The sequence below is a fragment of the Actinomadura sp. 21ATH genome (assembly GCF_041951345.1).
Classification (GTDB): domain Bacteria; phylum Actinomycetota; class Actinomycetes; order Streptosporangiales; family Streptosporangiaceae; genus Spirillospora.
Genome location: NZ_JBGNUR010000004.1, coordinates 56,960 through 172,302, shown reverse-complemented (window position 1 = coordinate 172,302; position 115,343 = coordinate 56,960). Strand labels below are relative to the sequence as shown.

At 73.5% G+C, this 115,343-nt stretch carries 103 protein-coding genes and 3 pseudogenes (2 of these 106 running past the window's edge); 47 read left to right on the top strand and 59 right to left on the bottom strand.

Translation table 11 applies throughout. The features are described 5' to 3' along the window. Positions 1-284: the 5' end (the start) of a TerD family protein gene (locus ACA361_RS15440; RefSeq protein WP_375012966.1), read on the bottom strand. It extends 292 nt beyond the left edge of the window; only the first 284 of its 576 coding nucleotides appear in the window; it begins with the start codon at positions 282-284; the stop codon falls past the left edge of the window. A gap of 243 nt (positions 285-527) precedes the next feature. On the opposite strand from ACA361_RS15440, the gene ACA361_RS15435 reads away from it, so the two are divergent. Next, positions 528-1,781, top strand: a complete 1,254-nt coding sequence (locus ACA361_RS15435) for a molecular chaperone DnaJ (RefSeq protein WP_375012647.1) — start codon at positions 528-530, stop codon at positions 1,779-1,781. A gap of 32 nt (positions 1,782-1,813) precedes the next feature. On the opposite strand, the gene efeB is transcribed toward ACA361_RS15435, so the two are convergent. The 5 genes from efeB to dnaG all read right to left on the bottom strand — a co-directional run bounded on the left by efeB (position 1,814) and on the right by dnaG (position 8,108). Further along, positions 1,814-3,025, bottom strand: coding sequence for an iron uptake transporter deferrochelatase/peroxidase subunit (efeB, locus tag ACA361_RS15430; protein ID WP_375012646.1), 1,212 nt, complete (start codon positions 3,023-3,025; stop codon positions 1,814-1,816). Continuing rightward, the gene (efeO, locus tag ACA361_RS15425) at positions 3,022-4,185 is read right to left on the bottom strand and encodes an iron uptake system protein EfeO (protein ID WP_375012645.1); all 1,164 of its coding nucleotides are present in this window, start codon (positions 4,183-4,185) and stop codon (positions 3,022-3,024) included. Before efeO ends, efeB begins: the two co-directional genes overlap by 4 nt. Before the next feature lie 111 nt (positions 4,186-4,296). Continuing rightward, a complete protein-coding gene (locus ACA361_RS15420; RefSeq protein ID WP_375012644.1) occupies positions 4,297-4,788 on the bottom strand; it encodes a YbjQ family protein in 492 nt (163 codons plus the stop codon). A 165-nt stretch (positions 4,789-4,953) separates the two neighbouring features. Next, positions 4,954-6,099, bottom strand: a complete 1,146-nt coding sequence (rpoD, locus tag ACA361_RS15415; RefSeq protein WP_375012965.1) for an RNA polymerase sigma factor RpoD — start codon at positions 6,097-6,099, stop codon at positions 4,954-4,956. Between the two features lie 71 nt (positions 6,100-6,170). After that, entirely contained in the window at positions 6,171-8,108 is a 1,938-nt protein-coding gene (gene dnaG / locus ACA361_RS15410; RefSeq protein WP_375012643.1) for a DNA primase, read from the bottom strand. Positions 8,109-8,224: 116 nt separating this feature from the next. Between dnaG and ACA361_RS15405 the strand changes: the two genes are divergently transcribed. Both ACA361_RS15405 and ACA361_RS15400 read left to right on the top strand, forming a co-directional pair. Beyond that, positions 8,225-9,094: an alpha/beta fold hydrolase gene (locus ACA361_RS15405; protein ID WP_375012642.1), complete on the top strand. Its 870-nt coding sequence runs from the start codon at positions 8,225-8,227 to the stop codon at positions 9,092-9,094. A gap of 10 nt (positions 9,095-9,104) precedes the next feature. Next, a complete protein-coding gene (locus ACA361_RS15400; RefSeq protein ID WP_375012641.1) occupies positions 9,105-9,707 on the top strand; it encodes a putative glycolipid-binding domain-containing protein in 603 nt (200 codons plus the stop codon). Here ACA361_RS15400 and ACA361_RS15395 read toward each other — a convergent pair. From ACA361_RS15395 to ACA361_RS15385, 3 genes are read right to left on the bottom strand one after another with little or no spacing between them, the layout of a single operon-like run. Continuing rightward, entirely contained in the window at positions 9,694-11,304 is a 1,611-nt protein-coding gene (locus ACA361_RS15395) for a M20/M25/M40 family metallo-hydrolase (protein WP_375012640.1), read from the bottom strand. The genes ACA361_RS15400 and ACA361_RS15395 overlap by 14 nt on opposite strands. 47 nt (positions 11,305-11,351) lie before the next feature. Further along, positions 11,352-11,999, bottom strand: a complete 648-nt coding sequence (locus ACA361_RS15390) for a Rid family hydrolase (protein ID WP_375012639.1) — start codon at positions 11,997-11,999, stop codon at positions 11,352-11,354. Positions 12,000-12,036: 37 nt separating this feature from the next. Continuing rightward, on the bottom strand, positions 12,037-13,647 hold the full coding sequence (locus ACA361_RS15385; RefSeq protein ID WP_375012638.1) for an FAD-dependent oxidoreductase: 1,611 nt from the start codon (positions 13,645-13,647) through the stop codon (positions 12,037-12,039). A gap of 243 nt (positions 13,648-13,890) precedes the next feature. Between ACA361_RS15385 and ACA361_RS15380 the strand changes: the two genes are divergently transcribed. The 8 genes from ACA361_RS15380 (at position 13,891) to ACA361_RS15345 (ending at position 22,571) form a co-directional block, all read left to right on the top strand. Further along, positions 13,891-14,193 (top strand): urease subunit gamma, encoded by a 303-nt coding sequence (locus ACA361_RS15380; protein WP_366613864.1) that lies wholly within the window; start codon positions 13,891-13,893, stop codon positions 14,191-14,193. Positions 14,194-14,201: 8 nt separating this feature from the next. Then, a complete protein-coding gene (locus ACA361_RS15375; protein WP_375012964.1) occupies positions 14,202-14,516 on the top strand; it encodes an urease subunit beta in 315 nt (104 codons plus the stop codon). Next, positions 14,506-16,221, top strand: a complete 1,716-nt coding sequence (locus ACA361_RS15370) for an urease subunit alpha (RefSeq protein WP_375012637.1) — start codon at positions 14,506-14,508, stop codon at positions 16,219-16,221. The genes ACA361_RS15375 and ACA361_RS15370 overlap by 11 nt, the downstream gene beginning before the upstream one ends. A 13-nt stretch (positions 16,222-16,234) precedes the next feature. After that, positions 16,235-16,912: an urease accessory protein UreF gene (locus ACA361_RS15365; protein WP_375012636.1), complete on the top strand. Its 678-nt coding sequence runs from the start codon at positions 16,235-16,237 to the stop codon at positions 16,910-16,912. A 15-nt stretch (positions 16,913-16,927) separates the two neighbouring features. Continuing rightward, the gene (ureG, locus tag ACA361_RS15360) at positions 16,928-17,596 is read left to right on the top strand and encodes an urease accessory protein UreG (protein ID WP_375012635.1); all 669 of its coding nucleotides are present in this window, start codon (positions 16,928-16,930) and stop codon (positions 17,594-17,596) included. Further along, positions 17,593-18,357, top strand: coding sequence for an urease accessory protein UreD (locus ACA361_RS15355; protein WP_375012634.1), 765 nt, complete (start codon positions 17,593-17,595; stop codon positions 18,355-18,357). The genes ureG and ACA361_RS15355 overlap by 4 nt, the downstream gene beginning before the upstream one ends. A 10-nt stretch (positions 18,358-18,367) precedes the next feature. Next, positions 18,368-21,217, top strand: a complete 2,850-nt coding sequence (locus ACA361_RS15350; RefSeq protein ID WP_375012633.1) for a DEAD/DEAH box helicase family protein — start codon at positions 18,368-18,370, stop codon at positions 21,215-21,217. Between the two features lie 100 nt (positions 21,218-21,317). Then, positions 21,318-22,571 (top strand): ABC transporter ATP-binding protein, encoded by a 1,254-nt coding sequence (locus tag ACA361_RS15345; RefSeq protein WP_375012632.1) that lies wholly within the window; start codon positions 21,318-21,320, stop codon positions 22,569-22,571. Here the strand turns inward: ACA361_RS15345 and ACA361_RS15340 are convergent. Next, on the bottom strand, positions 22,552-22,944 hold the full coding sequence (locus ACA361_RS15340; RefSeq protein ID WP_375012631.1) for a MerR family transcriptional regulator: 393 nt from the start codon (positions 22,942-22,944) through the stop codon (positions 22,552-22,554). The two genes, ACA361_RS15345 and ACA361_RS15340, sit on opposite strands and share 20 nt — an antisense overlap. Before the next feature lie 162 nt (positions 22,945-23,106). Here ACA361_RS15340 and ACA361_RS15335 point away from each other — a divergent pair, with 162 nt between their 5' ends. Further along, positions 23,107-23,982, top strand: coding sequence for an LLM class F420-dependent oxidoreductase (locus ACA361_RS15335; protein ID WP_375012630.1), 876 nt, complete (start codon positions 23,107-23,109; stop codon positions 23,980-23,982). 39 nt (positions 23,983-24,021) lie between these two features. Here ACA361_RS15335 and ACA361_RS15330 read toward each other — a convergent pair whose 3' ends face one another. Continuing rightward, positions 24,022-24,693, bottom strand: coding sequence for a DUF305 domain-containing protein (locus ACA361_RS15330; RefSeq protein ID WP_375012629.1), 672 nt, complete (start codon positions 24,691-24,693; stop codon positions 24,022-24,024). A gap of 214 nt (positions 24,694-24,907) precedes the next feature. Here ACA361_RS15330 and ACA361_RS15325 point away from each other — a divergent pair, with 214 nt between their 5' ends. Beyond that, a complete protein-coding gene (locus ACA361_RS15325; protein WP_375012628.1) occupies positions 24,908-26,302 on the top strand; it encodes an LVIVD repeat-containing protein in 1,395 nt (464 codons plus the stop codon). Between the two features lie 71 nt (positions 26,303-26,373). Here the strand turns inward: ACA361_RS15325 and ACA361_RS15320 are convergent, their stop codons facing one another. The 6 genes from ACA361_RS15320 to ppdK all read right to left on the bottom strand — a co-directional run bounded on the left by ACA361_RS15320 (position 26,374) and on the right by ppdK (position 34,384). Continuing rightward, on the bottom strand, positions 26,374-26,838 hold the full coding sequence (locus ACA361_RS15320; protein ID WP_375012627.1) for a GtrA family protein: 465 nt from the start codon (positions 26,836-26,838) through the stop codon (positions 26,374-26,376). Positions 26,839-26,896: 58 nt separating this feature from the next. After that, positions 26,897-28,111 (bottom strand): MFS transporter, encoded by a 1,215-nt coding sequence (locus tag ACA361_RS15315; protein ID WP_375012626.1) that lies wholly within the window; start codon positions 28,109-28,111, stop codon positions 26,897-26,899. 48 nt (positions 28,112-28,159) lie between these two features. Then, complete coding sequence (locus ACA361_RS15310; protein ID WP_375012625.1) at positions 28,160-29,386, bottom strand: NAD(P)/FAD-dependent oxidoreductase; 1,227 nt, start codon at positions 29,384-29,386, stop codon at positions 28,160-28,162. 138 nt (positions 29,387-29,524) lie between these two features. Beyond that, a complete protein-coding gene (locus ACA361_RS15305) occupies positions 29,525-30,772 on the bottom strand; it encodes a deoxyguanosinetriphosphate triphosphohydrolase (RefSeq protein WP_375012624.1) in 1,248 nt (415 codons plus the stop codon). 49 nt (positions 30,773-30,821) lie between these two features. Continuing rightward, complete coding sequence (locus ACA361_RS15300; RefSeq protein ID WP_375012623.1) at positions 30,822-31,568, bottom strand: YdcF family protein; 747 nt, start codon at positions 31,566-31,568, stop codon at positions 30,822-30,824. Between the two features lie 143 nt (positions 31,569-31,711). Continuing rightward, positions 31,712-34,384: a pyruvate, phosphate dikinase gene (ppdK, locus tag ACA361_RS15295; protein ID WP_375012622.1), complete on the bottom strand. Its 2,673-nt coding sequence runs from the start codon at positions 34,382-34,384 to the stop codon at positions 31,712-31,714. A gap of 308 nt (positions 34,385-34,692) precedes the next feature. On the opposite strand from ppdK, the gene ACA361_RS15290 reads away from it, so the two are divergent. Further along, a complete protein-coding gene (locus ACA361_RS15290) occupies positions 34,693-36,570 on the top strand; it encodes a glycoside hydrolase family 15 protein (protein WP_375012963.1) in 1,878 nt (625 codons plus the stop codon). 134 nt (positions 36,571-36,704) lie between these two features. Here ACA361_RS15290 and secD read toward each other — a convergent pair whose 3' ends face one another. From secD to ACA361_RS15265, 5 genes are all read right to left on the bottom strand, one after another. Continuing rightward, entirely contained in the window at positions 36,705-38,975 is a 2,271-nt protein-coding gene (gene secD / locus ACA361_RS15285) for a protein translocase subunit SecD (RefSeq protein ID WP_375012621.1), read from the bottom strand. A gap of 73 nt (positions 38,976-39,048) precedes the next feature. Further along, positions 39,049-39,519, bottom strand: a complete 471-nt coding sequence (locus ACA361_RS15280; RefSeq protein ID WP_375012620.1) for a hypothetical protein — start codon at positions 39,517-39,519, stop codon at positions 39,049-39,051. A 280-nt stretch (positions 39,520-39,799) separates the two neighbouring features. Continuing rightward, positions 39,800-41,188: a glycine--tRNA ligase gene (locus ACA361_RS15275; protein WP_375012619.1), complete on the bottom strand. Its 1,389-nt coding sequence runs from the start codon at positions 41,186-41,188 to the stop codon at positions 39,800-39,802. 210 nt (positions 41,189-41,398) lie between these two features. Beyond that, a complete protein-coding gene (locus ACA361_RS15270) occupies positions 41,399-42,784 on the bottom strand; it encodes a DUF1906 domain-containing protein (RefSeq protein ID WP_375012618.1) in 1,386 nt (461 codons plus the stop codon). A 111-nt stretch (positions 42,785-42,895) separates the two neighbouring features. Then, the gene (locus tag ACA361_RS15265; protein WP_375012617.1) at positions 42,896-43,210 is read right to left on the bottom strand and encodes an antibiotic biosynthesis monooxygenase family protein; all 315 of its coding nucleotides are present in this window, start codon (positions 43,208-43,210) and stop codon (positions 42,896-42,898) included. Between ACA361_RS15265 and ACA361_RS15260 the strand changes: the two genes are divergently transcribed. The 6 genes from ACA361_RS15260 to ACA361_RS15235 all read left to right on the top strand — a co-directional run bounded on the left by ACA361_RS15260 (position 43,175) and on the right by ACA361_RS15235 (position 47,110). Beyond that, positions 43,175-43,558, top strand: a complete 384-nt coding sequence (locus tag ACA361_RS15260) for a DUF6703 family protein (protein WP_375012962.1) — start codon at positions 43,175-43,177, stop codon at positions 43,556-43,558. The two genes, ACA361_RS15265 and ACA361_RS15260, sit on opposite strands and share 36 nt — an antisense overlap. A gap of 62 nt (positions 43,559-43,620) precedes the next feature. Then, the gene (locus ACA361_RS15255) at positions 43,621-44,604 is read left to right on the top strand and encodes a metal ABC transporter substrate-binding protein (RefSeq protein ID WP_375012616.1); all 984 of its coding nucleotides are present in this window, start codon (positions 43,621-43,623) and stop codon (positions 44,602-44,604) included. Beyond that, positions 44,601-45,329 carry a metal ABC transporter ATP-binding protein gene (locus tag ACA361_RS15250; protein ID WP_375012615.1) on the top strand — a complete coding sequence of 243 codons (729 nt, stop codon included), beginning with the start codon at positions 44,601-44,603 and terminating at the stop codon, positions 45,327-45,329. The genes ACA361_RS15255 and ACA361_RS15250 overlap by 4 nt, the downstream gene beginning before the upstream one ends. 16 nt (positions 45,330-45,345) lie before the next feature. Then, positions 45,346-46,269: a metal ABC transporter permease gene (locus tag ACA361_RS15245; protein ID WP_375012614.1), complete on the top strand. Its 924-nt coding sequence runs from the start codon at positions 45,346-45,348 to the stop codon at positions 46,267-46,269. Next, positions 46,266-46,646, top strand: a complete 381-nt coding sequence (locus tag ACA361_RS15240; RefSeq protein WP_375012613.1) for a Fur family transcriptional regulator — start codon at positions 46,266-46,268, stop codon at positions 46,644-46,646. The genes ACA361_RS15245 and ACA361_RS15240 overlap by 4 nt, the downstream gene beginning before the upstream one ends. 38 nt (positions 46,647-46,684) lie before the next feature. After that, positions 46,685-47,110, top strand: a complete 426-nt coding sequence (locus ACA361_RS15235) for an OsmC family protein (protein ID WP_375012612.1) — start codon at positions 46,685-46,687, stop codon at positions 47,108-47,110. 27 nt (positions 47,111-47,137) lie between these two features. On the opposite strand, the gene ACA361_RS15230 is transcribed toward ACA361_RS15235, so the two are convergent. Next, on the bottom strand, positions 47,138-47,935 hold the full coding sequence (locus tag ACA361_RS15230) for an isoprenyl transferase (protein WP_375012611.1): 798 nt from the start codon (positions 47,933-47,935) through the stop codon (positions 47,138-47,140). Next, on the bottom strand, positions 47,932-48,693 hold the full coding sequence (gene recO, locus ACA361_RS15225) for a DNA repair protein RecO (RefSeq protein WP_375012610.1): 762 nt from the start codon (positions 48,691-48,693) through the stop codon (positions 47,932-47,934). Before recO ends, ACA361_RS15230 begins: the two co-directional genes overlap by 4 nt. 178 nt (positions 48,694-48,871) lie before the next feature. On the opposite strand from recO, the gene ACA361_RS15220 reads away from it, so the two are divergent. Both ACA361_RS15220 and ACA361_RS15215 read left to right on the top strand, forming a co-directional pair. Next, positions 48,872-49,891, top strand: coding sequence for a M4 family metallopeptidase (locus tag ACA361_RS15220; RefSeq protein ID WP_375012609.1), 1,020 nt, complete (start codon positions 48,872-48,874; stop codon positions 49,889-49,891). A gap of 76 nt (positions 49,892-49,967) precedes the next feature. Further along, entirely contained in the window at positions 49,968-50,216 is a 249-nt protein-coding gene (locus ACA361_RS15215) for a protealysin inhibitor emfourin (protein WP_375012961.1), read from the top strand. Between the two features lie 164 nt (positions 50,217-50,380). Here ACA361_RS15215 and leuA read toward each other — a convergent pair whose 3' ends face one another. The 7 genes from leuA to ACA361_RS15180 form a co-directional block, all read right to left on the bottom strand. Beyond that, positions 50,381-52,102: a 2-isopropylmalate synthase gene (gene leuA / locus ACA361_RS15210; protein ID WP_375012608.1), complete on the bottom strand. Its 1,722-nt coding sequence runs from the start codon at positions 52,100-52,102 to the stop codon at positions 50,381-50,383. Between the two features lie 254 nt (positions 52,103-52,356). Next, on the bottom strand, positions 52,357-53,064 hold the full coding sequence (gene urtE / locus ACA361_RS15205; RefSeq protein WP_375012607.1) for an urea ABC transporter ATP-binding subunit UrtE: 708 nt from the start codon (positions 53,062-53,064) through the stop codon (positions 52,357-52,359). After that, on the bottom strand, positions 53,064-53,816 hold the full coding sequence (gene urtD / locus ACA361_RS15200) for an urea ABC transporter ATP-binding protein UrtD (protein WP_375012606.1): 753 nt from the start codon (positions 53,814-53,816) through the stop codon (positions 53,064-53,066). The genes urtE and urtD overlap by 1 nt, the downstream gene beginning before the upstream one ends. Before the next feature lie 13 nt (positions 53,817-53,829). Then, positions 53,830-54,915: an urea ABC transporter permease subunit UrtC gene (gene urtC, locus ACA361_RS15195; protein ID WP_375012605.1), complete on the bottom strand. Its 1,086-nt coding sequence runs from the start codon at positions 54,913-54,915 to the stop codon at positions 53,830-53,832. Then, positions 54,912-55,790, bottom strand: a complete 879-nt coding sequence (gene urtB, locus ACA361_RS15190; protein ID WP_375012604.1) for an urea ABC transporter permease subunit UrtB — start codon at positions 55,788-55,790, stop codon at positions 54,912-54,914. The genes urtC and urtB overlap by 4 nt, the downstream gene beginning before the upstream one ends. 11 nt (positions 55,791-55,801) lie before the next feature. After that, positions 55,802-57,001 carry an urea ABC transporter substrate-binding protein gene (urtA, locus tag ACA361_RS15185; RefSeq protein ID WP_375012960.1) on the bottom strand — a complete coding sequence of 400 codons (1,200 nt, stop codon included), beginning with the start codon at positions 56,999-57,001 and terminating at the stop codon, positions 55,802-55,804. 183 nt (positions 57,002-57,184) lie between these two features. Then, positions 57,185-57,796 carry a TerB family tellurite resistance protein gene (locus ACA361_RS15180; RefSeq protein WP_375012603.1) on the bottom strand — a complete coding sequence of 204 codons (612 nt, stop codon included), beginning with the start codon at positions 57,794-57,796 and terminating at the stop codon, positions 57,185-57,187. Between the two features lie 114 nt (positions 57,797-57,910). Here ACA361_RS15180 and ACA361_RS15175 point away from each other — a divergent pair, with 114 nt between their 5' ends. Continuing rightward, positions 57,911-58,594, top strand: a complete 684-nt coding sequence (locus ACA361_RS15175; RefSeq protein ID WP_375012602.1) for a hypothetical protein — start codon at positions 57,911-57,913, stop codon at positions 58,592-58,594. Here ACA361_RS15175 and era read toward each other — a convergent pair. The 3 genes from era to ACA361_RS15160 are packed head-to-tail and all read right to left on the bottom strand — an operon-like array spanning position 58,591 to position 65,087. Next, complete coding sequence (gene era, locus ACA361_RS15170) at positions 58,591-59,502, bottom strand: GTPase Era (RefSeq protein ID WP_375012601.1); 912 nt, start codon at positions 59,500-59,502, stop codon at positions 58,591-58,593. The genes ACA361_RS15175 and era overlap by 4 nt on opposite strands. A gap of 35 nt (positions 59,503-59,537) precedes the next feature. Further along, the gene (locus ACA361_RS15165) at positions 59,538-62,903 is read right to left on the bottom strand and encodes a BTAD domain-containing putative transcriptional regulator (RefSeq protein WP_375012600.1); all 3,366 of its coding nucleotides are present in this window, start codon (positions 62,901-62,903) and stop codon (positions 59,538-59,540) included. Positions 62,904-62,957: 54 nt separating this feature from the next. Then, positions 62,958-65,087: an MMPL family transporter gene (locus ACA361_RS15160; RefSeq protein ID WP_375012599.1), complete on the bottom strand. Its 2,130-nt coding sequence runs from the start codon at positions 65,085-65,087 to the stop codon at positions 62,958-62,960. A gap of 100 nt (positions 65,088-65,187) precedes the next feature. Between ACA361_RS15160 and ACA361_RS15155 the strand changes: the two genes are divergently transcribed. Beyond that, positions 65,188-65,523 (top strand): cytidine deaminase, encoded by a 336-nt coding sequence (locus ACA361_RS15155; RefSeq protein WP_375012598.1) that lies wholly within the window; start codon positions 65,188-65,190, stop codon positions 65,521-65,523. Positions 65,524-65,535: 12 nt separating this feature from the next. On the opposite strand, the gene ACA361_RS15150 is transcribed toward ACA361_RS15155, so the two are convergent. The 7 genes and pseudogenes from ACA361_RS15150 to ACA361_RS15120 form a co-directional block, all read right to left on the bottom strand. Beyond that, positions 65,536-66,222, bottom strand: a complete 687-nt coding sequence (locus ACA361_RS15150; protein WP_375012597.1) for a hypothetical protein — start codon at positions 66,220-66,222, stop codon at positions 65,536-65,538. 53 nt (positions 66,223-66,275) lie between these two features. Beyond that, positions 66,276-67,592, bottom strand: a complete 1,317-nt coding sequence (locus ACA361_RS15145; protein WP_375012596.1) for a hemolysin family protein — start codon at positions 67,590-67,592, stop codon at positions 66,276-66,278. A gap of 31 nt (positions 67,593-67,623) precedes the next feature. Next, on the bottom strand, positions 67,624-68,103 hold the full coding sequence (gene ybeY / locus ACA361_RS15140) for an rRNA maturation RNase YbeY (protein WP_375012595.1): 480 nt from the start codon (positions 68,101-68,103) through the stop codon (positions 67,624-67,626). 3 nt (positions 68,104-68,106) lie between these two features. After that, positions 68,107-68,448: pseudogene (locus tag ACA361_RS15135) on the bottom strand (PhoH family protein); the annotation flags it as partial. Positions 68,449-68,775: 327 nt separating this feature from the next. Then, positions 68,776-68,958 (bottom strand): annotated as a pseudogene (locus ACA361_RS15130) (hypothetical protein); the annotation flags it as partial. Positions 68,959-69,525: 567 nt separating this feature from the next. Next, positions 69,526-70,236, bottom strand: a pseudogene (locus tag ACA361_RS15125) (PhoH family protein); the annotation flags it as partial. A gap of 156 nt (positions 70,237-70,392) precedes the next feature. Next, entirely contained in the window at positions 70,393-70,737 is a 345-nt protein-coding gene (locus ACA361_RS15120; RefSeq protein WP_375012594.1) for a histidine triad nucleotide-binding protein, read from the bottom strand. Between the two features lie 294 nt (positions 70,738-71,031). On the opposite strand from ACA361_RS15120, the gene ACA361_RS15115 reads away from it, so the two are divergent. Continuing rightward, positions 71,032-71,619 (top strand): SigE family RNA polymerase sigma factor, encoded by a 588-nt coding sequence (locus ACA361_RS15115; RefSeq protein WP_375012593.1) that lies wholly within the window; start codon positions 71,032-71,034, stop codon positions 71,617-71,619. Continuing rightward, positions 71,616-72,302: a hypothetical protein gene (locus tag ACA361_RS15110; protein WP_375012592.1), complete on the top strand. Its 687-nt coding sequence runs from the start codon at positions 71,616-71,618 to the stop codon at positions 72,300-72,302. The genes ACA361_RS15115 and ACA361_RS15110 overlap by 4 nt, the downstream gene beginning before the upstream one ends. A 137-nt stretch (positions 72,303-72,439) precedes the next feature. On the opposite strand, the gene ACA361_RS15105 is transcribed toward ACA361_RS15110, so the two are convergent. From ACA361_RS15105 to hrcA, 3 genes are read right to left on the bottom strand one after another with little or no spacing between them, the layout of a single operon-like run. After that, positions 72,440-73,171 carry a 16S rRNA (uracil(1498)-N(3))-methyltransferase gene (locus tag ACA361_RS15105; RefSeq protein WP_375012591.1) on the bottom strand — a complete coding sequence of 244 codons (732 nt, stop codon included), beginning with the start codon at positions 73,169-73,171 and terminating at the stop codon, positions 72,440-72,442. Continuing rightward, the gene (gene dnaJ, locus ACA361_RS15100) at positions 73,168-74,301 is read right to left on the bottom strand and encodes a molecular chaperone DnaJ (RefSeq protein ID WP_375012590.1); all 1,134 of its coding nucleotides are present in this window, start codon (positions 74,299-74,301) and stop codon (positions 73,168-73,170) included. Before dnaJ ends, ACA361_RS15105 begins: the two co-directional genes overlap by 4 nt. Continuing rightward, positions 74,302-75,315: a heat-inducible transcriptional repressor HrcA gene (gene hrcA / locus ACA361_RS15095; protein ID WP_375012589.1), complete on the bottom strand. Its 1,014-nt coding sequence runs from the start codon at positions 75,313-75,315 to the stop codon at positions 74,302-74,304. Positions 75,316-75,444: 129 nt separating this feature from the next. Between hrcA and ACA361_RS15090 the strand changes: the two genes are divergently transcribed. Together ACA361_RS15090 and ACA361_RS15085 are read left to right on the top strand one after the other, a co-directional pair. After that, positions 75,445-76,296: a DUF3097 domain-containing protein gene (locus ACA361_RS15090; protein WP_375012588.1), complete on the top strand. Its 852-nt coding sequence runs from the start codon at positions 75,445-75,447 to the stop codon at positions 76,294-76,296. 82 nt (positions 76,297-76,378) lie between these two features. Then, entirely contained in the window at positions 76,379-77,050 is a 672-nt protein-coding gene (locus ACA361_RS15085) for a DUF4870 domain-containing protein (protein ID WP_375012587.1), read from the top strand. Here the strand turns inward: ACA361_RS15085 and hemW are convergent. After that, a complete protein-coding gene (gene hemW / locus ACA361_RS15080; RefSeq protein ID WP_375012586.1) occupies positions 77,043-78,254 on the bottom strand; it encodes a radical SAM family heme chaperone HemW in 1,212 nt (403 codons plus the stop codon). The two genes, ACA361_RS15085 and hemW, sit on opposite strands and share 8 nt — an antisense overlap. Before the next feature lie 48 nt (positions 78,255-78,302). Next, entirely contained in the window at positions 78,303-78,743 is a 441-nt protein-coding gene (locus ACA361_RS15075) for a hypothetical protein (protein ID WP_375012585.1), read from the bottom strand. Between the two features lie 106 nt (positions 78,744-78,849). On the opposite strand from ACA361_RS15075, the gene ACA361_RS15070 reads away from it, so the two are divergent. The 3 genes from ACA361_RS15070 to ACA361_RS15060 all read left to right on the top strand — a co-directional run bounded on the left by ACA361_RS15070 (position 78,850) and on the right by ACA361_RS15060 (position 81,908). Beyond that, entirely contained in the window at positions 78,850-79,758 is a 909-nt protein-coding gene (locus ACA361_RS15070; protein ID WP_375012584.1) for a hypothetical protein, read from the top strand. A gap of 192 nt (positions 79,759-79,950) precedes the next feature. After that, the gene (locus ACA361_RS15065; RefSeq protein ID WP_375012583.1) at positions 79,951-81,390 is read left to right on the top strand and encodes a hypothetical protein; all 1,440 of its coding nucleotides are present in this window, start codon (positions 79,951-79,953) and stop codon (positions 81,388-81,390) included. A gap of 50 nt (positions 81,391-81,440) precedes the next feature. After that, the gene (locus ACA361_RS15060; protein ID WP_375012582.1) at positions 81,441-81,908 is read left to right on the top strand and encodes a DUF4870 domain-containing protein; all 468 of its coding nucleotides are present in this window, start codon (positions 81,441-81,443) and stop codon (positions 81,906-81,908) included. Positions 81,909-81,982: 74 nt separating this feature from the next. Here the strand turns inward: ACA361_RS15060 and ACA361_RS15055 are convergent, their stop codons facing one another. Both ACA361_RS15055 and lepA read right to left on the bottom strand, forming a co-directional pair. Next, positions 81,983-82,849: a Uma2 family endonuclease gene (locus ACA361_RS15055; RefSeq protein ID WP_375012581.1), complete on the bottom strand. Its 867-nt coding sequence runs from the start codon at positions 82,847-82,849 to the stop codon at positions 81,983-81,985. A gap of 73 nt (positions 82,850-82,922) precedes the next feature. Continuing rightward, positions 82,923-84,770, bottom strand: coding sequence for a translation elongation factor 4 (gene lepA / locus ACA361_RS15050; RefSeq protein WP_375012580.1), 1,848 nt, complete (start codon positions 84,768-84,770; stop codon positions 82,923-82,925). A 255-nt stretch (positions 84,771-85,025) separates the two neighbouring features. Here lepA and rpsT point away from each other — a divergent pair, with 255 nt between their 5' ends. From rpsT to ACA361_RS15035, 3 genes are all read left to right on the top strand, one after another. Next, positions 85,026-85,295, top strand: coding sequence for a 30S ribosomal protein S20 (rpsT, locus tag ACA361_RS15045; protein ID WP_366613803.1), 270 nt, complete (start codon positions 85,026-85,028; stop codon positions 85,293-85,295). Positions 85,296-85,390: 95 nt separating this feature from the next. Further along, positions 85,391-85,930, top strand: a complete 540-nt coding sequence (locus ACA361_RS15040; RefSeq protein ID WP_375012579.1) for an RNA 2'-phosphotransferase — start codon at positions 85,391-85,393, stop codon at positions 85,928-85,930. Positions 85,931-85,940: 10 nt separating this feature from the next. Further along, positions 85,941-86,357 carry an SRPBCC family protein gene (locus ACA361_RS15035; protein ID WP_375012578.1) on the top strand — a complete coding sequence of 139 codons (417 nt, stop codon included), beginning with the start codon at positions 85,941-85,943 and terminating at the stop codon, positions 86,355-86,357. Here the strand turns inward: ACA361_RS15035 and holA are convergent. The 6 genes from holA to hflX form a co-directional block, all read right to left on the bottom strand. Continuing rightward, complete coding sequence (holA, locus tag ACA361_RS15030; protein WP_375012577.1) at positions 86,335-87,309, bottom strand: DNA polymerase III subunit delta; 975 nt, start codon at positions 87,307-87,309, stop codon at positions 86,335-86,337. The genes ACA361_RS15035 and holA overlap by 23 nt on opposite strands. Before the next feature lie 80 nt (positions 87,310-87,389). Further along, on the bottom strand, positions 87,390-89,450 hold the full coding sequence (locus ACA361_RS15025; RefSeq protein WP_375012576.1) for a ComEC/Rec2 family competence protein: 2,061 nt from the start codon (positions 89,448-89,450) through the stop codon (positions 87,390-87,392). Positions 89,451-89,804: 354 nt separating this feature from the next. Further along, entirely contained in the window at positions 89,805-90,443 is a 639-nt protein-coding gene (locus ACA361_RS15020) for a helix-hairpin-helix domain-containing protein (protein WP_375012575.1), read from the bottom strand. Positions 90,444-91,196: 753 nt separating this feature from the next. Continuing rightward, complete coding sequence (locus ACA361_RS15015) at positions 91,197-92,021, bottom strand: DegV family protein (RefSeq protein WP_375012574.1); 825 nt, start codon at positions 92,019-92,021, stop codon at positions 91,197-91,199. Continuing rightward, complete coding sequence (hutI, locus tag ACA361_RS15010) at positions 92,021-93,235, bottom strand: imidazolonepropionase (protein WP_375012573.1); 1,215 nt, start codon at positions 93,233-93,235, stop codon at positions 92,021-92,023. The genes ACA361_RS15015 and hutI overlap by 1 nt, the downstream gene beginning before the upstream one ends. Before the next feature lie 609 nt (positions 93,236-93,844). Then, positions 93,845-95,314, bottom strand: a complete 1,470-nt coding sequence (gene hflX, locus ACA361_RS15005) for a GTPase HflX (protein ID WP_375012572.1) — start codon at positions 95,312-95,314, stop codon at positions 93,845-93,847. Between the two features lie 299 nt (positions 95,315-95,613). On the opposite strand from hflX, the gene aceB reads away from it, so the two are divergent. From aceB to ACA361_RS14980, 5 genes are all read left to right on the top strand, one after another. Further along, positions 95,614-97,221 carry a malate synthase A gene (aceB, locus tag ACA361_RS15000; protein WP_375012571.1) on the top strand — a complete coding sequence of 536 codons (1,608 nt, stop codon included), beginning with the start codon at positions 95,614-95,616 and terminating at the stop codon, positions 97,219-97,221. 85 nt (positions 97,222-97,306) lie between these two features. Continuing rightward, positions 97,307-98,779 (top strand): FAD-linked oxidase C-terminal domain-containing protein, encoded by a 1,473-nt coding sequence (locus tag ACA361_RS14995; RefSeq protein ID WP_375012570.1) that lies wholly within the window; start codon positions 97,307-97,309, stop codon positions 98,777-98,779. Next, entirely contained in the window at positions 98,779-100,008 is a 1,230-nt protein-coding gene (locus ACA361_RS14990; RefSeq protein ID WP_375012569.1) for an FAD-binding oxidoreductase, read from the top strand. The genes ACA361_RS14995 and ACA361_RS14990 overlap by 1 nt, the downstream gene beginning before the upstream one ends. Beyond that, positions 100,008-101,321, top strand: a complete 1,314-nt coding sequence (locus tag ACA361_RS14985) for a heterodisulfide reductase-related iron-sulfur binding cluster (protein WP_375012568.1) — start codon at positions 100,008-100,010, stop codon at positions 101,319-101,321. Before ACA361_RS14990 ends, ACA361_RS14985 begins: the two co-directional genes overlap by 1 nt. Before the next feature lie 138 nt (positions 101,322-101,459). Continuing rightward, positions 101,460-102,200, top strand: a complete 741-nt coding sequence (locus ACA361_RS14980; protein ID WP_375012567.1) for a hypothetical protein — start codon at positions 101,460-101,462, stop codon at positions 102,198-102,200. Between the two features lie 96 nt (positions 102,201-102,296). Here ACA361_RS14980 and ACA361_RS14975 read toward each other — a convergent pair whose 3' ends face one another. Continuing rightward, positions 102,297-103,292 carry a hypothetical protein gene (locus ACA361_RS14975; protein WP_375012566.1) on the bottom strand — a complete coding sequence of 332 codons (996 nt, stop codon included), beginning with the start codon at positions 103,290-103,292 and terminating at the stop codon, positions 102,297-102,299. Positions 103,293-103,381: 89 nt separating this feature from the next. On the opposite strand from ACA361_RS14975, the gene ACA361_RS14970 reads away from it, so the two are divergent. Together ACA361_RS14970 and ACA361_RS14965 are read left to right on the top strand one after the other, a co-directional pair. Beyond that, entirely contained in the window at positions 103,382-104,029 is a 648-nt protein-coding gene (locus ACA361_RS14970; protein WP_375012565.1) for a TetR/AcrR family transcriptional regulator, read from the top strand. Between the two features lie 408 nt (positions 104,030-104,437). Then, positions 104,438-106,444, top strand: coding sequence for a histidine kinase (locus ACA361_RS14965; protein ID WP_375012564.1), 2,007 nt, complete (start codon positions 104,438-104,440; stop codon positions 106,442-106,444). Between the two features lie 317 nt (positions 106,445-106,761). On the opposite strand, the gene dapF is transcribed toward ACA361_RS14965, so the two are convergent. Both dapF and miaA read right to left on the bottom strand, forming a co-directional pair. After that, positions 106,762-107,604 (bottom strand): diaminopimelate epimerase, encoded by an 843-nt coding sequence (dapF, locus tag ACA361_RS14960; protein ID WP_375012563.1) that lies wholly within the window; start codon positions 107,602-107,604, stop codon positions 106,762-106,764. 21 nt (positions 107,605-107,625) lie between these two features. Next, a complete protein-coding gene (miaA, locus tag ACA361_RS14955; protein WP_375012562.1) occupies positions 107,626-108,549 on the bottom strand; it encodes a tRNA (adenosine(37)-N6)-dimethylallyltransferase MiaA in 924 nt (307 codons plus the stop codon). A gap of 121 nt (positions 108,550-108,670) precedes the next feature. Between miaA and ACA361_RS14950 the strand changes: the two genes are divergently transcribed. Beyond that, positions 108,671-108,907, top strand: coding sequence for an antitoxin (locus ACA361_RS14950; RefSeq protein ID WP_375012561.1), 237 nt, complete (start codon positions 108,671-108,673; stop codon positions 108,905-108,907). Positions 108,908-108,937: 30 nt separating this feature from the next. On the opposite strand, the gene ACA361_RS14945 is transcribed toward ACA361_RS14950, so the two are convergent. Together ACA361_RS14945 and miaB are read right to left on the bottom strand one after the other, a co-directional pair. Continuing rightward, positions 108,938-109,672 (bottom strand): class III extradiol dioxygenase subunit B-like domain-containing protein, encoded by a 735-nt coding sequence (locus ACA361_RS14945; RefSeq protein ID WP_375012560.1) that lies wholly within the window; start codon positions 109,670-109,672, stop codon positions 108,938-108,940. Further along, positions 109,669-111,216, bottom strand: a complete 1,548-nt coding sequence (gene miaB, locus ACA361_RS14940) for a tRNA (N6-isopentenyl adenosine(37)-C2)-methylthiotransferase MiaB (protein WP_375012559.1) — start codon at positions 111,214-111,216, stop codon at positions 109,669-109,671. The genes ACA361_RS14945 and miaB overlap by 4 nt, the downstream gene beginning before the upstream one ends. Positions 111,217-111,424: 208 nt before the next feature. Here miaB and ACA361_RS14935 point away from each other — a divergent pair, with 208 nt between their 5' ends. The 5 genes from ACA361_RS14935 to ACA361_RS14915 form a co-directional block, all read left to right on the top strand. Beyond that, positions 111,425-112,270: an amino acid ABC transporter ATP-binding protein gene (locus ACA361_RS14935; protein ID WP_375012558.1), complete on the top strand. Its 846-nt coding sequence runs from the start codon at positions 111,425-111,427 to the stop codon at positions 112,268-112,270. Positions 112,271-112,371: 101 nt separating this feature from the next. Continuing rightward, complete coding sequence (locus ACA361_RS14930; protein WP_366613785.1) at positions 112,372-113,241, top strand: glutamate ABC transporter substrate-binding protein; 870 nt, start codon at positions 112,372-112,374, stop codon at positions 113,239-113,241. 89 nt (positions 113,242-113,330) lie between these two features. Then, positions 113,331-114,032, top strand: a complete 702-nt coding sequence (locus tag ACA361_RS14925) for an amino acid ABC transporter permease (protein ID WP_375012557.1) — start codon at positions 113,331-113,333, stop codon at positions 114,030-114,032. After that, positions 114,029-115,021, top strand: coding sequence for an amino acid ABC transporter permease (locus tag ACA361_RS14920; RefSeq protein ID WP_375012556.1), 993 nt, complete (start codon positions 114,029-114,031; stop codon positions 115,019-115,021). Before ACA361_RS14925 ends, ACA361_RS14920 begins: the two co-directional genes overlap by 4 nt. 91 nt (positions 115,022-115,112) lie before the next feature. Continuing rightward, a protein-coding gene (locus ACA361_RS14915) for an NAD(P)-binding domain-containing protein (protein WP_375012555.1) crosses the window boundary here: on the top strand, positions 115,113-115,343 show its beginning. 867 nt of this gene lie beyond the right edge of the window; 231 of the gene's 1,098 nt are visible here — the first part of the coding sequence; it begins with the start codon at positions 115,113-115,115; the stop codon falls past the right edge of the window.

The window sequence follows — 115,343 nt, the reverse complement described above, 5'->3', positions numbered from 1 at the left end:
AAGTTGACCCGGATCTGCTCGTCGTCGCCCTCGCCGACACCGGTCTTGTTGTCGCCGGTGTGCTCGACGCCGCCGTCGGGGGTCCGGAGGTTGTTGAAGAACACGAAGTGCTGGTCGGAAAGGATCTTGCCGGAGGCGTCCAGGACCAGCGCGGAGGCGTCCAGGTCGAAGTCGGCGCCGGTGGTGGTGCGCAGGTCCCAGCCGAGCCCCACCGTCACCGCGGTCAGTCCCGGGGCCTGCTTGGTCAGGGATACGTTGCCGCCCTTGCTGAGACTGACGCCCACCGGTGCCTCCAAGATCGCTTCCTCTGCCGTCCGGCCGTCGCCGCCGGACGGCGTCAGGGCCGGTGGACGCCGCACGCGTCCCCTATACCCGACGTTGGAGCGATGCTATCCGTTCCCTGCCGCTCCGTCGGCCCCCGAACGTGCCCAGGATTACGCCCCCGATCACGTACAGGATGTGCCTGGACGGTGAACTCAGGGGGCCTCCTGAGCGAGACTAGGGACGGGAGCGAAGGGAGGCGCCCGTTGCGGGGAGCAGGGGACCAGCGTCGCCGGGGCCGGGGGCCGCGGCCGGACGCCGCCGCGATCGAGGCCCGGGAGGCCGCCGCGGCCGCCTTCTACGACATGGACCGCGCGCAGAAGTACCTGCAGGGGCGGGTCACGGTCTTCGGTGACCTGGACGCCAAGGCCGCCGCGCCCGTCCGGCACGACTTCGGCGCGCTCAGCGACAGCGCGGACGCCGCCGCGGTGGCCTACATCTCCGTCCTGGACGCCAACGACCTCGACGGCGACCGGGAGCGCGGGCCGGCCGAGTACGACGCGGCCCGCCGGGCGTTCCTGGCGGTCACCGACCGGCTCCAGAAGATCACCCGCGATCTGGAGCGGTTCGGCGAGCGGCTGGCGCCCCAGATGGCGCGGCTGGAGGCGGCGCTGGACCAGCTGCCGCCGCGGCTGGCGGCGGCCCGCGACGCCGTCGCGGCGGCCGAGGCCGCCGTCGCCGCGGCCCGCGACGCGGGCATGGACGCCGCCGACCCCGAGGCGCGGCTGGCGCGGGCGCGCGAGTCGCTGGCCCGGCTGAGCTCGCAGGGGCTCGGCGGGCTCGGGCTGGCCGGCGCGATGGACCTGGCCGACGAGGTCCGGCACGCCGCCGACCAGGCCCGCGAGGAGGCCGAGGAGCTGCCCAGGATCGGGCAGAAGGTCCGGAACTCGCTGGCGTCGGTGCGCACCCGCTCCGACATGGTCGCCGGGCGGATCGAGCCGGTGCGGCAGGCGATGCGGCTGCTGCTGCGGCACTACTCGCAATCCTGCTGGCAGGACCTCAGGGGCGCCCCCGAGGCCGTCGGCGCGGGCGTCGAGCGGGCCCGCGAGCGGCTGAACGAGGCGTCCGCGCACATCGCCCGCAACGAGTGGAAGCCGGCGCAGCGGGCGCTGACGGCGGCCCGCACCGAGCTGAACGGCGCCGAGCGGCGGGCGGCGCAGGTCACCGGCCGGGTGGCCGAGCTGGACGCGGCGGCGGCCGATCCGGGCAAGCCGGCCGAGGCGGCGCGGTTCGCCGTCCGGGACGCGCAGAAGCTCGCGACGGCGCAGCCGGGCGGCGCCGCCCCGCACCACGCCCGCGCGCTGGACGCCCTGGTCGAGCGGCTGGAGGCGGCCCCGCGGCGGCTCACCGGCGCGCACCCGGACTACTGGTCGTACCTCCAGGAGCTGGAGTCGATCAAGACGGCGGCGGGCGACGTGGTCACCCGCATCCGCGACGAGCGCGCCGGCGCCTCGTCCTGACCCGTGCCCCGTCCGCCGCGCCCCGTCCCGCCTCAGGCGAAGAGGGCCTCGCCCCAGTGGCCGCCCTCGCGGACGCCGGGCGGGCACGCGTAGACGCCCGAGCCGACGTGCTGGACGTACTCGTTCAGCGCGTCGGCCGCCAGCGACCGCTGGACGGGGACGAAGCCGGTGCGCGGGTCGCGCTGGAAGGCGATGAAGAACAGGCCCGCGTCCAGCCGCCCCAGCCCGTCGGTCCCGTCGGTGAACGAGAAGCCGCGCCGCAGCATGCGGGCGCCGCCGCTGCCGCTCGGATGCGCGAGCCGGACGTGCGCGTCCGGCCTCATCCGGGTCACGTCGACCTCGTCGTGCTCCCGCCGGCCGCCCGCCGGGGCGCCCTCCCCCTTGCTGCGGCCGATGACGTCCTCCTGCTCGCGCAGGGACGTGCGGTCCCACGTCTCGATGCGCATCCGGATCCGGCGGACCACCAGGTACGACCCGCCCTCCATCCAGGGCGCGCCGTCGCCCGCCGCCGCCCACACGTGCCGGTCCAGGAGCGCCGCGTCGCCGCCGGGGATGTTCGCGGTGCCGTCCTTGAAGCCGAACAGGTTGCGCGGCGTCCGCGCCTCCGGCGTCGTCGAGGACGTCTTGCCGAAGCCGAGCTGCGACCAGCGCACCGCCACCGTCCCGAACCCGATCCGCGCGAGGTTGCGCACGGCGTGCACCGCCACCTGCGGGTCGTCCGCGCACGCCTGGACGGCGAGGTCGCCCCCGCAGCGGGCCGGGTCCAGGCGGTCGCCGGGGAAGCGCGGCAGGTCCGCCAGCGCGGGCGGGCGCCGCGGCGCCAGGCCGAGGTGCTCGTTCTCGAACAGCGACGGGCCGAACCCGACGGTGAGCGTCAGCCGGGACGCGGGCAGCCCGAGCGCCTCGCCGGTGTCGTCGGGCGGCGCCAGGCCGGGGCCGCCGACCGCGCCGCCGCCGACCGGCTCCCCCGCCGCCATCGCCGCCGCGGCCGCCGTCCACTCCCGCAGCATCCGGACGAGCCGCTCCCGGTCCCGGGTGACCACGTCGAACGCGGCGAAGTGGAGCCGGTCCTGGACGGGCGTCGCGATCCCCGCCTGATGCCGGCCGTAGAAGGGGATCGCGGCCGCCGCACCGTCCTCCCCACCGGCGGACGCGGCGCGCTCGATGCCCGCCCCGGCCGCGGCGCCCGCCAGCAGGCCCGCGCCCGAGACGCCGAGCAGCCGCCGCCGGGACACGCCCGTCATCGGACGACGGACGCCGCGAGCCTGGACAGCGGCTCGCCGAGCGCGTTCACGGCGTCCGACAGCTCCTTGCGCCGCGCCTTCCCCACCGTGTCGTACGAGACGTAGCCGCCGTAGCCGCCGCTCCTCTCGTACTTCCTCAGCAGGCCGTCCACCGCGGCGAACGCGCCGTCCAGCTCCCTGGCCAGCGCGGGGTCCTTCTCCAGGACGACCACCTTGACCAGGTCGTACACGGTGCGGGCGCCGTCGACGTTGGCCTTGAAGTCCACCAGGTCGGTGTGGCTGAACGCCTCCTCCTCGCCGGTGATCTTGCCGGTGGCGACCTCGTCCAGCAGCTCCTTGGCGCCGTTGGCCATCGACGCGGGCGTGATCGGCGGATCCAGCTGCGCCGCCGTCACCTTGGCGCGCAGCTCCCCCAGATCCTTCATCAGCCGGTCGGCGTAGCGCTCCTCGCCCTCGGTGGAGCCGGCCTTCCACAGCGCCTTCTCCAGCCGGTGCCAGCCCGTCCACTTCTGGCCGGGCTCCAGGTCGGCCTCGCGGGCGTCCACCCGGGGGTCGAGGTCGCCGAACGACTCGGCGACCGGCTCGATCCGCTCCCAGCCGACCCGGGACGGCGCGTACAGCCGCTTGGCCTCCGCGACGTCGCCCTTCTTGAACGCGGCCGCGAACGCGCGCGCCTTGGCGATCGAGTCGTCGGTCTGCCGGACGACGTAGGCCCGGTAGCCGGTCAGCGCCCTGGCCAGCCGCGGATCGGTGACATGGTCGGCCCGGCCGCTGACCGTGATGTCCTGCCGGAAGTCGGGCGGGGTCATGCCGGGCTCGCAGGCGATCTGGTAGTTGCCGGCGCCGAGCTGGACGGTCAGCGTCACGGTCGTCCCCGGCCCGATGTTCTCCCGCTCCGTCATGATCTTGTCGCCGGGGGCGTACACGTACACCTCGGTGACCTCGCGGCCTCTGTTGGTGATCCGGAAGTCGATCGTCCCGGCGGTGTACTCCTTCTTCGCGACCTCGCACCCGCCGTCGGACGCCTCGATCGCCACCGCGCCGCCGCCGCCCGCCGGGCTCGCGCCCGCCCGGGTGCGTTCCTCCCCGCCGCAGGCCGCGAGGACGGTCATCGGCAGGGCGGCCGCGCTCGCGCAGGCCAGGGCACGGACAAGACGCATCGGGGCTCCCCTTGGTCCACTAAGGCTCGCCTGAATTAGCCGGCGCGGGGAGCCTCTGCGTCAACCCGGTACGTCGTGATCGTCCGGAGTCGGCCGTCTCGCGGCCGCGGGTCAGCGCGGCCGGTCGTGCAGACCGATCGTGAGGTTGCGGGCGGCCATCGGCGGCCCGCCGGGCTGCGGCTCCCCGTACGGGGGAAGGCCGCCATGCGGCTGCGGCTGCTTGGCCTGCGGGACGGCGCCCGAGTGCCCCTGCGCCGGGTGGCCGTGCGCGGCGTTCGGCGCGGCCTCGGCCCAGACCGCCGTGCCGTACGCGCACACCTCGTGGCCGCCTCCGGCCAGCGCCACCGTCTCGAAGCACATGCCCAGCACGGCGTTGGCGCCCTTGCGGCGGGCCTCCTCGCCCAGCCGGTCGACGGCCTCGCGGCGGGCGGCGGCCAGCCCGGCGGCCGGCGTCTCCCCGGTCACCCGGAACGTGGCGCTGCTGCCCCCGTGGCCCGGTGCCGCGGCCCGCGCCTGATCGGTCTGGACGGCCACGCCCAGCGCCTCGCCGAGCACGCTGCGGATCTCGTACCCCGGCAGACCATCGGTCGTCACGATCAGCATGCTCCCCACGGTAATCCACGCCGGGGACGGAATGCTCACTTCGCTCCCGATTCGCTGGCGGATCCGCCGGCGAATCGGCCGGACGGTCCTCTGCCGTGACCGCGGCGGGTCCGCGGTCACGGCAGAGGGCGCAGGGACGGGGTGGTCAGGGGGTCGGGGACGGCGTCAGTCGAGGTACTCGCGCAGGGTCTGGGCACGTGAGGGGTGGCGCAGCTTCGCCAGCGTCTTCGACTCGATCTGGCGGATCCGCTCCCGCGTGACCCCGAACTCCCGGCCGACCTCCTCCAGCGTCCGGGGATGGCCGTCGGTCAGGCCGAAGCGCAGCTGGATGATGCGCTGCTCCCGTTCCGACAGGGTGCCGAGGATGTCCTCCAGCTGGTCCTGGAGCAGGATGAACGCCGCCGCCTCGATCGGCACGACGGCGTCGGCGTCCTCGATGAAGTCGCCGAGGTCGGAGTCTTCCTCCCCGATCGGCGACTGCAGCGAGACCGGCTCCTGCGCGATCCGCTGGATCTCCACGACCCGGACCGGGGACAGCCCCATCTCCAGGCCGATCTCGTCCGGGGTCGGCTCCCGGCCGAAGTCCTGGTGCATCTGGCGCTGCACCCGCACCAGCTTGTTGATGGTCTCCACCATGTGCACCGGGATCCGGATGGTCCGGGCCTGGTCGGCGATGGCCCGGGTGATCGCCTGGCGGATCCACCAGGTGGCGTACGTCGAGAACTTGAACCCCTTCGTGTAGTCGAATTTCTCGACCGCGCGGATGAGTCCGAGATTTCCCTCCTGGATGAGGTCGAGGAACAGCATTCCCCGGCCCACGTAGCGTTTGGCGATCGAGACCACCAGCCGCAGGTTGGCCTCGATCAGTCGTTGCTTCGCCCGTGCCCCCTCGCGGGCGAGCAGTTCGAGGTCGATGCGCTCGGCCCGGGAGAGGATGACGGCGTGCGCCATCTTCTCCTCGGCGAACAGCCCCGCCTCGATCGATTTCGCTAGTTCGACTTCATCTTCTGCCGTGAGAAGCGGTACGCGACCGATTTCCCGCAGATAGATCCGGACCAGATCGCTCGTCGGCGCCCGCTTGCCGAGGTCTCCCTCGTCAGCTCGCGTGACGTCCTCGGTCTCCTGCGGAGATTCGAGGACCTCTACCCCCTGCTCTGCGAGCATCCGGACGACCCGCTCCAGAGAGTCGTCCGGCAAGTCGGAGCGATCGAGTGCAGCGGCTACGTCGTCGACGGTCACACCGCCGCGCTCTCTGCCGCGCGCGACAAGGTCCGCCACCTGGTCAACCGATGGCGCCTCGCTTGGCAGCACCGAAGGGCCCACGGGGACAGTCTGCGTCAAGGGGGCCCAAGATCACAGGACCCATTTTGCGGTCCCTTGACTTACTGTGATCCGAGGCCGCGCTCGCGCAACACCCGTCTCTGCTGCTCAAGCGCGACAAGATCGCCGAACAGCCGGTTGTACTCCTCGGCCTGCTCGACCGGATTCAGCCGCCCGAGTTTAGATTTGGCATCGGCGATCAAGCGTGTGAGCTGGCGTTCCTGGATTCGGGCGAGCAGTTCGGCGGCATAGCGGTCATCCGATTCCTGAGCGGAGTGCACCTGCTCGACTCCGAGCTGCGTCAGCAGCCCCTTGACCTGCTCGTTCGGCGCCAGCTCCAGCAGCGCCGCCACCCACTCCTGCGAACCGCCCGCCGCGGCCACCCCGCCGGCCGACCCGATCACCGCGCGCACGGCGGCGTGCGGCGGCGCGATGAACGCCTCGGCCGGGACCTCGTCGAACTCCGGCCCCAGCACCGCCGGGCGCTGGACCGCCAGCTTGAGCAGCTCGCGCTCGCGGCGCACCTCCGGGTCGCCGGGGTCGAACGCCGGCCGCTCGGCCGCCGCCTCGGACCGTCCCGGGCCGTTCTGCCCCTGCCCGTGCCCCTGCCCCGGCCGGCCCTCGCGGCCGTTCTGGCCGTTGGCGCCCTGGCGGCCGCCGGACGCCCGCCGCGCCGCCAGCTCCCGCACCCGCCGCAGCACGAACTGCTCGTCCATGATCCCGAGCCAGCGGTCGAGGCTGACCGCGTACATCTGCCGCAGCGACCGGTCCTTGATCGCCGCGACCACCGGCGCCGCCGCGTCCAGCGCGCCCAGCCGGCCCTCGGCGGTGTCGAGGTCGTGCTGCTCGATCGCGCTGCGGATGGCGAACTCGAACAGCGGCAGCCGGGACGCCACCAGATCGCGCACCGCCGCCTCGCCCTGCCGGATCCGCAGGTCGCACGGGTCGAGCCCGTCCGGCTGCACCGCCACGAACGTCTGCGTCACGAACTTCTGCTCGTCCGCGAACGCCCGCAGCGCCGCCTTCTGCCCGGCCGAGTCGCCGTCGAAGGTGAAGATCACCTCGCCGCGGAACTCGTCCTGGTCCATCAGCAGCCGGCGCAGGATCTTGATGTGGTCGTCGCCGAACGAGGTGCCGCAGGTGGCGATGGCCGTCGGCACCCCGGACAGGTGGCAGGCCATCACGTCGGTGTAGCCCTCGACCACCACCGCCTGCCGCCGCCGCGCGATCTCCTTCTTGGCCAGGTCGGCGCCGTACAGCACCGAGCCCTTGTGGAAGAGCGGCGACTCGGGGGTGTTGAGGTACTTGGGGCCCTCGTCGTCCTCGTAGAGGCGCCGGGCGCCGAAGCCGATCACGTCGCCGCTCAGATCGCGGATCGGCCAGATCAGCCGGCCGCGGAAGCGGTCCATCGGGCCGCGCCGGCCCTCCTTGGCCAGCCCGCCGGCGATCATCTCCCGGTCGGCGAACCCGCGCCCGCGCAGGTGCCGGACCAGGCCCTCCCACTCGCGCGGCGCGAACCCGACCCCGAACCGCTCGGCGTCGGCCGCCTCGAACCCGCGCTCGGACAGGAACTTGCGCCCGATCACCCCGTCCGGCGACCGCAGCTGCTCGGCGTAGAACTCCGCCGCCGCCCGGTGCGCCTCCAGCAGGCGCGCGCGCTGCCCGGAGTCCTGCCGGGGGGTGTAGCCGCCGGTCTCCTCGTACCGCAGCTGCACGCCGGCCTTGACCGCCAGCCGCTCGACGGCCTCGGAGAACGACAGGTGGTCGATCTCCTGCACGAACTTGATCACGTCGCCGCCGGCGGCGCAGCCGAAGCAGTAGAAAAGGCCCCGGGAGGGCGTCACGTTGAACGAGGGCGACTTCTCATCGTGGAACGGGCACAGCCCCTTGAGGTTGCCGCCGCCCGCGTTGCGGAGCTGGAGGTACTCCCCGATGACGTCGTCGATGGGTGACCGCTCCCGCACGAGCGCGATGTCCTCATTACGAATCCGGCCTGCCACGGCGGCGAGTCTAATCCCGCCCTGGGACATCCCGGGCCGGACCCGGCCGGGCCGATGAATTCCGGCGCCCCCGCCGGTCTGCCCCTCGGGATGTTTCCGGAGTGAAGGGAGTGGCCGTGAGTGACGAGCGCCTCGTGCCGGTGAACGGGGTCGAGCTGTGCGCGCAGACGTTCGGCGAGCCGGGGAGCGTGCCGCTGCTGCTGATCGGCACCTCGATGCTGGCCTGGCCGGACGGCCTGTGCGAGCGGCTGGCCGAGGAGGGCCCGCGGCTCGTGGTGCGGTACGACCTGCGCGACACGGGCCGCTCCACGACCGCCGACCCGGACGCGCCCGCGTACACGCTGCGCGACCTCGTCGCCGACGCGGCCGGGCTGCTGGACGCGCTGGAGCTGCCCCGCGCGCACGTCGCGGGGTTCGGCGCGGGCGGCTGGATCGCCCAGCTGCTGGCCCTCGACCACCCGGGCCGGGTCGCCTCGCTCACCCTGGTCGCCACCCGCGCGGTCGCGCCCGGCCCCGCCGACCCGGACCTGCCCGAGCACTCCCCCGCGTTCATGGAGTTCATGATGTCGGCGCCCGAACCCGACTGGTCCGACCGCGCGGCGGCGGTCGAGGCGATGGTGGAGTCGGCGCGGCACCTGGGCGGCTCCGCCGGGATCGACGAGGCGGCCGTCCGCGAGCACGCCGGCCGGGTCTACGACCGGGCGCCGTCCGCGGATCCCGCCGTCCAGCGGTCCAACCACCTCGGGACCGCGTTCGCGGCGCTGGACTCCGGCCCGCGGTGGCGCGAGCGGCTCGGCGGGATCGCCGTCCCGGCACTGGTGATCCACGGCGCGGACGACCCGTTCTTCCCCGTCGGGAACGGCGAGGCGCTGGCCCGCGACATCCCCGGCGCCGAGCTGCTCGTCCTGCCCGGAACCGGCCAGGAACTGCCGCGCCGGGTGTGGGACGCCGTCGCGCCCGCGATGATCAGGGTGACCGCGGGGTAGAGGAGGCGGCATGGTGCGATCGGTCGTGTGGGTGAAGCCGGAGGGTGCGGAGATCGCGGAGGTGGAGATCGCCGCGGGGCGGCTGACCGCCTCGGGCGCGGCGATCGGCGCGGGGCCGCCGCCGTACCGGCTGGAGTACGAGCTGACCACCGGCGACCGGTACGTGACCGCGCGGTTGCTCGTCGAGTCGTACGGCACCGACCCGGAGACGGGCCCGTGGCGGCGGTGGCTGGAGCTGGTCAACCGGCCGGAGGGCGAGTGGAGCGTCACCGCCCGCGCCGAGGGGCGCGTCGCGATGCCGCCGCCGGGCGGGGACGCGGCGGCGCTGCGCGGCGCGCTGGACTGCGATCTCGGGCTGTCGCCGCTGACCAACTCGATGCCCGCGCTGCGGATGGACGAGGACGGGCCGGCCGAGCACCTGATGGCGTGGGTGTCGGTGCCCGACCTGGCGGTGGTGCCGTCCCGGCAGACGTACGAGCGCGTCCGCCGGGACGGCGGCCACATGGTGGTCCGCTTCTCCAGCGACCGGTTCCAGGAGGACATCGAGTTCAGGGACGGGCTGGTCGCCGACTACCCGTCCATCGGCCGGCTGGCGGGGATCACCGGGTCCTGAAGCGGTCGAAGAGGCGGTACATGAACTCGGTGCCCTGCTTCAGGGCCTCGACGGTGATCCGCTCGTCGTTGCCGTGCATGCCGATGAGCTGGTCGTTGTCGAGGACGTACGGGTAGACGCCGTAGCCGGGGACGCCGCGCGACGTCCACGGCGCGAGGCTGGTGCCCGCCTCGAACAGGGCGGGCGCGAACACGGCGTCCGGATAGGTCCCGGCGGCGGCGCCGCTGATGGCCTCGTAGAGCGGCGAGTCGATGCTGGACGGGGGCTTGGCGAACGTCTCGTCCAGCCGCTTGAGGGCGTCCTCCTCCGATTCGCCCGGGTTGCCGGCGAGGGTGACGGTGACGTCGCGGTCCTTGAGCCGGCCGCGGACGTCTGCCAGGAAGTCGCGCGGGCGCTGCCCTCCGGGGACGCCGCGGCAGTTGATCCGGACGGTGGCCGTGGACGGGATGACGTTCTCCTTGTAGCCCGCGTCCTCGATGACGAACGCGTGGGTCGTGCGGAGCAGGGCGCGGTGCAGCCACGGGTACGAGCTGCGCTTGACGACGAGGGCGGCGGCCCGTTCGAGGGCGGGCCGGGACCGGGCGGCCAGCATCAGCTTCACGGCCTTCCGGAACGCCCCGTCGGACGTCGCCTCGGCCAGCGCGGTGAAGTACTCGCGGGTGACCGGGGTGAGGGTGACCGGGGCGAGCCAGCCGTCCAGGTGGGCGACGGCCCGGGACAGCGTCGCGATGGCGGAGTCGGGGTTCGGCTTGGAGGAGTGGGTCGCGGTGCCGCCGGCGGTGATGTCGAGGTTGAAGTAGACCTTGTCCTGGCGGGTCACCGTGATGAGCATCGGCGTCCTGCGGTCCTTCTGGGCGAGGAACCAGCCGCCCTCGGTGAGGACCATCCCCGCGTCGATCTTGTCCCAGTGGTGCTCGGCCAGCCAGCGGGAGCCGTGCGGGCCGGCCTCCTCGTCGCAGTCGGTGAGCACGATGATGTCGCGCTCGAACCTGCCTCCCTCGTTCAGGTGGCGGAGCAGGGCGGACACGAACGCGGCGTTCGCGCCCTTCATGTCGAGCGCGCCGCGGCCGTAGATCTCGCCGCCCTTGACGATGCCGGCGAACGGGTCGACCGACCATTTGGCGCGTTCCACGGGAACGACGTCGGAGTGCCCGAGCAGCAGCAGCGGGGCGGCGGCCGTCGTGCCCTCGATCCGGGCGATGAGGTGGACGTTGTCCTTCTTCGGGGTCGGGATGATCTCGGACCGGACGCCCGCCGAGTCCCAGACGGCCTTGAGCATCTCGGCGTGCGGGCGGGTGACGCCGCCCTCGCCGTGGTTCTGGGTGTCGAACGCGAGCATCTTCCTGAGCAGGGCGAGCGGGTCGAGGTCGCCGGGCGCGATCCCGGCGGCCGCGGCGGCCCGGCGGGCGGGCGGCGCGGCGGCGGCCGTCCCGCCGGCCAGGACGCCCCCGGCCAGCAGGGCGGCCCCGGCCCCGGTGCGGTGGAGGAACGTGCGGCGGCTGACGGGCCGCGCGGAACCGGACGCGGAGTGAGACGCGGAATCGGACGCGGAGCGAGACGCGGGGTCGGACGCGGACTGGGATGCGGAGTCGGGCATGGGAGCTCTCCTTCTTGCCGGGTTCCCGGGGTCACCGGGGCCGGCGTTCAGCGCTGCCGGAAGGCGGCGACCACCTCCACCTCGACCAGCCAGCCGGCGACCGGCAGGTTCTCGATCTCCAGGGTCACCCGGGCCGGCCTGGCGGGATTGACGAGCATGGGCGCGGCGGGCGGGGCGGTTCCGAGCGGGACGTTCACGGGCTTTCCGGTGGACAGGTCGGTGTTGGCGTAGAACTGGCGGTAGGCGCGGTTCCATCCGGCGAAGTCCGCGGTGGCCGCGCCGGGTGGGTCGCTGAGGTAGGCCCGCATGGAGATCACGTCCCTGGCCGTGAGGCCCTGTGCCCCGAGGTTCTCGTTGATCGCCTTCAACGCGTTGATCGACTGCGCCTCGGTCAGCGTTACCCCGGGCGGCCGCGTGCCGCCGGGGAAGTCGACGTACCGTTCCGGCGAGCCGGCGGGCGCGGCCGGGTTGGCGTCGCGGGGGCCGAGGCCGCTGGCGGTGTAGGTCGCGACGAGCGCGCCGACCGCGACGCCGTTGGCGATGGACGGGTTGCTCTGCCCGTCCGGCAGCGCCGGGCGGACCTCGGTGGGGCGCGGCGGGCGCGGCTTCTTCGCGGGCGCGGCGGACGCGGCGCCGCCCGCTCCGATCAGGGCGGCCGCCGCCGCGGCGGCCACCACGGTCCTTCGCATGATCATTTTTGTCTCCCCTTCTTCGGCGCTCTCCGGCCTTCGGTCAGCTCCGCAGGACCCGCTGGTGGAGCTCGGTCACGACCTTGCGGGCCGACTCGAACGACCCGTGCTGCCAGGCGATCTCGTGGCTGAGCCAGTCGCCGGCGAAGTAGACGTTGCCCTGGGGCCGGTTGAGCAGCGCGTACGCGGCGCCGCGCGACGGCCAGGAGATCCAGCCGCCCTCGATGTGCTCCTGCCGCTTCCAGGCGATGGACGCCGAGGCGGCGATGTTCCGGCGGTAGCGGTCGCCGTGGATCTTGGCGCCCTGGTCGAGGGCGCGGCGGAGCCGGCCGGCGTGGTCCAGCGCGGCGTACGCGTCGGCGGCGGCGCCGAAGTTGTAGTAGCCGACCAGCAGGCCGCGGTCGCCGTGGTAGCCGTGCGACGGGTACCAGATGGTGGAGATGTCCAGGTCGGTGTTCGTGATGCCGCCGTAGATCCGCTCCTCGTCCTCCCACCAGCGGCCCCGGTACTCAAGCCCGATCTTGCCGGTGGCGACGGGCACGGGCGTGGCCAGGGCCGACTGGACGCCCGCGCCGAGGTTGTGCGGGATCCTGGCGAGGACGTGCGGCGGCAGCGTGGCGACGCAGAAGTCGGCGTCGAGGGCGCGGGCGCGGCCGTCCCGCTCGTACTCGATCCGCACGCCGCGCGCCAGGCTGGTGATCCTCGTGACCGCCGCGCCGGTCCGGATCCGCCCGTGCCCGACCGCTTCGGCGAGCGCGCGCGGGATGGCGTCCATGCCGCCGACCGGCTGGAACATCAGCATCGCCTGGCTGTAGCCGAACTCGAACGAGAAGTAGCGTCCGGTGCCGTGCGCGAAGACGTCGGACAGGGACGGCACCGGGCCGAGGACCGTTCCGGCGGTGTCGGCGGCGCCGGGGTTCACCGAGTAGCCGCGGCGGCCGTCGGTGCCCTTGTAGGCGAAGCCGTCCGCCTTCCCGCCGATCGCGCCGAACCCGGAGAGGAACGACAGGAGCCGCTCCTTGTCGGTGGCGGTGAGCCGCCCGTCCAGGGCGCCCTGGTCGGTGGCCTTGGCGAGCAGTTCGGAGACGTAGCCGTAGACGTCGGCCTTCGCGGTGCGCCACCGCACGGGCGCCGCCATCCCGGCCGACTCGTTGAAGAGGTAGGCGTCGGCGTTGGAGTTGGTGAAGACCTCCAGGGGGACGCCGAGTTCGCGGCAGTAGTCCATGGTGGTCATCCACTGCGCGATGCGCGCGGGCCCGGCGTTCAGGTACGTGCCCTTGCCGAACCCGACGCGCTGGGTGGCGCCGCCCGCCTCGGCCAGGCGGTCGCCGCCGCGCAGGGTGAGGTTGCGGCCGCCGACCCGCTTCCGAGCCTCCAGGACGGTCACCTCGTACCCGGCCTTGCCCAGCTCGTACGCGGCGGCCAGCCCGGCCACGCCCGCGCCGAGCACGGCCACCTTCGCGGCGGCGCGGCCGCGGAGCCGGAAGTCGGACGCGCGCGGCGGCTCGAACGGCGCCCGCGTCGCGGCCTCGGCGCTGGGCGCCAGGCCCAGCGCTCCCATCGTGGCGAACATCGCGCCCGCGCCTCCGGTGGCGCCGACGCGCGTGAGGAAGCCGCGCCTGCTGACGCCCGCCTCCGTCGTCCCCTGGGCCAAGGAGCACCTCCAAGATCGTCCAGCCATCGGCGGAAGTCTGGAAATGTTCCGTTTCGTCCGGAGGCGCGGCCGGTAAGCACCCGGTTTCCAACCCCTCACCGGCCCGTCCCGCGCACAGCGCTGTTGCGGCGGTGTGAGAACCGGATGACGAAGGCGTTTCCCGTCCCGGGCTTTGTGAAATGAGCGTTAAATGCGCAACGCAGCCGTTCCTTTGCAGGTCAGCGGGGGTTAGCGTCCTCAATCGTGCTGATCTCCCCACACGAGCAGGAGCGCCTGCTCATCCACGTGGCCGCCGGGGTGGCCCGCGACCGCCGGGCGCGCGGGCTGCGGCTCAACCATCCCGAGGCGACCGCGATCATCGCGGTGCACCTCCTGGAGGGCGCCCGCGACGGGCGCACCGTGGCCGAGCTGATGGAGTCCGGCCGCACCGTGCTCACCCGTGACGACGTCATGGAGGGCGTGCCCGAGATGCTGGAGTCGGTCCAGATCGAGGCGACGTTCCCCGACGGCACCAAGCTCGTCACCGTACACCGGCCCGTCCCGTGACCCGCCCGCTGATCCCCGGCGAGGTCGTGCCGGGCCCGGAGCCGGTCGAGCTGAACCCGGGCCGCCCGCGCGTGACGGTCACCGTCGTCAACACCGGCGACCGGCCCGTCCAGGTCGGCTCGCACTACCACTTCGCCGTGGCGAACCCGGCGCTGGAGTTCGACCGCGACGCGGCGTGGGGCCACCGGCTGGACGTCGCCGCCGGCACCGCGGTCCGGTTCGAGCCCGGCCTGACCCGCGACGTGGACCTGGTCCCGCTGGCCGGCGCCCGCGTCGTCCCGGGCCTGCGGACGGAAGGGAACGGTCCCCTCGATGAGCACTGAGTTGTCCCGGGCCCGGTACGCGGCCTTGTACGGGCCGACCGCGGGAGACCGGGTGCGGCTCGCGGACACCGACCTGTTCGTGGAGGTGACCGAGGACCGCAGCCGGGGCCCGGCCGGGGCCGGGGACGAGGCGGTGTTCGGCGGCGGGAAGGTGATCCGCGAGTCGATGGGGCAGGCCCGCGCGACCCGCGCGGAGGGCGCGCTCGACCTGGTGGTCACCGGTGCGGTGGTGCTCGACCACTGGGGTGTCGTCAAGGCGGACGTCGGCGTGCGGGACGGCCGGATCGTCGCGCTCGGCAAGGCCGGCAACCCGGACACGATGGACGGCGTCCACCCCGATCTGGTGATCGGCCCGTCCACCGAGGTGCTGGCCGGGAACGGGAGGATCCTCACGGCGGGCGCGGTGGACTCGCACGTCCACCTCATCTGCCCGCAGCTGCTGGACGAGGCGCTCGGCGCGGGCGTGACCACGCTGATCGGCGGCGGCAGCGGCCCGGCCGAGGGCACCAAGGCGACCACGGTCAGCGGCGCCTGGTACCTGCACCGCATGCTGGAGGCCCTGGACGGCCACCCGGTGAACGTGGCGCTGCTCGGCAAGGGCAACACCGTGTCCGAGGACGCGATGTGGGAGCAGCTGCGCGCGGGCGCGTCCGGGTTCAAGCTGCACGAGGACTGGGGCTCCACGCCCGCCGCGATCGACGCCTGCCTGCGGGTCGCGGACGCGTCCGGCGTCCAGGTGGCGCTGCACAGCGACACGCTGAACGAGGCCGGGTACGTGGAGTCGACGCTCGGCGCGATCGGCGGCCGGTCGATCCACGCGTACCACACCGAGGGCGCGGGCGGCGGGCACGCGCCGGACATCATCACGGTCGCCGCGCACCCGAACGTGCTGCCGTCGTCCACCAACCCGACCCGCCCGCACACGGTCAACACGCTGGACGAGCACCTCGACATGCTGATGGTGTGCCACCACCTGAACCCGTCGGTGCCCGAGGACCTGGCGTTCGCCGAGTCGCGGATCCGGCCGACGACGATGGCGGCCGAGGACGTGCTGCACGACCTGGGCGCGATCTCGATGATCGGGTCGGACTCGCAGGCGATGGGCCGGATCGGCGAGACGGTGCTGCGGACCTGGCAGACCGCGCACGTGATGAAGCGGCGGCGCGGCACGCTGGAGGGCCCGGCCGACAACCTGCGGGCCCGCCGGTACGTGGCCAAGTACACGATCAACCCGGCGATCGCGCACGGCCTGGACGGCGAGGTCGGCTCGGTCGAGCCCGGCAAGCTGGCCGACCTGGTGCTGTGGGATCCGGCGTTCTTCGGCGTCCGCCCGCACGCCGTGCTGAAGGGCGGGATGATCGCGTGGGCGGCGATGGGCGACGCGAACGCCTCGATCCCGACGCCGCAGCCGGTGCTGCCGCGCCCGATGTTCGGCGCCGCGCCGCCGGTCGCGGCCGGGACGTCGCTGCACTTCGTGTCGGAGGCGGCGGTCGAGGACGGCCTGGCGGAGCGGCTCGCCGTGCGGCGCGCGCTCGTCCCCGTCAAGGACACCCGGCGGCTGGGCAAGGCCGACATGCCGCTGAACGGCGCGCTCCCCCGCATCGAGGTCGATCCCGACACGTTCACCGTGAAGGTGGACGGCGACGAGATCGAGCCAGCGCCCGCGGTGGAGCTGCCGATGGCCCAGCGCTACTTCCTGTTCTGATGGCCCGGCGCTCATGACACTGCCCGCGCGCCTGCTCCTGCTGGCCGACTCGCGCCTCCCGGCGGGCGGCCACGCCCACTCCGGCGGTCTGGAACCGGCCGTCACGGCGGGCGCGGTCGCGGACGTCGCGGGGCTGGCCCGGTTCCTGCGCGGCCGGCTCGCGACGGCGGGCCTGGTGTCGGCCGCGCTGGCCGCCGCCGCGTGCGCGCACGCCGCCGGCGGCGCGTCCGGGTGGCGCTGGGACGTCCTGGACGCGGAGGCCGACGCCCGTACCCCCTCCCCCGCCCAGCGGGCCGCGTCCCGCGCGCAGGGCCGGTCGCTGCTGCGCGCCGCGCGCCGAACGTGGCCGCATCCCGCGCTCGACGCGCTGGCCGCCCTGCGCGCACCGCACCAGCCGCTCGTCCAGGGCGCCGCGGCCGCCGCGGCCGGAGGCGCCCCGCCGGACGCGGCGGCCGTCAGCGCGTACGGCGCGGTCACCGGCCCGGCCTCCGCCGCCGTGCGGCTCCTCGGCCTGGACCCGCTGGCCGTGCACCGCGCGCTGGCGGACCTGGCCCCCGAGGTGGACGCGGTCGCCGCGCGGGCCGCGCGCGTCCCCGCCGACTGGGCCGGCCTGCCCGCACCGTCCGCGCCGCTCCTCGACCTGTACGCCGAACGGCACCTCGGCGCCGGACTGCGCCTCTTCGAATCCTGAACCACGGAGGTCCCCATGGGCGCCCACCATCACGACGACCCGCACCACGCCGCCCCGGCGGCCGGGCGCGCGCTGCGCCTCGGCATCGGCGGCCCGGTCGGCAGCGGCAAGACGGCCCTGACCGCCGCGCTGTGCCGCGCGCTGCGCGCCGACCTGGAACTGGCCGTGGTGACCAACGACATCTACACCACCGAGGACGCCGACTTCCTGCGCCGCGAGGCGGTGCTGCCCGACGACCGGATCACCGCCGTGCGGACCGGCGCCTGCCCGCACACCGCCATCCGCGACGACATCTCCGCGAACCTGGACGCCGTGGAGGCGCTGGAGGAGCGGCACGGCGGCCTCGACCTGATCATCATCGAGAGCGGCGGCGACAACCTGACCGCGCTGTTCAGCCGCGGGCTGGCCGACCGGCAGATCTTCGTCCTGGACGTCGCGGGCGGCGACGACGTCCCGCGCAAGGGCGGCCTCGGCGTCGCGGCCGCCGACCTGCTCGTCGTCAACAAGACCGACCTCGCGCCGCTGGTCGGCAGCGACCTGGACCTGATGGCCCGCGACGCCGCCCGCGTCCGCGACGGCCGGCCGGTCGCGTTCACCTCGCTGCGCGAGCGGCCCGGCGCCCCCGAGGTCGCCGGCTGGGTCCGCGAGATCGCCGGCGGCCGGGCGCGCGCCGCCGCGTCGTGACCGGCGGGCGCTCCGCCGGCCGGGCGTACACCGCGCGCGCCGCCGTCACCGCCGAGCGCGGCGCGGACGGCCGGACGCGGCTGCCCCTGCTGCGGTCGGACGGCCCGCTGGCGCTGCGGGAGGCGGCCGGGGCCGTGTACCTGGTGGGGGCGGCGGCCGGCCCGCTCGGCGGCGACGACCTGGAGATCGACATCGAGGTGCGGGCGGGCGCGTCGCTCGCCGTGCGCTCGGCCGCGACGTCGGTGGCGCTGCCGGGGGCGGGCGAGTCGCGGCTGACGGTGCGGGCGGACGTCGCGGCCGGGGGCCGCCTGGACTTCGCCCCGGAACCGGCCGTGGCGGCGGCCGGCTGCCGGCACCGGTCGAGCGCGCGCATCACCCTCGCCGAGGGCGCCGCGCTGCGCTGGTACGAGGAGCTGGTCCTCGGCCGCCACGGCGAGCCGCCGGGCCGGCACGCGAGCCGCTTCGACGTGACGTTCGGCGGGGTCCCGCTGCTCCGGCACGAGCTGTGCCTGGACGACCCGGCCGTGTACGGGAGCCCGGCCGTCCTCGGGGGCGCGCGGGCAGCGGGCAGCGTGCTGCTGGCGGGCGCCGGCCTGCCGCGCGAGCCCCGTACCGGGGACGGCGTGGCCGTGCTGCCGCTGGCGGGTCCCGGCGTCCTGATCACGGCCGTGGCGGCGGACTCGGCCGCGCTCCGCCGCCGCCTGGCCGGGGCCGAGCGGGACCACTGCCCGGAAAGCCCGCTTTCACCTGCCGGCCGGTGACAATGATCCGATGGAACTCGACGGGGCCCGGTGGCCCGATGACCTCCGGCCGTACCAGGAGAAGGCGCTGGCCGAGCTGGACCGGGTCTGGGCCGAGGGGCACGGGCGGGCGTGGGTGGTGCTGCCGCCCGGCGCCGGGAAGACGCTCGTCGGGCTGGAGGCGGCGCGGCGGCTGGGGCGGCGGACCGTCGTCCTCGTCCCGAACACCGCGATCCAGAACCAGTGGGTCGCGCACTGGGCGCGCTGCGGCGGCGAGGCCGGCACGGACCGGGGGCTGAGCGGCCCGGTCACCGTCCTGACGTACCAGTCGCTCGCGGTCTTCGACCCGGACGCCGAGACCGACGAGGAGGGCCGCCAGAAGCGCCGCCGCGGCGGGCTCGTCCGGCTGCTGCACGACAACGGGCGGGCGCTCGTCGAGGCCCTGCACGAGGCCGGGCCGCTGACGCTGGTGCTGGACGAGTGCCACCACCTGCTGGACGTGTGGGGGCGGCTGCTCGCCGAGATCCTGGACGGCCTGCCGGACGCGCGCGTCGTCGGGCTGACCGCCACGCCGCCGGAGTCGCTCACCCCGGACGAGTCCAAGCTGGTCGACGCGCTGTTCGGCCGGCCGGTCCTGGGCGCGTCCATCCCCGCGATGGTCCGGGACGCGTACCTGGCGCCGTTCGCGGAGCTGGCCTGGCTCACCGCGCCGACCGCCGTGGAGGCCGACTACGTCGCCGGCGAGGCCGAGCGGTTCACCGAGCTGACCGTGGGCCTGATCGATCCGGGCTTCACCTCGACCGGGCTGCTGGAGTGGCTGGACGCCCGGATGGTCGAGCGCACGGCCGGCGACGGCGCGGGCGGCGCCGTGCCGTGGTCGCGGCTGGAGACGGCCGAGCCGCGCGTCGCCGCCGCCGCGCTGCGGTTCCACCACGCGGAGCTGCTCGCGCTGCCGCCCGGCGCCCGGATGCGCGAGGAGCACCGCCGCCCGCCCACGGCCGAGGACTGGGTGGCGCTGCTGAACGACTACGTCCTGCACTGCCTGATGCCGAGCGGGACGGGGAAGGACCGGGCGGCGCTGGAGGCGATCAGGCGCGCGCTGCCCGCCGTCGGGTACCAGCTGACCGCCCGCGGCATCCGCGCCGGCCGCTCCCCCGTGGACCGGGTGCTCGCCCGCAGCGCCGCCAAGACGCACGGCGCCGTGGAGATCGCGGCGGCGGAGGGCGCGGCGCTGGGCGACCGGCTGCGCTGCCTGGTGCTGTGCGACCACGAGCGGGCCGGCGCCACGCTCCCGGCCCGGCTGCGCGAGGTCCTGGACGCCGAGGCGGGCTCGGCCCGGCTGATGCTGCGCAACCTCGCCGCCGACCCGCGGACGCGGGCGCTGTCCCCGATGCTCGTCACCGGCCGCACGGTGGCCGCCGACGAGGACACCGCGCGGGCGTTCGTCCTGGAGTACGCCGAGCGCGGCCTGACCGCGGTGCCCGGCGACGACGGCACCGCGCTCATCACCGGCCCCTGGTCGCCCCGCGTCTGGGTGCGGCTGATCACCGAGTTCTTCGAGGCGGGCGGCTGCCGGGTGCTGGTGGGCACCCGCGGCCTGCTCGGCGAGGGCTGGGACGCGCGCGGCGTCAACACCCTCGTCGACCTCACCACCGCGACCACCCCCACCTCCGTCGTCCAGACCCGCGGCCGGGCGCTCCGCCTGGACCCGGCCTGGCCGGAGAAGACCGCCAACACGTGGACGGTCGTGTGCGTCTCCGACCGGCACCCCAAGGGCGCCGCCGACTGGGACCGGTTCGTCCGCAAGCACGGCGGCTACCTCGCCGCGGCCGAGAACGGCGAGATCGTGTCGGGGGTCGCGCACGTGGAGGCGTCGTTCTCGCCGTACGCGCCGCCGGAGACGGCCGCGTTCGACGGGCTCAACCGGGCGATGCTGGACCGCGCCCGGGACCGTGCCGCGACCCGCGCCGCGTGGCGGGTCGGCACGCCGTTCCGCGACGAGCTGGTGCACACCCTGCGCGTCCGCCCGCCCCGCGAACTCGCCCTCCCCGCCGCGGCCCCGGAGGCGGCGCCGCCCCGCCGGCCCCGGTACGTCCCGGCCGCGCGCCTGTACCAGCGGCCCCCGTACCGGCCGGCGCCGTACGCGCCGGACCGGGACCATGCCGCCCTGATCATCGGCGGCGCCTTCGCGGTCCCCCTCCTGGGCGGGATGCTGGCCTTCGGGGTCGTCCCGCTCGTGGTCTGCGCGCTCCTCCTCCTGCTCGCGGCCGGCGGCGCCGAGGCCGCGCACCGGTCCGGCGAGCGGCGCAAGGTCAGGGCCTCCCTGGAGGCGCGGGCGCGCGCGTCCGAGGAGGCGGCGGCGTGCCTGGACGAGGCCGCCGCCGAGCCGCCCGTCACCCGGTTCGCGTACGCGGTCGCCGACGCCCTCAGGCAGGCCGGGCTGTCGCCGCGCGGCGCGGAGGCCGTCACCGTCCGGCCCACCCCGGACGGGACGTACGGTTTCGCGCTATCCGGCGTCGACGTCCTCGCGTCGGAGCGGTTCGCCGTGGCGCTGGACGAGGTGATCGGCCCGATGGCGGCGCCCCGGTACGCGGTCCCGCGGTTCGTCCTGGCGCCGCTGGCCGGGGAGGAGCGGCGGGCCCGCACCGAAGCCTGGTACGAGGGGCGGGTGGAGGCCGACGGCGTCGTGTACCACTCGGTCCCCGCGGTGTTCGGCCGCAACCGCCGGCTCCTGAAGGCGTTCGTGTCCGCGTGGAACGCCTGGATCTCGGGCGGGGACGCCGTCCGGACCTCGTCCGCCGAGGGCGAGGGGATCCTGGCCACGCACCGCGGCGCGGACCCCCTGGAGGCCACCACCGTCCTGCGCGTCGCCTGGGACTGACGGCGACCGACGGCGACCGGCACCGCGGGGCCCTGGACAAACCGGCGGGTAGCCTGTGAGATCGGTCACCACAGTCCCATCCGCCCCTGAGGTGGCCCCGATGACGGATGTCGTGCTCGACGGTGTCGGCAAGGTGTACCCCGGCGGCCAGCACGCCGTCCGCGACGTGCGGCTGCGGATCGCCGACGGCGAGCTGTTCGTGCTGCTCGGCCCGTCCGGCTGCGGCAAGTCGACGATCCTGCGGATGATCGCCGGGCTGGAGGAGGCGACGTCCGGCGAGCTGCGGCTGAACGGCGGCGTCGCCAACGACCTCTCGCCCCGCGAGCGCAACGTCGCGATGGTCTTCCAGGACGGCGCCCTCTACCCGCACCGCACGGTCGCGGGGAACATGATGTTCCCGCTGGAGGTGGCCGGCGGCGACCGGGCCGACGCGCGCGAGCGGGTCGCCGAGCTGTCCCGGGCCCTCGGCCTGGCCCCGATGGCCGGCCGGCTGCCGCGGACGCTGTCGGGCGGGCAGCGGCAGCGCGCCGCGATCGGCCGGGCGCTGATCCGCGAGCCGTCGCTGTTCCTGATGGACGAGCCGCTGTCGAGCCTGGACGCGGGGATGCGCACCGAGCTGCGGCTGGAGATCGCGGCGCTGGTGCGCTCCACCGGCACCACGACCGTGTACGTCACGCACGACCAGGTCGAGGCGATGACGATGGCCGACCGGATCGCGGTGCTGCGCGACGGGACGCTGGAGGACGTGGGCACGCCCGAGCAGATCTACCGCGACCCGGCCACGGTGTTCGTGGCGGCGTTCCTCAGCTCACCGCCGATCAACCTGTTCCAGGCGACCGCGTGGGCCGTCCAGGACGAGGGCGTGGTGCTCGACCTCGGGCCGCGGCGGCTGACCGTGCCGTGGAACGATCCGCGCGCGCCGGGGCTCATCGGCCACCACGGCGGGCCGGTGATCGTGGGCGTCCGGCCGGACGCGCTGGCCTGGACGGCCGCGGAGGCGCCGGGCCGCACGCTCGCCGGGCGGGTCCGCGCGGTGGAGTTCCACGGGCACGAGTGGCTCGCGTACGCCGAGGCCGGGATCCCCGCGGTCGACGCGAACGAGGTCGGCCGCCCCGCGCCCGCCCCGGAGCCCGTACCGGCGTCCGGGGGGAGGCTGCGCGGGCTGCTGCGGCGCGCGGCGCCGCCCGCGCCGGAACCCGCCGAGCACGAGGGCCATCACCGCAGGTCGCACCTCGTCTTCCGGACCGGCGCGGAGCGTCCGGTGCGCGGCGAGGAGGTGCTGCTGGAGGTGGACCTGGAGCGGATGCTGCTGTTCGGCCCCGACGGCCGCCGCATCACGTCCGCGCGGCGCTGACGCGGGCTCCGGCCCCGGTCCGCCCCACGTAGAGGTCGATCTTCCGCTTGATCTGGCCCTGCTGCCCGCGCAGCAGCGCGATCCGCTCCTCGACCCGGCGGTCGTGGTCCTGGAGCAGCTCGATCCGCTCGCGCAGGGTCGCGTCGCCGCCGCGGACCAGCTCGGAGTAGCGGAGCATCTCGGCGATCGGCATGCCGGTCTCGCGCAGGCACCGCAGCATCCCGAGCCAGGCCAGGTCGTCGTCGCTGAACACGCGGCGGCCCGAGGCGTCGCGGGCGATCCGCGCCAGCAGCCCGATCTTCTCGTAGTAGCGCAGGGTGTCGATGCTGAAGCCGCTCTTCTCGGCCGTCTCTGCTGGGGAGTAGGAGCTCACGCCACCAGCCTCGCACCTGGAGTGCGCTCCAGGTCAATGCCCGGGGCCGCACGTCCCGGTTCGGCCGCCGTTCCGCGGGAAGGCCGAGCTTGACCTGGAGCGCGCTCCAGCTCGCAGAGTGGAACCGCACACCCGTCCCGCCTTCGCGGAGGAACAACGCACATGCGCATCGGACTGCAGATCCCCAGCTTCACCTTCTCCGGCGGATCGGAGCGGATCGGCCCGGAGTTCGGCCGGATGGCCCGCGACGCCGACCAGGCGGGGCTGCGCTCGCTCTGGGTGATGGACCACTTCTTCCAGATCTCCATGGTCGGCCCGCCGGAGGAGCCGATGCTGGAGGGCTACTCGGCGCTGGCGTACGCGGCGGCGCTGACCGAGCGGATCACGCTCGGCACGCTGGTCACCGGCGTGACGTACCGGCATCCCGGCATCCTGGTCAAGACCGTCACCACGCTGGACGTGCTGTCGGGCGGGCGGGCCTGGCTGGGCATCGGGGCCGCCTGGAACGACGAGGAGTCGCGCGGGCTGGGCGTCCCGTTCCCGCCGACGGCCGAGCGGTTCGAACGGCTGGAGGAGACGCTGCAGATCGCCCACCGGATGTGGCAGGGCGACGAGAGCCCGTACGAGGGAAGGCACTACCGGCTGGAGCGGCCGCTGGACTCGCCGGTCTCCGTGCGGCGCCCGCACCCCCCGGTGCTGATCGGCGGGACCGGGGAGAAGAAGACGCTGCGGTTCGTGGCGAAGTACGCCGACGCCTGCAACATCTTCGACTCCGACGAGCTGCCCCGCAAGCTGGAGGTGCTGCGGGAGCACTGCGAGCGCGAGGGCCGCGACTACGACGCGATCGAGAAGACCTCGCTGACCTTCTTCGCGGACGGCGGCGAGCCGTCGGTGGACCGGGCGGTGGACACCGTGGGCCGGCTCGCCGAGGCGGGCGTCGACCACGTGATCTTCTCGCAGGGCACCGGGCAGGACCTGGCCGGGCTGCTGGGCGAGGCGCTGGCGCAGACCGAGAAGATCGTCCCGGCCGGGCGCTGACCCGCCCGCGTCCCGCCCGCCGGCGCGGCCAGGCGGCGATCACTCGGAGAGCAGGGCCCGCATCCGGTTGATCTCGGCCTGCTGGCCGGACTGGACGTCCCGCGCCAGTTCCTGGACGACCACGTCCGTGCCCTTGTCCAGCGCGCCCTCGGCCATGGTCAGCGCCCCCTGGTGGTGCGTGATCATGAGGGTCAGGAAGAGCCGGTCGAACTCGGTGCCGCGGGTGGCCTTCAGCCGCGCCAGCTGATCGGGCGTGGCCATGCCGGGCATCCCGGCGTGGCCGCCCGCCCCGGCCGACGGCCTGCCGTGGGCGCCGTGGCCGCCGTGCCCGCCCTGGCCGGACGTGGCCGTGCGGCCGTTGCGCTGGAGCCAGGCCCGCATGGCCCCGATCTCGGCGCCCTGCCCGGCCTTGATCCGCTCCGCCAGCGACTTGACCTGCGCGCTCTCGGCCCGGCCGGGCGCCAGCGCGGACATCTCCAGCGCCTGCTGGTGGTGCGGGATCATCATCTCCACGAACCGGACCTCGGCCTCGGTCGGCGGCGCCGGGGTCGCCGGGCCCTTCACGGCGGTCCTGTTCGGCTCGCCGGGGCGGCCCGGCTGGATCACGGTCGCGCTCGGCGCCGCCTTCCCCTCCGGGTCGCCGCTGCACCCGGCCAGCACGCCCATGACCAGCACGGGCGCCGTCGTCGCCGCCCAGATCCGCTGCCGCATCCGTCCTCCACGCCCTCGGCTACGGCGACCGTATCCAGCGGACGCGTTACCCGAAAAGGGGCGCAGATCTCAAGATGCTCACAGATATGTTCAGACCTATCCAAGCGGGACGTTTTTCTTCATACTCCGGATGATCTATGCCATGGCACCGATGGCATCGGCGAAGGAGTGCAGAGTGGCACGATTCCCTGGACGAAGAACCACCCGCAGAACCTTGCTGGGCACACTCTCGGCAGCGGTTCTGGCGATCTCCACAGTCCTGGTCGCCCCGGCGGCCTCGGCCGACATCCCCGGCAAGGACGAGATCGTCAAGACTCCCAACATGCACCACCTGGCGAACATCCCCAAGCAGGGGCCGCTGCAGGGAGTCAACAACTACGGCTCCGACTGGGCGTTCAAGGGCCGGTACGCGTTCGGCGGCAACTACGCGGGCTTCACGATCTACGACATCAGCCGGCCGCAGTCGCCCAAGGTCGTCAGCGTCGTGAGTTGTCCCGGGCCGCAGAACGACGTGACGATCTCCGGGAACCTGCTGTTCCTGTCGACCGACTCGTCGATGAGCGATGACTCCTGCCAGGCCGTGCCGAAGCCGGCCACGGAGAAGTCCGCCTGGGAGGGCATCAAGATCTTCGACATCAGCGACGTGCGCAACCCGCGCTACGTCAAGGCCGTCGAGACCAAGTGCGGCTCGCACACCAACACGCTCGTTCCGGGCAAGCACGGCACCGCGTACATCTACGTGTCCTCGTACCGCCCGAGCAGCACCTTCCCGGACTGCCAGCCGCCGCACGACCTGATCTCGATCATCAAGGTCCCGCTGAAGAACCCGCAGGCCGCGGCCGTCGTCGGTGAGCCGAACCTGTTCCCGGACGGGGGCAACCCCGGTGACCCGCCCGGCACCCCGTGGCCGAACGGGACGTCCGAGACCTCCGGCTGCCACGACCTGACCTCGTACCCGGACAAGGACCTGATGGCCGGCGCCTGCATGGGCGACGGGGTGCTCTTCGACATCTCGAACCCGGAGAGACCGCGCACCATCACCAGCGTCCGGGACGACGAGAACTTCGCGTTCTGGCACTCGGCCACGTTCAACAACAGCGCCAACAAGGTCGTCTTCACCGACGAGCTCGGCGGCGGCGGCGCGGCCACCTGCAACGCCGAGGTCGGCCCGGAGAAGGGCGCCAACGCGATCTACGACATCGTCGGCAAGGGCTCCAAGCGCAAGCTGGAGTTCCGCAGCTACTACAAGATCCCGCGGCCCAACGCCGAGACCGAGAACTGCGTCGCCCACAACGGCTCGCTGATCCCGGTCAAGGGCAAGGACATCATGGTGCAGGCCTGGTACCAGGGCGGCATCTCGGTGTGGGACTTCAGCGACTCGCGCCGGCCGAAGGAGATCGGCTGGTTCGAGCGCGGCCCGTTCTCCGACACCCTGCAGATCGGCGGTTCGTGGTCGGCGTACTACTACAACGGCTACATCTACTCCAACGACATCCAGAAGGGCCTGGACGTCCTGCAGATCAGGGACAGGCGCACCGACAAGGGCGCCCGCGTGCGGCTCGACGAGCTGAACGCCCAGACCCAGCCCGACTACTTCGACCGCCGCTGACCGCGACGGCCTGAACGGTCACCGGCCCCGGCGGTGCGCGACCCCGCGTACCGCCGGGGCCTTCGCGTGCTTCAGGCGGCCGCGGCCGGCGTGAACACCCACTTGCGGTACGACCAGTACCGCCACGCCGACCCCAGCGCCAGCCCCGCCAGCAGGCCCGCGTTGTACGCCAGCTTGCCCTGCAGCCCGAGGGTGTAGAAGACGAAGCCGGTGCACAGCACCTGGATCGCCATCCCGACGCCGTTCAGCGCGACGAAGAGCAGCACCTCGCGGCCCGAGCCCTCGCTGTCGCGGTGGCTGAACGTCCAGTGCCGGTTCAGCAGGTACGAGGTGAGCGTGGAGACGATCGTCGGGACGACCACGCTGGTCAGCGGCCCGCCGCCGAGCCAGTGCCGCAGCAGGTTGGCGCCCCCGATGGTGATCACCGTGCCGAGGAACCCGACGCAGCCGAACGTGAGCAGCTCGCGCACGAAAGTGCGGCGCGCGGGGACGGGCGGCGGCGTTCGGACCGGCGCCGACCGCTGGAGGATGCTCACTCGCCGAGACCTTACCCGAGCCGTCCGGCCGCCGGAGTCACGACCTCCCCGAAGACCGTCAGCGGTGCGCCGCCGCGACCGCCCCGGCGATCACCGCGATGGTCCCGGCCAGCGCGACCGGCACCGCCAGCGCCCACGCCAGCCCCACCCCCTGCGCCACGAACCCGATCACCGGGGGCCCGCCCAGCAGGCCGAGGTAGCCGACCGCCGTCACCCGGGAGATGCCCGCCGCGGCCGGGACGCCCGGCAGGTTGCCCGCCGCGCTGAACGTGACCGGCGCCACCGGCGCCACGCCCAGCCCGAACAGCGTGAAACCGGCCACGGCGGCGGCCGGATGGCCCGCCGCCAGCCCCAGCCCGAGGCCGAGCGCGGCGATCAGCGACCCGGCCCGCAGCACCGGGACCGGACCGAACCGCGCCACCACCCGGTCCCCCGCCAGCCGCCCGGCCGCCATCGCCACCGAGAACCCCGCGAAGGCGAGCCCGGCCGTGCCGGCGCCGGTGTGCAGCCCCTCGCGCAGGTAGACCGCGCTCCAGTCGGCCGCCGCGCCCTCGCCGACGAACGAGCACAGCCCGATCGTCCCCAGCATCGCCAGCGTCCACCGCACCGAGCGCGCCCTGGGCAGCGCCCGCGCCCCGGCCGCCGCCCCGTCCGGCGGCCCGTCCGGCGGCGGCACGGCGGCCGGGACGGGATCGGCATCGGCCGAGCGGTCCAGCAGCGCGCGGCAGCCGAGCAGCAGCGCGGCCGCCAGCACGGCGGCCATCCCGCCGAGATGCACCGGCACCGGGACCCCCAGGTGCGCCGCGCCGGACCCGGCCAGCGCCGCGGCCAGGGTCCCGATGCTGTACGCGCCGTGCAGCCCCGACATCAGCGGGCGGTCGTACCCGCGCTCGATCGCCACGCCCTGGGCGTTCATCGCCACGTCCATGAGGCCGAGGGAGCCGCCGAGCAGCACCAGCGAGGCGGCCAGCGCCCCCAGGTTCCAGGACAGGCCGAGCGGCACCAGCGCCGCCGCGCCGGTCAGGCCCGCCGCCACCGTCGTGGCCCGGCTCCCCCAGCGCGCCACCGTCCAGCGCGCGAACCGCACCGCCACCACCACGCCGACCGGCGCGCCCAGCAGCGCCAGCCCGAGGGCGCCCTCGCTCAGCCCGAGGTCGTCCTTGATCTGCGGGATCCGCGCCACCCACGCGGTCGACAGCAGGCCGTGCACGACGAAGGCCACGATGACGGCGGTACGGGCCCGCCCCAGAACGTTGATCGTCTCCGTCGCCACCCGGCCGACCCTACGTGCCGGGCGGCCGGACGATCACTTGCCGGACGGCTAGATCACCTCACCCAGCGGGATCTTCGGGTCGGTCAGGCGGGCGGGATCCACCGGCTCGCCGGACCGGATCAGCGCCTGGACGTCGCCGGTCACGTCCCACACGTTGACGTTCATCCCGGCCGCCACCCGGCCGCCGGCCAGCCAGAACGCGATGAACTCCAGGCCGTCCACGTCGCCGCGGAAGACCACGTCGTCGTACTCGCCGGGGCTCGCCACCCCCGACAGCTCCATGCCCAGGTCGTACTGGTCGGTGAAGAAGTACGGCACCCGGTCGTAGCTCACGTCCTGCCCGAGCATGGCGCGGGCGGCCGCCGGGCCCGCGTTGAGGGCGTTCGCCCAGTGCTCCACCCTGATCCGGCGGCCGAGGAGCGGATGGTACGCGCTGGCCACGTCGCCGGCCGCGTAGATCGCCGGATCGGAGGTGCGCAGCGAGGCGTCCACCAGGATCCCGTCCGAGACCTCCAGCCCGGCCTCCTCGGCCAGCGCGGTGTTGGGCCGCACCCCGATCCCGACGACCACCACGTCCGCCGGGACCTCCGCGCCGCCCGACGTCACCACCGCCGACACCTGCCCGGCACCCCAGAACCCGGCCACGCCCTGGTCCAGCCGCAGGTCCACGCCGTGCCGCCGGTGCAGGTCGGCGAACAGCCCGCCGACCTCCGGGCCGAGCGAGGAGTGCAGCGGCGTCGGCTCCGGCTCGATCACCGTCACGTCGTTGCCGTACGTCCGCGCCGCCGCGGCGGTCTCCAGGCCGATCCAGCCCGCCCCCGCCACCACCACGCGCCGCCCGCCGTGCGACAGCGCCTCGCGCAGCTCCGCCGCGTCCGCCATCGTGCGCAGGTAGTGGATGCCCTGCAGCTTCGAGCCCGGCACGTCCAGCCGGCGCGGCGCGGCACCGGTCGCCAGCAGCAGCCGGTCGTAGGTGACCGGCTCGCCGGTGGACAGCCGGACCTCCCGCTGCTCGCGGCCGATGCCGGTGGCCTTCACGCCGAGCCGCAGCTCGACGCCGTTGGCCTCGTACCAGTCGGCGTCGTGCACGTGCGCCTTGTCCCTGGGCTCCTTGCCGAGCAGGAACCCCTTCGACAGCGGCGGCCGCTCGTACGGCCGCTCGATCTCCTCCCCGACGAGCAGGACACGCCCCTCGAAGCCCTCCGCGCGCAGCGTCTCCGCCGCCTTCGCGCCCGCCAGGCTCGCGCCGACGATGACGAACGTCTCCTGGGACATGGCGACCTCCTGAGGGTGCGCACCGCTTGGGCGTCGTTCTTGTATCCCTACAGCGGCGTCATTACCAAGACAAGGCCCGCCTATCGCCATCCCGGGGCATGAAGTGCGCCACCCCGCGGCCAAGGTTCTCCGGCCCGGCTACCCGCGCAGGGCCCGGTGGCGCTCGATCGCCGACGTGTCGGTGAGGGACGCGATCTGGTCGACGACCGCGCGCAGCCGGGCCGCGTCGTCGGCGGCGTCCACGAACGCGGGCCGGAACAGCGGGTCCAGCGTGCCGGGCGCGCCCGCCAGCATCAGCTCGGCCAGCTCCAGGATCAGCTCCCGCTGCCGGGCCCGCGTCTCCTCGTGGCTGATCCACACGTAGTGCGCGGTCACGCCCTTGAGCAGCGCGCACTCCAGCCGCTGCGCGCGCGGGACGATCAGGTCCGCGGCGTACCGGGTGAGCGGCCGGTCGCCGTACGCGTCGCGGGTGGCGTCCTCGGCGGCCAGGCAGAACCGGCCGATCAGCGTGCTGGTGAGGTTCTTCAGCGCGGCCAGCGTGCGCGGGGTGCCGTCGTAGCGGTCCGGCCAGCACGGCTCGGCCAGCAGCGCCGCGAACCGCTCCTCCAGCTCGGCCGGCGCCGCGTCGTCGCAGTAGAGCTTCATCGTGGTGTGCGCGACCAGCCGCCGCTCGGCCGGATCGGCCAGCCGGGCGAAGTCGACGTGCCCGGCGACCAGGGCGTCCTCCAGGTCGTGGACGGAGTAGGCGACGTCGTCGCTCCAGTCCATGACCTGCGCCTCGAAGCACGTCCGGGTGCCGGCGGCGCCCTCCCGCGCCCATTCCGCGACGTCCGCGTCGTCCTGGTAGACGCCGAACTTGCCGTTCACCGCGGCGGCCTGCGGCCACGGGTACTTCATCGCCGCGTCGAGCGCCGCGCGGGTGAGGTTGAGGCCGACGCCGCGCCCGTACAGCGGCGGGCCCGCCGGGGCGAACGACTTGGGCTCCAGCCGGGTCAGCACCCGCAGGCTCTGCGCGTTGCCCTCGAAGCCGCCGCAGGGCCGCGCGACCGCGTCCAGCGCGACCTCGCCGTTGTGGCCGAACGGCGGGTGCCCGATGTCGTGCGACAGGCACGCCGTCTCGACCAGGTCGGGGTCGCAGCCGAGCGCCTTGCCCAGCTCCCGGCCGACCTGGGCGCACTCCAGCGAGTGGGTGAGCCGGGTGCGCAGGCTCTGCACGCTGCCGGGGGTGTCCGCGCCCGGCGAGGCGACCTGGGTCTTGGCTGCCAGCCGGCGCAGCGCCGCGCTGTGCAGCACCCGGGCCCGGTCGCGCTCGAACGCGGTGCGGTCCCGCCGCTTGGGCGCCTCGGGAGCCCAGCGCTCCCGGTCGCGGTCCGAATAATCCGTCATCGTGCCCAGCGTATTCGCGCGGCCCGCGGTACAGGTGGATTCGCCATGGCTAGGGGGTGGCGGTCTGCGACGGGACCGTCTTGATCGTCTCGTTGGGCACCCGGACGCTCTTGCCGAGCAGCACGTACGACAGGTAGCCGCCGGTCTCCCGGACGATGTACTGGCGCTGCGTCTCGCGGGTCTGCACGCTCGGGCCGCTGCGCGTGGGCGAGGCGGCCGCCTCGATCCCCTGGTCCTCGGCCATCTTCTTGGATCGCAGCCCGTGCCAGGGGTCGGTGACGATGATCCCCGACTTCCAGCCGAGCTGATCGAACCGCCGCCCGACCGCCCGCATGCTCTCCAGCGTGTCCGAGCCCTCCGGTACGGCGACGACCCTGGCGGCCGGGACGCCGCCCCGCTCGACCAGCCATCTCTTGCCCGCGGCGGCCTCGGTGAAGTTGTCGCCCTCCTGCTTGCCGCCGACGGTGACGATCGCCTTGGCGGTGCCGTTGCGGTACAGGTCGAGGGCGTGCTGGAGCCGCCACTGGAGGGTGGGCGAGGGCCGCCCGTTGTACTGGGCGGCGCCGAGCACGATGATCGCGTCCGACTTCGGGCGCTCGTCCTGGCGCGCCTGGTACCAGACCCGCCACGCCACGGTCAGCGGCGTCAGCACGGCGAACGCCAGCAGGCCGAGCACCACGACGAGGCTGATCGAGAACCAGCCCGGCCGGCGCCGCCCGGACCCGCCGGACCCGCCGGACTCGTCGCGGCTCGGCCCGTCCCCCTGCGGCGGGTCGTCCCGCCCTGTTTCCGGCAACCCTGTCCCCGGCGGCTCGAATTCCAACGTCATCGCACTCGACACGTCAGGTTAGACGGCCCGGCGGCCGCCGGCGGTTCGCCGGCGGCCACCGGTTTCGCGTCACAGTCCGGCCGGAACGGGACAGGGCCGGCCGGCCGCGGTCAGCCGGCGATCGCGGCGCGGCCCGCCTCCAGCCGGGCCACCGGGATCCGGAACGGCGAGCACGACACGTAGTCCAGCCCGGCCTCGTGGCAGAAGTGGACCGAGTCGGGGTCGCCGCCGTGCTCCCCGCAGATGCCGAGCTTCAGGTCGGGCCGGGTCTTGCGGCCCTCCTCCACCGCGATCCGGACCAGCCGGCCGACGCCCTCGCGGTCCAGCGTCTCGAACGGCGAGACGCCGAAGATCCCCAGCTCCAGGTAGCGGGAGAAGAACGCCGCCTCCACGTCGTCCCGCGAGAAGCCCCACGTCGTCTGGGTGAGGTCGTTGGTGCCGAACGAGAAGAACTCGGCCGCCTCGGCGATCTGGCCCGCGGTCAGCGCCGCCCGCGGCAGCTCGATCATGGTGCCGACCAGGGCGGGAACGTCCACACCTGTGGCCTCCGCGACCTCCGCGAGGATCTCCCTGGCCTCGTCCCGTACCGCCTCCAGTTCCTGGACGGCGCCCACGAGCGGGATCATGATCTCCGGGCGCGGGTCGCCGCCGGCCCGCCGCCGCTCGGCCGCGGCCTCGGCGATCGCCCGTACCTGCATGGAGAAAAGTCCCGGGATGACCAAACCCAGCCGCACGCCGCGCAGTCCCAACATAGGGTTCTGCTCGTGCAGGCGCCGGACCGCCTCCAGCAGCCGGCGGTCCTGCGGATCGGCGCCGTCACCGGCGAGGGCGACCTTGACCGAGAGCTCGGTCAAGTCGGGGAGGAATTCGTGCAGCGGGGGGTCGATCAGCCGGATCGTGACCGGCAGTCCGTCCATCGCCTCGAAGATGCCCGCGAAGTCGCTCTTCTGGAGGGGCTCCAGCGCGTCGAGGGCGGCCTGCCGCTCCGCGTCGCCGTCGGCCAGGATCAGCTTCTCCACCAGCTGCCGCCGGTCGCCGAGGAACATGTGCTCGGTCCGGCACAGCCCGATGCCCTGCGCGCCGAACCGGCGCGCCCGGGCGGCGTCCTCGGCGTTGTCGGCGTTCGCCCGCACCTTCAGCGCGGCCCGCTCGTCGGCGTGCTTCATGATCCGGTGAACGGCCTGGACGAGCTCGCCGCCCTCGGACGCCCGCAGCCGGCCCTCGAAGTACTGCACGACCGGCGAGTCCTCGACCGGGACCTCGCCGAGGTAGACCAGGCCGCTGCTGCCGTCGATGGAGACGACGTCGCCCTCGTTCACCACCACGCCGCCGGGCGCGGTGAACCGGCCCGCCTTGACGTCCACGTCGAGCTCCTCGGCGCCGCAGACGCAGGTCTTGCCCATGCCGCGGGCGACCACGGCGGCGTGCGAGGTCTTGCCGCCGCGGGACGTGAGCACGCCGCGGGCGGCGTACATGCCGGCCAGGTCGTCGGGGTTGGTCTCGCGGCGGACCAGGATCACGTCCTCGCCGTTCTCGGCGGCCGCCACGGCCGCCTCGGAGGTGAAGACGGCCTTGCCGACGGCGGCGCCGGGCGAGGCGTTCATGCCCTTGGTCAGCTTGCGGGCGTCGGCGAGCCGGGCCTCGTCGAAGCGCGGGAACATCAGCTGGGCGAGCTGGTCGCCGGTGACCCGGGACGCGGCCTCGTCGGCGTCGATGAGCCCCTGGTCGAGCAGCTGGCAGGCGATCCGGAACGCGGCGGCGGCGGTGCGCTTGCCGACGCGCGTCTGGAGCATCCACAGCTTGCCGCGCTCGATCGTGAACTCGATGTCGCACATGTCGAGGTAGTGGTTCTCCAGCGTCTCCATGATCTCGAGCAGCCGGTCGTAGGACGCCTTGTCGATCCGCTCCAGCTCGGTCAGCGGGACGGTGTTGCGGATGCCGGCGACGACGTCCTCGCCCTGGGCGTTCTGCAGGTAGTCGCCGTAGATGCCCTGCTGGCCGGACGCGGGGTCGCGGGTGAACGCCACGCCCGTGCCGGAGTCCATGCCGAGGTTGCCGAACACCATGGAGCAGATGTTCACGGCGGTGCCCAGGTCGACCGGGATGCGTTCCTGGCGGCGGTAGAGGATCGCCCGGTCGGCGTTCCAGGAGTCGAACACCGCCTTGATCGCGAGGTCCATCTGCTCGCGCGGGTCGGTCGGGAAGTCCCGCCCGGCCCGGTCGCGGACGATGCCCTTGAACCGGTCCACCAGGGCGCGGAAGTCCGCCGCGTCCAGGTCGCCGTCGTCCTTGGTGCCCTTGGCCTCCTTGGCGGCCTCGATGGCGTCCTCGAACAGGTCGCCCTCGATGTCCAGCACGGTCTTGCCGAACATCTGGATGAGGCGCCGGTACGAGTCCCACGCGAACCGCTCGTCACCCGACTGCGCGGCCAGGCCGTGCACCGACTCGTCGTTGAGGCCGATGTTGAGGACGGTCTCCATCATGCCGGGCATGCTGAACTTGGCGCCCGACCGTACGCTGACGAGGAGGGGGTCGCCGGGGTCGCCCAGGCGCTTGCCCATCCGCTCCTCCAGCGCCGCCAGGTGCGCGTTCACCTCGGCGCCCAGGCCCTCGGGGAAGGACCCGTGCTCCAGGTAGTGCCGGCATGCCTCGGTGGTGATCGTGAATCCCGGCGGCACCGGGAGACCGAGGTTGGTCATCTCGGCCAGGTTGGCGCCCTTGCCCCCCAGCAGGTCCTTGAGGTCCTTGTTCCCCTCAGTGAAGTCGAACACGAACTTCGGCACGGGGTGCTCCTTAACGCTCCGATTCCACCCGGAAACAAGGCTGCGGCGGTTGGCCGCCGCCCTGTTGGCCGGGACTGTACCCGCGAAGCCGAGCTTCGTTCGGCGCCCCATCGGCCGTACGGTGTTCGCGCAGGTCAAGGGGCCTGTACTGGTCTATTCCAATATGGACATACAAGACAGATTGCATGAGAAACACCCTCGTCACCCGGGACACCGGCCGGTCACCTGCCGGAAACCCCGCCGTGACGTGGCGTACCCACTGCGATCGAGAGGGAATGATGGAACGAGGAGGTGAGGCTGTGAGGCCGATGGTCGCCGGTGGCCGGGCGGGAGACCCGTTCGCCCCGATCGCCGATTTCGGGTTCCTGTCGGACTGCGAGACCACCGCACTGGTGGCCCCGAGCGGCAACATCGAGTGGATGTGCCTGCCCAAGATGGACTCGCCGAGCGTGTTCGGGTCGATCCTGGACCGCGACGCCGGCTACTTCCGGGTGGGCCCGGCCGGCGTGGAGGTGCCCGCGGCGCAGCGCTACATCCCCGGGACCATGGTCATGGAGACCACCTGGTGGGTGCACGGCGGCTGGCTGGTGGTGACGGACGCCCTGCTGATGGGGCCCTGGCACCACGAGACCGAGCGGTCCCACACCCACCGGCGGGCCCCCACCGACTACGACGCCGACCACGTGCTGCTGCGCATGGTGCGGTGCGTGAACGGCCAGGTCCAGGTGCGGCTCGACTGCATGCCGGTGTTCGACTACGGCCAGACCCCGGCCCGCTGGGAGCACACCGGGGCGGGCTACCACGAGGCCGTGGCCCGCGGGAACGGCGTCAACCTGCGCCTGACCACCGACATGAACGTCGGCTTCGAGGGCTCGCTGGCCACGTCCCGCACCCTGCTCAAGCAGGGCGACGCGCGCTTCGTGGCGCTGTCCTGGAGCGAGCACGAGCCGCCCGGCACGTGGGCCGAGGCGCAGGAGCGGCTGGTCTGGACCGTCCACCACTGGCAGCACTGGCTCGACCGCGGCCGCTTCCCGGACCACCCGTGGCGCAGCCACCTGCAGCGCAGCGCGCTCACCCTCAAGGGCCTGACGTACGCCCCCACCGGCGCCGTGGCGGCCGCCGCCACCACCTCGCTGCCGGAGACGCCCGGCGGCGACCGCAACTGGGACTACCGCTACACGTGGATCCGCGACTCCACGATGGCGCTGTGGGCGTTCTACACCCTGGGGTACGACTGGGAGGCCAACGACTTCTTCTACTTCATCACCGACGTCGCCGAGGCCGCCGAGGGCAAGCTCCAGATCATGTACGGCCTGGACGGCCGCGAGGAGCTGCCCGAGTCGACCCTCGACCATCTCAGCGGCTACGACGACGCCCGCCCGGTCCGGATCGGCAACGAGGCGTACATGCAGGCCCAGCACGACGTCTGGGGCGCGATCATCGGCTCGATCTACATGTTCGTGCGCAAGCGCGACCGGCTGGACGACCGGCTCTGGAAGATCGTGGTGAAGCAGGTCGAGGACGCGCTGGCCAACTGGCGCACCCCCGACTGCGGCATGTGGGAGGTGCGCGGCGAGCCGCAGCACTTCACCTCGTCCAAGATGTTCTGCTGGGTGGCCGCCGACCGCGGCGCCCGGCTGGCCCGCATCCGCGGCGACCAGGACCGCGCCCGCCGCTGGCAGGCGGCCGCCGACGAGATCCACGCCGACGTGCTGGCCAACGCCCTGGACGAGCGCGGCGTCTTCACCGCCCACTACGGCGCCACCGCCCTGGACGCCTCTGCCCTGCTGATCCCGCTGCTGGGCTTCCTCCCGGCCGACGACAAGCGGGTCCGCGAGACGGTCCTGGCCATCGCCGACGAGCTGTCGGAGGACGACCTCGTCCTGCGCTACCGCGCGAGCGAGACCGACGACGGCTTCCAGTCGGAGGAGGGCACGTTCACCATCTGCTCGTTCTGGCTGGTGAGCACCCTGGTGATGATCGGCGAGCTGGAGCGCGCCCGCGCGCTCTGCGAGAAGCTCCTCTCGTACGCCAGCCCCCTCCAGCTGTACGCCGAGGAGATCGACCCGCACACCGGCCGCCACCTGGGCAACTTCCCCCAGGCGTTCACCCACCTGGCCCTGATCAACGCCGTCATGCAAGTGATCAACGCCGAGCAGGACGAGCACCAGCCCCCGCTCGCCTGACGCCCGGCCCCGTTTCCGTGCCGTGACCGCGACGTTCGCGCCGGTCACGGCACGGTTCGGTAGCGGCCGTGGCCGCGGACCTGGGGCATACCCCGTGGCCGGGGCGGGGCCGGCGGCCCCGCCCCGGCCGTCCGCTAGATGACCGCGCCGGAGTCCGTGCGCTCGCGCTGGGGCGCGCGCTTGATCTTCGGGCGGGGCGGCGGCGACTTGGCGTGCTTCTCCAGGACGACCGCCAGCGGCGTCGCGACGAAGACGCTGGAGTACGTGCCGACGACGATGCCGATCAGCAGGGCGATCGCGAAGTCGGTCAGCGAGTCGCCGCCCAGGAACGCGAGGGCGGCCAGGATGAACAGCGCGCCCATGCCGGTGTTGACCGTGCGGGGCACTGTCTGCAGCGCGCCCGCGTTGGCCACCTCCGAGAACGGCGCCTTGGGTCTGGCCCCCCACAGTTCCCGGACGCGGTCGAAGACGACGACCGAGTCGTTCACCGAATAGCCGATGACCGTGAGCAGCGCGGCGAGGAAGACGCCGTCCAGGGTCTTGCCCAGCCAGGCGAAGATGCCGATGACGATGACCACGTCGTGGAACATGCCGGCCACCGAGCCGAGCCCGAACGTCCAGCGGAACCGGAACGCCAGGTAGGCCAGCTGGACGAGCAGGGCGATGGCCAGGGCGATGATCGCCTTCTGGCGCAGCTCGTCGCCGAGGCTGGGGCCGATCAGCTCGTCGCGCTGCTTGGTGACCTGGCCGCCGCCCTTGCCGGCCAGGGCCTTCTGGATGGACGTCACCTCGGCGTTGGTGAGCTTCTCGGTCCGTACGGAGATGTCGTCGGTCCCGGACGACTGGACGACCGCGCGCGGGAAGCCGGCGTCGGCGACCGCGGTGCGGGCGGTGTCGATGCTCATCGGCTGCGAGGTGGAGTACTCGACCAGCCGGCCGCCGGTGAACTCGACGCCGAAGTTGAGCCCGCGGACGAAGATGCCGGTGATCGCGATGACGACGGCCAGCGCCGAGATGCCGAGGAACAGCCGCCGCCGCTTCATGATGTCCAGGTCGCGGCGCTCCAGCCACTGGCGGACCCGGCCGGTGGAGCCGAGCCCGGTCAGCTTCGGCCGGCGGGCGACCATCCGCCGCGACAGCACCGCGTCGGTGAGCACCCGGCTCAGCAGCATCGCGGAGACCATCGAGCCGAGGACGCCGATGGACAGCGTGACGCCGAAGCCCCGGACCGGCCCGGAGGCCAGGAAGAACAGCAGCCCGGCGGCCAGCAGCGTGGTGATGTTGGAGTCGGCGATCGCCGACCACGCCTTGTCGAAGCCGGTCGCGAGCGACCGCCGGACGCCCTTGCCGGGCCCGGCGGCGTACTCCTCCCTGGCCCGTTCGAACGCCAGCACGTTCGCGTCGATCGCCATGCCGATGGCCAGCACGAACCCGGCCAGGCCGGGCAGCGTGAGCGTCGCGCCGATCGCGACCAGCGCCGCGTACGAGATCAGCGCGTAGCAGGCCAGGGCGATCGTGGCGAGGAAGCCGACCAGCCGGTAGACGGCGATGATGAACAGGCCGGTGAGCAGGATGCCGATGATCGCGGCCTGGGCGCTGGCCTCGATGGCGGCGTCGCCGAGCGTGGGGCCGACCACCCGCTGCTCGATGATCTCGACCGGCACCGGCAGCGAGCCGCCCTGGATGAGCGCGGCGAGGTTCTTGGCCTCCTCCGGGGTGAAGTCCCCGGTGATCTGGGTGGAGCCGCCGGTGATGCCGATGTTGCACTGCACGTCCTGGGTGACGCCCGGCGAGGAGATGACCTCGCCGTCCAGGACGATCGCGATCCGGCGGTCGTCGCCCATGCCGCAGGCGGCCTTGGCGGTCATCCTCTCCCAGGCGGCACCGCCCCCGCCGCGGAACTTGACGGTGACGAACCAGCCGCTCATGTTCTGCTGGTCGAAGCCGGAGTCGGCCGAGCCGATCCCGTCCCCGGTGAGGCCGGCGGGACCGATCAGGATCGGCTGCCCCTGCTCGTCGTTGATGATCTTCTCGCCCTGCTTGGGCTTGCCGTCGTTGGTCCGGACCGGATGCGCGGTGAGCTGCGCGGTCCTGCCGACGACCTCGGCCGCGCGGGTCGGGTCCTGGACGTCGGGCAGCTCGACGATGATGCGCCGGTCGCCGGACCGGGTGATCGTGGACTCGGCGACGCCGAGCGCGTCGACGCGGCGCTGCAGGACCTCCTTGGCGCGGTCGGTGGACTCGCGGCCGGCCTTGACCGTCGGGGAGTCCTTGGTCTCCAGGACCATCTGGGTGCCGCCGCGCAGGTCGAGTCCCAGGCGGGCGGGTTTGGTGAACGCGAAATAGCACGAGGTGGCGAGGATGGCCAATGCCAGCAACGCCCGCACCAGGTTGGCGCGAGTCAAGGAACGACCTCCACAGGTGCCGGCGCCCGGAGGCGCCGCGGGAACGCCGGTGCCGCGCACCGGCCGGACGGTGTCAGATCCCGGTGGAGGGCGGCGGTGCGCGCCCGCGCGGCGCGCCGCCGCCGGGAACCGCCGGAGCCTCGTGCGAGGCCGGGAGGGGCCGTTCCGCCAGGTCGTGCGGGGCGAGCACGGTGATTCCCGGCGGCGGGACCGCCGGGACGGGCATGGGGGCCTGCGCCACGGCGGACTGCCGGGACGTGGCGGCCACGATCGCGCGCTCGGGAGGCGTGGTCGGCTGGGTGCGCTGCCGGGAGGTCCCGCTGGACGCGGCCTGGCGCGTCCCCTGGGCGTTCTGCCCGGCCTGGGGAACACCGGCCGCCCGTACGCCGGTCTGGGCGCCCGCGCCGGCCGCCGTGGCCCCGGCGGCGGGCGCCGCCACGAAGCCGACCAGGCCCAGCGCGATGATCAGCAGCCGGGCCAGCCGGCCCCGGTCGTCCCGGGCGGGCGGGGACTCGGGCAGGACGGGCCGCGGGACGTCGCGCACGCGCATCCTCCCCGTCGGCTTCGGCCGGCCCGAGCGGCCGGTGCCGGAGGTCGGACCCCGGCACCGGCCACGCTAGCCCATGGACGGACCCCGGCGGTGCCGGCGGCGCGCCGTCACGCCCGGGCGGCGGGCTCGTCCGCCCGCTCCCCCGGGGGCGGCCTCGTCCCGTGCGGCCGGGAACGGCCGCGCGGGCGGCAGCCGGGCCAGGTCCAGCGACCGGGTGGCGGCCGGCGGCCGGACGGCCCCGCTCCCGTGCTCTCCCGCGCCCGCGCGGCGCCGGCTAGCAGCCCACCAGCTGCGCGGCGAGGAACGACTCGACCTGGTCGATCGAGATGCGCTCCTGGCTCATGGTGTCGCGCTCCCGCACCGTCACCGCGTCGTCCTCCAGGGTGTCGAAGTCGACCGTCACGCAGAACGGGGTGCCGATCTCGTCCTGGCGGCGGTAGCGGCGGCCGATCGCGCCCGCGTCGTCGAAGTCCACGTTCCAGTTGCGGCGCAGCCGGGCCGCCAGGTCGCGGGCCTTGGGCGACAGGTCGGTGTTGCGCGACAGCGGCAGCACCGCGACCTTGACCGGCGCCAGCCGCCGGTCGAGCCGCATCACCGTGCGCTTCTCCAGCTTGCCCTTGGCGTTGGGCGCCTCGTCCTCGGCGTAGGCGTCCATCATGAACGTCAGCGTGCAGCGGTCCACGCCCGCCGCCGGCTCGATCACGTACGGGACGAACCGCTCCCCCGCCTCCTGGTCGAAGAACGACAGGTCCGCGCCCGACGCCTTGGAGTGCGTGGTCAGGTCGTAGTCGGTGCGGTTGGCGATGCCCTCCAGCTCGCCCCACTCGCCGCCGACGAAGTCGAACCGGTACTCGATGTCGACCGTGCGCTTGGAGTAGTGCGAGAGCTTCTCCTGCGGGTGCTCGTACAGCCGCAGGTTCTCCTTGGTGATGCCCAGGTCGGTGTACCAGCGCAGCCGCTCGTCGATCCAGTACTGGTGCCACTCCTCGTCCGAGCCGGGCCGGACGAAGAACTCCATCTCCATCTGCTCGAACTCGCGGGTCCGGAAGATGAAGTTGCCGGGCGTGATCTCGTTGCGGAACGACTTGCCGACCTGGCCGATGCCGAACGGCACCTTGCGCCGGGCCGACTGCTGCACGTTCAGGTAGTTGATGAAGATGCCCTGGGCGGTCTCCGGCCGCAGGTAGGCCAGCCCGGACTCGTCGTCGACCGGGCCCAGGTACGTCTTCAGCAGGCCGTTGAAGTTGCGCGGCTCGGTGAACGAGCCCTTGACCCCGCAGTTGGGGCAGGAGAGGTCGGCGAGGCCGTTCGCGGGGGGCTTCCCGTGCTTCTCGGCGTACGCCTCCTCCAGGTGGTCGGCCCGGAAGCGCTTGTGGCAGGACTGGCACTCGGTCAGCGGGTCGACGAACGCCTGCACGTGCCCGCTGGCCTCCCAGACCTCCCGGGCCAGGATCACGCAGGAGTCGAGGCCCACGACGTCGTCGCGGCCCTGCACCATGGACTTCCACCACTGGCGCTTGACGTTGTTCTTGAGCTCCACGCCGAGCGGGCCGTAGTCCCACGAGGCGCGCAGTCCGCCGTAGATCTCACTCGACGGGTAGACCAGGCCCCTGCGCTTGGCGAGGTTGACGATCGTGTCCAACACGTCGGAACGGCGTGCCATGAGCGGTTCTCCATCCAACTGGCGGTCGGCGGGATTGTCCGTACGCCCTCCGCCCGGCCACGGGCGAGGCCACGGGCGGCGCGAAGGCGAGTGCGTGATCCCCGGTGTGTTCCGCTTCCGGAAGCGCGTCCCCAGCGCTCCGGAGCGCTCCCCAGCTTAGAGCACGCGGACCCCCGCCCGTACGCCGCGTGATCCCAGGTCATCGGCCCGTCAGTAGACCCGGCCGTCGACGTTGTTGCTGTCGATGTTGATCGTGACCCCGCCGTGCGTCTCCTTGTGCCCGCCCCGGTACTGCTTGATCCGGCGGTGCGGGTGCCAGCGGTGGTCGGGGATGGCCGGGTGGTCGTAGAGCGACTCCTTGCCGTCCCAGTGCGCGAACCAGATCGCGTCCGGCTGGACCACGTCCGTGGCCCTGACCAGGTCGCGGATCGCGGAGGTCACGCTGCTGTAGACGGCCGGGACGTATCCCAGGGACGCCGTCGCGCGCGACCAGTTCTCCAGGAACGTCAGCACGGCCTTGCGGCAGGACTTCTTGCGGCTGTCGTACGCCTCCATGTCGAAGTAGATCGGCTTGCGCTCGGGCACGCCGAGCGCCCTGGCCTTGCGGACGGCGTCCGCCGCCGCCTTCCGGCCCTCCCGCGCGGCGTTCTTGGCGGTGAAGTGGGTCCGGTAACGGCTGCAGGGGGCCTGCAGCCCCACGTAGGTGGGGATGAGCCGGTATCCCATCTTCCGTACGGCCCGGACCCACTTGCGGTTCAGGTTGGGCTGGGCGCAGCCGCGCGAGGCGCCGCCGATGTACATGTTGGAGACGCTGAACGCCCGCCGCCAGGCGCGCATCGCGGAGATCGACGGGGCCGTGCAGGCGTCGAAGCCCTTGCCGATCGCCCACGCCTTCTCGCCCCCTCCGGCCGGCGGCCCGGCGGGCTCCCCCGCCGGCTCCGGCCGGGGCTTCTCCGGCGCGGGCGAGGGCGGCGGGGACGCGCTCGGCTGCGGTTCCGGCCGGTCGTCGGGCCGGTCGCCGGAGTCCTTCGGGTCCTTGCCGTCCTTGTCCATGTCCGGCTCGTCCCGGTCGGGATCGTCGCGGCTCCAGCCCGCGTCGATCTGCATGGACCGGATGAGGTCCTCGATATCGGACGGATCGGGCCCGTACGCGCCGATGATCCTGACCCCGGCCTCGGGGACGGCCACCCGGGTCCGGTGGTCGGTGGCGGGCTTCACCGTGAACCGGGCGAGCCGGGCGGCGGCGCCCGCCCGCGGGCCGGCGCGGCCGGGCGCCGCCGCGGTCCCGGCCGCCGGCTCGATCCGCAGGACGTCCGCGCCGCCGACCACGCGCGCCGGGCAGTCCGGCCGCGGGCCGGGCGCGCCGACGTAGATCGCGCGCCGGTCGTACCGCACGCACCGGTTCGGGTCCTGGTCGAGCCGGTGCACCGCCCAGCCCTCGGGAACGGGGAACCGCACGCCCCGGTAGGCGAGCACCCGCGTCCCGGCGGCGGGCCCGCCGGCGGCCGTGGCCGCGGCCTTCAGCGCGGCGGGCGGGTCGCCCTGGGACCGCGGGGCGGACGGCTCGGGCGCGGCGAGGAGGGGTGCGAGCGCCACCGCTCCGAGCAGACCGCTGAATACCGGAACATGGCGCATCACGACTCCCCCGCGAAGATGATCACGACAATGGGGTCGTGATCACCGCCACCGGTCCCCCGAAACCGGACGTCAGGGGTTCTTTTCCGGACGTTGACCCGCGGCGCGGGAGGTCACGATCTCGTACGCGCCGGGTTCGTCCACGGCCAGCGCCGCCAGCGGGATGAACCGCAGCCGGACGTCGTACGCGCCGAGCGCGCGGCGGTAGTAGCCGGCGCCGTCCCATTCGGTCACCAGCGCCCACAGGCCGGGATCGTCGACCGTGCGGGCGAGCCGGCCGGCGCGGTAGCCGGGGCTGGCCGCCAGCGCGTCGAGGACCGCCGTCATCGACTCGGCGAAGCCCGCGGACTCCTGTTCGGGCACCCGGTAGCGGGTAATCGCAATCACCCGCCCATCCTGGCACCGGGCGTCCCGGGGCCGGATGGGCGTACGTTGATCCTTGTGAACACGGAGAAGCCGTCGGGGACGCGGGCCGCAGTCGAACGCTGGAGCGCCGCGCCGCTGGTGTTCCTGACCCGGCTGCCGCGCTGGGTCCTGCTGGCCGTCATCCTCGCGCTGGTGGCCGTCGGGCTGGTCGGCAGCGGCTGGGTGGGCGCGGCGGGGCTGCTGGTGCTGCTGGTCCTGCTGAGCTGGTTCGCCTACCTCAGCTGGCCCGGTTTGGGCATGCAGGGAAGGATCCTGCGGATCGCCGCGTTGGTGCTGGTGGCGGCGTTCGCCGTCGATCACCTGCTGTGAGCCCGATCTCGGTTCTTTGATCGGTTTTGACAACGGTTTTCACTTTCCTCCACACTGGTGGGGTGTTCACCTCTCGCAGGCCCCTCCGCGCCCTCCCGATCACCGCGCTGGCCCTCGCCGGCCTGACCGGCCTCGCCGCGTGCGGCGGCGAGGCGGGCGCCGGTGGCGGCGGAGGCGACAAGACCGAGATCGTCGCGTCCTTCTACCCGGTCGGCTGGCTCGCCGGGAAGATCGGCGGCCCGGACGCCACCGTGGCGACGCTGACCAGCCCTGGCACCGAGCCCCACGACCTGGAGCTCAGCCCCCGGCAGATCGCCGACGTCGGGAAGGCCGACTACGCCGTCTACGTGAAGGGCCTCCAGCCCGCCGTCGACGACGCGGTGGCCAAGCACGCCAAGGACAAGGCGCTGGACGCCGCGAGCGTCGTCAAGCAGCTGCCCGCGCCCGCCGAGGAAGAGGACCACGGGCACGAGCACGGCCACGAGCACGAGGGCGAGGGCGAGGAGGAGGCCGGCCACGACCACGGCCCGACCGACCCGCACATCTGGCTGGACCCGAGCCGCATGGCCACGATCGCCACGGCCCTCGGCGACCGGCTGGCCGCCGCCGACTCCGCGCACGCCGCCGGGTACAGGTCCCGCGCCGCCGCGCTCGCCGGCGAGCTGAACAGGCTCGACCAGGAGTTCAAGGACGGCCTGAAGACCTGCGAGCGCAAGACGATCGTGACCGCGCACGCGGCGTTCGGCTACCTCACCGACCGGTACGGTCTCCAGCAGATCTCCATCGCGGGGGTCGACCCCGGCACCGAGCCGTCCCCCAAGCGGCTGGCCGACCTGACGCACGAGGTCAAGGAGTCCAAGGCCACCACCGTCTTCACCGAGACGCTGGTCAGCCCCAAGGTCGCCGAGACGCTCGCGCGCTCGGCCGGGGTCCGCACCGCGGTGCTCGACCCGGTCGAGGGAATCGAGAAGGGCTCCTCCGGCGATTACCTCTCCGTCATGCGCAAGAACCTGGAAACGCTGAAGCCCGCACTTGGATGCACATGAAGTCACCCACCCCGCCCCGGCCCGGCCCGCCGTTCGCGATGAACGGCGGGCATGTCCGCTTGGACGGCCGCGACGTGCTGCGCGGCGTCGACCTGGCCGTCGAGCCCGGCGACCTGCTGGCCGTCCTCGGCCCGAACGGCGCCGGCAAGTCCACCCTCGTCAAGGCGCTGCTCGGGCTGCTCCCGCTGTCGGCGGGACGCACCGAGATCTACGGCCGCCCGCCGGCCCGGTTCCGTGACTGGAAGCGGATCGGGTACGTCCCGCAGCGGCTGCCGATGGGCGGCGGGGTGCCCGCGACCGTACGGGAGGTCGTGGCGTCGGGCCGGATCGCCCGCCAGTCGCGCTGGCGCCCGCCGTCGGCCGCCGACCGGGCCGCCGTCGACCGCGCCATCGAGGCCGTCGGGCTGTCCGCCCGCGCCCGCGACTCGGCGCACCTGCTCTCCGGCGGCCAGCAGCAGCGGGTCCTGATCGCCCGCGCGCTGGCCGGCGAGCCGGACGCGTTCGTGATGGACGAGCCCACCGCGGGCGTCGACGCGGCCAGCCAGGCCGCCCTGGCGGGCACGCTGGGCGAGCTGGCCGCCGCCGGCCGCACGGTGGTCCTGGTGGCGCACGAGCTGGGCCCGGTGGAGCCGCTCATCAACCGCACGATCGTCCTGGACCACGGCCGCGTCGTCCGGGAGACCTCGACCGGGGCCGCCACCGCGGCGCTGGGGCGTGCTTCATGAGGCTCGCGGGGGACACGTGATGGAGATGCTCGAGTACGACTTCATGCGCATCGCGCTGGTGATGGCGGTGCTGATCGGGCTGACCGCGCCCGCGGTCGGCACGTTCATCGTGCAGCGGAGACTGTCGCTGCTCGGCGACGGGATCGGGCACATCGCGCTGACCGGCATCGGGCTGGGCCTGCTCACCGGGTCCTCGCCGATCCTGGGCGCGCTGGTGGTCTCGGTGCTCGGCGCGGTGGCGATCGAGGTGCTCCGGGCGCGCAGCCGCAGCGGCGCGGACGTCGCGCTGGCCCTGCTCTTCTACGGCGGCCTGGCCGGCGGCGTGCTGCTGACCGGCGCGAGCGGCGGCGGCGCGGGCAACCTCCAGTCGTACCTGTTCGGCTCGATCAGCAGCGTGTCGGCGAGCGACCTGTACGTGGTCGCGGGCCTGGCGGTGGCGGTGCTCGGCATCGTGGCGCTGTTCGGCCGCGAGCTGTTCCTGCTCTGCCAGGACGAGGAGGTCGCGCGGGCGGCGGGGCTGCCGGTGCGGTTCCTCAGCATCCTGATCGCGGCGACCGCGGCGGTCACGGTGGTGATCGCGATGCGCGCGATCGGGCTGCTGCTGGTGAGCGCGCTCATGATCGTTCCGGTGGCGGCGGCGCAGCAGCTGACCCGGGGTTTCCGGAGCACGATGCTGGTGGCCATGGGGATCGGTGTACTGTCGGCGGTGTCCGGGCTCGCCGGGTCGTTCCAGTACGATCTGTCGCCCGGCCCCTCGATCGTGCTGCTCGCGCTGGCGGTGTTCGTGGTCGCGGTGGCCGGGGGCGCGGTCCTGCGACGATGGCGGGCGGCCGCGGCCGCCCGCGCGGTCGCGGAACCGGGTGCGGGATCGGGCGCGAAGGCGGCCGCCGACGCGCCCAGGACGGGAACGGAAGCCGAGGCGGAGGTGGCACGGGGATGACGACGACCCGCCGGAACGCGGTACGCGAGGCGCTGGCGGGGTGCGAGGGCTTCCGCAGCGCGCAGGACATCTACGCCGATCTGCGGGCGGACGGCTCCAAGATCGGCCTCACCACGGTCTACCGGGCGCTCCAGGCGCTCAGCGACTCGGGCGAGGTCGACGTGCTGCGCACCGACGACGGCGAGGCGGTCTACCGCGCGTGCCGTACCGAGGAGCACCACCACCACCTCGTCTGCCGGGCGTGCGGCCGCACCGTCGAGGTCGGCGGCCCGGCCGTGGAGCGGTGGGCGGACGCGATCGCCGCCGAGCACGGGTTCGTGAACATCACGCACACCGTCGAGGTCTTCGGCACCTGCGGCGACTGCGCCAAGGGCTGACGCCCGCGCCGCCGGGCGCATGGTGAAGAATCGACGGCATGGCTACGACACGTACCGCGAACGCGCACTGGGAAGGGCCGCTGATGGGCGGCCAGGGGACGGTCTCGCTGGACTCCTCGAAGGTCGGCACCTTCGAGGTCACCTGGCCGTCGCGGGCCGAGGAGCCGGCCGGCCGCACCAGCCCCGAGGAACTGATCGCGGCGGCCCACTCCACCTGCTACTCGATGGCCCTGTCGCACGGGCTGGCCGGGGCCGGCACCCCGCCGAACAAGGTCGACACCAAGGCCGAGGTGACCTTCCAGCCGGGCGAGGGCATCACCGGCATCCACCTCACCGTCCGCGCCGACGTCCCCGGGCTGTCGGCGGCCGACTTCGAGAAGGCGGCGCAGAACGCCAAGGAGAACTGCCCGGTCAGCAAGGCGCTGGCCGCGACCAAGATCACCCTGGACGCGGCCCTCGCCTGATCCTCCGCCCGTCCCGCCCGTCCCGGCTCAGGTGGCCGGGGCGGGCTCCACCGGGTTGGGGACGGCCCCGCCGTACCGCCGGTCGCGGGAGGCGTACAGCTCGCAGGCGTGCCACAGGTGCCGCCGGTCGAAGTCCGGCCACAGCGTGTCGAGGAAGACCATCTCCGCGTACGCCGACTGCCAGATCAGGAAGTTGGACGTGCGCTGCTCGCCGGACGAGCGCAGGAACAGGTCCACGTCCGGGATGCCGGGCTCGTCCAGGTAGCGAGCGAAAACCTTCTCGGTGATCTTGTCCGGGTCGAGCCGGCCCGCCTTCACGTCCCGGGCGATCGCGGCGGCCGCGTCGGCGATCTCCGCCCGGCCGCCGTAGTTCACGCAGAACTGGAGCGTCAGCACGTCGTTCTCGCGGGTCATCTCCTCCGCGGTCTCCAGCTCGCTGATCACGCTCCGCCAGAGCTTGGGCCGCCGCCCGGCCCAGCGGACCCGCACGCCCATCGCGTTCAGCTGGTCCCGGCGCCGCCGGATCACGTCCCGGTTGAAGCCCATGAGGAAGCGGACCTCCTCGGGCGAGCGCTTCCAGTTCTCGGTCGAGAACGCGTACGCCGACAGGTACGGGACGCCCAGCTCGATCGCGCCCATGATGACGTCGAAGAGGGAGTCCTCCCCCATCTTGTGGCCCTCGGTGCGGGGCAGCCCCCGCTCCTTGGCCCAGCGCCCGTTGCCGTCCATGACGATCGCCACGTGCCGCGGGACCAGGCTCGCCGGGATCGCGGGCGGGCGCGCCCCGTCCCTGTGCGGTTCGGGGGGCTGAACGGCCCTTCTCAAACTCTCTCCCTGTCGATCGTTCCGGTGTCCTCGGGCTCCACATGGCGGAGGGACCGGATGCCGTGCTCCAGATGCCACTGCAGATAGGCCGCCACGAGGCCGCTGCACTCTACCCGGTGCCGCTGCGGGCTCCCGTCCGCGTACTCCCAGTCGCCGCGCAGCAGCGCCAGCATCAGCGCGAACGTCGGCGGCGCCGGGGTCGCCGCGCCCGGCTGCCGGCAGCGCGCGCAGACCGCGCCGCCGGACGCGATCGCGAACCCGCGCAGCTGCCCGCGGTCGCCGCACCGGCAGCACTCGTCGATCGCCGGCGCCCAGCCCGCGACCGACAGCGACCGCAGCAGGAACGCGTCCAGCACCAGCCGCGGGTCGTGGGACCGCTCGGCCAGCGTCCGCAGCCCGCCCACCAGCAGCAGGAACTGGCGCAGCGCCGGCTCCCCCTCCTCGGCGGTGAGCTTCTCGGCCGTCTCCAGCATCGCCGTCCCGGCCGTGTAGCGCGGGTAGTCGGTGACCAGGTGCTCGCCGTACGGGCGCAGCGTCTCGGCCTGCGTGATCAGGTCGAGCGAGCGCCGCTCGTACAGCTGGAGGTCGACGTGGGTGAACGGCTCCAGCCGGGCACCGAACCGCGACTTCGTCTTGCGGACCCCCTTGGCGGCCGCGCGGATCCGGCCGGTGCGCCGGGTGAGCACCGTGACGATCCGGTCGGCCTCGCCCAGCTTCTGGGTGCGCAGGACGATGCCTTCATCGCGGTAGAGGGTCACGCCCCCATTCTCCCGCACCGTCCCGCACCTGGCGAACGGGGCGCGAACGCGGCCGACACATGTCATGTCCGACCGGTTCCCATCACCGTAAGTGACCGGATTAGGCCGTCAGAGTATTCGCGAAAGTGTGGCTCTCCTCACGGGGAACTGGCAGCGTTGTTCTATGAGATGCACAATCGTGCCACCCCATATCCTGGAGCAGGTCGCCGAGGCCGCCGATGACCCGGCGCTTCGCGACTCCGCCCGCCGCTCCCTCGCCATCAGCTCGGAACAGCGCGCCGCACGCCAGGCGCTCACCATAGAGGCCCCCGCGCCCAGCGCGGACTTCGCCCCCAAGCGCAGCGTCCACAACGCCCGCAACCAGGAGACCCTCCCCGGCGAGAAGGCCCGCGACGAGGGCGCCCCCGCCACCGGCGACAAGGCCGTCGACCAGTCCTACGACTGGCTCGGCGTGACGTTCGACTTCTTCGAGGCCGCCTACCGGCGCGACTCCATCGACGGCGCCGGCCTGCGGCTGGTCTCCACGGTCCACTACGGGCGCGCCTACGAGAACGCGTTCTGGAACGGCGAGCAGATGGTCTACGGCGACGGGGACGGGAAGCTGTTCCTGGCGTTCACCGGCCCGCTCGACGTCACCGGCCACGAGCTCGCGCACGGCATCACGCAGTACACCGCCAACCTCGACTACCAGGGCCAGTCCGGCGCGCTGAACGAGTCGGTCTCCGACGTGTTCGGATCGCTGGTCAAGCAGTGGCACCTCAAGCAGAGCGCCGACCGGGCCGACTGGCTGATCGGGCAGGGCCTGTTCGCCGAGGGCGTCAACGCCAAGGCGCTGCGCTCGATGAAGGAGCCCGGCACCGCCTACGACGACCCGCGCCTCGGCAAGGACCCGCAGCCGGGGCACATGAACGACTACGTCGAGACGCAGAGCGACAACGGCGGCGTCCACATCAATTCGGGCATCCCCAACCGCGCGTTCTACCTCGCCGCCACCGAGATCGGCGGGAACGCCTGGGAAAAGGCCGGCCGGGTGTGGTACGACACGCTCACCGGGGGCAGGATCGAACGCACGACCGACTTCGCCGGCTTCGCCGCCGCCACGGTCGCGACCGCCACCGGGCTCTACGGCGCCGGCGGCGCGGAGACCCGGGCGGTACGGGACGCCTGGGCGGGGGTGGGGGTGGCCGTCCCCCAGTGAGATCGACGCAGCGCCGAGCCGGTCCGGGTGGACCGGACCGCACGGCCGCGAGGGCGAGCGGGAGAGATAGTTGAACGTGACAGTGGTCCGCAGCGGGGGCTTCGCGGGGATCGAGGTGCGGGGACAGGCCGACAGCGCCACCGATCCGATGCTGGCCCGGCTGGTCGACCGGGTCGACCTGGCGGCGGTGCCGCCGCCCGGCCGGATCCCCGACCAGTTCCTGTACGAGATCGACATCGACGGCGACACCACGACCGTCGGGGAGGCCCAGTTACACGGCCCGCTGCGTGAACTGGTCCACCACGTCCTCGGCCAGGGCCGCTGACGCCGCCCGCCGCACCGGAGATCGCTAGGGCCCCGGCCGTGAGATCGTCACGTCCGGGGCCCGGGCATCGACCGCGCGCAGGGGTCCCACCGCGCGCGACCGGGTCTGTGGGGTCGTTCCGGCGGCCTCCGGTCAGCCGGAGGCCGCGGCACGGATCACGCGGGTCACTGCCGGCCGGAGGCCGCGGTGCGGGTCACGCGGTTCACGGCCGACAGCATGGCCTTGAGCGAGGCGGTGACGATGTTGCCGTCGATGCCCACGCCCCAGACCGTGGCGCCGTCCACGTCGCACTCGACGTACGCGGCGGCACGGGCGTCACCGCCGGCGCTCATCGCGTGCTCGGCGTAGTCCAGCACCCGCACGTTCACGCCCACGGTCGCCAGGGCCGCCTCGAACGCCGACACCGGGCCGTTCCCGACGCCCTCGATCTCGCGGATCTCGCCGTCGATCCGGACGTCGCAGCTGAGCACGTCCTTCTCGTTCACCCGCGAGGTCGCGCGGTGCGCCAGCAGGCCGGCACGCGGGCCGTTGGCCAGGAACTCGGTCTCGAAGATCTCCCACATCCGCTCGGGGGTGACCTCGCCGCCCTCGGAGTCGGTGTGCTGCTGCACGACCCGGGAGAACTCGATCTGCAGCCGCCGCGGCAGCTCCAGCGCGTGCTCGGTCTTCATGACGTACGCCACGCCGCCCTTGCCGGACTGGCTGTTGACCCGGATGACCGCCTCGTACGAGCGGCCCACGTCCTTGGGGTCGATCGGCAGGTACGGGACCTCCCAGGTGTACGCGTCGACCGGCGTCCCGGCCCGCTCCGCGTCCTTCGCCAGGTGGTCGAAGCCCTTGTTGATCGCGTCCTGGTGGGAGCCGGAGAACGCGGTGTAGACCAGGTCGCCGCCGTACGGGTGCCGCTCGTGCACCGGCAGCTGGTTGCAGTACTCGACGGTGCGGCGGATCTCGTCGATGTCGGAGAAGTCGATCATCGGGTCGACGCCCTGGGTGAACAGGTTCAGCCCCAGCGTGACCAGGCAGACGTTGCCGGTCCGCTCGCCGTTGCCGAACAGGCAGCCCTCGATCCGGTCGGCGCCCGCCATGTAGCCCAGCTCGGCGGCGGCCACGGCGGTGCCGCGGTCGTTGTGCGGGTGCAGCGACAGGATGACCGAGTCCCGGTACGCCAGGTTGCGGTTCATCCACTCGATCTGGTCGGCGTAGACGTTCGGGGTGGCCATCTCGACCGTGGCCGGCAGGTTGACGATGACCTTCCGGTCGGGGGTCGGCTTCCACACGTCGTTGACGGCGTTGCAGACCTCGACCGCGTACTCCAGCTCGGTGCCGGTGAACGACTCCGGCGAGTACTGGAAGAAGATCTCGGTGTCCCCCATGTCCTCGGCCAGCTTGGCGCACAGCTTCGCGCCCTCGACGGCGATCGCGGTGATCCCGTCGCGGTCCTGGCCGAACACCACCCGCCGCTGGAGCGTGCTGGTGGAGTTGTACAGGTGGACGATCGCCTGCTTGGCGCCGCGGACCGACTCGAAGGTCCGCTCGATCAGCTCCGGCCGGGCCTGGGTCAGGACCTGGATCACCACGTCGTCGGGGATCCGGCCCTCCTCGATGATCTGCCGGACGAAGTCGAAGTCGGTCTGGCTGGCCGCCGGGAACCCGACCTCGATCTCCTTGTAGCCCATCCGTACCAGCAGCTCGAACATCCGCAGCTTGCGCTGGGAGTCCATCGGGTCGATGAGCGCCTGGTTGCCGTCGCGCAGGTCGACCGCGCACCACCGCGGCGCCTCGGTGATCACCGCGTCCGGCCAGGTCCGGTCGGTCAGCTTGATCGGGGCGAACGGCCGGTAGCGCTCGAAGGGCATGCCGGAAGGGGTCTGTTGCGGATACATCCGTGGAGTTCCTCTGCTCTCGGTCCTGCGGCCGGCGTTCACGCCGGGGTGCTCACGCACGGCTGTTTCCCGCAGCGAGGGTGCCGACCGTTATAGGGCCCCGCTGCGGCCGCTAAGGAGGAGCAGCTCACGCAACACGCCTGCCAAGGTAACAGATGGATCTCCGGATGCAGAAACCACGTCTCGCGGATTGAGACGGAGCACGGCCGTCACCGGCGTATCGCGGGACGCGCCGGTGACGGCCGCAAGCCGACTCACACGGCCAGCAGGCGTTTCACGTGCTCGTCGTGCAGGTCCTCGGCCGTCCCCGCGTGCCGGACGGCCCCGCCCTCGATGATCACGAACCGGTCGGCGAGCCGCAGCGCCAGCTCCAGGTACTGCTCGACCAGCAGCACCGCGAGCCCGGCCTCCCTGTTGAGCCGCTCCACCGCCGCCTCGATCTCGGCCACGATCGACGGCTGGATGCCCTCGGTGGGCTCGTCCAGGATCAGCATCCGGGGCCGGGTCACCAGCGCCCGCGCGATCGCGAGCTGCTGCTGCTGGCCGCCGGACAGGAACCCGGCCCGCCGGCCCAGCAGCTCCTTGAGCCGCGGGAAGACCTCCAGCGCCGCCTCGATCGCCCCCTTGTCCCGGTGCCGCGACGCCTCCAGCGTGACCTGGAGGTTCTCGGCCACGGTGAGCTGCGGGAACGTCTCGTGGCCCTGCGGCACGTACCCCATGCCGCGGCGCACCCGCTCGTGGGTGGGCAGCCGGGTGACGTCCGCGCCGTCGAAGACCACCGACCCGGCCGCGGGGGCCAGCACGCCCATGATCGCGTTCAGCAGCGTGGTCTTGCCGACCCCGTTGCGCCCCATCACGCACATCAGCGTCCCGGCGGGGACCTCCAGGTCCACCCCGAACAGCACCCGTGCCCGCCCGTAAGCGGCCTCCAGCCCCGCGACCTTCAGCAAGGGCTCCCCCATCACGCGGCCTCCTCGCGGCTGCGGCCCAGGTAGACCTCCTGGACGCGGGGGTCGGCCTGGACGGCGGCCACGTCGCCCTCCATCAGGACGGTGCCCTCGTGCAGGACCGTGACCTGGGAGGCGTACCGGCGCAGGAAATCCATGTCGTGCTCGACGACGATCACCGTGTGGTCCTTGGCGATCTCGGTGAGCAGCTCGCCGGTGCGCTCCCGCTCGCCCTGGCTCATCCCGGCCACCGGCTCGTCCAGGAGCAGCAGCCGCGGCCCCTGGGCGATCAGCATCCCGATCTCCAGCCACTGGCGCTGGCCGTGCGAGAGCACCCCGGCGGGCCGGTCGGCCAGCCCGCCCAGCCCGATGGTGTCGAGCGCGGCGGCCACCGGGCCGGAGATCCCGCGCCGCTGCCGCAGCAGGGTCGGCAGCGGGCGGCGGAACCCGGCGGCCAGGTCGAGGTTCTCGACCACGGTCAGCTCCTCGAAGACGACCGACGTCTGGAACGTGCGGCCGATCCCCAGCCGGACGATCTTGTGCTCCCGGCGGCCGGTCAGCTCGGTCCCGGCGAACCGGACCGAGCCGGCCGCGGGCCGGGTCAGCCCGGTGACCACGTCGATCAGGGTGGTCTTGCCCGCCCCGTTCGGCCCGATCAGGAACCGCAGCTCGCCCTGCTCGACGGTCAGGTCGATCCCGCCGATCGCGCGGAACCCGTCGAACACGACCTCCAGCCCGCGGATCTCCAGCAAAGCGCTCCCACTCATGCGGGCACCTCTCTCATGCGGGGACCTCTTCCTTGACCTTCGGCGGTACGGGCGGCGCGGCCGGGGCGCGGCGGCGGGCGACGGCGTCGCGGGCCTGCTCGTACAGGCCCACGGCGCCCTTGGGGGCCAGCGTCATGACCAGGATGAACAGGGCGCCCTGGAGGTAGAGCCAGCCGCCCGCCCACTCCTCGCTGAACGACGTCTTGGCGTAGTTCATGACGACGGCGCCCAGGATGGCGCCGGCCAGCGCGTACCGGCCGCCGACGGCGACCGCCACGACCAGCTCCAGGGACGGCACCACGCCCAGCAGCGACGGCGAGATGATGCCGACGACCGGGACGAACAGCGCGCCCGCCAGCCCGGCCATGCCCGCCGAGATCGCGAACGTGATCGTCTTGACGGTGGCCGGGTCGTAGCCGAGGAAGCGGACCCGGTCCTCGCCGTCCCGCACCGCCACCAGGAGGCGGCCGAAGCGGCTCTTCACCAGCTGCCGGGCGCCGAGGTAGAGCAGGCCGAGCACGATCGCGGTGACGAAGTACATCGTGCGCTGGGTGCTCTCGGCCTCGGGGTCGCGGCCGAAGAAGTCGTAGAAGTTGGTCATGCCGTTCGTCCCGCCGGTGAGGCCCTGCTGGCCCACGAGCAGGATCACGAACGCGGCGGCGAGCGCCTGGGTGAGGATGGCGAAGTACGCGCCGCGCACCCGCTGCCGGAACACCAGCGTCCCGAGCACCACGGCGATCGCGACCGGCACGACGATGACCGCCGCGAGCGCGAACGCCGCGTTCCCGAACGGCTTCCACAGGGCGGGCAGGTTCTCGACGCCGCTCCAGACCATGAAGTCGGGCAGGTCGCCGCCGGCGTCGTGGAGCTTGAGGTACATCGCCATCGCGTAGCCGCCGAGGCCGAAGAACACGCCCTGGCCGAGGGTGAGCATCCCGCCCTGGCCCCAGGCGAGCCCGATGCCGAGGGCGGCGATGGCGAAGCACAGGTACTTGGCCAGCTCGTCCAGCCGGAACGCGGGCAGCGCCAGCGGCGCCACGACCAGCAGGAGCAGCGAGACCAGGGCGAACAGCGCGTGACCGCGCATCCGGGCGCTCATGTCAGCGCCCTCGTCCGCAGCACGAACAGGCCCTGCGGCCGGACCTGGAGGAACGCGATGATCACCGCGAACACGATGACCTTGGCCAGGCTGGCGTCGGTCCAGAACTCGGCGAACGAGTTCAGCATCCCGAGCGCGAACGCGGCGATCACCGCGCCGCGCAGCTGCCCGAGCCCGCCGGCGACCACGACGAGGAACGCGTCCACGATGTAGTACGTGCCGAGCGAGGGCCCGACCGGGCCGATCAGCGTCAGCGCGACCCCGGCGACGCCGGCCAGGCCGGAGCCGATGAAGAAGGTGAGCTGGTCGACACGGCCGGTCGCGACGCCGCTGCACGCGGCCAGCTCGCGGTTCTGCATGACGGCGCGCATCCGGCGGCCCTGCGCCGAGCGGGACAGGTAGAGCCAGATCCCGATCACGCAGGCGACGGCGAGGGCCATGATGAACAGCCGCGAGTACGGCAGGCTCGCCCCCATCACCTCGATCCGGCCGGTGAGCCAGCCCGGGGCCGTGACCTGCACGTTCGGCGCGCCGAAGATGTCGCGGGCGGCCTGCTGCAGGACGAGGCCGACACCCCAGGTGAGCAGCAGCGTGTCGAGCGGCCGCCCGTAGAAGTGCCGGATGGCGGTGCGTTCCAGGACCCAGCCGAGGGCGCCCGCCAGGAGGAAGGCGACCGGCAGCGCGACGAGCACGGCCTGCGTGCCGGCCCAGTCCTGGAGCATGTACGCGGTGTACGCGCCGGCCATGATGAACTCGCCGTGCGCCATGTTGATGACGCCCATCTGGCCGAACGTGAACGTGAGGCCGAGCGCGATCAGCAGCAGCACCGCGCCGATGCTGAGCCCGATCGGCAGCTGGTTGAGCAGCGATTCCACGGTGACCCTCCTCAGGAGAGCCCGGTGGCCCAGGGGTAGGACTTGAGGTAGGGGTCGGGCTTGATCGGCTCCTTGGAGCTCCACACCTCCTTGATCAGGCCGTCCGGCTGGACGATCCCGATCCGGGCGGTCTTGTGGACGTGCTGGGTGGCGCCGTCGATGGTGACCTTGCCTTCGGGCAGGTCGAGCGAGATCCCGGCGGCGGCCTTCTTCACGGCCGCGACGTCGGTGCTGCCGGCCTTCTTGACGGCCTCGGCCCACAGGTGGACGGCGTTGTAGCCGGCCTCCATCGGGTCGGACGTGACCGCGCCCTTGTGCTTGGCCTGGAACGCCTTGACGAACGCCGCGTTCCGCTCGCCCTCGGTGGTCTGGTAGTAGTTCCAGGCCACGGGCTGCCCGGCGATGTTGGCGACGCCGATGCCCTTGACCTCCTCCTCGGCGATGCTCACCGACATCACCGGAAGGTTCGCCGCGTCGAATCCGGCGCTCTTGAGCTGTTTGAAGAACGCGACATTGCTGTCGCCGTTGAGCGTGTTGAACACCGCGTCCGGCTTGGCCTGGCTGATCTTATTGACCAGCGTGCTGTATTCGGTGTGCCCGAGCGGGGTGTACTCCTCGCCCATGATCTGCATTCCGTTGGCCGCCGCGTACGCCTTGATGATTTTGTTGGCGGTGCGCGGGAAGACGTAATCGCTGCCGACCAGGTAGATCTTTTTCTTGCCCTTTTCCTTGAGGTAGTCGAGGCCGGGCACGATCTGCTGGTTGGTGGTGGCGCCGGTGTAGAAGATGTACGGCGAGCTTTCCAGTCCCTCGTACTGGACGGGGTACCACAGCAGCGCCTTGTTGCGTTCGAAGACCGGAAGCATGGCCTTGCGGCTGGCGGAGGTCCAGCCGCCGAAGACGGCCGCGACCTTGTCCTTCTTGATGAGCTTCTGGGCCTTCTGGGCGAACGTGGGCCAGTCGGAGGCGCCGTCCTCGACCACCGGCTCCAGCTTCTTGCCGAGCACCCCGCCCTTGGCGTTGATCTCCTCGATGGCGAGCATCTCGGAATTCTTGACGGTGACCTCGCTGATGGCCATCGTGCCGCTCAGCGAATGCAGGACACCGACCTTGATGGTGTTTCCGGAAGCGCCGCCGGCGCTCGATACGTCACCGGATTCGCCGCCACACGCGGTCAGCAGGGCCGCGGGCAGCGCCAGCGCGAGCCCCAAAGGCCGCCAGAATGATTTCCGCAACGGTGACTCCTCACAGAACATGCCCCCGGAACAGCGTTTTCTGTGACAAGTCTCCGCAAATAGATTTCTGCCTCGCGACCGTCGTGTTACAAGAGGTTTACGAAGGTCTCACCGGGCCCGGGGCGGCGCGTGAGGCGCCCCGGGCCCGAGTGGGCAGGGTCAGCGGGCGGCGCCCTCGGTGGTCATGATGACGCCGAGCGCGTGCGCGTGCGACATCCCCAGCAGGTGGGCGACGCGGTGCAGGACCTGCCGCTCGGGGTCGCTCAGCGGGCCGTCGGCCAGCGCGACGCGGGCGGCCTGCGCCAGGAACCACTCCTTGGCCTCGTTCGCGAGCTGCGCGCCCGCCGCCGACACCCGCTCCTCCAGGTGCGCCTGCTGGAGCCCCAGGTCGCTCTGGACGCCGGAGTCGTCGAAGCGCGCCTCCCCGTACCCTCGCACGGCGTCCGCGGCCCTGGCGCGGGACGCGGCGTCGGACGGGTCGCCCGCCCGCAGGACCAGCGCGGCCGCGGCCCGCATCCCGGCCGGGAGCGCGGCGGCCATCTGCTGGGCCGTCGGCGAGCGCAGCGCGGCGGTGGTGAAGCGGGACCGGCAGGTGCGGCACTCGGCGACCTCGCCGACCTTGCCGAGCGGGACCACCGGCAGGAAGAACAGCGTGAACCAGCGCCGCCCGGCCCGGTGCCGGTACGCGCGGTCGCCGCCGCAGTGGGGACAGTAGAACGTTCCCTCGCCGAGGGTCCGGTAGAAGACCGACAGGCCGAAGATAAGCAGCACCGGATCTCTCCTCCCATAACGGGCTCCCCTCCAAACTACCGATCCGGCGGCCCGCCGCGCCCGTCCCGCCGCGCCCGCCCGGCCGCGCGCGGTCACGCCCCGTACGCTGGCCCCATGAGTGGTGACCAGGGTGCCGGGGAGGACCGCACGGGCGACGCCGCGGGCCCGCCGCCGCCGGAGGGCGCCCGTCCCGCCGGCGGCGGCTGGACGGCCCCGGGGGCCGGGACGGAGGCGTACGAGGGCCGGCCGGGCGCGCGCCCGGGGTTCCTGCCGCCGGCGGAGGAGCGCCCCTACGGCCATCCCGCGTGGGGGCCGCCGCCCGAGCCCGCGGGCCAGGGGAACGTGTGGAACATCGCCGTGGTCCTGTCCGCGGTGCTGCTGCTGGTCTCGGCGTTCCTGCCCTGGGCCGAGGCGCGGATCGCGGTCGACGTGTTCGGCCGGACGCTCAGCCGCGAGCTGGGGACCGTGATCGGCATCGAGGCGGACGGCATGGTCGCGGCCGTCCCGGTGCTGGCGCTGGCCGCGGCGGGCATGGCGCTGTGGGGCCTCGTCGGCCGCGACGACCGGATCTCCGCGCTGGCCGCCGTCCCTGGCGCGCTGTCCCTGCTGGTGTGCGTGCTGTTCGTGCTGCGGCTGGGCGACGTGAAGGAGCGCCTCGCGGCCGAGAACCTCGCGGTGGGCTACGAGGTCGCGGTGGTGACCGGCTGGTACCTCGCCGTCGCGATGTCGCTGCTGATCGCCGGTTTCGCCCTGGCCCGCCCGCTGGCGGCCCGCGTGGCCGCGGCCCGCCGGGACTAGTCGAAGCCGAGCCGGCGGAGCTGCTTGGGGTCGCGCTGCCAGTCCTTCGCGACCTTGATCCGCAGGTCGAGGAAGACCTTGGTGCCGAGCAGCGCCTCGATCTGCCTGCGGGCGCGGGTGCCGACGTCGCGCAGCCGCGCGCCCTTGGTGCCGATGACGATGGCCTTCTGGCTGGGGCGCTCGACGAACAGGTGCGCGTACACGTCGATGAGGTCCTCGCGGCCCTCGCGGGGCGCCATCTCGTCCACGACGACGGCGATCGAGTGCGGCAGCTCGTCCCGGACGCCCTCCAGCGCGGCCTCGCGGATCAGCTCGGCGACCAGGAGCTGCTCGGGCTCGTCGGTGAGGTCGCCCTCCGGGTAGAGGGCGGGCCCCTCCGGCAGGTGCTTGATCAGCAGGTCGGCGACCACGTCCACCTGGAAGCCGTCCTGGGCCGAGCAGGGCACGATGTCGGCGAACTCCCCCAGCTCGGACACGGCGGCGAGCTGCTCGAAGACGCGCTCGGGCGGGACCAGGTCGGTCTTGGTGACGATCGCCACGACCGGGGTCCCCTTGACGTTGGCCAGCTCCCGGGCGATGAAGCGGTCGCCGGGGCCGACGTTCTGGTCCGCCGGGACGCAGAATCCCAGCACGTCCACCTCGGTGAGGGTGGAGCGGACCAGGCTGTCGAGGCGCTCGCCCAGCAGCGTCCGGGGGCGGTGCAGGCCCGGGGTGTCGACGACGACCAGCTGGGCGTCGGGGCGGTGCACGATGCCGCGGATCGCCCGGCGGGTGGTCTGCGGCCGGCTGCTGGTGATCGCCACCTTGGTGCCGACCAGCGCGTTCATCAGCGTCGACTTGCCGACGTTCGGCCGCCCGACGAAGCACGCGAAGCCGGACCTGTGTGTCGTCTCTCCCAGCGATGTCACGCTGTCAATTGTCGCGTACGCGGCGGACGGCTCGGTCACGCGGCCGGGTCGCCCAGCGCCCGCAGCGCCTCGGCGGCGATCGACCGCCACGCCGCCGCCCCGATCCGGGCGGCGATCCCGGCCGCGTGCCGGTAGTGCGCGGCGGCCTCGGCGGGCCTGTCCAGGAAGAGCGCCAGGTCCCCCAGGGTCTGCGCGACCGGGCCGAGCGTCACCACGGCGGTGCCGCCGCCCGCGATGTGGTCCCGGTACGGCAGCAGCGCCGCGTACGCCTCGGCGGCCGTCTCCGGGTCCTCCAGCACCATGGCGCGGCGGCCCCGGATCGCCATGACCAGGTCGAAGAAGTAGTCGAGCCGGACCGGACCGGCGCCGCGGACCGCCCGGCGGGCCTCGGCCGGGCGGCCCGCGCCGGCCAGGGCGAGCGCGTACAGGTCGGCGGTCCCGGCGACGTGCGGCCAGCGGTCCCGCAGCCAGCGGGCCTGCTCGACCAGCTCGCCCTCCCGGCCCTGGATCAGCCGCAGGCAGAAGACGCCGAGGAACGCCATGCCGCGCTCGCTGCTCCAGATGCGGGCGCCGATGGCCTCCGCGACCTCCTGGTAGGCGTCCTCGGCGTCCCCGAACCGGGCGGCGAACGCGTGCCCGAGCGCGTCGTACCAGCCGGCGATCATGCCGAGCAGCGGCAGCCCGTACTGCTCGGCGAGCCGGATGCCCTCCGTGCGGTGCCGCCGGGCGGCCTCCAGGTCGAGCCCGGCCAGATGGGTCTGCTGGAGCTGGAGGTGGGCGAGCACGCGGTACATGCCGAGGTCGTGGGCCGTGGCGAGGTCGAGCAGCTCGGCGGCGAGCGCGCGCCGCTCCGCGGCCCCGCCCGCGTCGCGGTAGCCGTTGATGTAGCGGCCGTTCAGCGCGACGGCCAGCAGCTCGGGGCGGTCCAGCCCGCGGGCGAGCCGGACGGCCTCGTCGGCGGCCGCGACGCACCGGCCGTCCGGCTCGCCCTCCAGCTCGATCGCCAGCGTGGTCAGGAGCCGCACGCGCAGCTCGGGGTCGTCGCCGAGGTCGGCCAGCGCCTCCTCGGCGGCCTCGATGATCTCCGGGTCGGTCGATCCGTACTCGCGGCTGGTCCACAGCGTCGGCACGTCGAACGCGACGATCACGCGGGCCAGCAGCCGGGCGTCCCCGGACGCGCGGGCCGGGCCGAGCGCCGCGGAGCGGCGGGCGCGGGCCTCGACGACGTCCCCGGCCAGGGCGGCGGCCCGGATCGCGGCGGCCTCCGGCTCCAGCCACGCGCCGCCGCCCTGGGCGCGCAGCGTCTCGGACGCGGCGATCCACAGGTCGGCCGCCGCGCGGTGCGCGAACCTGGCCTCGGCCGCCTCCGCCGCGAGCCGGGCGTAGCGGACGGCCTTGCCGGGGTCGGCGCCGCCCGCCTCCAGATGGTGGTGGGCGATCGCGGCGACCTCGCCGGGGCGGTGCCGTTCCAGGGCCGCGGCGACGCGGCCGTGCAGCCGGGTCCGGCGGGCCCGCGACAGGCCGGTGTAGAGGGTGTCGCGGACGAGCGCGTGCGCGAACCGGATCCGGCCCGGGCCCGGCTCGGTCAGCAGCCCGGCGGCCACCCCGGCGTCCACGGCGTCCAGCACGGCGTCCTCGTCGCCCGCGACGTCGGCGAGCACGCCCAGGTCGGCGTCGCGGCCGGCGACGGCGGCGTACCGCAGCACGGCCTGCGCGGCCTCGGGGAGCCGGCCGATCCGGTGCCGCAGCACGTCGCCCACCCCCGCCGGGACCAGCCGGGTCGCGGCGCGCGGGCCCTCGGCGTCCAGCAGCCGGGCGGTCTCCCGGGTGAAGAACGGGTTGCCGCCGGTGCGCTCGGCGATCGCGGCCAGCTCGTCGGGCCCGACCTCGGCGGCGCAGGTGGCGCGGACCAGCGCGGCCACGTCGGCGGCGGGCAGCCCGGCCAGCTCGACGCGCAGCGGCTCGTGCCGGGCGAGGGCGGCGAGCGTCCCGGCGAGGCGTTCGGGCGCCTCCGTATGCCGGAACGTCCCCACCAGCAGGACGGGCCGGTCCCGCAGCCGGGCGGGGAGGGCGGCGAGGAGCGCGAGCGTCTCCTCGTCCGCCCAGTGCAGGTCCTCCAGGACGAGCAGCAGCGGCGTCCGCTCCGCCAGGCCGGCCAGGTAGTCGCCGACGGCGCGGTGCAGCCGGAAGCGGGCGCTCGTGATGTCGGCGGCGGCCTCGGGGGCCGCGGCGGCGTCGGACAGCAGCGGGGCGAGGCGTTCGGCGAGTCCGGCGGGCGGCGGGCCGGCGGCGGCCAGCTCGCGCAGCAGCTCGGCCCAGGGCCAGGCGGCCGGGGCGCCGCCGGTCTCGGGGGCGCCGCCCCATCCGGCGGTCCAGCCGTCGGCGGCGAGCGTGCGGGCGAGCCGTCCGGCCAGGGAGGTCTTGCCCATTCCGGCGTCGCCGCCGACGAGGGCGAGCGCGCAGCGTCCCCCGGCCGCGTCCCGCGCCGCGGCGGCCAGCCGTCCCAGCTCGTCGCGGCGCCCGACGAAGAGCGCCTCACCGTGCGCCCCGGGCTCGGGTGCGACGCGCAGGCGCGCCCGCCGCGCCCCGCCGGGCCCGGTCCGTGCCGGTGCGGCGGGAGCGGGCTCCGCGGCCTGCGCGAGGGCGGGGGCCTGGGCGAGGATGTCGGCCTCCAGGGCGCGCAGCGCGGGGCCGGGGTCCACGCCCAGCTCCTCGGCCAGGGTCGCGCGGGCCCGCCGCAGCGCGGCCAGCGCGTCGCCCTGCCGCGCGGACCGGTAGAGGGCCAGGGCCAGCAGCCGCCAGGCTTCCTCGCGCAGCGGATGCGCCGCCGCGTGGGCCTCCAGGTCCGGCACGGCCTCGGCCGCCGCGCCCAGCCGCAGCATCGCCTCCGCGCGGCGCTCGACGGCCGTGCGGCGCCGCTCGTCCAGCCGGCCCGCCTCGGTGACCGCCCACGGCAGGTCCGCGAACTCGGCGTACGCGGGGCCCCGCCACTCCCCCAGCGCCTCCGCGGCGGCCGCACGGGCGCCCGCCGGATCGCCGGCCGCCAGGCGTTCACCGGCCCGGTCGACGAGCGTGTCGAACCGCCAGACGTCCGCGCCGTCGTCCGGGAGCCGCAGCGCGTACCCCGGCGGCGCCGTGACCAGGACGCGGGCGGGCGTGCGCGGCGGGCGGTCCGGCTCCAGCGCGCGGCGCAGGTGCGACACGAACGACTGGAGGCCCGCGGCGGCGCGCGGCGGGGCCGTCCCCGGCCACAGGTCCTCGACCAGCCGCTCGGCGGGGACCATCGCGCCGCGGGCGACCACCAGCCTGGCCAGCACGGACCGCTGGCGGGGGCCGCCGAGGTCGACCACCGCCCCGTCCAGCCAGACCTCGAAGGTCCCGAGCGCGCGCACGTTCGCCATGTCCCGGCCAGCCTAAACCGGGACATGGCGGACCTTTCGCTGGCCCCTGCGGGCTCACACCCGCGACGGCTCCGGCGGCACGGGCTCGGCGGTACGGGCGGCCGGCCCCGCCCCGTGCGCGTCGACCACGGGCAGCACCCGGGCGAGCGGGCGCGGCAGCCACCAGTTCGCCCGGCCGAGCAGCGCCATCGTCGCCGGCACGAGCACCAGCCGCACGACCGTGGCGTCCAGCGCGACCGCGACGGCCAGCCCCACCCCCATCTGCTTGATCACCAGCCCGGGGTCCAGCGCGAAGCCGAGGAACACCGCCACCATGATCAGCGCCGCGCTGGAGATCACCCGGCCGGTGACGGCCAGCCCGGTCGACACCGACCCGTGCGCGTCGCCGGTGCGCAGCCACTCCTCGCGGACCCTGGAGAGCAGGAACACCTCGTAGTCCATCGAGACGCCGAACAGCACCGCGAACATCAGCAGCAGGATGAAGCTCGACACCGGCACCGCATGCGGCAGGCCGAGCAGCTCCGCGCCCCACCCCCACTGGAACACGGCGGTCAGCACGCCGTACGCGGCGCCGATCGACAGCAGGTTCATCACCGCCGCCTTGAGCGGCGCCAGCAGCGACCTGAAGACGATCATCAGCATCAGGAACGAGGTCGCCACCACCGCCCCGATGACCGGCCAGAGCCGCTCGTCCAGCGTCCGGCTGAGGTCCACGTACGCGGCCGTCAGCCCGGTGATCTCCGCGCCCGGCGGCAGCACGTCCGCGCGCACCCGGTCGACGACGCCGGTGGCGCGCTCGTCCTGCGGCCCGTACGCGGGCGTCACCACCAGCACGGCGGCGCTGCGGTCCGGCGACAGCAGCGGCGGCGCCACCCGGACGACCCCGGGCGTCGCCGCCAGCCTCCGCTGGAGGCCCGCCGCGTCCGGGGACTCGCGCAGGTCGACGGCCACGAGCAGCGGTCCGTTCGCGCCCGCGCCGTACGACTCGGCCACCAGGTCGTACGCCTTGCGGACGGTGTTGGACTCCGGCTCGCTGCTGGCGTCGCTCGGCCACGTCCGCATCCCGAGCGCCGGCGCGGCCAGCGCCAGCATCAGCACCAGCGCCGACAGCAGCCACGCCCACGGGTGCCGTCCCACATGATCGGCCCACCGCCGCACGCGTGGCGACTCCGTGGCGATCGGCGCCCCCTCCGCCCGGTCGCGCCCGCGCAGGACACGGCGGCCCGCCAGTCCCAGTACGGCGGGCAGCAGGGTCACCGCGCTCGCGACCGTCGCCGCCACCACGATCCCGGTCGCGAAACCCATCGTCATGAACACCGGAATGCGCGACAGCACCAGCCCGCACAGCGCCAGCAGCACCGTGAACCCGGCGAACAGCACCGACAGGCCCGCGGTCGCGTTCGCCCGGCCCGCCGCCTCCGCCACCGGCAGCCCCTCGGCCAGCCCCTCCCGGTGCCGGGTCAGGACGAACAGCGCGTAGTCGATGCCGACCCCGAGCCCGGTCATCACCGCCAGCGTCGGGGCCGTCGTCGCCACGTTCGCGAACGCGGCCAGCACCGTGATCCCCGACACGCCGGCGCCGAGACCGGCCAGCGCCACCGCCAGCGGCAGCCCGGCCGCCACCACCGACCCGAACGCCAGCAGCAGGATCACCAGCGCCGCGACCACCCCGACCGCCTCGGCCAGGCCGCCGGGCGCGGTCACGTTCTCGGGCACCTGCCCCCCGAACTCCACCTGGTGGCCCGACTCCGCCAGCCCCGCCGTGGCGCCGCGCAGGCGGTCCAGGGTCTCGCCGGGCGCCAGCTCGGTGACCGGCACGTCGTACCGGACCGTGATCAGCGACGTCGCGCCGTCCCGGCTCGGCACCGCCGGATCGACCGCGCTCACGTGCGGCAGCCCGGCCAGGCGCTCCTGCGCGGCCGCCACCCCGCCCCGGTCGACCGGCCCGCCGTCCCTGTGGACGACCACCCGCGCGTCCGCCCCCGACAGCGCCGGGAACCGGTCCGCCAGCAGGTCCGCGGCCCGCTGCGACCCCGTGCCGGCGAGCGTGTAGTCGTCGCGCAGGTCACCGCCCGCCACGGCGGCCACCCCGCCCACCGCGCCCACGACCAGCACCCAGGCCACGATGAACCGCCAGGGCCGCAGCGCCGCGGCCCTCCCCAGGCGGTAGAGAAGACGAGACATCAGCTTTCCCCTAATGCAGGCACTCCGTTGACGCCTCCAGGCTGTCCCGGGCCTCTTGGCGGCCGCTTGCCGCTCACTTGCGGGCCGTAAGCTTGCCTCCGTGAACGACGTGAACCCCGAGGACGCCAAGATCATCACCCTCGCCCGGTCGTCCCGCGCCCGCGCCGGAGCCGCCGAAGGCGCCGCCGTGCGCGACGAGACCGGCCGCACCTACGCCGCCACCACCGTCGACCTGCCCTCGCTGAAGCTGACCGCGCTCCAGGTCGCGGTCGCGATGGCCGTCTCCAGCGGCGCCGAGGACCTGGAGGCCGCCGCCGTCGTCACCGCCGGCGACACCGCCCGCGAGTCGGACGTGGCCGCCGTCCGCGACCTCGGCCCCAAGGCCCCCGTACTGGTCGCCGGCCCCGACGGAACGCTGCGCGCCACCCTCTCCTGAGCGGCCAGGGGCTCAGGGGGCCGCCTTGACGGCCTTCCGGGCCCGGTCGAGCTGGAACGCCTCCAGCTTGCCGACCGCGCCCGCCGCCAGCCGCTCCATCGGCGCCCCCGCCGTCCCCGCGCCGGACGCCGCCAGGATCAGGAGATCGTTGCGGGACCGCACGAACACGACGCTCAGCGCGGTCCCGCCCTTCCCGTCCCCGAAGGCGGCGCCCACCGCGTCCCGCGCGCCCGGCGGCCGCTCCAGCCGGGACCGCTCCAGGACCCGGCCCCCGTTCGGGATGCCGGGACAGCCCGCCATCGCCGCACGGGCCTTCGCGACGAACCGGGACGCCCGCCCCGGCGGCAGCCGGAACACGTGCTCGGCCAGCGACGCCGGCGGGCTCTGCCGGTAGAACGCCGCGTGCGCCTCCCGCGCCCCGTGCCCGCCGCGCAGCCCGCCCTCCCGCAGATCGGCCAGGCGCAGCAGCCGCGCGCACTGCGCGTCGGGCGGCTCCAGCCCCGCGAAGACCTCGCGGTCCTCGGCCGGCGTGAAACCGCCCGCCACCTCCGCCTGCGACAGCACGGCCCGCGCCATCGCCGCCGGGGCCAGCGGCGGCGCGGCCGCCCGCTCCGCCTCCCCGGCCGGCCGGCCGGCGCAGCTCTTGACCAGCACGAAGGCCACCGCCCCCGCCACGGCCAACCGCACGATGCCTGCCATGCCCGCCATGTTCCCGGACGGTGACGGCTAAACACGCAGCGTCACCACACCCGTCAGGAAGGCCGGTGCGCCCCCTGGCCCGCCTCGGCCCCCTCGCCGGACGGCTCCGGCAGCCGGTGCACCAGCACCGTCCCGATCCGGTTGCGCCGCCCCGCGATGCTCTCCGCCCGCAGCGACAGCCCCGCCACCTCCGCCGTCGACCCCTCGATCGGCACCCGGCCCAGCGCGTGCGCCAGCAGCCCGCCGACCGTCTCGACGTCCTCGACCTCGATCTCCGCGCCGAACAGCTCCGCGACGTCCTCCACCGGCAGCCGCGCCGTCACCCGGGCGGTGGACTCGTCCAGCCACTCCACCCGCGGCGTCTCCACGTCGTACTCGTCGGTGATCTCCCCGACGATCTCCTCCAGGATGTCCTCGATCGTGACCAGCCCGGCGGTGCCGCCGTACTCGTCGATCACGATCGCCACATGGATCTGCCGGGCCTGCATCTCCCGCAGCAGCTCGTCGATCGGCTTGCTGTCGGGCACGTAGCTGGCCGGCCGCATCACCGACTCGACCGTCTCCACCGACTCGCCCTCGCGGTGCTCGTGGCTGCGCCGCACCACGTCCTTCAGGTACGCGATCCCGACCACGTCGTCCTCGTTCTCGCCCACCACCGGGATCCGCGAGAACCCGCTGCGCAGCGCCAGCGTCAGCGCCTGCCGCAGCGTCTTGCCGCGCTCGATGAACACGATGTCGGTCCGCGGCACCATGACCTCGCGCACCAGCGTGTCGCCCAGCTCGAAGACCGAGTGGATCATCTCCCGCTCGTCCGGCTCGATCAGGCTGCGCTGCTCGGCCAGGTCCACCAGGTCGCGCAGCTCCGCCTCCGACGCGAACGGTCCCTCCCGGAACCCCTTGCCCGGCGTCAGCGCGTTCCCCAGCGCGATCAGCAGCCGCGGCAGCGGCCCGAACACCCGCGTCACCGGATGGATCACCGCCGCGCCCGCCAGCGCGATCCGGTCGGCGTGCTGGAGCCCCAGCGTCCGCGGCCCCACGCCGACCGCCACGTAGCTCACCACGATCATGATCGCGGCGGCGACCACGTACGCCCGCCACGTCTCGTCCAGCCACGAGATGCACAGATCCGCCACGATCACCGTCGCGACCAGCTCGCAGCCGATCCGCAGCAGCAGCACCATGTTCAGGTAGCGCGCCGGATCGGCGACCACCGCCGCCAGCCGCGCCGCGCCCCGCCGCTCCTCCCGGACCAGCTCCTCGACCCGCACCCGGGACACCCGCGCCAGCGCCGCCTCGGTGCCCGCCAGCAGCCCGGCCAGGCACACCAGCCCGACCGCCAGCGCCAGCAGCCACCCCTGCGCGGAGCTCATGCCGCCCTCCGGTCCCCCCGCGCTCGGACGATCATCGCGGCCCGCGCTTCTCCTGCCAGGACTCCAGCAGGCCGGCCTGCAGGCCGAACATCTCCTTATGCTCCTCGGGCTCCGCGTGGTCGTACCCGAGCAGATGCAGGATGCCGTGCGTGCACAGCAGCTCCAGCTCGTCCTCCCGGCCGTGGCCCGCCGTCGCCGCCTGCCGCTCCGCGACCGCCGGGCACAGCACCACGTCGCCCAGCAGCCCCGGGTCGGCCTCGCCGTCCTCGTCCGAACCGCCCGACATGTGGCCGGGACGCAGCTCGTCCATCGGGAACGCCAGCACGTCCGTCGGCCCCGGCTCGCCCATCCACTTCTCGTGCAGCTCGGTCATCGCGGCCTCGTCCACCAGCAGCAGCGACAGCTCCGCCAGCGGATGCACCCGCATCCCGTCCAGCACGTGCCGGGCCAGGGCCTCCAGCCCCTTCTCGTCGACCTCGACGCCCGACTCGTTCAGCACCTCGATGCTCATGCCCTAACGCCCCCGCTTGCGGGACTGGTTGCGCGTCCCGCCCTGCTTGATGTCGGGAACGCGCGACTCGTCCCACCGGTTGTAGGCGTCCACGATGTCGGTCACCAGCCGGTGCCGCACCACGTCCTTGCTGTTGAGCCGGCAGAAGTGGATGTCCTCGACGCCCTCCAGGATGTCCTGGACCACCCGCAGCCCGCTCTGCGTCCCGCCCGGCAGGTCCACCTGCGTCACGTCCCCGGTCACCACGACCTTCGACCCGAACCCGAGCCGCGTCAGGAACATCTTCATCTGCTCGGGCGAGGTGTTCTGCGCCTCGTCCAGGATGATGAACGAGTCATTGAGCGTGTTGTGGGTGAGCAGGAAGTCCTCGGTCACGTAGAGCGAGTCCTCTGCGGCCACCTGAATGCACACGGCCTCGGCGGAGCCTTCGGGCTCGATGCTGTCGATGAACCGCATCGGACGCCCGCCGCCCGCGGCCTTGTACTTCTCCAGCTTCCGGCCGAGCCGGAACGGCTCAATGCCTTCCGGCAGCCGGATGTCGAGCACGTACGCATCATGGCGGTGCTCCACGGGACGCCCGTTCGCCCGTCCAGGCGTGCGCCCGGCGGCCGGGCCTACGCGCGCGTAGGCCACACCGCCCAGCGAGCGGACGAGGAAGAGGACGTCCTCCTTGAGGCGCGCCGACGTGGTCGTGTACTGGATCCGGCATGTGCGGGCATCTTGCGTCACCGGCCCGCCGTCGGAATCCAGAAGGCCCTGGAGTACGGCGAGCCGCACCGCGGACGAGTTGTAGAGGTAGAGCTCCGGAACGAACTTGGTGTTCGAGCGCGTGCCCGCAAGGCCGAGGCCCCGCATCACGGCGGTCACCGGGTTCGCCATCGTGATCACCTGGCCGGGCACCGAGACCCGGGTCAGAACATGGTCCACACGGCTCGTCTGGTGCAGCTCCGTGCCCGGCAGCAGGCGGGCGAGCGAGTCGGCCAGCTCCTCGTCCTCGGTGGAGAAGCTCGGCGTCGTGGACCCCGTCAGGCGGCCGTCGCCGAGCAGCAGGCCGAGCGCGTACGGATCCATCGGCATGTCCCGGGCCGGGAACTCGACCGGTTCACTGAGCAGCGGCAGCTCGTACCGGCGCGCGTGTGCGGCGCGCAGGTTGCCGATCATCTCCCGCGTCTCGAGAACCTCGTACGGCCGTCCACGGCGGCGCCCGTCCCTGGTGGAGACGGTCCACAGGTGATCGGCGGTGCACAACGTCGTCGAGCCGTCCTGGGCCGTCAGGCGGAAGATCTCCTTCTCGCCCTGCGGATAGACACCGAGGACAGGAGTGGGCCTGCCGTCCGATCCCACGACGAGATCACCGACCGCCAGCTCCCCGATCGGCCGCCATCCGTCCGGAGTGAGAACCTTGGTCGTCACCGGTTGGGCGCGGCCGCGCATGTACGCCAGAGGGGCGACCTCGATGGTGCCGGCGGACATCAGGCGGGGGATGGAGTCGGGGTCGACCATGTCGTGCAGCGCGTCGTACAGGGGGCGCAGGTACGGGTCGATCTTCTCGTAGAGGGTGCCGGGGAGGAAGCCCAGGCGCTCGCCCGCCTCGACGGCCGGGCGGGTCAGGATGATGCGGTTGACCTGCTTGTCCAGCAGGGCGCGGACCGCCTTGGCCATCGCCAGGTAGGTCTTGCCGGTGCCGGCCGGGCCGATGCCGAACACGATCGTGTGCTTGTCGATCGCGTCGACGTACCGCTTCTGGTTGAGCGTCTTCGGCCGGATCGTGCGGCCCCGGCTGGACAGCACGTCCAGGGTCAGCACCTCGGCCGGGCGCTCCTCGGTGCGGTTGCGCAGCATCGCCAGGCTCCGCTCGACCGCGTCGGGGGTGAGCTGGGTGCCGCCGCGGAGGAGATCGATCAGCTCGGCGAACAGCCGGGACACCAGCTCGGTCTCGGAGTCCGGGCCGGTCACCGTGATCTCGTTGCCGCGCACGTGGATGTCGCTGTGGAACGCGCGCTCGATGACGTGGAGCAACTCATCCCGGGAGCCCAGCAGGCTCACCATCGAATGGTCGTCCGGCACCACGATCTTGATCTGGGACCGCGATTCCGTCCGGTCACCGCGTCCCGCGTGAGTTGATTCGACCATCAGCCGGGCCTTGCGGCCTCTCCGACCTGCCTTCTGTCGCTCCGGTGTGTCCTGCTCCTTGTCCCTTCCAATGGTACTGGCCGCCCGCGCGGTCACGCCGCCGTATTTCCGCTCGCCCGCCCCGGCCCGCGGCGCGCGAAACGGCGGGGCCGGCCGTCAGCCGGGCGGCCAGTTGAGGCCACGGCCGCCCAGCACGTGCGCGTGCACGTGGAAGACGGTCTGGCCGGCCTGGGCGCCGGTGTTGAACACGATCCGGTAGCCGGTCTCGGCGATGCCCTCGTCCACTGCGACCTGGTGGGCCTCCGTCAGGACCTCCGCCAGCGTCGCGGGGTCGGCGGCGGCCAGCTCGGCCGCGGTCGGGTGGTGCGCCCTGGGGATGACCAGCACGTGCGTCGGCGCCTGCGGGTTGATGTCGCGGAACGCCACCGCGCCGGGCGACTCGCGCACGATCTTGGCCGGCACCTCCCCCGACACGATCTTGCAGAACAGGCAGTCCGTCATCGTTCTCCTCCCGCCGGTCAGGAACGCGGTGATCCTATCGAGACCGGCGTCCCATGGCCCGCGGAGGCCAGCGCCGGATAAGGTCGCGCTGATCAACGTCTGGCCGGTTCGGACCCTTTTCGTCCGACGGCTGGATTAGGGTTGTCAACCCAGGCGTACCCCCGGCCCGCCGGCAGCGTGCCACGCCTCCCGACCGGCCGCTTCATCCCCGTCGCGCCAGCCCGGGGGCCGACGTCCGAATGGGCGGCGGGGGTCGGCGAAGGCGGCGGATAGGTGACCGAGGCAAGACAGCAGATGGCCTTTCGTAAACCGGACGACGAGGGTGGGCGTCCCACTGACGTGACCGAGACCCTCGTGGCCAGGGGCACGGCCGGTGCGGTGGCCGTGGCCTGGGACGCCGACCAGGCGGTGACCGCGCTCTACAGCGCCAACTACCGCTCGCTGGTACGACTCGCCGCCATGCTGGTGCGCGACGCGGGGACGGCCGAGGAGGTCGTCCAGGACGCGTTCGTGGCGATGCACGGCGGCTGGCGGCGGCTGCGCGACCCCGACAAGGCCCTGTCCTACCTGCGCCAGTCCGTGGTGAACCGGTCGCGGTCGGTGCTGCGGCACCGCGCTGTCGTCGAGAAGTACGCTCCCAAGGGCCTGCCCGACGCTCCCAGCGCGGAGGCCGGGGCGATCGGGGAGCTGGAGCGCTCCGCGGTCGTCCAGGCGCTCCACAGGCTCCCGACCCGCCAGCGGGAGGCACTCGTCCTGCGCTACTACGCCGATCTCTCCGAAGCCGAGATCGCCCACACCATGGGCATCTCCCGAGGTGCCGTCAAGAGTCACACGGCACGCGGCATGGCCGCGCTACGCAACACCCTGGAGCAGTTCTCATGACCACCGACCCTCACGACGAGCACGGCGAGATCCTCCGCCGCGCCCTGCAGGCGGAGGCGGAGTCGGTCATTCCGGCGGCGGACGGCCTCGAGCGCATCCGCGCGCGCATCGACGAGCGTTCGCAGCGGCGGTTCGGCCGCGACTGGCTCCTCGGTTTCACGGGCGGGGGCTCGGGCGCCGTCTGGGCCCGGCCCGTCCTCGCCGTGGCCGCCGCGGTGCTGATCGCCGGCATCGGCGTGACGGCGCCGCAGACGCTCGACCTCATCCAGTCGGTGGGCAGCAACGGCACGTCCGGTGACGGGCAGCACAACGGCACGGGCGGGAGCGTTCCCGGCACCGGCGGGCTGCCGCCGGACGCGCGGCAGCCCGCGCCGTCGGAGGCGTCCCGGGGCGGGGCGCCGGCCGACTCGGGCTCGCCGTCGCCGGACACCTCGATCGGGTCGACGGCGTGCGCGACCGCGCCGGCGACGGGTTCGCCGGCGGTGAGCGCCTCGCCGGGCGCGGGTTCGGCGTCCGCGGGCGGTACCGGTGCGGCGCCGTGCCCCAGCGGGAGCCCGTCGACCTCGCCGACGCCGACCCCGTCGGACACCGGCACCGGTCAGACGGAGCAGCCGACGACGCCGACCGAGCCGCCGGCCAGCGACCCGCCGGCCCCGGCGAAGGCCGAAGAGCCCGCCGCCTGACAGGCAGCCCAGGAACCTTCACCGCGCCCGTCCGCGGCACGCCGGATCGACTCGTGGCGTGTCGCGCTTTCGTGCGCCCGCCGTAGGCCGACCCGCCACGAGTCGGCCTCTCGGCCGACCCGGTGGTCGGCGCGGGTTCACCAGCGGCCGGTGGCCGCCAGGAGGACCGCGGCGGCCGCCACGCCGGCGGTCGAGGTGCGGAGGACGGTGGGGCCCAGCCGGACGGCCCGCGCGCCCGCCGCGGCGAACTCGGCCAGCTCGTCCTCGGTGATCCCGCCCTCGGGGCCGACCACGACGACGATCTCGCCGGCGGCCGGCGGCCGTACGGCGCTGAGCGGGCCGGCGGCCTCCTCGTGCAGGACGAGGCCCGTCCCCGCGGCGGCGAGCCGGGCGGCGACCCCGGCGGTGGTGGCGAGGCCGGCGACCTCCGGCAGGTGGCTGCGGCGCGCCTGCTTGGCGGCCTCGCGGGCCGTGGAGCGCCAGCGCCCCAGGGCCTTCTCGCGGCGTTCCGGACGCCACTGGGTGACGCAGCGGGCCGCCGCCCACGGGACGATCTCGTCGACGCCCGCCTCGGTCATCGTCTCCACGGCCAGCTCGCCCCGGTCGCCCTTGGGCAGCGCCTGGACGACGACCAGCCGCGGTTCAGGGGCCGGGTGGCGGTGCCGTTCCAGGACGTCCAGCGTCAGCGTGGAACGGTCGGCGGCGGCCACGACGCACTCGGCGAGCAGGCCGGCGCCGTCGGTGAGGTCGACGCGCTCGCCGGGCCGCAGCCGCTTGACGGTGGCCGCGTGCCGGCCCTCGGCGCCGTCCAGGACGACCCGGTCGCGTTCGAGCGCGGCCGGGCCGGCCAGGAACACCGGCGGGCTCACTGGTTGAAGACGTCCCGGAGCCTGGAGAACACGCTCCGCTGGCCCGGCGCGAACTTGCCCGGGGGACGCTCCTCGCCGCGGAGCTTGGCCAGCCTGCGCAGCAGCTCCTCCTGCTCCTCGTCGAGCCGGTTGGGGGTCTCGACGTCGACGTGGATCAGCAGGTCGCCGCGGCCGCTCTCGTTGAGGTGCCGGACGCCCCGCCCGTACAGGGTGATGACCTGGCCGGACTGGGTGCCGGGCTTGATGTCGACCTCCTCGGCGCCGTCCAGCGTCTCGATCGTGACGTTGGTGCCGAGGGCGGCGGCGGTCATCGGGATCTCGACCGTGCAGTGGAGGTCGTCGCCCTCCCGCTCGAAGATGTCGTGCGGCTTCTCGACGATCTCCAGGAACAGGTCGCCGGGCGGGCCGCCGCCGGGGCCGACCTCGCCCTCTCCGGCGAGCTGGATGTGGATGCCGTTCTCCACCCCGGCCGGGATCTTGACCTTGACTGTGCGGCGGGTGCGGACCCGGCCGTCGCCGGAGCACTCCGGGCACGGGGTGCGGATCACGCTGCCGAAGCCGCCGCACTGCGGGCAGGGCCGGGCGGTCATGACCTGGCCGAGGAACGAGCGCTGCACCTGCTGCACCTCACCGCGCCCGTGGCAGGTGTCGCAGGTGTCGGGGTGCGTGCCGGGCGCGCAGCCGGAGCCCGAGCAGGTCGCGCAGGCCACCGCCGTGTCGACGGTCAGCTCGCGGGTGGTGCCGAACGCCGTCTCGTCGAGGCCGAGCTCGACGCGGAGGGTGGCGTTGCGGCCGCGGCGGGCCCGGGTGCGGGGGCCGCGCGAGGCCGCCGAGCCGAAGAAGGCGTCCATGATGTCGCTGAACGGGAACCCGGCGCCGCCGAAGCCGCCGGCGCCCGCCCCCGCGCCGCCGGACGCGAACGGGTCCGCGCCCAGGTCGTACATCTCGCGCTTCTTCGGGTCGGAGAGCACCTCGTACGCCTGGGTGATCTCCTTGAACCGCTCCTGGGTCTCCGGATCCGGGTTGACGTCCGGGTGGAGTTCCCGGGCGAGCCGGCGGTAGGCCTTCTTGACCTCGTCCGGGCTGGCGTCGCGGCGGACGCCGAGGGTCGCGTAGTAGTCGTTTGCCACTTACGACCCCGCCAGGATCTGTCCGACGTAGCGTGCCACTGCCCGTACCGCTCCCATCGTGCCGGGGTAATCCATGCGTGTCGGCCCGAGCACTCCGAGCCGGGCCAGGGTCATGTCGCCGACGCCGTAATCGGCGACGACCACGGAGGTGGATCGGAGCCCCTCGTCGGGGTTCTCGGTGCCGATCCGCACCGTAACTGTAGAGGAGTCGCCGGTCTCTCCGAGCAGCCGCATGAGGACGACCTGTTCCTCCAGCGCCTCCAGTACCTCGCGCAGGCTCTTGGAGAAGTCCACCGCGGCCAGGTTGGCGGCGCCGGCGAAGACGATCTTCTCGTCGTGCTTCTCCACCAGCGTCTCCAGCAGGACCGAGAGCACGGCCGCCAGGACCGGCCTCTCCTCGGGCTGGACCCGGTCGGGGAGGTCGGCGACCGCGTTGGGGACCTCGCCGAGCCCGCACCCGTCGAGGCATGTGTTGAGCAACGCCCGCAGGTGCCCGATCGATTCCTCGGACAGCTCGTTCGGGGTCTCGATCATGCGCTGCTCGACCCGGCCGGTGTCGGTGATCAGCACCAGCAGCAGCCGGCGGGCGGCCACCGGGACGAGCTCCACGTGCTGGACGGCCGAGCGGGTGAGCGACGGGTACTGCACCACCGCGACCTGCCGGGTCAGCTGCGCGAGCAGCCGCACCGTGCGTCCCACGACGTCGTCGAGGTCGTACGCGCCGCTGAGGAACGTCTCGATCGCGCGGCGCTCGGCGCCCGACAGCGGCTTGATCGTGGACAGCCGGTCGACGAACAGCCGGTAGCCCTTGTCGGTCGGGACGCGGCCCGCGCTGGTGTGCGGCTGGTGGATGTACCCCTGCTCCTCCAGCACGGCCATGTCGTTGCGGATCGTGGCCGAGGACACGCCCAGGTTGTGCCGGTCCACCAAGGCCTTGGAACCGACCGGCTCGTTGGTGGAGACGTAGTCCTCGACAATGGCCCGCAGGACCGCGAGTTTCCTGTCATCGAGCACGTGGTCACCTCCTCTGCCCCCGTGCTGTAACGCCTACTGGCACTCCGTACTTCCGAGTGCCAAGTGTACGGCCACCCGAGCCGAGTTCGGAGGTGCCGGCGTCCCCGGTGCTCGTTAGAGTGCCTGAGCGTGCGGAGCAGAGACTATGGCGACGACGTTCTGGCGGGAGATCTGCGGCGGCGGGGCGGCCGCCGGGACCCGAAGACCGAGGTCCCGGAGGTCCCGGCCGAGCCGGGGCTGGTGGCGGAGGATCCCGGCAGCGGCTTCTGCGGCGCGGTCGTGGGCTGCGACAAGTTCGGCGTGACGCTGGAGGACCGGTTCGGCAAGCGGCGGGTGTTCCCGCTGGTCAAGGCGGGGTTCCTGATCGACGGGCGGCCGGTGACGCTCGTCCGGCCCGTACCGGCGGCCGGGAACGGGCGGGAGGCGGCGGCGCGGTCGGCGTCCGGGTCGATCGCCGTCCAGGGGCTGCGCGCGCGGGTGGCCAAGGAGAGCCGCATCTACGTGGAGGGCGTGCACGACGCCGAGCTGGTCGAGAAGATCTGGGGCCACGACCTGCGCGTGGAGGGCGTCGTCGTGGAGTACCTGGAGGGCGTCGACGACCTGCCCGCGATCGTCGAGGAGTTCGCGCCGGGCCCGGGCCGCCGCCTGGGCGTGCTCGTCGACCATCTGGTGGAGGGCTCCAAGGAGAGCCGCATCGCCGCCCGGGTCTCCTCCCCGCACGTGCTGATCGCCGGACATCCGTACATCGACGTATGGGAGGCGGTGAAGCCGGCGGCGGTCGGGATTTCCGCCTGGCCTCGCGTGCCCCGCGGCGTACCCTGGAAGGAAGGGGTGCTCACCGCTCTTGGCTGGGGGGACGACGTGCGTGCCGGATGGAAGCGGATCCTCGGCTCGGTGACCACCTACACCGACCTCGAACCCGCCCTCCTCGGCCGGGTCGAGGAGCTCATCGACTTCGTCACCGCGCCAGAGGAGGCTTGAGGGCCCCCGTCCCCTCTTCCCCGTTCCGTCCGTCCGCTCCCGCCAGACCGCGTCCGCCAGCGTCCCGACAGAGGAGCACACGATGTCGTACGGCCCTCCGGAACAACCCGACCACGGACAACAGCAGCAGCCCGGGTACGGCCAGGACCCCGGCTACGGGCAGGACCCGGGGTACGGCGCGCAGCCCGGGCACGGCGCGCAACCCGGCTACGGGCAGCAGCCCGGCTACGGGCAGGCTCCCGGCTACGCCCAGCAGGGGTACGGGCAACAGGGGTACGGGCAACAGGACTACGCGCAGCCGGGCTACGGGCAGGCGGGACACGCGCAGCCGGGCTACGGGCAGGCGCCCGGGTACGGGCAGCAGCCCGGGTACGGCGCGCAGATGCAGCCGTACGGGACGCCCGGCTACGGGCCGGGGCAGACGACCCCGGACGAGCGCCAGTGGGCCCTGATGGCCCATCTGGGGCAGCTGCTCCTCGGATTCCTCGCCCCGCTGCTGGTCTTCCTGATCAAGAAGGACGAGTCGGCGTTCCTGCGGCACCACGGCGCCCAGGGGCTCAACCTCGCGATCAGCCAGTACGTCTACCTCATGATCAACATCGTGCTGAGCGTCGTCACGCTCGGCATCTGGCTGCTCCCGACGATCGCGCTGGGCATCGCGCAGCTGGTCTACCTGATCCTGGCCGCGGTGGCGGGCAACCGGGGCGAGTGGTACCGGTTCCCGGCGTTCATGGCCTGGCCCATGGTCAAGTGAGGTCGCGGACGACCGCGTCGGCGAGCAGCCGGCCGCGCCGGGTCAGCACGGCGCGGCCGCGCTCCTCGTAGGGGCCCGCCTCGATCAGCCCGGCCGCGACGGCCCGCCGTATCGCCGCCGCGTCCAGCAGCTCGGCCGGGCAGCCGTCCGCCAGGCGCAGCTCCAGCATGACGCGCTCGACGTGCCGGTCCTCGTCGTCCAGGACCTCGCGGGCGTGCGCGGGGGTGATCCGCTCGGCGAGGCGCGCGGCGTAGGCGGCGGGGTGCTTGACGTTCCACCAGCGCGTCCCGCCCACGTGGCTGTGCGCGCCGGGGCCGACGCCCCACCAGTCGGCCCCCGTCCAGTACAGGAGGTTGTGCCGGCACGCGGCCTCCGGCCCGGTGGCCCAGTTGGAGATCTCGTACCAGCGCAGGCCCCGGGCGCCCAGCAGCTCGTCCGCCATGAGGTAGCGGTCGGCCATCGCGTCGTCGTCGGGCGCGGCCAGCTCGCCGCGGCGCACGCGGGCGGCCAGGCGGGTCCCCTCCTCCACGATCAGGGCGTACGCGGACACGTGGTCGGGATCGCACTCCAGCGCCGCCTCCAGGGAGGCCCGCCAGTCGTCGTCGCTCTCCCCGGGCGTGCCGTAGATGAGGTCCAGGTTGACGTGCTCGAAGCCCGCCGCACGGGTCCAGTCCACGACCCGCGGCACCCGCCCCGGCGTGTGGGTGCGGTCCAGGACGGCCAGGACGTGCTCGCGCGCGCTCTGCATGCCGTACGAGACGCGCGTGAACCCGGTCTCCCGCAGCCGGCCGAGGTAGCGGTCGTCCACCGACTCGGGGTTGGCCTCCGTGGTGACCTCCGCCCCCGGCGCCAGGCCGAACTCCGCGTCGATCGCGGCGAGGACGCGTCCGAGGTCTTCCGGAGGCAGCAGCGTGGGCGTGCCCCCTCCCACGAAGACCGTCTGCACCGGCAGCTCCGCGTCGCCCAGCACGCGCCGGGCCAGGCGGACCTCCTCGATCGCCGTCTCCGCGTACGAGTCCCTGCTCGCCCCGGGCCCCAGCTCCGTCGCCGTGTAGGTGTTGAAATCGCAGTAGCCGCACCGCGTCACGCAGAACGGCACGTGCACGTAGAACGCGAACGGCCGCTCCCCCAGCCCCTTCAGGGACGCGGGGGGCAGCGCCCCGTCGGCGGGTACGGGGTCGCCATCAGGCAGGGTCGAGGGCACCCCTCAAGTCTGCCGTGCGACCCGGCCTGCTCCGTCCGCCGTCAGCCGTCAGCCGCGGCGCAGCTTGTCGCGCAGCCAGCCCGGGATGTGCTCCTCGGACCGCGGGAAGCGCTCCAGGTCCAGGGCGTACGCGGACGCCCTCAGGGGCGGCGTGAACTCGGGCTCGCCGTCGTAGTCGAACTCGGCGCTGAAGCGGCCGGCGCGCTCCACCCGCAGGCGGGCGGTGAACCACGCCCCCTTGCCCCGCCTGTACATCGCGCGGCGCAGCTCGTCCATCTTGCCGACCGCCTGGCCGGGCGGGGTGGCCGTGCGGGTCGCGCCCGCCGCGTCCACCACCTCGAACGACACGCTGTCGATGCCGATCGTCGCGCGGAACTCGAACCCGAGCCGCTCCCAGCCGGCGGGGGCCGCCGAACGCAGCGCGCGGACGGCGCCGTTCACCACGGCCCGCTCCTTCGGAGACTGCAGGACCTGCTCGGAGTGGGCCACGGACGAACCTCCGGAACGGAAAAGGCGACGGCCCCCTGACCGTACCGACGACCCGGCGGCCGGGACCATGCGGCGGCGGCCGTGTCGCGCCGATAGGGTCGTCCGAGTGGGTGATCAGGGGGCGGCCGGCCAGGGAAGGGTGCGTTACGGGCGGGTTCCGGCGCGCGTGCTGCTGGACGGCGAGGCGGACGGCTGGCACTACACGGTCGTCGACCGGCACGGGGACGAGGAGCACGTTCCCCTGCGCGGCCCCGGCGTACGGTGGCAGGGGCCCCGGGGCCGGCGCCGCGAGGACCCCGAGCCGCCGTGGTGGCGCCGCCATCTGGACGAGACCGCGGAGGCGCTGCGCGGCCACATCGGCCGGGCGCTGACCGACCGCACGTTCGCCGAGCTGGGGTCCGAAGCCGAGATCACGTGGTTCGCGGTGGCGGAGCCGGCCCGGTGGGAGGGGCTCGTCACGCTGCGGGAGGCCGATCCGGCGCGCTTCCCCGGCAAGGTGGCGCCGTTCGTGGTGACGTTCGAGCCGGGGCGCGGCGCGCTGCTCCCCGACGCGCACCTGCTCTTCTCCACCCTCGCCGCCGACGCCTGGACGACGCTGGCCGCCGTTTCCGAACGCTGCGCCACGCCCGCGCCCAAGGAGTCGTTCCTGTGCGGGTACACCGGTCATCGCAGCGTCCGCGTGGGGAGGGGCAGCCTGGACGTCTCCACCCAGCGCGGGGACGACGGCGCCGAGCGGATCGCCGAGATCCACGCCTCGCGCGAGGCCGGGTGGAGCGGCAATCCCGAGCTGCGGCCGCGGCTGGACGGCATCGACCTGCTGGACGAGCCGGCCGGGGACGTCGTCGCGCTCTTCCGCGACCTCGGCCACGAGGTGGTCTCCTGGGGCCGGCACGGCTTCCGGCTGCCCCAGGCGGGGCTGTCCCTCCACCGGGGCGCGGAGGAGCCGTCTGAGCGCTTCACAGGCGTCTCCCTGGCCGTTCCCGCTTCCCTCGCCTCCTTGTACCTGCGCGGCTGAGGCACGACGTACCGCCTCACGGGGACGCACCGCCACGTATCGCCCCGTAGCGCCTCGTAGCGCCTCGTATCGCCTCGTATCGGCTCACATCGGGATGTTCCGCCGCGCCGGTGCCCTCGATCACCGCCTCGACACCCACGGGGAACCCGTTCGTCACCGGAACGCGATCCCGCGTCCCTAGGTTCGCGGGCCATGAGAGCCCGTGCGCGCGCCACCGCCCTCACCCTCGCGCTCGGCGGCGTCCCCCTGGCCGCCGTCCCCGCCGCCGTCGCGGCCCCCGCCCAGGCGGCACCGCCGCCCGGCACCATCGTCGTCGAACGCGGCGGCCCCGCCCGGACGCTCGCGTTCACGGCCGCCCGGGACGGCGAGGCCGTCATCGGCTTCACCTCCGCCGCCCCCGGCGTCTCCTGGGCCCGCCAGGGCGCCGAGGCCGCCGTGGTGGCCGTGGCCGTGGACGGCCGCCATGTCACCGACCTCGTCGTCCCGGGCGCCGACCCGGTCCCGCGCAGCCTGGGGCTCGGACGCGTCGCCAAGGGCACGCACAAGGTGACGCTGCGGTTCGCCAAGGGCAGCGCCCCCGCCGCGCGGCGCGTCGCCCTCGGCCGCCCCAGCGTGCGGATGCCCGACCAGGCCGCGCTGCGGCACTCCCCCATCGTGGTCGGCCGCACCGGCTGGCCCTTCGGCGACCCGTACCAGAACGCGCGCACCGACACCCCGCTGCTCGCCTGGCACGAGTCGCGCCCCGCGGCGACGCCGGGGCACCGCGTCCTGGAGTACTCCATGGTGTTCTCCAACGAGGACGGCGGCACCGACACCCCGGCCCTGATGGCGCGCTGGGGCCGGACGACCGACATCGAATGGGTCTACCGGGTCGAGGTCGACGCCGAGGGCCGCCGGGTCGCGGGAACGGGCGTCTACCAGGGGCCGCAGCACCTCACGCTGAAGTTCACCGGCCGTTACGAGGGCGACCATCCCGTCCTGCAGACGTGCACGTCCAACAACAACATGTGCGACGTCATCTCCCCGAACCCGCCGCTGCGCTTCCTGCCCGACGCCTCCGGCACCCGCCCGGCGGACCGGGCGCGCGAGACCGTCATGGAGCCCTGGACGTACCGCGTCATGGCCCAGGAACTCCGCCGCGAGGGCCGCCTGGAGACGCCGTCGGACCCCGCCACCCGGGAGGTCGGCGACCCGCGCGCCTACCTCTTCGCGGAACTGGCCAAGACGACCGGCACCCCCAGGAACTGGGGCACCGCCCCAGGAGTGTCCCTCCAGGTCCGCCTGGAAGGGGACGACCGCGTCTACCGTTCCGACCACGGCGAACGGAGCTGGTCCATCGACCGTGACGGCCCCGCCTCCACCACCGTCGAACTGCCGCCCGGCACCACCGCCGACGACATCGCGAGCATCGAGGCCGTCCGCACCCCCATGGGCCTGATCGACAACGGCGCCCCGGCCGTCGTCACCGCCCTCCGCCGCGGCTTCTTCCTGGACCGGGCCTACCTCCCGAGGCCGCCGGCCTTCCGCTGGACGGGCTCGATCACGCTCACGCCCGCGTCCCCGGCGGCCGTCCTCTGGAAGAAAGGATCGAGAACCATCGGGAACCAGCGAACTCCGGGCGCGTCCAAGTAGTCGTACACTTCGCCAGAGCTTCACGCGCACTCCGGAGAGGACACGCCGCCATGGCCTACGGGCCTCCGCCTTCGCCCGGCTACGGTCAGCAGCAGAACTACGGACAGCAGCAGGGCTGGCAGCAGCCGCCGCCGCGCACCAGCCAGATGCCGCAGCAGCCCATGCCGCACCACCCCGGCCCGGTAAGCCACGACGACAAGTCCTGGGCGCTGATGGCGTACCTCGGCCAGTTCCTGGTCGGCGCGGTCGCCCCGGTGGTCGTCTTCTTCGGCAAGGGCCGCTCGCCGTTCGTCCGCCGGCACGCCGCCCAGGGCCTCAACATGGGCCTGGCCGCCATCGCCGTCTGGGCCGTCTTCGGCCTGCTCTCGCTGCTCCTGGAGGCCCTGATCTGGGTCCCGCTGGGCTTCACCGCCGCGGTGATGTTCTTCCTGATCTACGCGGCCCGCTCGGCCAACCGCGGCGAGTTCCGCCAGGTCCCGGCCTTCGTCGCCTGGCCCCTCCTCAAGTCCGGCAGGTAGGCGGCCCGCGCGGCGGCCGAGACCCCTCAGAGACCGCTGAGAGACCCCTCGGGAAAGAGCCCCCTCGGGGACTTCTAACCCTCCGGGTCAGGCGTTTCCTTCGAGCCCGCCGTCTCCTTCGCGGCGGGCTCCACGGTCTCTTCCGCGTCCAGCGTGATCTCGGGGTCCTCGGCGTCGTCCGGCTCGGGGGACGGGCCGGGCAGGATGGTCATCGTGCCGAGCTCGCCCGGCGGTTGGTCGAGGCGGACGACGCGGCCCGGATACGCGCGCTCGGCGATCTCGACGTCGCGCTCGTCCCAGCCGCCGTAGAACACCGGGCAGCCGTCCCACAGCTCCACCTTCTCCGCGCCCGTCGGCCACCGCCGGCCGAACGCGTCGATCAGGATCGGGTCCTCGCTGTGCGGCAGGTCGGGCCCGATCCGGTCCGTTCCGGCGCGTTCCGCGGTCTGCTCGGTCACGGTCATCAGCCTCCTGGGGGCGGGCCGGCAGGGCAGCCGGCGGAAGATCTCGTCGGGGGTCACCTCGATCGGGAACGGCCGGGTCAGCGAGCACGACCGGCCCCAGCCCACCCGGGCCTCCTCGGCGTAGCGGCCGTCGTCGCTCAGCTCGTACACCAGCAGCTCGGGGGCGTCGCCCTTCATGTCCACGACCCAGTAGGACGGCACGCCGAAGCGCTCGTACACGTCCTTCTTGGCGCCCAGGTCGGGCTCGCGCGAGGCGTCCGAGGTCACCTCGACGGCCAGCAGCGGCGCGCCCCGCACGTATCCGGTCCGGGGATCCTCCTGCTCCTCGCGGAAGACCATCAGATCGGCGCGGAGCCAGGTGCGCTCGTCCAGCCAGGCGCCCGTGGACGTGGCCGAGCGCTGCCCGGCCGGCTCCGCCAGCCCGACCGGGACGACCAGGCTGGAGACGAGGACCTGGTGCAGCAACGTGTGAGTCACAACTCCCAGTGTCCCTGCGCGGACGCTACGTCACCACCGCTTTACGATTTCGGTGCGGAAACCGCCGGGCGGATCACTTCCTGCCCTTGTCCCCGGCCCCGGCCTCGCCGGTGGAGAGCGCGGCCACGAAGGCCTCCTGCGGGACGTCGACACGGCCGATCGTCTTCATCCGCTTCTTGCCCTCCTTCTGCCGCTCCAGGAGCTTGCGCTTCCGCGAGATGTCACCGCCGTAGCACTTGGCCAGGACGTCCTTGCGGATGGCGCGGATGTTCTCCCGGGCGATGATGCGGGCGCCGATCGCGGCCTGGATCGGCACCTCGTACTGCTGGCGCGGGATGAGCTCCTTGAGCTTGGCCGTCATCATCAGGCCGTACTCGCGGGACTTGTCGCGGTGCACGATCTGGCTGAACGCGTCGACCGACTCGCCCTGCAGCAGGATGTCGACCTTGACCAGGTCGGACTCCTGCTCGCCGCTGGGCTCGTAGTCGAGCGAGGCGTAGCCGCGGGTCCGGGACTTCAGCTGGTCGAAGAAGTCGAAGATGATCTCGGCGAGCGGCAGCGTGTAGCGGATCTCGACCCGGTCCTCCGACAGGTAGTCCATGCCGAGCAGCACGCCGCGGCGGCCCTGGCACAGCTCCATGATCGCGCCGATGTGCTCGCTCGGCGACAGCAGCGTGGCCTTGACCACCGGCTCGAACACCTTGGCGATCTTGCCTTCGGGGAACTCGCTGGGGTTGGTGACGGTGTGCTCCGTCCCGTCCTCCATGACCACCTGGTAGATCACGTTCGGCGCGGTGGAGATCAGCGACAGGTTGAACTCGCGCTCCAGCCGCTCCCGCACGATCTCCATGTGCAGCAGCCCGAGGAACCCGCAGCGGAAGCCGAACCCCAGCGCCGCCGAGGTCTCCGGCTCGTAGATCAGCGCGGCGTCGTTCAGCTGCAGCTTGTCGAGCGCGTCGCGCAGCTCCGGGTACTGGTCGCCGTCCAGCGGGTAGAGGCCCGAGAACACCATCGGCTTGGGGTCCTGGTAGCCGCCCAGCGCCTCGACCGCCGCCCGCGAGGCCCCGGTCACCGTGTCGCCGACCCGGGCCTGCCGGACGTCCTTCACGCCCGTGATCAGGTAGCCGACCTCGCCGACCCCGAGCCCGCCCACCGGCTGCGGCTCCGGCGAGATCACCCCGACCTCGAGGGTCTCGTGCGCGGTGCCCGTGGACATCATCAGGCTCTTCTCCCGCCGGGAGAGGTGCCCGTCCATGATCCGCACGTACGTGACCACGCCGCGGTACGTGTCGTACACCGAGTCGAAGATCAGCGCGCGGGCCGGCGCGTCCGGGTCGCCGACCGGCGCCGGCACCGTCTCCACGATCCGGTTGAGCAGCGCCTCGACGCCCTCGCCGGTCTTCCCGGACACCTTCAGCACGTCGGACGGGTCGCAGCCGATGATCCCGGCCAGCTCCTCGGCGTACTTCTCCGGCTGCGCGGCCGGCAGGTCGATCTTGTTGAGCACCGGGATGAGGTGCAGGTCGGCCTCGATCGCCAGGTACAGGTTGGCCAGCGTCTGCGCCTCGATGCCCTGCGCCGCGTCGACCAGCAGCACCGCGCCCTCGCAGGCCGCCAGCGAGCGGGACACCTCGTACGAGAAGTCCACGTGGCCGGGCGTGTCGATCAGGTTGAGGACGTAGCCGGTGCCGTCCTCGCCGGTCCACGGCAGCCGGACCGCCTGGCTCTTGATCGTGATCCCGCGCTCGCGCTCGATGTCCATGCGGTCGAGGTACTGCGCGCGCATGCGACGCTCCTCGACGACCCCGGTCAGCTGCAGCATGCGGTCCGCGAGGGTCGACTTGCCATGGTCGATGTGCGCGATGATGCAGAAGTTCCGGATGATCGCGGGATCGGTCTTGTTGGGCTCAGGCGCTGGCACCGGGGTCCGTTCGCAAACTCTCGCTGGTGGACAGGAATGTGGCAGATCTTGCCGTATCCCATGGTCCCATGCCCGGCTCGATGCTCCGTACGCGGCCGGGTTTGGGACCGGGCCCGCTGATTGGTAAGCTGTGCCACTGCGTGTGGCGTACCGTCGTGCCTTGGGGCACCGTCGCCCCGTCTATTTCTGAACGTTGGAGCCTGCCGCCCGCTGCGCGGCAGGCGAGGATCGCGACCAAGGCTGAGGCACTACGACGTGGCTAACATCAAGTCCCAGATCAAGCGGAACAAGCAGAACGAGAAGGCCCGGCTGCGCAACAAGGCCGTGAAGTCCGAGCTCAAGACGGCGATCCGCCAGTTCCGCGAGGCCGCCGAGGCCGGCGACGTGGAGAAGGCCACCGCGGCCCAGCGCAACGCCGCCCGCAAGCTCGACAAGGCCGTGAGCAAGGGCGTCATCCACAAGAACCAGGCCGCCAACCGCAAGTCGGCGATCGCCAAGCGCGCCGCCGCCCTGCAGGCCGGCTGAGACTCCCCCTGCACTGACCGGCGAGACCGCGGACCCCGAGGGGTGCCGCGGTTTTGTCATGTCTTCGGGCGCCTCGCCCCTCTAAGGTGGGGATCATGGACGAACGCCGGACGGTGAAGGTCTCCAAGTACCTTTCCAAGCATCTGCGGCACCAGCCGGGCCGGATCGGTCTCGTCCTCGACACCGGCGGCTGGTGCGAGGTGGACGACCTCCTGCGCGCCGCCGCCGCGCACCGCTTCCCCATCACCCGCGACGAGCTCGAGCACGTCGTCGCCGTGAACGACAAGAAGCGCTTCGAGATCGACGGCGGCCGGATCCGCGCCAGCCAGGGCCACACCGTCCCGGTCGACCTCGACCTGCCCGTCACTCCCCCGCCGGCGACGCTCTTCCACGGCACCGTGGCCCGGGCGCTCCCGGAGATCCGCCGGGACGGCCTGCTGCCCATGAAGCGGCACGCCGTCCACCTCTCCCCGGACGACGAGACCGCCACCCGCGTCGGTGCCCGCCGCGGCCGGCCCGTCATCCTCACCGTCGACGCCGCCGGCATGGCCGCCGCGGGCCACGAGTTCCGCGTCAGCGCCAACGGCGTCTGGCTCGTCGACGCCGTACCCGCGCACTTCCTCACCCTCCCCTGAACGGACCTGCATGCACTTCGAGACCGCGGTCGACATCGCCGCCGCCCCCGAGACCGTCTGGCGACACCTGATCGACTTCGAGCGCTGGCCGGAGATGACGGCCTCCGTCACCCGCGTCGAACGCCTCGACGACGGCCCCCTGGGCCTGGGCGGCCGGTTCCGCGTCCACCAGCCGAAACTGTCCCCGGCGACCTGGACGATCACCGAGTTCACCGCCGGCGACTCGTTCACCTGGGAGTCCCGCGCGCCCGGCGTGGTCACGACCGGCGGCCACATCGTCACCGCGGGCCCGGGCGGCACCACCGCCCGCCTGACCCTCACCCAGCGGGGTCCCGCCGCGCCGCTGATCGGCCTGCTCTACGGGCGGCTGAGCCGGCGGTACGTCACGATGGAGGCGGAGGGCCTCAAGCGCCTGGCCGAGTCCTGATCCTGCGGGCGGCGACGATCTGCGACACCGCCTTCTCCAGCGCGTACGCCGGATCGGCCGCGCCACCCTTGACCTGCGCGTCCGCCTCCGCGACCGCGCTCAGCGCCCGCGCCACGCCCTCACCGGACCAGCCGCGCAGCTGCCGCTGCACCCGGTCGATCTTCCACGGCGGCATGCCCAGCTCCTTGGCCAGCGCCGCCCCGCGGGCCCCCTGCGGCGCCCCGCCGACCTTGGCGAGGCCCCGGACGCCCTGCGCCAGCGCGCTCACGATCAGCACCGGCGCCACGCCGGTCGCCAGCGCCCACCGCAGCTGCTCCAGTGCCTCGGCCGGCTGCCCGTCGATCGCCTTGTCGGCCACCGTGAACCCGCTGACCTCGGCCCGCCCGCGGTAGTAGCGCGCGACGGCCGCGTCGTCGACCTTCCCGCCGGTGTCGGCCACCAGCTGGCTGCACGCCCCGGCCAGCTCCCGCAGGTCGTTCCCGACGGCGTCGATCAGCCCGCGGGCGCCGTCCGCCGAGATCTTCCCGCCGTGCCGGCGGATCTCGGCCCGGACGAAGTCGACCCGCTCCCCCACCTTGGTGACCTTGGGGCACGTCACCTTGCGCGCACCGGCCTTGACCAGGCCGTCCACCAGCGCCTTGCCCTTGGCGCCGCCGTGGTGGACGGCCACGAGCGCCACCTCGTCCGCGGGGGTCCTCACGTACCTGAGCACCTCGGCGGTCAGGTCCTTGCCGAGGTCCTGGGCCTGCCGCAGCACCAGCACCTTCCCGCTCCCGAACAGCGAGGGCGAGGTCAGTTCCGCCAGCCGCCCCGGCTCCAGCCCGCCGGGCCCGAGGTCGATCACCTCGGCCTCGGGATCGCCCGCCCGCACCGTGGCGACCACGTCCCCGATCGCCCGCTCCACGAGCAGTTCCTCGTCCCCCACGATCAGGGTGATGGCATCAGCAGACACCCCTCCAGCATCCCACGCCGAACGCCCCGCCCGTTCCGGCCGCGCACGGCCGGACGCAGGATTCCGCGCGCCGAACCGGCTCAGCCGCGGGTGACGACGGCGATCCCTCCTCGGGTGCGGACGACGGCCACGTCTCCTTCCTGGTCGGTCCGGTGGACGCGCATGCCGTTCCGGCGCAGCAGGTCCAGGGTCGCGGGCGCCGGATGCCCGTAGTCGTTGCCCCGTCCGGCCGAGATGATCGAGACGGCGGACCGGGCCGCCGCGAAGAACCCGGGGTCCTGCGCGCGGGCACCGTGGTGCGGCACCTTGAACACCTGGACCGGCGGCACGCTCGACGCCAGCGCCCGCTGCGCCGCGGCCTCCGCGTCCCCGCTCAGGAGGGCGCTGAACCCGGGCCCGCGCGCCACGAGCACGACGCTCGCGTTGTTGATCGCGGCCCCGTCGTCGGCGGCCGACAGGACCGGCGCGTACGACGGGCCGATGACGTCCAGGGTGAGATCGCCGACGCTCCAGCGCTGGCCCGCCCGCGCGTGCCGGACGGCCAGCCCGCCGGTGTGGCGCGCCTCGCGGCCGAAGGCCGACGGGCTGACCAGGACCATCCGCACCGTGCGGCCGTTCCTGACGCCGGCGGTCCCGCCGATGTGGTCGGCGTGCGGATGCGTGAGGACGAGCAGCGGCACGTCCCGTACACCGAGCCTCCCCAGGCAGCCGTCCACCGCCCGCGGGTCCGGACCGGCGTCCACCACCACGCCGCGTCCCGGCCCGGCCGCGAGGACCAGCGCGTCCCCCTGCCCGACCGAGCAGGCCACCAGCGCCCACCCCGGCGGCGGCCAGCCGGGAGCCGCCACCCGAAGACCCGCGACAGCCAGCAGGACCCCCGCCATGACGGCGACCGCGGCCAGGCGTACCCGCCGGAAGCGCAGCACGGCCACCGCCACCGCCATCGCCGCGCACAGCCCCGCGGCCCCCAGCCCGCCCGGCACCCACGGGACCGTGGCGTACGGAAGATCGGCGGCGATCCGCGCGATGGCGCAGATCCATCCCACCGCCAGCCCGGCGGGCCACACGAGCACCTGCGCCACCGGCACGGACACGAGCGCGACGACGGCGGCGAGGGCGCCCGCGAGCGTGGCGGGCGCGACGGCCGGCGCCGCCACCAGGTTGGCCGCGATGGCGACCACGCCCACCTCGCCCGAGAGCATGACCAGCACGGGCGCGACCGCGACCTGGGCCGCCGCGGCGACCGCGACCGCGTCGGCCAGCGGCCCCGGCAGCCGCCGCCCGAGCCGCTCCCGCCAGGCCGGTGCCAGGACGACCAGCCCCGCCGTGGCCAGCACCGACAGGACGAACCCGTACGACCGGGCCAGCGCCGGATCGAGCAGCACCAGCACCAGAACGGCCGCCCCGAGAGCCGGCGGCCCCTGCCGCTGCCGCCCGGTGACCAGCGCCAGCAGCCCGATCAGCCCCATCACCGTCGCGCGCAGCACGCTGGGCTCGGGACGCGCCACCACCACGAACGCCAGCACCGCCACCACGGCCACCGGCGGCGCCCGCAGCCGACCCAGCCCCGCGAACCGGCAGAGCCCCAGCACGGCCCCGATGATGATCGCGAGGTTGGCGCCGGACACCACCAGGAGATGCGCCAGCCCGGACGTCCGGAAATCCTCGGCGAGCGCGGGGTCCAGCCGTGACGTGTCGCCCACGACCATGCCGGGCAGCACGCCCCGCCGGTCGGCCGGCAGCCGCTCGACCGCCCGGCGCAGCTTCGCCCGTACCGCCTCGGCGCCCCGCTGCACCGCCGACGGCCGCCCCAGCACCCGCGGCGGCCCCCGCACGAACACGGCGGCCGCCAGCAGCTCGGCCCGCCGGGGCGGCGCCAGGCTCCCGTTCAGCCGCACCCGCTGGCTGGGCAGCAACCCGATCCAGCGGCGGTCTCCGGCGATGAGCAGGACCGGTACCCGGACCCGCACCCGGCGCCCCTGGACCTGGACGGCCTCGGCCCTGGCCCGCGCCAGCACCATCGGCCGCCCCGGCCGTACGGCCGCCTGCGGATCACTCGTGAGAACGACCTCGATCGTCGCCCGTCCCCGTTCCCCCGCCAGCTCGTGCACCGGACCCGTCCCGACCGCCGAGGCCCGCATCCCGACCGCCGCCGAAGAAGCCGCCGCGCAAGCCAGCACGACCCCGCCCACGGTCTTCAGGGCCCCGCGCCCCCGAACCCAGAAGACGACGGCACCAGCCGCGGCAACGACCGCAACCCCATACGCCACCACCGCCGACGCACCAAGCGTGAGAGCAGCCGCCGCCCACACCGCGAAAGCCGGAACGACCAGCCGAAGATCACGCCCCGCCCGCTCATCCCCCACCGGCCCCCCACGATCAGCCCCCATCACCCCACCCCCTCCAACCCCTCATGACGCCCCGCCCAGACGCCCACCACCTACAGGTCGGCGCCCCCCACCGAGGACGCCTGGGCAAGGACTCCTCAACGCGCGTCAGACGCGCACCAGATTCTTCAGATCGGCGAAGCGCCGGGCGCCGATGCCCGACACCTCCTGGAGCTGTTCGACGGACCGGAATCCGCCGCGCTGGGTGCGGTGATCGATGATGCGTTGCGCCAGGACGGGCCCGACGCCCGGGAGCTGGTCCAGTTGCTGCACGGTCGCGGCGTTGAGGTCCAGCGGCCCCCCAGTGCCCGCTGCCGCGCCGCCCGAGGCCGCCGGGGGCTGTGCAGGGGCGCGCACGCCGACGGAGATCTGTTCCCCGTCGGTCAGCTTGCGGGCCAGGTTCAGCGGCCCGGTGTCGATGCCCGGACGCGCGCCACCGGCGGACTTGATCGCGTCCGCGATGCGGGACCCGGCGGGCAGGGAGACCACTCCGGGCCGCCGCACCTTCCCATGGACGTGAACGACCACCATGGAGCCCTGCGGGGACGGGGCGGTCCCGCTCAGCGTGGGAGCGTGCGACGGCCCGGCCACCGGTTCAGGACGCGGCCGCGCCATCCAGAGATAGCCGGCGGCGACCAGCGCGGCCACGACACCGAGCAGGACGAGCACCCGAGCACCGGGGCTCCCCATATCCACCCGCTCGCCCCCGAAAAGCGCCCGCCTGATACCGAACGGCGCCTCCGGCATCGAACGCAACCGCCCAGCGGGCGGCTCATCATCATCCCCACCCACCACCTCCGACCAACGCGGCCCCCGAACAGGCGCCCCCTCCACACCTCGGCCGCCTCCATCCGGCCGCCGCCCGGCAGACGTTTCCACCGGGTCCCCGCCGCCCACCTTGGACGAACGCAGCCGCCCAACAGGTGCCCCCTCTGCAACCTCGCCCTCACCATCAGGCTGACGCCAGTTAGACGGCCCCACCACAACCCCGCCGCCCATCTCCGACGAACGCAGGCGGCCGGTAGGCGCCCTCTCCGCGACCTCGTCCCCTCCATCGGGCAGACGCCAGTTAGACGGCCCCACCACAACCCCGCCGCCCATCTCCGACGAACGCAGGCGGCCGGTAGGCGCCCTCTCCGCGACCTCGTCCCCTCCATCAGGCAGACGCCAGTTAGACGGCCCCGCCGCAACCCCGGCGCCTGTCTCCGACGTACGCGGGCGGTCGGCAGGTGGCCGGTCTTCTGTCTCGCTGTCCGACTCTGCGGCGCGCGGGCGCCTGGCAAGCGTCGGGGCTGGCTCCTCGCTGTCGTCGTCCAGGGAGCGCAGCGGCGGCGGCGCGGACTCGGTCTCCACTGCGGGGGTGGAGGGGGCCGGCGGGTGGTGGGTGGGGGGTTGTCTGAGTCTTGGGGCGAGGGTGTGGAGGCGGGTTGGGCGGGTCATGTGTTCGACGGTAAGGAGGGGGATCCCTGGCCGGGAGAGGGGGCGGGGATTGTGGATAACTCAGAGTTGGGGGGCCACCACGACGCCGAGCATGCCGGGGCCCACGTGGGCGCCGATGACGGGGCCCACCTCGCCTACGTAGATGTCGGCGACGTTGGGGATGCGGGCGCGGAGGCGGGTGGCGAGGGTTTCCGCTCGGGCGGCGGCGGCGAGGTGCTGGACGCCCAGGTCGACGGGGCGGTCCCCGGCGGTGGAGGCGGCCAGTTCCTCCAGGCGGGCGATGGCGCGGGAGGAGGTGCGGACCTTTTCCAGGGGGGCGATGCGGCCGTCGTCGATGACCAGGAGGGGCTTGACCATGAGGGCGGAGCCGAGGAACGTCGCGGCGGCGCCGATGCGGCCGCCGCGGCGGAGGTGGTCGAGGGTGTCGACGTAGAAGAGGGAGCGGGTGAGTTCGGCGCGGCGGCCGGCGGCGGCGGCGACGTCGGCGGGGGCGGCGCCGTCCAGGGCGGTCGCGGCGGCGGAGAGGGCGGCGAAGCCGAGGCCGAGGCCGACGGTGCCCGAGTCGACGACGTGGACGGGTACGGGCGCGTCCTTGGCGGCGAGGCGGGCGGCGTCGACGGTGCCCGACATGGCGGCGGCCAGGTGGACGGAGACGATCGCGGTGGCGCCGCCGGCGGCGGCCTCCTCGTACGCGGCGGCGAAGCGCCCCGGCGCGGGGCGGGACGTCGTGGCGGGGGCGCGGAGGACGTCCCGGGTCGGGATCGTGTTCTCGTCGTGCAGGGCGTCGCCCACGGCTATCTGGAGGGGGACGACGATCAGGCCGTGGCGTTCGGCGAGGCCGGGCGGGAGGTAGGCGGTGGAGTCGGTGACGACCGCGGTGGCCATCAGGGCTGGACGGGCACGCCGCCGCGCCAGACCCGCAGGGCGCGCAGGCCGAAGGCCCAGGCGAACGCGCCCTCGTGGTCGGCGTCCCACAGCACGATGTCGGCGAGCATGCCCGGGGCGAGCGAGCCGCGGTCGCCGACGCGGAGGGCGGAGGCGCCGCCGAGGGTGGCGGCGCGCAGCGCCTCGGTGACGCTGAGGCCGAACATGGCGACCGACAGGCCGATGACGAGCGGCATGGACGTGATGCCGCACTGGCCGGGGTTGTGGTCGGTGCCGAGGGCGACGGTGACGCCGCGGTCGAGCATGGCGCGGACCGGCGCGGGCGGGCGGGCGCTGTTGAGGGCGCTGCCCGGGCAGACGGTCGCGGTGACGCCGGCGTGCGCGAGGGCCTTGATGTCGTCCTCGTTGGCCTGGGTGAGCAGGTCGGCGGAGGCGCAGCCGACCTCGGCGGCGACCTGGGCGGCGCCGACGCGCTCGTTGGCGCAGGCGTGCATGCGGGCCTTGAGGCCGGCGCGCTTGCCGGTGAGGAGGAGGGCGCGGGCCTCCTCGGCGGTGAAGTGGCCCTCGTCGCAGTAGACGTCGATGCTGTCGGCGCCCGCGACGGCGGCGTCGCCGGCCCACTGGCGGACGGCCTCGATGTAGTCGCGGCGGCGGCCGAAGAACTCCGGCGGCAGGATGTGCGCGGCCAGGAACGTGGCGTGGATCCGCGGCATCGACGGCTCCCCTTCGAGGGAGCGGAGCATCCGGATGTCGGCCAGTTCGCCGTCGCGGGTGAGGTGGTAGCCGGTCTTGGCCTCGACGGTGGTGGTGCCGGCGAGGATCCACTGGCGGAGGCGTTCCCGGACGCCGTTGCACAGGGTCCACGGGTCGGTGCCGCGGGTGACGGTCACGGTGGAGTTGACCCCGCCGCCGGCCGCGGCGATCGCGGAGTGGGACGACCCGCTGGTGCGCATGGCGAGCTCGGCCCAGCGGTTGCCCGCGTACACGGGGTGCGAGTGCGCGTCGATCAGTCCAGGGGTGACGAGACCGCCGCCGAGGTTCTCCACGTGGTCGACGTCGACGATGTCGTCGATGATGCCCGGGACGCTCTGCGGCAGTTCCGAGGCGGGGCCGGCCCACACGATCCGGTCGTCGTGGATCAGCACGGCGGCATTGCTGCAGACATCGGTGCCCGTCCAGAGCCTGCCGATGTTCGTCAACAGCCGTACCGTCATCGGGTCACCGGCCGGCGTGGGTCGCTGTACGACCCGGGGACGGATCTGCCATGGACTGGGCCACCTGCTCTCGTTCCGAGAACGCCGACTGGGTGCCGGCGGTTCACCACTGGAGGGTCTGGTGATCGGTTGATCACCGGAAGCAACGAGACCGTAGATATCGGTTTCGTCACGGTAGTGCACTGGAGGCCCGGCCGACAACCTCTGTTCGTCGGCCCGGCCGCCACGGGAGCGGTTCCGCTGGAGCGGTCGGCGGCGGGCGGGGAGAGCCGCACGTTGACGCAGGTCACCGGGGTGCGGTGACGATGCGACGGTCGCACATTAGCAAATGCTCCATCGGCCTTCTGGTCATCGCGCATCGCCGCCCTCGCCCCAACCTGGTCCTATGACGGTACGGATTCCCGCCACACCGTCAAGCGGAATGCGGAAGCTGTCACCCTCGGGCGACCGCCTTCCGGCAAATGTCCGACTCATACCCCGGGTATCGGTACGGCGCTAATCGAGAAATAGCCCGACCGATATTCGTCTCGATTCTCGGCGCGGGCGTGCGAACGCCGCGAGCCCGGCCGCGCCGGAACGCGGCCGGGCTCGCGCGAACGCGATGACGCGCTAACCCGACGTCGGCGCCAGATCCTCGTAGCGCGCGAGTTCGGCCGCGAGGTCCTCGGGGACGCGGGCGTGCAGGACGGTGCCCTCGGCCTCGTGGTCCTGCTTGAGCACCTCGCCGCGCTCGTGGACCCGCGCGACCAGGTCGCCGCGGTCGTACGGCAGCAGCACCCGCAGCTCGCGCTCCAGCCCGGGCAGCTCGGCCTCGACCACCTCACGGAGCCGCTCGATGCCCTGGCCGGTACGGGCGGAGACGACCACGCTGCGCGGCTCGCGCCGCTGCAGGCGGGCGATCGCCAGGTCGTCGGCCGCGTCGGCCTTGTTGATCACGATGATCTCGGGGATCGCGTCCGCGCCGATCTCGCGCAGCACCTCGCGCACGGCGTCGATCTGCGCCTCGGGATCGGCGTCGGAGCCGTCGACGACGTGCAGGATCAGGCCCGCGTCGGTGACCTCCTCCAGCGTGGAGCGGAACGCCTCCACGAGCTGGTGCGGGAGGTGCCGGACGAACCCGACGGTGTCGGCCAGCGTGTACGCGCGCCCGGACGGCGTCTCGGCCCGGCGGACGGTCGGGTCCAGGGTGGCGAACAGGGCGTTCTCCACCAGGACGCCCGCCCCGGTCAGCCGGTTGAGCAGCGAGGACTTGCCGGCGTTGGTGTAGCCGGCGATGGCGACGGCGGGCACCTGGTGGCGGCGCCGCTCGCCGCGCTTGGTGTCGCGGGCCTTGGACATGCCCTCGATCTGGCGGCGCAGCTTGGCCATCCTGGTGCGGATCCGGCGCCGGTCCAGCTCGATCTTGGTCTCACCGGGGCCGCGGCCGCCGATGCCGACGCCGCCCGCGGCACGGCCGCCGACCTGGCGGGACAGGTTGCCGCCCCAGCCGCGCAGGCGCGGCAGCAGGTAGTTGAGCTGCGCGAGCTCGACCTGCGCCTTGCCCTCCCGGCTCTTGGCGTGCTGGGCGAAGATGTCCAGGATCAGGGCGGTCCGGTCGATCACCTTGACCTTGACGGTCTCCTCCAGATGCCGCAGCTGGCTGGGGGCCAGCTCGCCGTCGCAGATGACGGTGTCGGCGCCGGTGGAGATGACGATGTCGCGCAGCTCGGCGGCCTTGCCCGAGCCGATGTAGGTGGCGGGGTCGGGCCTGCTGCGGCGCTGGACGAGGCCCTCGAGCACCTCGGAGCCGGCGGTCTCGGCGAGGAGCGCCAGCTCGCGCAGGGAGTTCTCGGCGGCCTCGGCGGTGCCCTCGGTCCAGACGCCGACCAGGACGACGCGCTCCAGGCGCAGCGCCCGGTACTCGACCTCGGTGACGTCGGTCAGCTCCGTGGAGAGCCCGGCGACGCGGCGCAGCGCGCGCCGCTCCTCCAGGTCCAGCTCGCCGGTCATCGGCTCGGCGCCCTCGTACTCGCCGTATTCGCCGTACTCGAACGTGTCGGTCACTCGGGTCTCTCGGTCTTCGGAAAAGGTCTGCGTCATATGTCCTCTGTCAACGCCGCGGCGCGGCCGGATCTTCCCGGCGATGGTCTCACGGGCCGCCGCCGGCTTCACCCGATTATCCCCGCCGGGCCGTCCCGCGGCGATGCCGTACGACCTGCGCGAACGCCGCGGGGCACGGCCCGCCCGCCGGACGGGTGCCCGCGGCCGGGGAACGGGAAGACCGCAGGAGCGGCCCGGCGGCGTCCAGGTCCGGGGGTGCTTTGACCCGGCTCCGTACCGCCGAGTAGCGTTTCTTCACACAACAGAAGTCGAATTTCACGATACGAAAGGGCAGGCAGATGGCTGCACCCGAAGGCGTCGAGGTCACCGGTCCCCTGAACGAGCGATACGACGAGATCCTGACCCCCGAGGCGCTCGGCCTGCTCGCCGCCCTGCAGCGCGAGCTGGGCGGCCGCCGCGAGGAACTGCTGCGCGCCCGCGCCGAGCGGCAGGAGCGGCTGTCGGCGGGCGGCACGCTGGACTTCCTGCCGGAGACGGCGGCCGTGCGCGCCGACGAGAGCTGGCGGGTCGCCGAGCCGGCGCCGGGCCTGGAGGACCGCCGGGTCGAGATCACCGGCCCGACCGACCGGAAGATGACCATCAACGCCCTCAACTCGGGCGCCAAGGTGTGGCTGGCCGACTTCGAGGACGCCAACACCCCGCTGTGGAACAACATGATCGAGGGGCAGCTGAACCTGCGCGACGCCCTCGACCGGACGATCGACTTCACCGACCCCAAGAGCGGCAAGTCGTACGCGCTCAAGGACGACGGCGAGCTGGCGACCATCGTCGTCCGCCCGCGCGGCTGGCACATGGAGGAGAAGCACCTCCTGGTCGACGGGAAGCCGATGTCGGGGTCGCTGTTCGACTTCGGCCTGTACTTCTTCCACTGCGCGCGCCGCCAGGCGGACAAGGGCAAGGGCCCGTACTTCTACCTGCCGAAGATGGAGAGCCACCTCGAGGCGCGGCTCTGGAACGACGCGTTCAACCTGGCGCAGGACAAGCTGGAGATCCCGCGCGGCACGATCCGCGCGACCGTGCTGATCGAGACGATCCCGGCCGCGTTCGAGATGGAGGAGATCCTCTACGAGCTGCGCGACCACTCCGCCGGGCTGAACGCGGGCCGCTGGGACTACCTGTTCTCGGTGATCAAGAAGTTCCGGGACCGGGGCGCGGAGTACGTCCTGCCGGAGCGAAACGCGATCACGATGACGGCGCCGTTCATGCGCGCGTACACCGAGCTGCTGGTCCGCACCTGCCACAAGCGCGGCGCGCACGCGATCGGCGGCATGGCCGCGTTCATCCCGTCCCGCCGGGACGAGGAGGTCAACAAGGTCGCGCTGGAGAAGGTCCGGGCGGACAAGACGCGCGAGTCGGGCGACGGGTTCGACGGGTCCTGGGTCGCGCACCCCGACCTGGTCCCGGTCTGCCGCGAGGTCTTCGACGGCGTCCTCGGCGACAAGCCGAACCAGCGCGACCGGCTGCGCGAGGACGTCAAGGTCTCGGCCGCCGACCTGCTGAACGTGGCCGCGACGCCCGGCGACATCACCGAGGCCGGCCTGCGCAACAACATCGACGTGGCGCTGCGCTACCTGGCCACCTGGCTGGACGGCGCGGGCGCGGTGGCGATCCACAACCTGATGGAGGACGCCGCCACCGCGGAGATCTCCCGGTCCCAGGTCTGGCAGTGGATCTACAACGGGGTCGAGCTCAAGGACGGCCCCAAGGTCACCAAGGAGCTGGTCGCGCGCCTCCTGGACGAGGAGCTCGGCAAGATCCGCGCGGAGCTGGGCAACGCGTTCAACGAGCCGCGCTACGAGCAGGCCGTGACCCTGTTCAAGGAGGTCACGCTGGCCGACGCGTACTCGGAGTTCCTGACCACCCCGGCGTACGAGCGGATGCCCTGACACCGGACGCCGCCCGCGCCCGCCGAGGGCGCGGGCGGCACCGCCGATCTTGCGGTCGGCCGCCCACGGGAGCATGGTGGCAAGAATGGAATCCCCCGCATCCCAGTCGCTCGCGCTCGCCGGACTGGCCGGGCACTGCGAGCGGCTCCTCGGGCCCGAGGCGGTGATCTCGGACCCGGTACGGCTGCGCACCTACGACTGCGACGGCCTGACCACGCACCGGGCGACCCCGGGGCTGGTGGTGCTGCCCGAGTCGGCCGAGCAGGTCGCGGCGATCGTGCGCGCCTGCGCGGACGCCGGGATCCCGTACGTGGCGCGCGGGTCGGGCACCGGCCTGTCGGGCGGCGCGCTGCCCCGCACCGACGGGGTGCTGATCGTGACGTCCCGGATGCGCCGGATCCTGGAGATCGATATCGAGAACCGGCGCGCGGTGGTCGAGCCGGGCGTGATCAACCTGGACGTGTCGCGGGCGGCCCGCCCGTACGGCTACTACTTCGCGCCCGACCCGTCCAGCCAGCAGATCTGCTCGGTGGGCGGCAACGTCGCGGAGAACAGCGGCGGCGCGCACTGCCTGAAGTACGGCTTCACCGCGCACCACGTGCTGGCCTGCGAGATCGTCACCCCGGACGGGGAGATCACCGAGCTGGCGGCCGGCGGCGCCGGGTACGACCTGCTCGGCGTGTTCGTCGGCGCGGAGGGCACGCTCGGCATCACCACCAAGATCACGGTACGGCTGACCCGGCTGCCGGAGACGGTGCAGACGCTGCTGGCGGCGTTCGGGTCGATCGAGGCGGGCGGCACGGCGGTGTCGGCGATCATCGGCGCCGGGATGGTGCCGGCGGCGATCGAGATGATGGACGCGCTGTCGATCGAGGCGGCCGAGGCGGCGGTGAGCTGCGGGTACCCGGCGGGCGCGGGCGCGGTGCTGATCGTGGAGCTGGACGGCCCGGCGGCGGAGGTGCGGCACCAGTTCGGCGAGGTGGAGCGGCTGTGCCGGGAGGCGGGCGCGTTCGAGATCAGGGTCGCGGCGGACGACGCCGAGCGGGCGCTGATCTGGAAGGGGCGCAAGTCGGCGTTCGCGGCGGTGGGCCGGATCAGCCCGGCGTACCTGGTCCAGGACGGCGTCATCCCGCGGACCGCGCTGCCGGGCGTGCTGGCGGGGATCGACGCGCTGTCGGCCGAGTCGGGCGTGCGGGTGGCGAACGTGTTCCACGCCGGTGACGGCAACCTGCACCCGCTGGTGCTGTTCGACGACGCCGAGCACGGCGCGGCGGAGCGGGCGGAGGAGGTCTCCGGGAAGATCCTCGACCTGTGCATCGAGCACGGCGGGTCGATCACCGGGGAGCACGGCGTGGGCGTCGACAAGTCCCGCTACATGCCGCGCATGTTCACCGAGACCGATCTGGACACGATGCAGATGGTGCGCTGCGGGTTCGACCCGGCGGGGCTGTGCAATCCGGGCAAGGTGTTCCCGACCCCGCGGCTGTGCGGCGAGGTGCCGGGGTTCCGGAAGGGCGTCCACCCGCTGGTCGAGCAGGGGAAGGCGGAGCAGTTCTGATGGCGGCCGACGGCGGCGCCAAGGCGCTGGACGCGCTTCGCAAGGTCTGCGCCGACGTGCGCCCGGGCGAGCCCGAGGAGGGCGTCCTGGGCGTCGCCCCCGGCGTGGTGGCCGCGCCCGCCTCCGCCGCGGAGGCCGCCGGGGTGATGCGGACGGCCGCGGAGCTCGGGCTGGCCGTGGTGCCGCGCGGCGCCGAGACTCGGCTCGACTGGGGCGCGCCGCCGGCCCGCTGCGACGTCCTGGTGGACACCGCACGGCTGGACCGGGTGGTCGAGCACGCGGCCGGCGACCTGGTGGTGACGGCCGAGGCGGGCCTGGGCACCGACCGGCTCGCGGCGGTGCTGGCCGAGCGGGGGCAGCGGCTCGCGCTGGACGCCCCGCTCCCCGGCTCCACGGTCGGCGGCACGATCGCCGCGGCCGCGGCCGGGCCGCTGCGCCTGCTGTACGGGACGCCCCGCGACCTGGTCATCGGGCTCACGGTGGTCCGCGCGGACGGCCGGGTGGCACGGTCCGGGGGCAAGGTCGTCAAGAACGTGGCCGGGTACGACCTGGGCCGGCTGTTCAGCGGCTCGTACGGGACGCTCGGCCTGATCGTCGAGGCGACGTTCCGGCTCCATCCGATCCCGGCGGCGCGGGCGTTCATCACCTGCCCCTTGCCCGATGCCACGCGCGCGCACGAGGCGGTGCAGGCGGTACTGCACTCCGCCGCGGTACCGAGCGCCGTCCAGGTGGTCGCCTCCTCTCAGGGCGGCCTCACGCTCGGGGTGCTCCTGGAGGGCGTTCCGGAAGGGGTGGCGGCGCGTACGGAGCAGGTCTCGGCCCTTCTGGGCGCGTCCGGTACGGGCGCGAGCGTCGCGCAGGAGCCGCCGGAGTGGTGGGGCTCCTACCCGGACGGGACGACCCTCATCGACGTGACCGCCCCGCCGACCGCCCTGACGACGCTCCTCGAACACCGCGGCGAGGGCGTCTCCCTCTCCTGGTCGGCGGACGGGCACGGCCATCTGGGCCTCACGGCGGAGGCGGACCCCGTCCGGACGCTGGCGCGCGTCAGGGAGGCCCTGGGCGAGCGCCACAACGGCGGAGCGGTCGTGCGCTACACGCCCGAAGCCGTACGGGACGAGATCGACCTGTGGGGGCCCGTACCGGCGCTGTCCCTCATGCGGCGGGTCAAGGAGCAGTTCGATCCGGAGAGCCGGTTGTCCCCCGGGCGTTTCGTGGGAGGTCTGTGATGGCGGGCGAGCGGAACCGCGACGGCGAGACCGGCCCGCCGGGGCTGCCGGAGCTGCTCGGCGACTGCGTCCACTGCGGGTTCTGCCTGCCGACGTGCCCCACGTACGTCCTGTGGGGAGAGGAGATGGACTCGCCGCGCGGGCGGATCCACCTGATGGAGCAGCACCAGGAGGGCGCGCCGATGTCGGCGCCGATGGTGCAGCATTTCGACCGCTGCCTGGGGTGCATGGCGTGCGTGACTGCGTGCCCGTCCGGGGTGCGGTACGACCGGCTCATCGAGGCGACCCGTGCCACGGTGGAGGAGGAGCACTCGCGCCCCCTCCCTCAGCGGGCCCTGCGCGAGGCGATCTTCCAGCTGTTCCCGTACCCGAACCGCCTGCGCGCCCTGCGCGGGCCGCTCCGCGCGTACCAGCGGACCGGCCTGGACCGGCTCGTGCGGCGCAGCGGCCTGCTGGAGCGCCTGTCCCCCTCCCTGGCGGCCATGGAGCGCCTCGCGCCGCCGCTCTCCCGTTCTCCCAGGCTGCCCGAACGCGTCGCGGCGCGCGGGGAGCGGCGCGCCACCGTCGGCATGCTCACCGGCTGCGTGCAGCGCGAGTTCTTCCCCGGCGTGAACGCCGCGACGGCGCGCGTGCTGGCCATGGAGGGCTGCGACGTCGTCATCCCGGCGCGGCAGGGGTGCTGCGGGGCGCTGTCGCTGCACTCGGGGCGCGAGGAGGAGGCCAAGGCGTTCGCGCGCCGGACGGTCGTGGCGTTCGAGGCGGTCGACGTGGTCGTGGTGAACGCGGCGGGCTGCGGTTCGGCGATGAAGGACTACCGGGACGTGCTGGCCGGCGACCCGGAGTGGGCGGGCCGGGCGGAGGCGCTGTCGGCCAAGACCAGGGACCTCGCCGAGTACCTGGCCGAGCTCGGGCCCCGGGCGCCCCGGCGGCCACTTCCGGTCACGGTCGCGTACCACGACGCCTGCCACCTCGCGCACGCGCAGGGCGTCCGCGCGCAGCCGCGGGCGCTGCTGGCCGGCATCCCGGAGCTGACGATCAAGGAGATCGCGGATCCGGAGATCTGCTGCGGCTCGGCGGGGACGTACAACCTCCTCCAGCCGGAGGCGGCGGCCGAGCTCGGCGACCGGAAGGCGGCGAGCGTGCGCGCGACGGAGGCGGAACTGCTGGTCGCCGCCAACCCGGGCTGCTCGATGCAGATCGCGACGGCGCTGGAGCGGCGGGGCGCCCGCCTGGCGGTCGCGCACACGGCGGAGGTCCTCGACGCGTCCCTGCGCGGGCTCGGACGGGAGGCGCTGGTGCCCTCCGCGCGGTGACGCGGCGGCCGCCGGACCGCCTAGCAAGAAAGGCCCATCAGGGGACATATTTGCCGCAAACGGTCATCCTGTATCGTTGGCTGCCCGCCAAGAAAGGTCGTACTTACCTACCGGAGAGGCCGAGGAGTACGCAAAGCCATGTCCTACAGGCCGACGCCGCCCAGGCCGATGCCGAGCGGCCACCCCTCACACCGCCGCCGCAGGAAGCGCGGGGCGGGCAAGCTCGGCATCGCCGGCGCGCTCAGCGGCGCGGTCGCCATGGCGGCGGTCGCCGCCGGGATCGTCGTCTTCCGGCCGCCCGGCGGGGAGGACCCCGGGTCCCCGTCCGGCCTCACCAGCCAGGGCGACGGCACCCAGGGCGAGTTGCCCAGCGGCCAGGCCCCCGCGACCGGCCCCGCGCTCAGCGTCACCACGCCCGAGGGGTACGGGTACGGGCTCGCCGCGGCGAAGGCCGGCACCGACGACCGCCCCCTCGACGACGCGCAGCCGCCGCCCGAGGGCACGACGTACGCGTACGCCGACTACGTTCTCACCAACAACCAGCGCCGCCCCGCGCTGCTGGACTACCCGGCCGACCTGTTCCTGCCGCGCGAGCACGTCCCCGACGGGTCGCGCGAGCGCTGCATGCCGCAGCCCGGCATCCCCGAGGACATGTGCACGCTGCCCAACCGCAGCCGCGTCACCGCCCGGGTGAACGGCGCCGAGGCGCCCATCAGCGAGGCCGGCGACACGCTGATCCCGCCGGGGGCGTCGTACGTCGTGCGCATCGCGACCGATCTGCCGGTCAAGGACGGCCTCAAGCCCGAGGACCTCAAGCTCTACGTGTGGAACGCCCGCTACACCAGCGACCGCAAGGGCATCGAGATCGCCTTCCCGTAGAGCGCACGGGACCGCGCGCGAACGGCCCCGGCCCGTGACATCGGGCCGATGTCACCGGCCGGGGCCGTTTCCGGCCGCGCGTGCGCGCGGACGGGGTCACGACGCCAGGGCCGGTTCCCGTTCGGGGGCGACGGCGGCGTCCCCGCCGCGGCCGCGCAGGCCGCCGATCCCGAGCAGGAGCAGCCCGGCCCCGGCCCAGACGAGCAGGACGGTCAGCGCCCCGCCCGCGCCGGCACCGTCGAAGAACGCCACCGAGCGCAGCAGCGTGGCCGCCGCGCCGGGCGGGAGCAGCTGGCCGAGTTCGCCCCACGGCTGCGGCAGCAGCTCCGGCGCGGACGCGGCCGCCGACAGCGGGTTGCCCAGGAGCAGCAGGGTCAGCGCGCCCAGCCCGATCCCGGGCCGCCCGAGCACCGCGGCGAGCCCCGTGACCGTTCCCGAGACGGCCAGGATCGCCAGCGCCATCACCCCGGCCACGGCCGCGTAGGAGCCCGGCAGCACCGACAGCCAGCCCTGCGCCAGCCAGGCCACGGCGAGGCCGCCGAGGGCCGAGAACGCCACCAGCGCCGCGGCCCGGGCGCCGAGCCGGGGGATGGCGAAGGTCAGCAGCACCGCGGCGGCGAGGCTGGACATGATCAGCGGCAGCGCCAGCGCGCCGAACCCGGCCCCGCGCGGGTCGTCGGGGTCGGCCGCGACCACGTCCTGGACGGCGCCGCCCGCCGGCGCTCCGGCGAGCTGGGCGCCCAGCTGGGTGAGCTGCTGCGCGACGGCCGGGGAGGCCGCCGAGGCGACCAGCACCCGGGGCCCGGCGGGCGTGGCGACGATCGCGCCGTACGCCTCCCGGTCGGCCAGCGCCTTCCGGGCCGCCGCCTCGTCGGCGACGGCGGACGCCTCGAACGCCCCGGGGAGCTGCCGGTCCAGCCGCGCGGCCGCGGCCGCGGCCTGCGGGCCGGCCGTCACGATCGGCACGTCGTTGGGGGCGGTGCGGGCGGCCGGCCAGGAGAAGGCGACGATCATCAGAAGCTGCAGGACCACGGCGCCGAGGGTGACGCCGACGGCCCGCTTGGCGAGCGAGGAGTTCACGGTCCCCTCCAAGAAAGCGAATGTCCGTTCTTTTGTCTGCACCAGGGTGCGCCCGGCACGCCGTGTTGTCAAGAACGAACATTCGTTTTAGGTTGGGCCGCATGCCACGAGTGAGCCCCGAGCACCTGGAACGGCGCAGGCAGCAGATCCTGGACGCCGCCCGGACCTGCTTCATCCGCGAGGGCGTCCACGCCACCTCGATGCAGGACATCTTCGCCGAGGCGGGCCTCTCGGCCGGGGCCGTCTACCGCTACTTCAAGAGCAAGACCGAGATCATCGAGGCCATCACCGGCATGGTGATCGGCGACCTGCACGTGTTCCTGGGCGAGCTCGCCCGGCACGACCCCGTGCTGCCGCTGGACGAGCTCGTGGTGCGCGTGGCCCAGCGGGTGGTGTTGCTGAGCGGCCCGGACGGCACGATGCGGCTCGCCCCGCAGGCATGGGCGCTGGCGATGTACGACCCCGAGCTGCGCCGGTACGTGCAGCAGAACGTCGTCGGCCTGCGCGCGCACTGGACGGAGTACGCCCGGCGGTGCGTCCAGGCGGGGATGCTGCCGCCCGGCACCGACCCGCAGGCGGCCGGCAAGGCGATCTTCGGCATCGTCCCCGGGTTCCTGCTGCAGCGGCTCATCATGGAGGACATCTCCCCCGAGGAGCTGCGGGCGGGCGTCCGGGCCATGGCCCGCGAGAGCCTCCTCATGCCGGGCGCCACCACGGGCTCTTCCACGGAGGCCGTCTCAGGCTCCTGACCGCGCCGCGCCCGCCCGTCCCGCCCGGCCCGCCCGTCAGGGCCGTTCGGCCGATCCGGCCGCGCCGCGCCGCGAAGATCACGATCGGGCCGCGGATCCGGCCGTCCGCCGCGGAGACGCGCTGGGGGTCTTGCCCCGATCTGCGCGATTCGGGTACCTCTTAGCCATCGGCCCCGCCGCACCGGCCGGGCAGGTACCTCTCGTTCCGCCCTTTCGCCCCTGCCATCCGACCCCGCCACCCGTGCATCCCAGCCTCCACGCGCTCGCACGAACGCCGCGCCGCCGACCCGCCGCGGCGCGCTCCGGCGTGCCCGGGCGCGCCCCTGTCCTGAGGCGGCCGCCTCTTGACCCGCGATGCGCCCGGCGAGAAGTTTTAACATTCCATTACTTTTAACGCGTGGAGAGCGCATGGTGACCGAGGATCGCGGTGGCGGGCCCGCCCGCTGGCCCGTGCCGGTGGCGCTCGCCGCCCTCGCCGCGGTGGCCGCCTCGCTCATCGCGGGACGCTGGCTGCCGGAGCCGCTGCGGCTGGTCTGGTGGCACCCGGAGATCGTCATCGCGCTCTTCTGGACGCCGGTCGCCGCGCTGCTCCTGCGGTACCGGCCCCGCCTCCGGGTCGGCCTGCTGATGCTGGGCTGCGGAACGAGCGCGGCGGTCTACGTGCTCGCGCTCAACCTCGGACCGCTCTTCGAGCTGCACGACCTGCCCGGGGCCGCGTTCCTGACCTGGCTCGGCGTCTGGCTCTGGGCCGTGGACACCTTCGGGCTCACCCTGGTCCTGCCGCTGATCTTCCCCGACGGGCGGCTGGTGTCGGCCTGGTTCCGGCCCGTCCTGGCCGTGGCCTGCGCCGTCCCGCTCATCGTCTGCGTCCATCTCACGATCGACCCGGACGCGCGCCGCTGGCACAACGGGGTCTCGGTCTACCCGTTCCAGGACATCCCGCTCGCGATCAGCGTGACGATCCTCGGCACGCTGGCGCTGGGGTTCCTCTCGGTCGTGCTGCGCTTCCTGCGCTCCGCGCCCGACGTCCGGCGGCAGATCGGCTGGATCATCTACCCCGGCGTGCTGGCCATGGCGATCATCTACATCGGCGAGACCACGCCGATCAGCGACCCGGTCCGCAACGTCACGATCGCCGTCGTCCCGATCTGCATCGCCATCGCGATCACCCGGTACCGGCTGTACGACATCGACCTGGTCATCGGCCGGACCCTGGTGTACGCGGGCCTGGTCGTGGTGATCACCGGCGTGTACTTCGCGCTGGTCGGGCTGATCAGCAACGTGTTCGCCGGGCGCGGCCCGATGGTCGGCCTGTTCGGCGCGATCGCCGCCGGCGTGGTGTTCGAGCCCGCCCGGCGCCGCCTCCAGCGGGCCGTGGACCGGCTGATCCACGGCGAGCGCGACCCGTACCGGATCGCCGACCGGCTCAACCGCCGGCTGCAGACCACCGCCGACCCCGCCGCCGCGCTGGCCGCCGCCGCCTCGATGGTCCGCGAGGCGCTGCGCGCGACCGGCGTCCGGATCGAGGTGCTCGACCGGGACGGCCGCACGGCGACGGCCAGCGAGGACGGCGAGCTGGGCGACGCGCCCCAGCTGATCCCGCTGGTCTGGCACGGCGAGCCGGTCGGCCGGCTGCTGTTCGGCGTCACCCGCCGGCCCGACGCCCGGACCGCCGGGATCCTGGCCCGCAACCTGGCCGAGCTGACCAGCTCGGCGCGGCTGGCCGCCGACGTGCAACGTTCCAGGGAGCGCATCCTGCGCACCCGCGAGGAGGAGCGCCGCCGGCTGCGCCGCGACCTGCACGACGGCCTCGGCCCCACGCTGGCCAGCCTCGCCATGACGGTGGACGCGGCGCGCATCACGCTCAAGTCCGACCCGGCCGCGGTGGACGCGCTGCTGGAGAACCTGCGGCTGACCATGGGCCGCACCATCGGCGACATCCGGGAGCTGGTGTACGGCCTGCGCCCGCCCGCGCTGGACGATCTGGGCCTGGCCGGCGCCATCAGGGCCCTGGGCGGCGTCGTCGCGACCGGCGACGGGCCCGAGGTCGCGGTCGAGGTGGAGGGCGATCTGGGCGAGCTGCCCGCCGCCGCCGAGGTCGCCGCGTACCGGATCGTCCAGGAGGCCCTCACCAACGTCTACCGGCACGCCCAGGCGGGCAGCGCGGTCGTCCGGCTCTCGGTGAACGGCGACCTGCACGTCCTGGTGGGGGACGACGGTGTGGGCATGGCGGCCGGCGCCCGTACGGGCGTGGGGATGTCGTCCATGCGCGAGCGCGCCGCCGAGATCGGTGGATCGTGCACGGTGGAACCCGGTCCCGAAGGGGGAACGGTCGTCCGGGCGAGGCTTCCGGTCGGCGCCAACGGAGGCGGTGGCGGTAGCGGCGGCATGGGGCCGTCGCAGGAGATCGCTTAGCTTCGCGCAGGATCGCGGGCCGCTCTACAGGCGTGCCCTCCACTCTCTACTGGAGTGGAGGGCCGGTGGCCGCCCCCCGCCAAGAAGGAGCCACCGGCCCTCGGCGCCACCCGGATCGGGGCTCCCATCCCGATCCGAGCGGGCCTTCACCAGAGGGTGTGCACTACTGAAGGTAGCGCCTTTCGGTCCCATTGGTCAGGGACACTCGTCCCGATATTCCCGGGACGGTACGGGGGACGGCCGGGCGAACCACCGGAAGCATGCCGCTCTAGGGGCAAAAGCCCAGGTCAGAACGTCGCGGAAGTGCCGCCGGCCGCTCAGGAGCCCCGCAGCCACCCGGAAAGAATTTCTCCCTCGGCCACCAGGACGGCCGGGCCGCGCAGGTGGCTGGTCCGCCCGTCGAGGGTGACCACGACCCGCCCGCCGGGCACGTCGACGATCCACTCGCCCGCGGCGTCCCCCTCGGCGACGCCCGAGTCCGTCGCCGCGGCGGCCGCCACGGCGACGGTTCCGGTCCCGCAGGAGCGCGTCTCGCCCGAACCGCGCTCGTACACCCGCATCTCCACGTGGCGCTCCCCGACCGGGCGGTAGAACTCCACGTTCACGCCGTCCGGGAAGGCCGCCGGGTCGAACGCGGGCGCGCGCGTGAGGTCGAGGCCCGCCACGGGCTCGCCGACGGGGCAGGCCAGGTGCGGGTTGCCCATGGACACGCGCGTGCCGGTGTGGACACGCCCCGCGATCGACGCCTCGCCCGTTCCCAGGTATTCGGGCGGCCCCATGTCGACGCTCACGTCGCCGGACGCGCCCAGCGTCACCCTGCGCAGCCCCGCGCGGGTCGCGACGTCCCACTCGCCCGGGGCGGCGAGCCCGGAGTCGACCAGGTAGCGGGCGAACACCCGGACGCCGTTGCCGCACATCTCCGCGATGCCGCCGTCGGCGTTGCGGTAGTCCATGAACCACTCGGCGTCACCGGCCTGCGCCTCGGCGGCCGGGTCCCCGGCGGCCTTCGCGCGCACGGCGCGCAGCACCCCGTCGGCGCCGATCCCGGCCCGCCGGTCGCACAGCCGCGCCACGGACGCCGCGTCCAGTTCGAGCGCGCCGGCCGCGTCCGGCAGGATCACGAAGTCGTTCTCGGTCCCATGTCCCTTGACAAACCGCATGGCATCGATCGTATTGCCCCGTCAGCCCGCGCCGTCACCGCCGCACGCGGCCGCCAGCGCCCGCTCCAGCAGGTCGGGGGCGTCGTACGGGAGCCAGCGCACCCGCGGGTCGCTCCGGAACCAGGACTCCTGGCGCCGGGCGAAACGCCGCGTCGTCCGGATCGTCTCCTCCATGGCGCGCTCCTCGGTCCACTCCCCCGACAGGAACCGCAGGACCTGCGCGTACCCCAGCGCGCGGCTCGCCGTGAGGCCGTCCCGGAGGCGGGCGTCGCGGTCCAGCGCGCGGACCTCCTCGACCAGGCCCGCCTCCCACATCCGCTCCACGCGCAGGGCGATGCGCGCGTCCAGCTCCTCGCGGGGGACGGTGAGCCCGATCTGCACGGCTTCGTACCGGTAGCGCCGCTCGGGCATCGTCGCGCTGAACGGCCGCCCGGTGATCTCGATGACCTCCAGCGCCCGGACGATCCGCCGCCCGTTGCTCGGCAGGATCGCCGCGGCCGCCGCCGGGTCGCGGGCGCGCAGCCGCTCGTGCATGGCCGCGGGCCCGGCCTCCGCCAGCTCGCCGGCTAGCCGCGCCCGGACGTCCGGATCGGTGCCGGGGAACTCCATGTGGTCGAGCGCGGCCCGCACGTACAGCCCGGACCCGCCGACCAGCACGGGCACCCGGCCCCGCGCGCGGACCGCCTCGATGGCGTCCGCGCTGAGCCGCTGGTACCCGGCGACGCTCGCGGTGACGGTCACGTCCCAGATGTCCAGGAGGTGGTGCGGGACGCCGCGCATCTCGGCCGCGGTGAGCTTGGCGGTGCCGATGTCCATGCCGCGGTACAGCTGCATGGAGTCCGCGTTGATCGCCTCGCCGTCCAGCCGGAGCGCCAGATCGACGGCCAGATCGGACTTCCCCGCCGCGGTCGGGCCCACGACTGCGATGACGGCTGTGCTGGTCACTGGCCTACTTCTGGTGACGGAACCGGCGGAACGGGTAGAGATCCGTACGTAAGAGGCATCGGGCGCGCACCGCCCGGTGCCGCCCACGCAGCATCGGGACGAGGGATCCGGGGGGAGCCAGATGTCCATCGTCGACAAGGTGAAGGAAATGCTCGGCCAGCACGGGGACAAGGCCCGGCAGGGCGTCGAGAAGGGCGGTGACATGCTCGACCAGCGGACCGGGGGCAAGTACGCCCAGCATGTCGACAAGGCCCAGGAACGGGCCGGCGACTACATCGACAGGCAAGGCGGGCAGGGTCCCCAGGGCCGGCAGGGGCAGCAGGGCGACGAGGGCCGGCCGCGCGACGGCGGCCTCTGAACGCGACCCGGCCCGCGTCCGCCGTCACCGTCACGTGACGCCTTCCCGTTCCCAGGACGCCACGAAGTAGCCGACGCCGTAAGGGGCCTCGTAGGCCAGCAACTCGGATCGGTAACGGGCGGATGCCGGAGCCGTCACGGCCGCGCCCGCCAGCACCTGCCACGCCGCGCGCCCTGCAGCCTGGACGTCCCGGGAGACCTCGGGGTCGAGGCCCGCCAGGGCGGGGGCGTCGGCCTGCTTCAGGGCACCGGCCACCGCGGCATCGTACGCCTCCGCGGCCGGGTGGAGGTAGCCGGGAGCCTTCTCCGTCAGGCACGCGGACCCGTCGCCCATCACCAGCAGCGCCACCCGGCCGGCCGAACCGGCCAGTTCCCGGCCGAGCCGCGCGCACTCCTCAGGAGAGGCGTCGTACGCGACCCCCTGGAAGCGCGCGTCCAGACCGCTGTCGCGCAGGAGCCACTCGCCGATCGTCAAAGACAGCGGCAGCACGGTCGCGTCCCGCTCCGGCCGCTCGCCGAGCCCGTAAGGGTGCAGCGAGCCGGTCACGCCCGGCCCGTAGGCGCGCGTGACGGTGTCGCCGCCCACCACGTACAGGACGCAGCCCTCGTTCGCCTCCACGGCGGACCGGAGGCGTCCCACCGCCGTGCGGCACGCCTCGCGCAGCGCGTCCAGCTCCGCCGCGGCCGCGCCGGCCACGGCGGGGACGAGCAGGGGCGGATGCGGGCAGACCGCCGCGGAGACCAGCATGCTGCGCGCGACGTTCACGGGCAGGTCGAGCAGCCCGTGGCGGCGGCAGGCGCGGGCGCCGGGCGGCCGATGCCCGGCATGCCGAGCGCGACGCCCTGCGGCGCGGCCGCGCCCTGGCGGGCCTCCCAGGCGTCGCCGGCGCGGGTGCGGCGGACCGCCTCGACCGGCTTGTCGGCCACCAGGTGGTGGGGCGCCGCGTACGTGACCTCCACCGTCACCATGTCGCCGGGCCGGACCGCCCCGGCGGCCTCGTCGGGCGCCCGGAAGTGGACCAGGCGGTTGTCGCGGGCGCGCCCGGAGAGGCGCCGCGTCTCGCCGTCCTTGCGGCCCTCGCCCTCGGCGACCAGCACCTCCAGCTTGCGGCCGAGCTGCCTCTTGTTCTCCTCCCAGGAGATCTCCTCCTGGAGGGCGACGAGCCGCTCGTACCGCTCCTGCACGACCTCCTTGGGCAGCTGCCCGTCCATGGTGGCCGCGGGGGTGCCGGGACGCTTGGAGTACTGGAACGTGAACGCCCCGGAGAACCGCGCCTCCCGCACGACGTGGAGGGTCTGCTCGAAGTCCTCCTCCGTCTCGCCGGGGAAGCCGACGATGATGTCGGTGGTGATGGCGGCGTCCGGGATCGCGGCCCGGACCTTGTCGATGATGCCGAGGAAGCGCTCCTGCCTGTAGGAGCGGCGCATCGCCTTCAGTACGGCGTCGGAACCCGACTGCAAGGGCATGTGCAGCGACGGCATCACGTTCGGCGTCTCGGCCATGGCGGCGATGACGTCGTCGGTGAAGTCCTTGGGGTGCGGCGAGGTGAAGCGGACGCGCTCCAGGCCCTCCACGCCGCCGCAGGCGCGCAGCAGCCCGGCGAAGGCGCTCTGGCCGCCCGCCGTCATGGCGCGCACCTCGTCCGGCGCGGTCGCCAGGGCGCCGAAGCCGGACCCGTAGGCGTTGACGTTCTGGCCCAGCAGGGTGACCTCCAGGACCCCGTCGGCGACCAGCGCCTCCACCTCGGCCAGCACCTCGCCCGGGCGGCGGTCCCTCTCCTTGCCGCGCAGCGACGGCACGATGCAGAACGTGCAGGTGTTGTTGCAGCCCACCGAGATCGACACCCACGCGGCGTACGGCGACTCGCGGCGCGTCGGCAGCGTCGACGGGAAGGTCACCAGGGACTCTTCGATCTCGACCTGCGCCTCGTCCCGGACGCGGGCGCGCTCCAGGAGGGCGGGCAGCGACCCGATGTTGTGCGTCCCGAAGACCACGTCCACCCAGGGCGCCCGCCTGACGATCGTGTCGCGGTCCTTCTGCGCCAGGCACCCGCCGACCGCGATCTGCATCCCCGGGCGGCCGTCCTTGACGGGACGCAGATGCCCGAGGTTGCCGTAGAGGCGGTTGTCGGCGTTCTCCCGTACGGCGCAGGTGTTGAAGACGACGACATCGGGGTCGCCCTCCCCCGCGCGCACGTAGCCGGCGTCCTCCAGCAGCCCGGACAGCCGCTCGGAGTCGTGGACGTTCATCTGGCACCCATAGGTACGGATCTCGTACGTGCGGGCGCCGGTCTCCATGGGCGCATTCATGACAGTCACCAAGGGTACGCGCAGGCACCGGCTCCGCGTACGCGATCAGCGCGGCCGCCCGGCGCGGTCATCGGATGATCACCGCGCGGTGACTCCGCGCAGGTCCCGCCCGCAATCGCCCATCATGCCGCCGACGTGCGGATTCGTGATCGGATCGGTACCGCGCCGAGAGTCGCCGGTGAGCGGCGATGACGTAAAGTCCGGCTCCATGACGGACAGCGGAGACGAGCTCGAGGTCACCCCCGAGGTCACCAAGGGCGAACCCCAGGACCCCGAGGTCGCCAAGGGCGGTTCCCGGGACGACGACGGCGCGGCGGGCGCGCCCCTCGTCGAGGTCGAGCACGTCAACAAGCACTTCGGTGACCTGCACGTGCTCAAGGACATCAACCTCACCGTGAACCGCGGTGAGGTGGTCGTGGTCATCGGCCCGTCGGGCGGCGGCAAGTCGACCCTGTGCCGGTCGATCAACCGGCTGGAGCCGATCAACGACGGCGTGATCAGGGTCGACGGCAAGGAGCTGCCCAAGGAGGGCCGCGAGCTGGCCAAGCTCCGGGCCGACGTCGGCATGGTGTTCCAGTCGTTCAACCTGTTCGCGCACAAGACGATCCTGGACAACGTCACCCTCGGCCCCATCAAGGTGCGGAAGTCGTCCAAGAGCGAGGCCGAGAAGCACGCGATGGAGCTGCTCGACCGCGTCGGGATCGCCAACCAGGCGCAGAAGTACCCGGCGCAGCTCTCGGGCGGGCAGCAGCAGCGCGCCGCCATCGCGCGCAGCCTCGCGATGAAGCCCAAGGTCATGCTCTTCGACGAGCCGACCTCGGCCCTCGACCCGGAGATGGTCAACGAGGTGCTGGAGGTCATGACCGGGCTGGCCAGGGACGGCATGACCATGATCGTGGTGACCCACGAGATGGGGTTCGCCCGGCGGGCCGCGCAGAAGGTCGTGTTCATGGCCGACGGCCAGATCGTGGAGGAGAACACCCCCGACGAGTTCTTCACCAACGCGCGCACCGACCGCGCCAAGGACTTCCTTTCCAAGATCCTTACACACTGAGGCTTCACCGGGGGCCGCTCGTCGAGGCGCCTCCGGAACCGTTTGAGACCCCGCGTCGAGCACTTGTACGGCTCCGGCGATAGCAGAGGGAGAACCAGCACATGCGAGTACGTCGTTTCGGCGCCGCCATCGGTGCGGCGACCGCGCTTGCCCTGGCCCTGACGGCCTGTGGCGCCGACACCGAGAAGACCGAGGCCAAGACGGTCGCGCAGAAGGCCAAGGACACCAAGAAGATCACCGTCGGCATCAAGTACGACCAGCCGGCGCTCGGCCTGAAGAAGCCCGACGGCACGTTCGAGGGCTTCGACGTGGACGTCGCCAAGTACATCGCCAAGGAACTGGGCGTCCCCGAGAGCGGCATCACGTTCAAGGAGACCACCTCGGCGAACCGCGAGTCGTTCCTGGGAGGCGGCCAGGTCGACCTGGTCATCGCCACGTACTCCATCACGGACGCGCGCAAGCAGCAGGTCACCTACGGCGGCCCCTACTACGTCGCGCACCAGGACACGATGGTCCGCGCGGACGACAACAGCATCAAGAAGGCCGAGGACCTCAAGGGCAAGAAGCTCTGCAAGGCCGCCGGCTCCAACTCGTTCCGCCGCGTCACCGAGGGCCCGCCGGACGGCAAGCTCGCCGTCAAGGGCGTCGACCTGGTGGACGCACAGAGCTACTCCGAGTGCGCGACCAAGCTCGCCGCCGGCGCTCTCGACGCGGTCAGCACCGACGACCTGATCCTGGCCGGCTTCGCCAACCAGCAGAAGGGCAAGTTCAAGGTCATCAACGCGCCGTTCACCGACGAGAAGTACGGCGTCGGCATCAAGAAGGGCGACAAGGAGACCTGCGAGGCCGTCAACAAGGCCATCACCAAGATGTACCAGGACGGCACCGGCAAGAGCCTGCTCGACAAGCACTTCGCCGGCACCGGCCTGAAGACCGTCACCACCGTCCCGCAGTTCGAGGGCTGCGCCTGATCCCAGGCTGACGCCCGCCATGCCGGCGCGCTCCCCGGAAGACCCGACCCGGGGAGCGTGCCGGTCTGGCCCTGACCCGCTGGAACGCCATGGAACAGCTACTCGACCTGTTTGACTTCGGCCCGTTCTTCGACAACATCGACGTCATCCTCGACGGTTTCTGGGCGACGGTACGGCTGGCGCTCGCGTCGGCGGTCCTGTCGCTCCTCATCGGCACGATCCTGGTCGCCTTCCGGGTGGCGCCCGTGCCGGTGCTCCGATGGGTCGGCACGACCTACGTCAACATCGTCCGGAACACCCCGCTCACCCTCGTGCTGCTGATGTGCAGCCTGGCGCTGAACGACGTCCTGGGCCTGGCCTTCTCGAAGGACACCGGCACCACCTACTACTGGTGGGCCGTCCTCGGGCTGTCCGGCTACACGGGCGCGTTCGTGTGCGAGGCGCTGCGCTCGGGGATCAACACGGTCCCGCTCGGCCAGGCGGAGGCGGCGCGCTCGATCGGACTCACCTTCACCCAGTCCCTGCGCATGATCATCCTGCCGCAGGCGTTCCGCGCGGTCGTCGCGCCGCTGGGCAGCATCCTCATCGCCATGATCAAGAACACCACCGTGGCCGCCGCCGCGAGCTACGCCGAGGCGGCCGTCGTCATGAAGGACCTCATCGAGAAGCCGTCCTTCGCCAGCGGCGCGCTGCCGCTGTTCATCGGCGTCGCGGTGGGCTTCATGATCCTCACCCTGCCGACCGGCTTCTTCTTCGGCTGGCTGGCCAAGCGGACGGCGGTGGCGCGATGAGCCAGGAAGCGAGCATCCTCTTCGACACGCCCGGTCCCCGGGCCCGCAGGCGCAACAACGTCCTCACCGTCGTCTCGGTGCTGCTGCTGGGCGCCGTCGTCGCGTCGCTCGTGCTGCGGCTCGCCGACAAGGGCCAGTTCGCGTGGCGGCTCTGGGAGCCGTTCCTCCAGCCCGACGTGTGGACGAACCTCATCCTCCCGGGCCTGTGGAACACGCTGAAGGCCGCGGCGGTCGCCTCGGTGCTGGCGCTGCTGTTCGGTGTCGTGTTCGGCCTGGCGCGGCTGTCGGACCACGCCTGGATCCGGCTGCCGGCCGGTGCGGTGGTGGAGTTCTTCCGGGCCATCCCGCTGCTGATCCTGATCTTCCTGGCGTTCTTCGTGCCGAACAAGATCAGCCCGGCGATCGCCGAGTCCCCGCTCGGGACGTTCCAGCGGGTCATGGTCGAGACCTTCGGCGGGCTGTTCGGGGTGGAGATCAACGCGGGCGTGGTCACCGTCCCCGCGTTCGCGGCGGTGGTCTTCGGGCTGGTGCTCTACAACGGCTCGGTGCTCGCCGAGGTCGTCCGCGCCGGGGTCAACTCGATCCCGAAGGGGCAGTCGGAGGCCGCGTACTCCATCGGCCTGCGCAAGAACGGCGTGATGCGGCTGGTGCTGCTCCCGCAGGCGATCACGGTCATGATGCCCGCGATCGTGAGCCAGCTGGTGGTGCTGCTCAAGGACACCGCGCTGGGCTTCATCATCGCCTACCCGGAACTGCTGCAGGCCGGGTTCAAGCAGGTGCCGCCCAACTTCGGCAACAACATCATCCAGGCCGGCATCGTCGTCGCGATCATCTACATCGCGATCAACATGGCGGTGAGCGCACTGGCCAACATGCTGGAGAGGCGCAGTCGGCGCAGCCGCAAGACGTCCGCCAAGACGATCGGCACCGGGACCGGCGCGCCGCCCGCGCCCGGGATGGCGCTCGCCGAGCCCGGCGGCAAGGGCTGAGAAACGGCGTTCGGAAGGGTCGGGAAGCACGCGCGAACAGGCCGTGAGCGAGGGGGCCGCCGGGAATCCGGCGGCCCCCTCCGCGGTTTGCGTGGACGTGACGTACGACGTGGCGGTCATCGGGGCGGGGCAGGCGGGCCTGTCGGCGGGCCACTTCCTGCGCAGGGCCGGCCTGGACTTCGTGATGTTCGACCACGCGCCGCGTGCCGGAGGGGCCTGGCAGTACCGGTGGCCGACCCTCACCCTGGGTGCCGCCCACGGGATCCACGACCTGCCGGGGATGCCGCTGGGGGAACGGGACGCGTCCCGTCCCGCCTCCGAG

Coding starts and splice junctions, on each gene's coding strand:
- efeB (WP_375012646.1), bottom strand. CDS start 3,025: ATGACGGGCGTGTCCCGGCGGCGGCTGCTCGGCGTCTCGGGCGCGGGC.
- efeO (WP_375012645.1), bottom strand. CDS start 4,185: ATGCGTCTTGTCCGTGCCCTGGCCTGCGCGAGCGCGGCCGCCCTGCCG.
- ACA361_RS15420 (WP_375012644.1), bottom strand. CDS start 4,788: ATGCTGATCGTGACGACCGATGGTCTGCCGGGGTACGAGATCCGCAGC.
- ACA361_RS15400 (WP_375012641.1), top strand. CDS start 9,105: ATGGTGCGATCGGTCGTGTGGGTGAAGCCGGAGGGTGCGGAGATCGCG.
- ACA361_RS15395 (WP_375012640.1), bottom strand. CDS start 11,304: ATGCCCGACTCCGCATCCCAGTCCGCGTCCGACCCCGCGTCTCGCTCC.
- ACA361_RS15390 (WP_375012639.1), bottom strand. CDS start 11,999: ATGATCATGCGAAGGACCGTGGTGGCCGCCGCGGCGGCGGCCGCCCTG.
- ACA361_RS15370 (WP_375012637.1), top strand. CDS start 14,506: ATGAGCACTGAGTTGTCCCGGGCCCGGTACGCGGCCTTGTACGGGCCG.
- ACA361_RS15365 (WP_375012636.1), top strand. CDS start 16,235: ATGACACTGCCCGCGCGCCTGCTCCTGCTGGCCGACTCGCGCCTCCCG.
- ureG (WP_375012635.1), top strand. CDS start 16,928: ATGGGCGCCCACCATCACGACGACCCGCACCACGCCGCCCCGGCGGCC.
- ACA361_RS15350 (WP_375012633.1), top strand. CDS start 18,368: ATGGAACTCGACGGGGCCCGGTGGCCCGATGACCTCCGGCCGTACCAG.
- ACA361_RS15345 (WP_375012632.1), top strand. CDS start 21,318: ATGACGGATGTCGTGCTCGACGGTGTCGGCAAGGTGTACCCCGGCGGC.
- ACA361_RS15335 (WP_375012630.1), top strand. CDS start 23,107: ATGCGCATCGGACTGCAGATCCCCAGCTTCACCTTCTCCGGCGGATCG.
- ACA361_RS15330 (WP_375012629.1), bottom strand. CDS start 24,693: ATGCGGCAGCGGATCTGGGCGGCGACGACGGCGCCCGTGCTGGTCATG.
- ACA361_RS15310 (WP_375012625.1), bottom strand. CDS start 29,386: ATGTCCCAGGAGACGTTCGTCATCGTCGGCGCGAGCCTGGCGGGCGCG.
- ACA361_RS15305 (WP_375012624.1), bottom strand. CDS start 30,772: ATGACGGATTATTCGGACCGCGACCGGGAGCGCTGGGCTCCCGAGGCG.
- ACA361_RS15290 (WP_375012963.1), top strand. CDS start 34,693: ATGGTCGCCGGTGGCCGGGCGGGAGACCCGTTCGCCCCGATCGCCGAT.
- ACA361_RS15275 (WP_375012619.1), bottom strand. CDS start 41,188: ATGGCACGCCGTTCCGACGTGTTGGACACGATCGTCAACCTCGCCAAG.
- ACA361_RS15250 (WP_375012615.1), top strand. CDS start 44,601: ATGAAGTCACCCACCCCGCCCCGGCCCGGCCCGCCGTTCGCGATGAAC.
- ACA361_RS15240 (WP_375012613.1), top strand. CDS start 46,266: ATGACGACGACCCGCCGGAACGCGGTACGCGAGGCGCTGGCGGGGTGC.
- ACA361_RS15235 (WP_375012612.1), top strand. CDS start 46,685: ATGGCTACGACACGTACCGCGAACGCGCACTGGGAAGGGCCGCTGATG.
- leuA (WP_375012608.1), bottom strand. CDS start 52,102: ATGTATCCGCAACAGACCCCTTCCGGCATGCCCTTCGAGCGCTACCGG.
- urtE (WP_375012607.1), bottom strand. CDS start 53,064: ATGGGGGAGCCCTTGCTGAAGGTCGCGGGGCTGGAGGCCGCTTACGGG.
- urtD (WP_375012606.1), bottom strand. CDS start 53,816: ATGAGTGGGAGCGCTTTGCTGGAGATCCGCGGGCTGGAGGTCGTGTTC.
- urtC (WP_375012605.1), bottom strand. CDS start 54,915: ATGAGCGCCCGGATGCGCGGTCACGCGCTGTTCGCCCTGGTCTCGCTG.
- ACA361_RS15175 (WP_375012602.1), top strand. CDS start 57,911: ATGAGTGGTGACCAGGGTGCCGGGGAGGACCGCACGGGCGACGCCGCG.
- ACA361_RS15165 (WP_375012600.1), bottom strand. CDS start 62,903: ATGGCGAACGTGCGCGCGCTCGGGACCTTCGAGGTCTGGCTGGACGGG.
- ACA361_RS15160 (WP_375012599.1), bottom strand. CDS start 65,087: ATGTCTCGTCTTCTCTACCGCCTGGGGAGGGCCGCGGCGCTGCGGCCC.
- ACA361_RS15150 (WP_375012597.1), bottom strand. CDS start 66,222: ATGGCAGGCATCGTGCGGTTGGCCGTGGCGGGGGCGGTGGCCTTCGTG.
- ACA361_RS15145 (WP_375012596.1), bottom strand. CDS start 67,592: ATGAGCTCCGCGCAGGGGTGGCTGCTGGCGCTGGCGGTCGGGCTGGTG.
- ybeY (WP_375012595.1), bottom strand. CDS start 68,103: ATGAGCATCGAGGTGCTGAACGAGTCGGGCGTCGAGGTCGACGAGAAG.
- ACA361_RS15120 (WP_375012594.1), bottom strand. CDS start 70,737: ATGACGGACTGCCTGTTCTGCAAGATCGTGTCGGGGGAGGTGCCGGCC.
- ACA361_RS15115 (WP_375012593.1), top strand. CDS start 71,032: ATGGCCTTTCGTAAACCGGACGACGAGGGTGGGCGTCCCACTGACGTG.
- ACA361_RS15110 (WP_375012592.1), top strand. CDS start 71,616: ATGACCACCGACCCTCACGACGAGCACGGCGAGATCCTCCGCCGCGCC.
- ACA361_RS15085 (WP_375012587.1), top strand. CDS start 76,379: ATGTCGTACGGCCCTCCGGAACAACCCGACCACGGACAACAGCAGCAG.
- ACA361_RS15065 (WP_375012583.1), top strand. CDS start 79,951: ATGAGAGCCCGTGCGCGCGCCACCGCCCTCACCCTCGCGCTCGGCGGC.
- ACA361_RS15060 (WP_375012582.1), top strand. CDS start 81,441: ATGGCCTACGGGCCTCCGCCTTCGCCCGGCTACGGTCAGCAGCAGAAC.
- ACA361_RS15040 (WP_375012579.1), top strand. CDS start 85,391: ATGGACGAACGCCGGACGGTGAAGGTCTCCAAGTACCTTTCCAAGCAT.
- ACA361_RS15035 (WP_375012578.1), top strand. CDS start 85,941: ATGCACTTCGAGACCGCGGTCGACATCGCCGCCGCCCCCGAGACCGTC.
- ACA361_RS15025 (WP_375012576.1), bottom strand. CDS start 89,450: ATGCGGGCCTCGGCGGTCGGGACGGGTCCGGTGCACGAGCTGGCGGGG.
- ACA361_RS15020 (WP_375012575.1), bottom strand. CDS start 90,443: ATGCCGGAGGCGCCGTTCGGTATCAGGCGGGCGCTTTTCGGGGGCGAG.
- ACA361_RS15015 (WP_375012574.1), bottom strand. CDS start 92,021: ATGGCCACCGCGGTCGTCACCGACTCCACCGCCTACCTCCCGCCCGGC.
- hutI (WP_375012573.1), bottom strand. CDS start 93,235: ATGACGGTACGGCTGTTGACGAACATCGGCAGGCTCTGGACGGGCACC.
- hflX (WP_375012572.1), bottom strand. CDS start 95,314: ATGACGCAGACCTTTTCCGAAGACCGAGAGACCCGAGTGACCGACACG.
- aceB (WP_375012571.1), top strand. CDS start 95,614: ATGGCTGCACCCGAAGGCGTCGAGGTCACCGGTCCCCTGAACGAGCGA.
- ACA361_RS14995 (WP_375012570.1), top strand. CDS start 97,307: ATGGAATCCCCCGCATCCCAGTCGCTCGCGCTCGCCGGACTGGCCGGG.
- ACA361_RS14990 (WP_375012569.1), top strand. CDS start 98,779: ATGGCGGCCGACGGCGGCGCCAAGGCGCTGGACGCGCTTCGCAAGGTC.
- ACA361_RS14985 (WP_375012568.1), top strand. CDS start 100,008: ATGGCGGGCGAGCGGAACCGCGACGGCGAGACCGGCCCGCCGGGGCTG.
- ACA361_RS14980 (WP_375012567.1), top strand. CDS start 101,460: ATGTCCTACAGGCCGACGCCGCCCAGGCCGATGCCGAGCGGCCACCCC.
- ACA361_RS14970 (WP_375012565.1), top strand. CDS start 103,382: ATGCCACGAGTGAGCCCCGAGCACCTGGAACGGCGCAGGCAGCAGATC.
- ACA361_RS14965 (WP_375012564.1), top strand. CDS start 104,438: ATGGTGACCGAGGATCGCGGTGGCGGGCCCGCCCGCTGGCCCGTGCCG.
- dapF (WP_375012563.1), bottom strand. CDS start 107,604: ATGCGGTTTGTCAAGGGACATGGGACCGAGAACGACTTCGTGATCCTG.
- ACA361_RS14950 (WP_375012561.1), top strand. CDS start 108,671: ATGTCCATCGTCGACAAGGTGAAGGAAATGCTCGGCCAGCACGGGGAC.
- miaB (WP_375012559.1), bottom strand. CDS start 111,216: ATGAATGCGCCCATGGAGACCGGCGCCCGCACGTACGAGATCCGTACC.
- ACA361_RS14935 (WP_375012558.1), top strand. CDS start 111,425: ATGACGGACAGCGGAGACGAGCTCGAGGTCACCCCCGAGGTCACCAAG.
- ACA361_RS14930 (WP_366613785.1), top strand. CDS start 112,372: ATGCGAGTACGTCGTTTCGGCGCCGCCATCGGTGCGGCGACCGCGCTT.
- ACA361_RS14925 (WP_375012557.1), top strand. CDS start 113,331: ATGGAACAGCTACTCGACCTGTTTGACTTCGGCCCGTTCTTCGACAAC.
- ACA361_RS14920 (WP_375012556.1), top strand. CDS start 114,029: ATGAGCCAGGAAGCGAGCATCCTCTTCGACACGCCCGGTCCCCGGGCC.